This window comes from Azoarcus sp. KH32C (assembly GCF_000349945.1).
Taxonomy (GTDB): domain Bacteria; phylum Pseudomonadota; class Gammaproteobacteria; order Burkholderiales; family Rhodocyclaceae; genus Aromatoleum.
Genome location: NC_020516.1, coordinates 848695 through 964037 on the forward strand (window position 1 = coordinate 848695; position 115343 = coordinate 964037).

General features: G+C 65.6%; 101 protein-coding genes, 3 tRNA genes and 1 other RNA gene (2 of these 105 only partly in view). 81 read left to right on the forward strand and 24 right to left on the reverse strand.

All coding sequences use genetic code 11. From position 1 onward, the window contains the following. Together nifN and nifE are read right to left on the reverse strand one after the other, a co-directional pair. Positions 1-805 carry the 5' portion of a nitrogenase iron-molybdenum cofactor biosynthesis protein NifN gene (gene nifN, locus AZKH_RS03860; RefSeq protein ID WP_015434429.1) on the reverse strand. The gene continues 578 nt to the left of window position 1, outside the view, so only the first 805 of its 1383 coding nucleotides appear in the window; the start codon lies at positions 803-805; the stop codon falls past the left edge of the window. Continuing rightward, positions 798-2216, reverse strand: a complete 1419-nt coding sequence (gene nifE, locus AZKH_RS03865; protein WP_015434430.1) for a nitrogenase iron-molybdenum cofactor biosynthesis protein NifE — start codon at positions 2214-2216, stop codon at positions 798-800. The genes nifN and nifE overlap by 8 nt, the downstream gene beginning before the upstream one ends. A 283-nt stretch (positions 2217-2499) precedes the next feature. Between nifE and AZKH_RS03870 the strand changes: the two genes are divergently transcribed. From AZKH_RS03870 to AZKH_RS03880, 3 genes are all read left to right on the forward strand, one after another. Next, positions 2500-3009 carry a TlpA disulfide reductase family protein gene (locus AZKH_RS03870; protein WP_015434431.1) on the forward strand — a complete coding sequence of 170 codons (510 nt, stop codon included), beginning with the start codon at positions 2500-2502 and terminating at the stop codon, positions 3007-3009. A 98-nt stretch (positions 3010-3107) separates the two neighbouring features. Further along, on the forward strand, positions 3108-3746 hold the full coding sequence (locus AZKH_RS03875; RefSeq protein ID WP_015434432.1) for a DUF47 domain-containing protein: 639 nt from the start codon (positions 3108-3110) through the stop codon (positions 3744-3746). Positions 3747-3770: 24 nt separating this feature from the next. Further along, positions 3771-4778, forward strand: coding sequence for an inorganic phosphate transporter (locus AZKH_RS03880; RefSeq protein ID WP_015434433.1), 1008 nt, complete (start codon positions 3771-3773; stop codon positions 4776-4778). Positions 4779-4883: 105 nt separating this feature from the next. On the opposite strand, the gene AZKH_RS03885 is transcribed toward AZKH_RS03880, so the two are convergent. The 5 genes from AZKH_RS03885 to nifH all read right to left on the reverse strand — a co-directional run bounded on the left by AZKH_RS03885 (position 4884) and on the right by nifH (position 11064). Then, positions 4884-6686, reverse strand: coding sequence for a tetratricopeptide repeat protein (locus AZKH_RS03885; RefSeq protein WP_369795087.1), 1803 nt, complete (start codon positions 6684-6686; stop codon positions 4884-4886). Between the two features lie 137 nt (positions 6687-6823). Continuing rightward, positions 6824-7171: a 2Fe-2S iron-sulfur cluster-binding protein gene (locus AZKH_RS03890; protein ID WP_015434435.1), complete on the reverse strand. Its 348-nt coding sequence runs from the start codon at positions 7169-7171 to the stop codon at positions 6824-6826. Positions 7172-7182: 11 nt separating this feature from the next. Continuing rightward, positions 7183-8712, reverse strand: coding sequence for a nitrogenase molybdenum-iron protein subunit beta (nifK, locus tag AZKH_RS03895; RefSeq protein WP_015434436.1), 1530 nt, complete (start codon positions 8710-8712; stop codon positions 7183-7185). 11 nt (positions 8713-8723) lie between these two features. Beyond that, positions 8724-10172, reverse strand: coding sequence for a nitrogenase molybdenum-iron protein alpha chain (nifD, locus tag AZKH_RS03900; RefSeq protein WP_015434437.1), 1449 nt, complete (start codon positions 10170-10172; stop codon positions 8724-8726). A gap of 22 nt (positions 10173-10194) precedes the next feature. Then, the gene (gene nifH, locus AZKH_RS03905) at positions 10195-11064 is read right to left on the reverse strand and encodes a nitrogenase iron protein (protein ID WP_015434438.1); all 870 of its coding nucleotides are present in this window, start codon (positions 11062-11064) and stop codon (positions 10195-10197) included. 338 nt (positions 11065-11402) lie between these two features. On the opposite strand from nifH, the gene AZKH_RS03910 reads away from it, so the two are divergent. From AZKH_RS03910 to draG, 3 genes are read left to right on the forward strand one after another with little or no spacing between them, the layout of a single operon-like run. Continuing rightward, on the forward strand, positions 11403-11609 hold the full coding sequence (locus tag AZKH_RS03910; RefSeq protein ID WP_015434439.1) for a zinc ribbon domain-containing protein: 207 nt from the start codon (positions 11403-11405) through the stop codon (positions 11607-11609). A 19-nt stretch (positions 11610-11628) separates the two neighbouring features. After that, complete coding sequence (locus tag AZKH_RS03915; protein WP_015434440.1) at positions 11629-12456, forward strand: NAD(+)--dinitrogen-reductase ADP-D-ribosyltransferase; 828 nt, start codon at positions 11629-11631, stop codon at positions 12454-12456. Further along, positions 12453-13355 carry an ADP-ribosyl-[dinitrogen reductase] hydrolase gene (gene draG / locus AZKH_RS03920; protein WP_015434441.1) on the forward strand — a complete coding sequence of 301 codons (903 nt, stop codon included), beginning with the start codon at positions 12453-12455 and terminating at the stop codon, positions 13353-13355. Before AZKH_RS03915 ends, draG begins: the two co-directional genes overlap by 4 nt. A gap of 69 nt (positions 13356-13424) precedes the next feature. Here draG and AZKH_RS03925 read toward each other — a convergent pair whose 3' ends face one another. The 5 genes from AZKH_RS03925 to AZKH_RS26140 all read right to left on the reverse strand — a co-directional run bounded on the left by AZKH_RS03925 (position 13425) and on the right by AZKH_RS26140 (position 17971). Next, positions 13425-14282, reverse strand: a complete 858-nt coding sequence (locus AZKH_RS03925) for an SIR2 family protein (RefSeq protein ID WP_015434442.1) — start codon at positions 14280-14282, stop codon at positions 13425-13427. Positions 14283-14302: 20 nt separating this feature from the next. Then, the gene (nifT, locus tag AZKH_RS03930; protein ID WP_015434443.1) at positions 14303-14515 is read right to left on the reverse strand and encodes a putative nitrogen fixation protein NifT; all 213 of its coding nucleotides are present in this window, start codon (positions 14513-14515) and stop codon (positions 14303-14305) included. Then, positions 14512-14844 carry a nitrogen fixation protein NifZ gene (locus tag AZKH_RS03935; protein ID WP_015434444.1) on the reverse strand — a complete coding sequence of 111 codons (333 nt, stop codon included), beginning with the start codon at positions 14842-14844 and terminating at the stop codon, positions 14512-14514. The genes nifT and AZKH_RS03935 overlap by 4 nt, the downstream gene beginning before the upstream one ends. Before the next feature lie 13 nt (positions 14845-14857). Continuing rightward, positions 14858-16372, reverse strand: coding sequence for a nitrogenase cofactor biosynthesis protein NifB (nifB, locus tag AZKH_RS03940; RefSeq protein WP_015434445.1), 1515 nt, complete (start codon positions 16370-16372; stop codon positions 14858-14860). A 186-nt stretch (positions 16373-16558) separates the two neighbouring features. Further along, positions 16559-17971: a diguanylate cyclase gene (locus AZKH_RS26140; RefSeq protein WP_015434446.1), complete on the reverse strand. Its 1413-nt coding sequence runs from the start codon at positions 17969-17971 to the stop codon at positions 16559-16561. Between the two features lie 349 nt (positions 17972-18320). On the opposite strand from AZKH_RS26140, the gene AZKH_RS03950 reads away from it, so the two are divergent. Further along, a complete protein-coding gene (locus AZKH_RS03950) occupies positions 18321-18890 on the forward strand; it encodes a hypothetical protein (RefSeq protein ID WP_041655885.1) in 570 nt (189 codons plus the stop codon). Positions 18891-19125: 235 nt separating this feature from the next. Here the strand turns inward: AZKH_RS03950 and nifA are convergent, their stop codons facing one another. Further along, positions 19126-20784, reverse strand: a complete 1659-nt coding sequence (gene nifA, locus AZKH_RS03955) for a nif-specific transcriptional activator NifA (RefSeq protein WP_015434448.1) — start codon at positions 20782-20784, stop codon at positions 19126-19128. Between the two features lie 190 nt (positions 20785-20974). Here nifA and ndk point away from each other — a divergent pair, with 190 nt between their 5' ends. The 16 genes from ndk to AZKH_RS04035 all read left to right on the forward strand — a co-directional run bounded on the left by ndk (position 20975) and on the right by AZKH_RS04035 (position 36474). Further along, the gene (ndk, locus tag AZKH_RS03960; protein ID WP_015434449.1) at positions 20975-21400 is read left to right on the forward strand and encodes a nucleoside-diphosphate kinase; all 426 of its coding nucleotides are present in this window, start codon (positions 20975-20977) and stop codon (positions 21398-21400) included. An 85-nt stretch (positions 21401-21485) separates the two neighbouring features. Continuing rightward, positions 21486-22619: a 23S rRNA (adenine(2503)-C(2))-methyltransferase RlmN gene (gene rlmN, locus AZKH_RS03965; RefSeq protein WP_015434450.1), complete on the forward strand. Its 1134-nt coding sequence runs from the start codon at positions 21486-21488 to the stop codon at positions 22617-22619. Beyond that, on the forward strand, positions 22616-23413 hold the full coding sequence (gene pilW / locus AZKH_RS03970; RefSeq protein ID WP_015434451.1) for a type IV pilus biogenesis/stability protein PilW: 798 nt from the start codon (positions 22616-22618) through the stop codon (positions 23411-23413). Before rlmN ends, pilW begins: the two co-directional genes overlap by 4 nt. After that, positions 23410-24390, forward strand: a complete 981-nt coding sequence (locus AZKH_RS03975) for a helix-turn-helix domain-containing protein (protein WP_015434452.1) — start codon at positions 23410-23412, stop codon at positions 24388-24390. The genes pilW and AZKH_RS03975 overlap by 4 nt, the downstream gene beginning before the upstream one ends. A 6-nt stretch (positions 24391-24396) precedes the next feature. After that, positions 24397-25653 carry a flavodoxin-dependent (E)-4-hydroxy-3-methylbut-2-enyl-diphosphate synthase gene (gene ispG / locus AZKH_RS03980; RefSeq protein WP_015434453.1) on the forward strand — a complete coding sequence of 419 codons (1257 nt, stop codon included), beginning with the start codon at positions 24397-24399 and terminating at the stop codon, positions 25651-25653. Positions 25654-25664: 11 nt separating this feature from the next. Beyond that, positions 25665-26990: a histidine--tRNA ligase gene (gene hisS / locus AZKH_RS03985; RefSeq protein ID WP_015434454.1), complete on the forward strand. Its 1326-nt coding sequence runs from the start codon at positions 25665-25667 to the stop codon at positions 26988-26990. Next, the gene (locus tag AZKH_RS03990) at positions 26977-27624 is read left to right on the forward strand and encodes a tetratricopeptide repeat protein (protein WP_015434455.1); all 648 of its coding nucleotides are present in this window, start codon (positions 26977-26979) and stop codon (positions 27622-27624) included. Before hisS ends, AZKH_RS03990 begins: the two co-directional genes overlap by 14 nt. 3 nt (positions 27625-27627) lie before the next feature. Further along, entirely contained in the window at positions 27628-28773 is a 1146-nt protein-coding gene (bamB, locus tag AZKH_RS03995) for an outer membrane protein assembly factor BamB (RefSeq protein WP_015434456.1), read from the forward strand. A gap of 14 nt (positions 28774-28787) precedes the next feature. Further along, positions 28788-30116, forward strand: a complete 1329-nt coding sequence (gene der / locus AZKH_RS04000) for a ribosome biogenesis GTPase Der (RefSeq protein ID WP_015434457.1) — start codon at positions 28788-28790, stop codon at positions 30114-30116. A gap of 100 nt (positions 30117-30216) precedes the next feature. Beyond that, positions 30217-30462, forward strand: a complete 246-nt coding sequence (gene hfq, locus AZKH_RS04005) for an RNA chaperone Hfq (protein ID WP_015434458.1) — start codon at positions 30217-30219, stop codon at positions 30460-30462. 44 nt (positions 30463-30506) lie between these two features. Next, positions 30507-31664, forward strand: a complete 1158-nt coding sequence (hflX, locus tag AZKH_RS04010) for a ribosome rescue GTPase HflX (protein ID WP_015434459.1) — start codon at positions 30507-30509, stop codon at positions 31662-31664. A gap of 14 nt (positions 31665-31678) precedes the next feature. Continuing rightward, positions 31679-32926, forward strand: a complete 1248-nt coding sequence (gene hflK / locus AZKH_RS04015) for an FtsH protease activity modulator HflK (RefSeq protein WP_015434460.1) — start codon at positions 31679-31681, stop codon at positions 32924-32926. Continuing rightward, positions 32926-33807, forward strand: coding sequence for a protease modulator HflC (gene hflC / locus AZKH_RS04020; RefSeq protein ID WP_041655887.1), 882 nt, complete (start codon positions 32926-32928; stop codon positions 33805-33807). The genes hflK and hflC overlap by 1 nt, the downstream gene beginning before the upstream one ends. 4 nt (positions 33808-33811) lie before the next feature. After that, positions 33812-33997 (forward strand): DUF2065 domain-containing protein, encoded by a 186-nt coding sequence (locus tag AZKH_RS04025; RefSeq protein WP_015434462.1) that lies wholly within the window; start codon positions 33812-33814, stop codon positions 33995-33997. A 6-nt stretch (positions 33998-34003) separates the two neighbouring features. Beyond that, positions 34004-35158, forward strand: a complete 1155-nt coding sequence (locus AZKH_RS04030) for an ATP phosphoribosyltransferase regulatory subunit (protein WP_015434463.1) — start codon at positions 34004-34006, stop codon at positions 35156-35158. Between the two features lie 5 nt (positions 35159-35163). After that, the gene (locus AZKH_RS04035; RefSeq protein ID WP_015434464.1) at positions 35164-36474 is read left to right on the forward strand and encodes an adenylosuccinate synthase; all 1311 of its coding nucleotides are present in this window, start codon (positions 35164-35166) and stop codon (positions 36472-36474) included. 172 nt (positions 36475-36646) lie between these two features. Here AZKH_RS04035 and AZKH_RS04040 read toward each other — a convergent pair. Next, a tRNA-Leu gene (locus AZKH_RS04040) sits at positions 36647-36731 on the reverse strand. 174 nt (positions 36732-36905) lie between these two features. Further along, positions 36906-36990: transfer RNA gene (locus AZKH_RS04045), tRNA-Leu, on the reverse strand. 104 nt (positions 36991-37094) lie between these two features. Here AZKH_RS04045 and rnr point away from each other — a divergent pair. From rnr to AZKH_RS04100, 12 genes are all read left to right on the forward strand, one after another. Next, positions 37095-39560 carry a ribonuclease R gene (rnr, locus tag AZKH_RS04050; RefSeq protein ID WP_015434465.1) on the forward strand — a complete coding sequence of 822 codons (2466 nt, stop codon included), beginning with the start codon at positions 37095-37097 and terminating at the stop codon, positions 39558-39560. A gap of 76 nt (positions 39561-39636) precedes the next feature. Beyond that, the gene (gene rlmB, locus AZKH_RS04055) at positions 39637-40359 is read left to right on the forward strand and encodes a 23S rRNA (guanosine(2251)-2'-O)-methyltransferase RlmB (protein ID WP_156822179.1); all 723 of its coding nucleotides are present in this window, start codon (positions 39637-39639) and stop codon (positions 40357-40359) included. Positions 40360-40407: 48 nt separating this feature from the next. Beyond that, positions 40408-40983, forward strand: coding sequence for an ANTAR domain-containing response regulator (locus tag AZKH_RS04060; protein ID WP_015434467.1), 576 nt, complete (start codon positions 40408-40410; stop codon positions 40981-40983). Positions 40984-41240: 257 nt separating this feature from the next. Continuing rightward, entirely contained in the window at positions 41241-41315 is a 75-nt protein-coding gene (gene pqqA / locus AZKH_RS27955; RefSeq protein ID WP_083903151.1) for a pyrroloquinoline quinone precursor peptide PqqA, read from the forward strand. 48 nt (positions 41316-41363) lie between these two features. Beyond that, entirely contained in the window at positions 41364-41654 is a 291-nt protein-coding gene (gene pqqD, locus AZKH_RS04065; protein WP_015434468.1) for a pyrroloquinoline quinone biosynthesis peptide chaperone PqqD, read from the forward strand. After that, on the forward strand, positions 41623-42780 hold the full coding sequence (gene pqqE / locus AZKH_RS04070; protein ID WP_015434469.1) for a pyrroloquinoline quinone biosynthesis protein PqqE: 1158 nt from the start codon (positions 41623-41625) through the stop codon (positions 42778-42780). Before pqqD ends, pqqE begins: the two co-directional genes overlap by 32 nt. Before the next feature lie 96 nt (positions 42781-42876). Beyond that, positions 42877-43383 carry a membrane protein gene (locus AZKH_RS04075; RefSeq protein WP_015434470.1) on the forward strand — a complete coding sequence of 169 codons (507 nt, stop codon included), beginning with the start codon at positions 42877-42879 and terminating at the stop codon, positions 43381-43383. Beyond that, complete coding sequence (gene serC, locus AZKH_RS04080; RefSeq protein ID WP_015434471.1) at positions 43361-44479, forward strand: 3-phosphoserine/phosphohydroxythreonine transaminase; 1119 nt, start codon at positions 43361-43363, stop codon at positions 44477-44479. Before AZKH_RS04075 ends, serC begins: the two co-directional genes overlap by 23 nt. A 20-nt stretch (positions 44480-44499) precedes the next feature. Further along, on the forward strand, positions 44500-45324 hold the full coding sequence (locus AZKH_RS04085; protein ID WP_231874464.1) for a dihydroorotate dehydrogenase: 825 nt from the start codon (positions 44500-44502) through the stop codon (positions 45322-45324). Positions 45325-45678: 354 nt separating this feature from the next. Further along, positions 45679-46896, forward strand: a complete 1218-nt coding sequence (locus AZKH_RS04090) for a CmpA/NrtA family ABC transporter substrate-binding protein (RefSeq protein WP_369795112.1) — start codon at positions 45679-45681, stop codon at positions 46894-46896. Between the two features lie 16 nt (positions 46897-46912). Next, positions 46913-47866, forward strand: coding sequence for a nitrate ABC transporter permease (gene ntrB / locus AZKH_RS04095; RefSeq protein WP_015434474.1), 954 nt, complete (start codon positions 46913-46915; stop codon positions 47864-47866). An 18-nt stretch (positions 47867-47884) separates the two neighbouring features. Further along, positions 47885-48676, forward strand: coding sequence for an ABC transporter ATP-binding protein (locus AZKH_RS04100; protein WP_015434475.1), 792 nt, complete (start codon positions 47885-47887; stop codon positions 48674-48676). A gap of 56 nt (positions 48677-48732) precedes the next feature. Here the strand turns inward: AZKH_RS04100 and AZKH_RS26145 are convergent, their stop codons facing one another. Then, a complete protein-coding gene (locus AZKH_RS26145) occupies positions 48733-50373 on the reverse strand; it encodes a methyl-accepting chemotaxis protein (RefSeq protein ID WP_015434476.1) in 1641 nt (546 codons plus the stop codon). A 68-nt stretch (positions 50374-50441) separates the two neighbouring features. Beyond that, on the reverse strand, positions 50442-50903 hold the full coding sequence (locus AZKH_RS04110) for a cache domain-containing protein (protein ID WP_041655889.1): 462 nt from the start codon (positions 50901-50903) through the stop codon (positions 50442-50444). Positions 50904-51132: 229 nt separating this feature from the next. Here AZKH_RS04110 and AZKH_RS04115 point away from each other — a divergent pair, with 229 nt between their 5' ends. The 29 genes from AZKH_RS04115 (at position 51133) to AZKH_RS04250 (ending at position 87547) form a co-directional block, all read left to right on the forward strand. Then, on the forward strand, positions 51133-52497 hold the full coding sequence (locus AZKH_RS04115; RefSeq protein ID WP_015434478.1) for a lectin-like protein: 1365 nt from the start codon (positions 51133-51135) through the stop codon (positions 52495-52497). Positions 52498-53000: 503 nt separating this feature from the next. Beyond that, on the forward strand, positions 53001-53771 hold the full coding sequence (cobA, locus tag AZKH_RS04120; protein WP_015434479.1) for a uroporphyrinogen-III C-methyltransferase: 771 nt from the start codon (positions 53001-53003) through the stop codon (positions 53769-53771). An 11-nt stretch (positions 53772-53782) separates the two neighbouring features. Then, complete coding sequence (nirB, locus tag AZKH_RS04125; protein ID WP_015434480.1) at positions 53783-56239, forward strand: nitrite reductase large subunit NirB; 2457 nt, start codon at positions 53783-53785, stop codon at positions 56237-56239. A 17-nt stretch (positions 56240-56256) separates the two neighbouring features. Continuing rightward, positions 56257-56592: a nitrite reductase small subunit NirD gene (nirD, locus tag AZKH_RS04130; protein ID WP_015434481.1), complete on the forward strand. Its 336-nt coding sequence runs from the start codon at positions 56257-56259 to the stop codon at positions 56590-56592. Positions 56593-56625: 33 nt separating this feature from the next. Next, positions 56626-57840, forward strand: a complete 1215-nt coding sequence (locus AZKH_RS04135) for a NarK/NasA family nitrate transporter (RefSeq protein WP_015434482.1) — start codon at positions 56626-56628, stop codon at positions 57838-57840. A gap of 35 nt (positions 57841-57875) precedes the next feature. Next, the gene (locus AZKH_RS04140; RefSeq protein WP_015434483.1) at positions 57876-59636 is read left to right on the forward strand and encodes a bifunctional protein-serine/threonine kinase/phosphatase; all 1761 of its coding nucleotides are present in this window, start codon (positions 57876-57878) and stop codon (positions 59634-59636) included. A 28-nt stretch (positions 59637-59664) separates the two neighbouring features. After that, the gene (locus tag AZKH_RS04145; RefSeq protein WP_051071639.1) at positions 59665-62406 is read left to right on the forward strand and encodes a nitrate reductase; all 2742 of its coding nucleotides are present in this window, start codon (positions 59665-59667) and stop codon (positions 62404-62406) included. A gap of 63 nt (positions 62407-62469) precedes the next feature. Further along, positions 62470-63669, forward strand: a complete 1200-nt coding sequence (locus AZKH_RS04150) for a methyl-accepting chemotaxis protein (RefSeq protein ID WP_015434485.1) — start codon at positions 62470-62472, stop codon at positions 63667-63669. Between the two features lie 8 nt (positions 63670-63677). Beyond that, positions 63678-64601 (forward strand): nitrate- and nitrite sensing domain-containing protein, encoded by a 924-nt coding sequence (locus AZKH_RS04155; RefSeq protein WP_015434486.1) that lies wholly within the window; start codon positions 63678-63680, stop codon positions 64599-64601. A 17-nt stretch (positions 64602-64618) separates the two neighbouring features. Next, positions 64619-66757, forward strand: a complete 2139-nt coding sequence (locus AZKH_RS04160; RefSeq protein ID WP_041655891.1) for a bifunctional diguanylate cyclase/phosphodiesterase — start codon at positions 64619-64621, stop codon at positions 66755-66757. Between the two features lie 96 nt (positions 66758-66853). Next, positions 66854-67912 carry a low specificity L-threonine aldolase gene (locus AZKH_RS04165; RefSeq protein WP_015434488.1) on the forward strand — a complete coding sequence of 353 codons (1059 nt, stop codon included), beginning with the start codon at positions 66854-66856 and terminating at the stop codon, positions 67910-67912. Positions 67913-68069: 157 nt separating this feature from the next. Then, on the forward strand, positions 68070-69281 hold the full coding sequence (locus AZKH_RS04170; RefSeq protein ID WP_015434489.1) for a methyl-accepting chemotaxis protein: 1212 nt from the start codon (positions 68070-68072) through the stop codon (positions 69279-69281). 154 nt (positions 69282-69435) lie between these two features. Further along, positions 69436-69801, forward strand: a complete 366-nt coding sequence (locus tag AZKH_RS04175; protein ID WP_015434490.1) for a response regulator — start codon at positions 69436-69438, stop codon at positions 69799-69801. A gap of 10 nt (positions 69802-69811) precedes the next feature. After that, positions 69812-70150: a lipid asymmetry maintenance protein MlaB gene (locus AZKH_RS04180; protein ID WP_015434491.1), complete on the forward strand. Its 339-nt coding sequence runs from the start codon at positions 69812-69814 to the stop codon at positions 70148-70150. Continuing rightward, positions 70138-72330, forward strand: coding sequence for a chemotaxis protein CheA (locus AZKH_RS04185; protein ID WP_015434492.1), 2193 nt, complete (start codon positions 70138-70140; stop codon positions 72328-72330). The genes AZKH_RS04180 and AZKH_RS04185 overlap by 13 nt, the downstream gene beginning before the upstream one ends. A gap of 97 nt (positions 72331-72427) precedes the next feature. Then, positions 72428-74335, forward strand: coding sequence for a methyl-accepting chemotaxis protein (locus AZKH_RS04190; RefSeq protein ID WP_015434493.1), 1908 nt, complete (start codon positions 72428-72430; stop codon positions 74333-74335). A gap of 10 nt (positions 74336-74345) precedes the next feature. Continuing rightward, entirely contained in the window at positions 74346-74903 is a 558-nt protein-coding gene (locus tag AZKH_RS04195; protein ID WP_015434494.1) for a chemotaxis protein CheW, read from the forward strand. A gap of 169 nt (positions 74904-75072) precedes the next feature. Continuing rightward, positions 75073-76131, forward strand: a complete 1059-nt coding sequence (locus AZKH_RS04200; RefSeq protein ID WP_015434495.1) for a chemotaxis response regulator protein-glutamate methylesterase — start codon at positions 75073-75075, stop codon at positions 76129-76131. A gap of 234 nt (positions 76132-76365) precedes the next feature. Continuing rightward, on the forward strand, positions 76366-78054 hold the full coding sequence (locus AZKH_RS04205; protein WP_015434496.1) for an AMP-binding protein: 1689 nt from the start codon (positions 76366-76368) through the stop codon (positions 78052-78054). A gap of 70 nt (positions 78055-78124) precedes the next feature. After that, positions 78125-78223, forward strand: an RNA gene (ffs, locus tag AZKH_RS26545) — signal recognition particle sRNA small type. 99 nt (positions 78224-78322) lie between these two features. Beyond that, entirely contained in the window at positions 78323-80563 is a 2241-nt protein-coding gene (locus AZKH_RS04210; RefSeq protein ID WP_015434497.1) for a patatin-like phospholipase family protein, read from the forward strand. Between the two features lie 71 nt (positions 80564-80634). Then, on the forward strand, positions 80635-82599 hold the full coding sequence (gene dnaX / locus AZKH_RS04215; RefSeq protein WP_015434498.1) for a DNA polymerase III subunit gamma/tau: 1965 nt from the start codon (positions 80635-80637) through the stop codon (positions 82597-82599). A 24-nt stretch (positions 82600-82623) separates the two neighbouring features. After that, positions 82624-82947 (forward strand): YbaB/EbfC family nucleoid-associated protein, encoded by a 324-nt coding sequence (locus AZKH_RS04220; protein WP_015434499.1) that lies wholly within the window; start codon positions 82624-82626, stop codon positions 82945-82947. 4 nt (positions 82948-82951) lie between these two features. After that, the gene (gene recR / locus AZKH_RS04225; RefSeq protein WP_015434500.1) at positions 82952-83548 is read left to right on the forward strand and encodes a recombination mediator RecR; all 597 of its coding nucleotides are present in this window, start codon (positions 82952-82954) and stop codon (positions 83546-83548) included. Positions 83549-83734: 186 nt separating this feature from the next. Continuing rightward, positions 83735-84328, forward strand: a complete 594-nt coding sequence (gene petA / locus AZKH_RS04230; RefSeq protein ID WP_015434501.1) for a ubiquinol-cytochrome c reductase iron-sulfur subunit — start codon at positions 83735-83737, stop codon at positions 84326-84328. Positions 84329-84331: 3 nt separating this feature from the next. Then, the gene (locus AZKH_RS04235) at positions 84332-85600 is read left to right on the forward strand and encodes a cytochrome bc complex cytochrome b subunit (RefSeq protein WP_015434502.1); all 1269 of its coding nucleotides are present in this window, start codon (positions 84332-84334) and stop codon (positions 85598-85600) included. Next, complete coding sequence (locus AZKH_RS04240) at positions 85597-86349, forward strand: cytochrome c1 (RefSeq protein WP_015434503.1); 753 nt, start codon at positions 85597-85599, stop codon at positions 86347-86349. The genes AZKH_RS04235 and AZKH_RS04240 overlap by 4 nt, the downstream gene beginning before the upstream one ends. A 93-nt stretch (positions 86350-86442) precedes the next feature. Next, complete coding sequence (locus AZKH_RS04245; RefSeq protein ID WP_015434504.1) at positions 86443-87042, forward strand: glutathione S-transferase N-terminal domain-containing protein; 600 nt, start codon at positions 86443-86445, stop codon at positions 87040-87042. Between the two features lie 46 nt (positions 87043-87088). Beyond that, positions 87089-87547, forward strand: coding sequence for a ClpXP protease specificity-enhancing factor (locus AZKH_RS04250; protein ID WP_015434505.1), 459 nt, complete (start codon positions 87089-87091; stop codon positions 87545-87547). 15 nt (positions 87548-87562) lie between these two features. On the opposite strand, the gene AZKH_RS04255 is transcribed toward AZKH_RS04250, so the two are convergent. After that, positions 87563-88759, reverse strand: coding sequence for a glycosyltransferase (locus tag AZKH_RS04255; RefSeq protein WP_015434506.1), 1197 nt, complete (start codon positions 88757-88759; stop codon positions 87563-87565). A gap of 85 nt (positions 88760-88844) precedes the next feature. Beyond that, positions 88845-90104, reverse strand: coding sequence for a D-amino acid dehydrogenase (locus AZKH_RS04260; protein WP_015434507.1), 1260 nt, complete (start codon positions 90102-90104; stop codon positions 88845-88847). A 202-nt stretch (positions 90105-90306) separates the two neighbouring features. Between AZKH_RS04260 and AZKH_RS04265 the strand changes: the two genes are divergently transcribed. Continuing rightward, entirely contained in the window at positions 90307-91314 is a 1008-nt protein-coding gene (locus tag AZKH_RS04265; protein WP_015434508.1) for a class 1 fructose-bisphosphatase, read from the forward strand. Positions 91315-91576: 262 nt separating this feature from the next. On the opposite strand, the gene AZKH_RS04270 is transcribed toward AZKH_RS04265, so the two are convergent. After that, positions 91577-92056: a winged helix-turn-helix transcriptional regulator gene (locus tag AZKH_RS04270; protein WP_015434509.1), complete on the reverse strand. Its 480-nt coding sequence runs from the start codon at positions 92054-92056 to the stop codon at positions 91577-91579. Between the two features lie 188 nt (positions 92057-92244). Here AZKH_RS04270 and putA point away from each other — a divergent pair, with 188 nt between their 5' ends. Together putA and AZKH_RS04280 are read left to right on the forward strand one after the other, a co-directional pair. Continuing rightward, positions 92245-95904 (forward strand): trifunctional transcriptional regulator/proline dehydrogenase/L-glutamate gamma-semialdehyde dehydrogenase, encoded by a 3660-nt coding sequence (gene putA, locus AZKH_RS04275; protein WP_015434510.1) that lies wholly within the window; start codon positions 92245-92247, stop codon positions 95902-95904. 81 nt (positions 95905-95985) lie between these two features. Next, complete coding sequence (locus AZKH_RS04280) at positions 95986-97752, forward strand: autotransporter assembly complex family protein (protein WP_015434511.1); 1767 nt, start codon at positions 95986-95988, stop codon at positions 97750-97752. 16 nt (positions 97753-97768) lie between these two features. Here AZKH_RS04280 and AZKH_RS04285 read toward each other — a convergent pair whose 3' ends face one another. Both AZKH_RS04285 and AZKH_RS04290 read right to left on the reverse strand, forming a co-directional pair. Further along, positions 97769-99517, reverse strand: coding sequence for a bifunctional diguanylate cyclase/phosphodiesterase (locus AZKH_RS04285; RefSeq protein WP_015434512.1), 1749 nt, complete (start codon positions 99515-99517; stop codon positions 97769-97771). After that, complete coding sequence (locus AZKH_RS04290; protein WP_070099049.1) at positions 99514-100887, reverse strand: HD-GYP domain-containing protein; 1374 nt, start codon at positions 100885-100887, stop codon at positions 99514-99516. The genes AZKH_RS04285 and AZKH_RS04290 overlap by 4 nt, the downstream gene beginning before the upstream one ends. Positions 100888-101061: 174 nt before the next feature. On the opposite strand from AZKH_RS04290, the gene AZKH_RS04295 reads away from it, so the two are divergent. The 14 genes from AZKH_RS04295 to grxD all read left to right on the forward strand — a co-directional run bounded on the left by AZKH_RS04295 (position 101062) and on the right by grxD (position 113531). Beyond that, positions 101062-101697 carry an RNA polymerase factor sigma-70 gene (locus AZKH_RS04295; RefSeq protein WP_015434515.1) on the forward strand — a complete coding sequence of 212 codons (636 nt, stop codon included), beginning with the start codon at positions 101062-101064 and terminating at the stop codon, positions 101695-101697. Continuing rightward, on the forward strand, positions 101691-101885 hold the full coding sequence (locus AZKH_RS04300; protein ID WP_015434516.1) for a zf-HC2 domain-containing protein: 195 nt from the start codon (positions 101691-101693) through the stop codon (positions 101883-101885). Before AZKH_RS04295 ends, AZKH_RS04300 begins: the two co-directional genes overlap by 7 nt. A gap of 79 nt (positions 101886-101964) precedes the next feature. Then, on the forward strand, positions 101965-102678 hold the full coding sequence (locus tag AZKH_RS04305; RefSeq protein ID WP_015434517.1) for a glutathione binding-like protein: 714 nt from the start codon (positions 101965-101967) through the stop codon (positions 102676-102678). A 192-nt stretch (positions 102679-102870) separates the two neighbouring features. Then, a complete protein-coding gene (gene groES, locus AZKH_RS04310) occupies positions 102871-103161 on the forward strand; it encodes a co-chaperone GroES (RefSeq protein WP_015434518.1) in 291 nt (96 codons plus the stop codon). 43 nt (positions 103162-103204) lie between these two features. Next, the gene (gene groL, locus AZKH_RS04315) at positions 103205-104851 is read left to right on the forward strand and encodes a chaperonin GroEL (protein ID WP_015434519.1); all 1647 of its coding nucleotides are present in this window, start codon (positions 103205-103207) and stop codon (positions 104849-104851) included. A 323-nt stretch (positions 104852-105174) separates the two neighbouring features. Continuing rightward, entirely contained in the window at positions 105175-105861 is a 687-nt protein-coding gene (locus AZKH_RS04320) for a response regulator transcription factor (RefSeq protein WP_015434520.1), read from the forward strand. After that, positions 105836-107317 (forward strand): sensor histidine kinase, encoded by a 1482-nt coding sequence (locus AZKH_RS04325; RefSeq protein ID WP_015434521.1) that lies wholly within the window; start codon positions 105836-105838, stop codon positions 107315-107317. The genes AZKH_RS04320 and AZKH_RS04325 overlap by 26 nt, the downstream gene beginning before the upstream one ends. A gap of 133 nt (positions 107318-107450) precedes the next feature. After that, entirely contained in the window at positions 107451-107759 is a 309-nt protein-coding gene (locus AZKH_RS04330; RefSeq protein WP_015434522.1) for a DUF485 domain-containing protein, read from the forward strand. Further along, on the forward strand, positions 107756-109474 hold the full coding sequence (locus AZKH_RS04335) for a cation acetate symporter (protein ID WP_015434523.1): 1719 nt from the start codon (positions 107756-107758) through the stop codon (positions 109472-109474). Before AZKH_RS04330 ends, AZKH_RS04335 begins: the two co-directional genes overlap by 4 nt. Positions 109475-109649: 175 nt before the next feature. Continuing rightward, positions 109650-109725: transfer RNA gene (locus AZKH_RS04340), tRNA-Phe, on the forward strand. A 146-nt stretch (positions 109726-109871) separates the two neighbouring features. Beyond that, positions 109872-111125, forward strand: coding sequence for a glutamyl-tRNA reductase (gene hemA, locus AZKH_RS04345; protein WP_015434524.1), 1254 nt, complete (start codon positions 109872-109874; stop codon positions 111123-111125). Positions 111126-111182: 57 nt separating this feature from the next. Beyond that, positions 111183-112262, forward strand: a complete 1080-nt coding sequence (gene prfA, locus AZKH_RS04350; protein ID WP_015434525.1) for a peptide chain release factor 1 — start codon at positions 111183-111185, stop codon at positions 112260-112262. A gap of 1 nt (position 112263) precedes the next feature. Then, on the forward strand, positions 112264-113106 hold the full coding sequence (prmC, locus tag AZKH_RS04355) for a peptide chain release factor N(5)-glutamine methyltransferase (RefSeq protein ID WP_015434526.1): 843 nt from the start codon (positions 112264-112266) through the stop codon (positions 113104-113106). 98 nt (positions 113107-113204) lie between these two features. Further along, positions 113205-113531 (forward strand): Grx4 family monothiol glutaredoxin, encoded by a 327-nt coding sequence (gene grxD, locus AZKH_RS04360; RefSeq protein WP_015434527.1) that lies wholly within the window; start codon positions 113205-113207, stop codon positions 113529-113531. Between the two features lie 19 nt (positions 113532-113550). On the opposite strand, the gene AZKH_RS04365 is transcribed toward grxD, so the two are convergent. Beyond that, positions 113551-114639 (reverse strand): nucleotidyltransferase family protein, encoded by a 1089-nt coding sequence (locus AZKH_RS04365; protein ID WP_041656837.1) that lies wholly within the window; start codon positions 114637-114639, stop codon positions 113551-113553. A gap of 10 nt (positions 114640-114649) precedes the next feature. Continuing rightward, a protein-coding gene (locus tag AZKH_RS04370) for an HprK-related kinase A (RefSeq protein WP_015434529.1) crosses the window boundary here: on the reverse strand, positions 114650-115343 show its 3' portion. The gene runs 170 nt beyond the window's last position; the window shows 694 of its 864 coding nt (coding positions 171-864); the start codon falls outside the window, past its right edge — the gene reads right to left on this strand; it ends in the stop codon at positions 114650-114652.

Below are 115343 nucleotides of genomic sequence, written 5' to 3' on the forward strand. Positions count from 1 at the left end.
CGGCGAGGCCGGTCAGGCGGTCGAATACGCGGCAGGGGACGCCGGTCTTCTTTTCGAGCAGTTCGGCCGCCGGGCGCATCTGTTCGCCGATCGCGATCGTCAGCGCCGACGCCCCCATCTCGCGGACGTCCTCGACACGCGTGCCGCCCAGCGTATGCGGCAGGAAGTTTTCGGGGATGTGGCCATCGAGCGAGCCGGAGAGGTCGGGCAGGATGATCGGCGTGAGGCCGAAGGCTTCGACGGTCTCGCGGATCTCCTCGATGTCGCCGGGAGTGAGGTGGCAGCCGGCGAGGATGTTCACCTGCCAGGGCGTGCGGACGGTCGTTTCGGGCACGAGCGCGTCGATCATCGCCGTGACCGCCTTGCCCCAGCCGTCGGAGAAGCCGCCGACGAAGTCCGGGGTCGGCGCGAAGACGACCTCGGTGCCTTCGAGCTCGGGGTGCTTGTCGCGGATCAGCTTCAGGAAGCCCGCGACGTCGTCGCCCTTGGCTTCGGTGATGCCCGTCGAACAGATCCCGATCAGCGCCGGATTCGCGCGTTTCTTGATGTTGAGCAGCGCCTGCTCGACGTTTTCGAGCCCGCCGAGGATCGTCGTGACTTCGCTCATCGCGGTCGTCTGCAGCGGGATCGTCTCGCGGAAGTGGCGCACGAAGAGCACGAGGCCGAACGCGGTGCAGCCCTGCGAGCCATGCAGCAGCGGCAGCGCGCGGTCCATGCCGAGGAAGGCCAGCGCGGCGCCGATCGGGGCGCTCATCTTCAGCGGATTGACGGCGCAGGCTTTCTTGCCGACGATGACCTCAGCCATGATGTGCCGCCCCCTTCGCTTCGAGTGCCTCGATTTCCCATGGCGCGGGTTGCTTCACCTGCGACCAGATCGGGTTGTAGAGCGCCTTGTCGATCTCGGCGACGAGATTGACGATGCCGTCGTAGCCGGCGAGTGCGTGGTGGCGTTCCTGGTTGATCTCGACCCACGGCGTCTTCGCCTTCAGCGCGACGAACTGCGAGCGGCCGCCGGAGAGCATCACGTCGGCCTTCGATTCCTTCAGCATCTTGTACATCTCGCGCGGCGGCAGCTCATCGAACATGTGGGCGTCGGTGCCCATGATCTCGACGACCTTCGCGCGATCGCTCTGCGTCGATTTCCGCATCGAGGTGCCGACGATCTCCATGCCGACTTCCTGCAGCGCGGAGACAACGCTCCACGACTTCACGCCGCCGGTGAAGAGCAGCACACGCTTGCCCGCAAGGCGACTCTTGTAGTGTTCGAGGCGGGCCCAGGCGCGCGCTTCCTCGCGCGCGATCAGTGCTTCTGCGCGCGCAGGGAGGTCGGCCGGCGCGCCGCGCTCGACGAGCAGCTTCGAGATCTTGCGCAGGCAGTCCGACACGTCCGCGATGCCGTAGAAGCTGCCTTCGAAGAACGGAATGTCGTAGCGCTCGTTCATCTTGCGCGCGATGTTGATCAGCGCCTGCGAGCACAGCATGATCGCCGCCTTCGCGCGATGCGAGCTCGCGATATCCTTGTAGCGCGCATCGCCGCAGAAGGTCGCGAGCACGCGGATCCCGAGTTCGTCGAAGAGCGGCTTCACCTGCCAGAATTCGCCGACGACGTTGTATTCGCCGATCAGGTTGATGTCGCAGTCCGTGGTGTAGTCCGGCTCCATCGTGCCGACGACATGGTCGAGCAGCGCCTCGCCGCCGAGCTTGTTGCCGAGGTTCTTGCTGCCGGCGAAACCCGGGGCGTTCACGGGGATCACCGGCTTGCCGAACCTCTCGCTAGCCGCCTTGCACACGCCCTCGATGTCGTCGCCGATCATCGCCGGCAGGCAGGTCTGGTAGACGAAGATCGCGGGCGGATCGACCTTGTCGACGATCTCCTTGATCGCGCGGTAGAGCCGCTTCTCGCCGCCGTAGATCACGTCGAACTCGGCCATGTCGGTCGTGAAGCCGGTGCGGTAGGTCTGCGGGCCGGACGAATAGACGTGGCGCGAATCCCAGGAGTTGCCTTCGCAGGCGATCGGGCCGTGCACGAGGTGGGCGACGTCGACGACTGGCTGCAGCGCGATCTTCGCGCCATCGAAGGCGCAGCCGCCGGCCGCGGCGCCGGGAGTGAGCGGCTTCTTGCATCCTTCCTTGCGCGCCTTGTCGCTTTTCGCCTGGTTCGTGGCGCAACCCGGTTCGACCAGCAGGCTGTCGATTCTCTGTTTCAGTGCGCTCATGGTGGCTTCCTGTCTGCGCCCGCTCGCACAAATGTCGGGGGATGGGCATGCCGATGCAGGAAGGGTGCCAGTGTTTAATGTGTATGAAAATCAATGCGTTGAGGCTGGTTTCAGATTGCGCATTCGCCTTGTGTCGAAGACCCGACACGACGTTTGTGCGACAAACAACACTGCGCGCGTCGGCCCATAGCCGGACGAAAACTGCCGGCCGTGATCGTTCTTGCTATGCTTCTTCTTTTTTGCTGTCGGCATCCCGGCCGCCGGCTCCCGGACGGAAAGAATCATGAAGAAAGTCCTGCTCTCCCTGCTCTTGAGCCTCGCGGCGATCACGTCCACGCAGGCGCTTGCGACGCCGGGCGAAGTGCCCGAGGGGGCGATGCTGCGCGATGTGCCGATGCAGGGGCTGACGGGCGAGTCGCAACTGCTGTCGACGTTCCGCGGCAAGCCGCTGATCATCAACATGTGGGCGAGCTACTGCGGGCCCTGCGCACAGGAGATGGGTTCGCTGGAACGTCTCGCGAAGCGCTCGGGCAAACAGTTCAACGTGATCGGCGTGTCGATCGACGACTATCCCGAGCGCGCCCAGGCCTTCCTGGCGAAGGTGAAGACGAGCTTCCCGCACTTCATCGACCAGAAGCTGACGATGGAGAACATGCTGGGCGCCGACCGCATTCCCTTGACGGTGCTCGTCGATGCGCAGGGGCGTGTGCTGCACAAAGTCTTCGGCAGCAAGGAGTGGGACAGCCCGGAGACCGTGCAGGCCATCAGCAAGGCCTTCGGGATCAAGATGTAAGTGACGGGAATGTGACAGTACGGTTTCGGGTGTAACAAAACTGAAATCTATTGGCTGGTAGAATCGCCGGTTATTTCATTCGGCCGGACGTCTACATCATGTTCTCCCGCTTCATGCCCAAGGAAGGGCATTTCTTCAAGCTGTTCAACGCGCACGCGGACGAGATCGTGACCGGCGCGAAAGCGCTGGTTGTGCTGATGCAGGCGGTCGGCCAGAACGATGCGCAGGTCGCCAAATCGACGGCCGACATCGACGACTCCGAGACCCGCGCCGACAGCATCAATCACGAGGTGATGGCGCTGATGCACGCGACCTTCATCACCCCGCTCGACCGCGACGAGATCCACCAGCTGATCTCGCACATGGACGACGTGCTCGACACGATCCAGGACGTGGCGGAAACGATGTCGCTCTACGACATCGTCGACGTGACGCCCGAGGCCCGCAAGCTCGCCGAGCTGTCGCTGTCCTGCGCCGAACGCGTGCGCTCCGCGGTCGCGCTGCTGTCGAACATGGACAACGGCCAGACGATCCTGAAGACCTGCCGCGAAATCGACGAGCTCGAATCGGATGCCGACCGCGTGCTGCGCTCGGCGCTGTCGCGGCTCTTCCGCGAGGAGCAGGACGTTCGCCAGGTGCTCAAGTTCAAGGGCATCTACGAGCTGCTCGAATCGATTACCGATCGCTGCGAGGACGTCGCCAAGATCCTCGAAGCCGTCGTGCTCGAAAACTCCTGACCTGTACCCCTTCCGGAAAACAACATGACAGGCATGGAGATCAGCCTCGCCACGGTGGTGTGCCTCGTGGCGCTGGCGCTGGTGTTCGATTTCATGAACGGCTTCCACGACGCGGCGAACTCGATCGCCACCGTCGTGTCTACCGGCGTTCTCAAGCCGCACCAGGCCGTCGCCTGGGCCGCGTTCTTCAACGTGGTGGCGATCTCGATCTTCCAGCTGAAGGTCGCTGCGACGATCGGCAAGGGCACGATCGATCCGTCCATCGTCGACCACTACGTGGTGTTCGGCGCACTACTCGGCGCGATTGCCTGGAACATCATCACCTGGTACTACGGCATTCCGTCGAGCTCCTCGCACGCGTTGATCGGCGGCCTCGTCGGGGCCGCGGTCGCCAAGGCGGGCTTCGGCGCGCTGATCAGCGAGGGCCTGATCAAGACCGTGACCTTCATCATCGTCTCGCCGCTGCTCGGTTTCATTCTGGGCTCGCTGATGATGATCATCGTGAGCTGGATCTGCTTCAAGACCTCGCAGCGCAAGGTCGACAAGTGGTTCCGCCGCCTGCAGCTGCTGTCGGCGTCGCTCTATAGTCTCGGCCACGGCGGCAACGATGCGCAGAAGACGATCGGCATCATCTGGATGCTGCTGATTGCGGCCGGCCTCACTTCGAGTGCCGATCCGATACCGGTCTGGGTGATCGTCGCCTGCTATTTCGCGATCGGCATGGGCACGCTGTTCGGTGGCTGGCGGATCGTCAAGACGATGGGCCAGCACATCACCAAGCTGAAGCCGGTCGGCGGTTTCTGCGCGGAGACCGGCGGTGCGATGACGCTGTTCCTCGCGACGGCGCTGGGCATCCCGGTGTCGACGACGCATACCATCACCGGCGCGATCGTCGGTGTCGGTTCGGCACGTCGGGTTTCCGCCGTGCGTTGGGGTGTTGCAGGCAACATCGTGTGGGCATGGATCCTGACCATCCCATGCAGCGCCGTGATGGCGGCTCTCGGCTGGTATGTCGGCCGGGCGATTCTCTGATCGTCAGGAGATTGCTGGGGCGCATGCCCGGGGTCACCTCGGCGACGACTGGATAGGCCCGGTAGGGACGGCCTGGCGGCAGGCCGTCCTGCGAGGTATTTCGTCTTACTGTCTGTTTGTGGCGGCTACGGCCGCTGCATGCATTTGGGCGAATGCCGCTTCCATTTCGCGCGCGAGCCCCGCGCCGTCGGCCAGCACCGACTCGGCCAGGCGGGCTCGCAGGCTGGCGCGTATGTTCGCAAGGTATGCGCGGTCCTTGTCGAGCGCAATGGCGCGCTCCACGAAGTCCTGCGAAGTGCGGGCTACGAAGTCGTCCAATCCGATAGCCCGCTGAATCGTCGCTCCCATCCGCCCGGCACGGCGGTCTCCCTCGAGCGTCAATACGGGCACGCCCATCCACAGACTGTCCAGCGTTGTCATGTGACCGTTCCATGGGAAGGTGTCGAGGCAGACGTCAATGTGGTTGAAGAGGTTCAGGTGCGCCGCGAGGGACGAAAAGCCGGCGAGCACGACGCGCTCGGGGGCGACCCCGCGATCCTCGAGCTGGCCCTGCACACGTTCGCGTGTGCCCGTGTCGCCAAGCGCGCGCGCCTGCATGAATAGGCCTGCGTCCGGAATCGCGCGCAGGACTTCCGCCCAGAGGTCAAGCACGGGACCGCTGACTTTCGAGAGGTTGTTGAACGAGCCGAAGATCAGGTGGCCCGCATCCTGCGCCGGCAGTGGACCGACTTCGGGAAAATCGGCGTCCGGGGTGAAGGCAAAGCTTGGGCGCGGTAGGCGCCACAGCTGTTCCGTGTAGCATGCGGCATCCGCCTCTGTCGGATCGAGGCCTGCATCGGTGATGACGTAGTCCATGGCCGGGACGCCGGTGGTAGTGCAGTAGCCGAGATAGCTCACCTGGACGGGGGCCACCCGGCGCGCGAATACGGCAAGGCGGTTCTGTGCGGTGTGTCCGGCAAGGTCCACGGCGATGTCGAGCGCGTCGCTGCGAAGTACGGCGGTAAGCGTGTCGTCGTCGATCCCGGCAATATTGCGCCAGTGGCCGCAATGTCCGCGCAGTCGCGCTGTGACATCATCTTCTGCCTTTGCGTCCGAATACACGCGCACGTCGAAGTGTTCGTCGTCATGCGACGCGAGCAGGGCTTCCATCAGATAGCCGACGGGGTGGCGCACAAGGTCGGGTGAAACATAGCCGATGCGCAGGCGCTTCCCATGGTCCCGCGCCATGCGCGGCACAGCGGCGGGCAAACCCGCGCCCCACGCGCGATGTTTCGCATGAATTTCATTGACGGTCGCGGCCGGATGGTAATTCATGCACATCAGCAGGTTTGTTGCGGATGGGCCGTTACCGGGCTGAATCTCGAGCACCCGGCTATAGTGTTCGACGGCTTGCTCTATATGACCACTATCGCGGCAGGCGTTACCGAGCATCACGTGCGCCTCCAGCATGCCGGGATCGGCGACGAGGGCGCGCTGAGCGGCTGCAATGGATTCGGCGAGGGCGCCCCGAGTGTCCAGGAGCTTATGCAGATTGGTCAGCGCTTCGACCATTTGCGGTTGCAGTTGGAGCGCGCGCGCATAGGCGCGTTCGGCCAGTTCGTTCTGACCGCTGAGGGTGTACAGGTTGCCGAGGTTGTTGTGAACATAGGGAGAGTTCGGAGCGAGACGCGCCGCTTCCTCGATGTGTGGGCGCGCTTCGGCAAGACGTCGCTGTTCGGCGAGCATCGACCCGAGCAAGTAACGGGCGTCGAGGTGGCGAGGCTCCTTCGCGAGGACCTTCTGGTAGCACAGACGCGCCTGCTCGTGGTTTCCCCTGTTCCGGGCCTGCTCGGCCTGTTGCATCAGTTTGTCGGATTTCCTGGACATGCTTGATCCGGCGATTGAACGTGCTTGGCATTGCTTCTTCATGAACAGGGCATTCTAGCCGCAAGTTGCGGTGGCGGGAGTCCTGCGCGGGCGCTCCAAATAAAAACGGCCCGCCTTGCGGGCGGGCCGAACAGAATCCGAGCCATGGACGAATGCCGAGGAGAGGTCCTCTCTGCGGCTTAGAACTTCACCACGATGTCCTCGTCAAGCAGCATGTACTGGCAAGCGAGGCGGTAGCGCGGGGCGAGGTCGAGGAGTTCGAGTTCTTCGAAATCCTTCAACTTGAGCTTGCCCGAGGTCAGCAGCGTCAGCTTTTCCTTTTCGGTGACATGCACCCCCATCGGCGGCTTGTTGCCGATGTGGATGACTTCGACCGTGCAGGAACCGCATTCGCCCTTCTGGCACTCGCAGTCGATCGCGACCTGATGGTCCTGTGCGACGCCGAGGATCGTCTTGCGATCCCCGGCCGCCGCGTAGACCGTGAGGTCTTTCTTCATCTTCGGCGAACTGAAGGTGATGTTGGGCATGCCGGGTCTCCTTAGCGCACCAGGTCGAAGCTGGCCGAGTCGGTAGTCTTGGCGTCCAGGGTGTCGAAGATCTTGTCGAGGATCTTGACGAGGACGTTCAGGCCGCCCTGGTAGCCCCAGATCGGGAAGCGGTGGTGGTGGTGGCGGTCGAAGATCGGGAAGCCGATGCGGATCAGCGGGGTGCCGATGTCGCGCTCGAGATACTTGCCATGCGAGCTGCCGATCAGGAAATCGACCGGCTCGGTCGCGAGCAGCGAGCGCATGTGCCACAGATCCTTGCCGCCCCATGCCTTGGCGCCCTTACCAAAGGGGCTGGCGGCGAGCAGTTCGTTGATCTTCGCGGTCCACTCCTTGGTCGCGTTGGTGCAGACGATATGCACCGGTTCGGCGCCGAGTTCGAGCAGGAAGGCGGTGAGCCCGAGGGTCATGTCGGGGTCGCCGAAGAGCGCGAACTTCTTGCCGTGCAGGTAGGCCTGCGAGTCGGCGATGGCATCCACCAGGCGGCCGCGTTCGAGTTCGAGCGAGGCCGGGATCGGCAGGCCGGTGAGCTCGGACACCGCCATCAGGAAGGCGTCGGTGCCGGTGACGCCGATCGGGCAATTGAGCGAGACGGTCTTCTGGCCGGCCTTTTCAACGTACTCGGCGGACTTGGCGGCCGAGATGCCCTGCATGAACACGGTGCCCTTGGCGTTGAGCGCCGCTTCCATTTGCGCGATCGTCGTGCCGCCCGAGTACATCCGGAATTCGCCGTCGGCCGGGGTATCGAAGACTTCGGACGGGTCGGACAGCAGCGTCGCCTCGACGCCCATGTCCTTCATCATCCGCTTGATTTCCCGGTTGTTGGCGACACAGTAGCCGTCGAAGCCGCCGTTGATGTTGATGGCGGGAGCGGTGACTTCGGTGCGCGTCTTCCCTTCCCAGAAGTGGGTCAGGAAGCCCTTGAGCATGTTGTCGTAGCCGGTGACGTGGCTGCCGACGAAGCTCGGGGTGTGCGCGAACGGGACGCGGAAGTCCTCGGGGATCGAGCCCTTCTGCTTGGCGGTCTTGATGAAGGCGTCGAGATCGTCACCGATGACTTCGGCCATGCAGGTCGTCGACACGGCGATCATCTTCGGCTTGTACAGCGCGTGCGAGTTGGCGAGGCCGTCGACCATGTTGGTCAGCCCGCCGAACACCGCCGCGTCTTCGGTCATCGAGTCGGAGACGGCCGAGCACGGTTCCTTGAAGTGGCGGTTGAAGTGCGAGCGGAAGTAGGCCACACAGCCTTGCGAACCATGCACGTAGGGCAGGGTGCCTTCGAAGCCCGACGCGCACAGCACCGCGCCGAGCGGCTGGCAGGCCTTGGCCGGATTGACGACGAGCGCTTCACGCTTGAAGTTGAGCTCGCGGTATTCCATGGACTTGGTCCAGTCGGCGATCTCCTGGACCTTGGCCGCGCCGCAGCCGCCTTCGAAGCCCTTCTTGCGCTCGAAGAGTTCCTTGTACTCGGGCTCCTCGAACAGGCCGGAGTGGTCGAGTACCTTTTCTGCACTCTGAGACATGATGAATCTCCTTATTTCTTCCAGGGGGCCTTGGTCATGCCCCATACCGGCGAGTTGATCGCCATGTCCATGTCGCGTGCGAAGATCGCGAAGCCGTCATAGCCGTGATACGGGCCGGAGTAGTCCCAGCTGTGCATCTGGCGGAAGGGGATGCCCATCTTCTGGAAGATGTACTTTTCCTTGACGCCGGAGCCGATCAGGTCGGGGCGGATCTTCTCGGCGAACTTCTCCAGTTCGAAGCTGGAGACGTCGTCGTAGATCAGCGTGCCGTCCTTCACGTAGTGGGTCGTGCGCTGGTAGTCGTCGCCGTGGCCGAACTCGTAGCCGGTGCCGCAGACTTCCATGCCGAGGTCTTCATACGCACCGACGACGTGACGCGGGCGCAGGCCGCCGACGTAGAGCATCACCTTCTTGCCCGCGAGGCGCGGCTTGTACTTGTCGATGACCGCCTGCGACAGCGCGGTGTACTTGGCGATGACCTGCTCGGCCTTCTCCTTGATCGTGTCGTCGAAGAAGGCGGCGATGCCGCGCAGCGACTCGGCGATCTTGGTCGGCCCGAAGAGGTTGTACTCGAACCAGGGCACGCCGTACTTCTCTTCGACGTGGCGGGCGATGTAGTTCATCGAGCGGTAGCAGTGCAGCAGCAGCAGCTTCGCGCGCGGCATCATCTCGATTTCCTTGAGCGTCGCGTCGCCAGTGCCCTGGCCGATCACCCGGAGGCCCATCTCTTCGAGCAGGATGCGCGAGGACCACGCGTCGCCGCCGATGTTGTAGTCGGCCATCAGCACGACGTCGTAGGGCGTCGATTCGAACGGCGCGTTGTAGTCCGCCTTGTCGAACACCCAGTCGCGGATCGCGTCGTTGGCGATGTGGTGGCCGAGCGACTGCGACACGCCGCGGAAACCCTCGCAGCGCACCGGCACCATCGGCAGGTTGATTTCCTTCGACTTCTTCTTCGACACCGCCTCGATGTCGTCGCCGATCAGGCCGATCGGGCACTCGGACTGCACCGAGATGCCCTTCGCGAGCGGGAAGAGCTGGGCGATCTCGTCGACCACCTTGTCGAGCTTCTTGTCACCGCCGAAGACGATGTCCTTTTCCTGGAAGTCGGAGGTGACCTGCATCGCGCCGAAGGCGTCGACCCCGGTGGTGCCGTTGTAGTAGTTGCGGCGCGTGGCCCACGAGTACTGGCCGCAGCCCACCGGGCCGTGGCTGATGTGCATCATGTCCTTGATCGGGCCCCAGACCACGCCCTTCGAGCCGGCGTAGGCGCAGCCGCGGATCGTCATCACGCCCGGCAGGGACTTGATGTTGGACTTCACGCCGCAGTCGGGCTTGCCCTCTTCATAGACGTTGAGGTGCTTGGCGCGCTTCTTCGCGGCCTTCTCGGGGTAGACCTCGAGCACCTCGTTGATCAACGCCTTGTTGCGCGTCTTGTCGTCGAGTACTGCACTCATCATGCTTCTCCTGTGTGCGTGCGAATCAGGCGACCTTGGCCTTGCCGACGATCGACTCGTCTTCCTTCTGCATGATGCCGAACTCGAGCAGCAGGTCTTCGAGCTCGTCCATCGTGATCGGGGTCGGGATCACGCCGTTGCCCTTGTTGGCGTGGACCTTCTGTGCGAGGGCGCGGTATTCGCCGGCTTGCTTGGACTCGGGGTCGTACTCGAGCACGGTCATGCGGCGCAGTTCGGCGTGCTGCACGACGTTGTCGCGCGGGACGAAGTGGATCAGCGAGGTGCCGAGCTTCTTCGCCAGCGCTTCGGCCAGTTCGTACTCCTTGTCGGTCTTGCGCTCGTTGCAGATCAGGCCGCCCAGGCGCACGCCGCCGGCGTTGGCGTACTTCAGAATGCCCTTCGAGATGTTGTTGGCGGCGTACATCGCCATCATTTCGCCCGACATGACGATGTAGATTTCCTGGGCCTTGTTCTCGCGGATCGGCATCGCGAAGCCGCCACAGACGACGTCACCGAGCACGTCGTAGGAGACGTAGTCGACGCCGTCATAGGCACCGTTTTCTTCGAGGAAGTTGATCGCGGTGATGACGCCACGACCCGCGCAGCCGACGCCGGGTTCCGGGCCGCCCGATTCAACGCAGCGGATGTCGCGATAACCGACGCGCAGCACGTCCTCGAGCTCGAGATCCTCGACCGAGCCGGCATCGGCGGCGAGCGACAGGACGGTGTCCTGGGCCTTGGCGTGCAGGATCAGGCGGGTCGAGTCGGCCTTGGGGTCGCAGCCGACGATCAGGATCTTCTGGCCCATCTCGGCCAGCGCCGCCAGGGTGTTCTGGGAGGTGGTCGATTTCCCGATGCCACCCTTTCCGTAGAACGCAATTTGACGAAGCGACATTTCATTTCTCCTCAAGAAAGTTGAGTCCTGCTATCCACCCGGCGAACCGGCACGAGCTACCTATGGCAAAGGGCGTGCCAACGACCTATGACGATCGTGAATGCCTTGTGCTGCAAGGGTTTCAGGGGGTGAGGAGGCGTTTTCGAGGCGCGCGGCGGGCTGTCGGCAACGCGACAAAGTCGGGGATGCCTGTCCGACAGTGTCGGGAGCGCGCCGGGAGGGAACGGGGCGTTTCCGCGGGCGCTCGCGCCTGTGCGCACGGGAATGCCGAGAGCGTAACGAAAAGGGCATTCGTCTTGCTTTGAAAGCCTTGTCACCCCTCTTTCAGGAGCATTGAGATGCCTTTGTTCGATTTCCGCTGTCCGTCGTGCGACAAAACCTTCGAAGTGCTGGTGCTGGGAAGTCGGACGCCGCGCTGCCCGCAATGCGGCAACGAGTCGCTCGAAAAGCAGGTCTCGCGGCCGGCCCCTCCAGGACAGTCCGCAGGCTTGGTGAAGGCGGCGCGCGCGCAGGCGAAGCGCGAAGGGCATTTCAGCAACTACTGACCGGGCGGCCTCCCCCAGGATGGGCGCGCCCGCCGACATTCCCTACGGACAATCGACCAACCTCGTCGGGATTCCGACTGGGCTGCTCGCGAGCGTCGCCTTCAATGCGCATCCGCTGCCGCTGCGCATACATGGTGTGCGGGAGACCAACCGCGCGCTGTTCGCGATGCTGCACGACGCAGCGTCGATCGAGGATGCCGTGCTCGCGTTCCAGATCTACATGCGCAGCGTGTTCGACCTCGATGCGGCCCCGCTGCTCGACACGCTGGGGCGCAAGCGCTATCGGGCGAATTACCTGCGCCTGCTGCGTGGGTGGGGCTTCGATGCCAATGGGCGCGAGGCGGCGGTGCTGAAGGGCTGGGTCGAATCGCGCTTCGGCCTGCAGCCGACCTTCCACAAGGAGCCCCTCGGCCGCTATCCGTCGGAGGCGTGGATGACTTACCTCGAAGAGAAAATGAGCGCGCGCTTCCACAACAACGGCATCCATGCGCAGCTCGACCTGCTGTACGAATACGGCCAGCGGGTGTTTCGGCGCTGGCTGTACCCGGGACGCCATCACCTGACGCTGTACCGTGGCGTCAACGACTTCGCCGAGCATCAGGTCGTCGCCTGGCTGCCGCGTGAGAAGGGACGTCTGCGCGAGGCGATCGCGCGGCAGAACAATCTTGTCTCTTTCACGACACAGCGCGATGTCGCCGACCAGTTCGGCGACACGATCCTCGAAGTCGAAGTGCCGCTGTGCAAGGTCGTCTACTGCAACGCGTTGATGCCAGGGCCGGTACTGCGCGGAGAGGGTGAGGTGATGGTACTGGGCGGCGAGTATCGCGTGAGGATGGCGACGCTATGAGTGCGACTGGGCCGACGCTGCAGGAGCGCGCGCTCGGCGCCTACTTGGGCCTTGCGATCGGCGATGCGCTCGGCGCCACGGTCGAGTTCCTGACGGCGACCGAGATCCGCCAGCAGTACGGCGAACTGCGCGATATTGTCGGCGGCGGCTGGCTGAAGCTGAAGCCAGGGCAGGTCACCGACGACACGCAGATGTCGCTTGCGATGGGCGCGGCGCTGCTCGAATCCGGCGGATGGGACCTCCGGAACATCGCCTGCCACTGGCTCGCGTGGCTGAAGTCCAAGCCGATCGACGTCGGCAACACCTGTCGCCGCGGCCTCGTCCGTTTCGGGCGCGACGGCTCGCTCGAAGCGCCGTTTTCCGATGGCGATGCGGGTAACGGCGCGCTGATGCGCAATCTCCCAGCGATCCTCTTCGCGTTTCGCGACGCCGAACTGCTCGAACGCTGTTCGATCGAGCAGGCCCACGTCACGCACCACCACCCGTTTTCGGATGCCGCAACGCTCGGTGTTGCCCGCATGGCCGCGTTGTTGTTGCGCGGCGGACACTGGCGCGACAACCTGCGCGCCTTGCGCGGGCTTGCGAAGGAACTGGTCGAGACACATCGCCAATTCCGCTTCGAGCCCTACCCGAAGCGAGCGACGGCCTACGTCGTCGACACGGCGCAGACCATACTGCACGGCTTCTTCAGCACCGACAGCTTCGAGTCCTGCCTCGTCACCACCGTGAACCAAGGTGGCGACGCCGATACGACCGGGGCGATCGCCGGGATGCTGGCGGGCGCATACTACGGTGTCGGGGCGATTCCCGCGCGTTGGCTGAAGAAGCTCGACGCGGGCGTACGGCGCGAGATCGAGCGCCAGGTGCCCGCGCTGCTGGCACTCGGCGAGCGAGGCTGAAACGGAGGGAAGGATCGCCGGGAGGAGCCGTGCGACTCCCCCCGGGGCCCTCAATCGCCGGTCCCCCGATCAGGCGATCGTCATGCAGAGTGTCGCGAGCAGGTGCCGGACCCGTGCCGGAATCACCGTGATGCCTTGTTCGGCGACAAACTGCTGTTCGTTGCGCGTCAGTCCGTCTTCGATCAGTGCGAAGTGCGGGCCGGCGGAACGTTTCAGGAGCTGGCGCGCGTAGGTGCGCGCGAGTTGCGAGTCGAAGCGGCAACCGAGGAACACGAAGCCGCGCGTCGCCCGTCGGCGCTGCACCTCGGGCGGGATCGGCGTCTGCAGGTCGATCTCGGTCAGTACTTCGACGAAGTCCGCGTCGGAGACGAGAAAGTTGCCGGCCGGCGCGACGCTGCCGAGCGGCTTGTAGAGGAGCGTGGCCCAGCTTTCGGCCTTTACGTCGTCGCACAGGCAACCCGCGGCGTCGTAATAGCGCACCCATTCGATACCCTGGCCGGCGCGCGATTCGGCGCGGCTCACGCCCTGCACCTGTCCCCACGAACGGCCTTCGGCGAGCGCCGTGGCGGTCGCGCCGTCGTAGCCGAAGTCGACGATCAGGGGCGGACGCAGGCCCGCGAGCCAGCGATGTAGCAGCGACGGGATTGCCGGCTGCGCGAAGCACTCGTTCATGATCGAGCGCAGCACCTTGCGGTGGCGCTGGCTCTCGACGTATTGCGCGGCGGCCGTGAGGTTGGCGCGTAACCGCCCGGGAATCGGCACCTTCCGATGCAGTCGCGCGATCAATTGATCGGGGCTCACCGGCAGCGCCGCGTTCGCCGCATCGAGCAAGACCGCCTCGGCACCGAGGTAGGGGATCAGCGAGCCGTCGCTCAGTCCCCGAAGAATCCCCTCGAGGCTGAGCGCGAGATTGTTCGGGGCGTTCATGCTGCGGGTCTCCCCGGTGTTCAGGCCTCGCCGAGGCGGCGGGCTTCGACCGTCACGGGGAGACGCGTGTCGGCGGCGAGCGCCGGCATCTCCAGCGTCCAGCCGTTGTCGAGTTCGACCTTACCGCCCCAGATCGCAGGCTGCTCGGCGCTGACGATGCGCGCCTCCAGGTCCTTCTTCGGCACGTAGATCGAGTAGCCGCCGGAGACTTCCTTGCGTACGGTGACTTTCATGATGCAATTTCCTCTTCGGATGTAATGTCGTCCGCAGCGGTCTCGTCAGCGGGATCGCTCTCGACGTCGAGCGAACGCAGTTCGCGTCCCTTCATGCCGACCACGTAGCCCCGGTCGACGAAGTCGATGCCGTAGATGTAGAACTGCTGCAGGAAGGTGCCGATGCTCTTGACGTAGCCGATGTCGCCTTTCTTCACCAGCAGTTCGCCCAGCTCGCGGCCGCAGAAGGTGCCGTCGTTCTTCACGTTCTTGCGGGAGATGACCTTTTCGCCGTATTCGAAGGCGGGGGCGCCGTCCAGTTCGACGATGTCCGAGTCGCGTGCGAACATGTTTCGTCCTCCGTCAGGCAGCAATCGTGCGGGCGTTGGCGACGGACTGGGCGAACCAGTCGATCAGCGAGGCCTCGATGTATTCGTGGGCGAAATCCTCGACCGCTTCGATGCCGGCGGCGGCGAGATCCTTGCGCGGGCAGTGGCCGATCTTCGCGACGAACACCGCGGCACATCCCGCGAGCGCCTCGACGATGCCGGGCATCGCTTCCTCGTCTTCGAATCCGCCCCGACAGTACAGCGACACTTTGCGGTGCCCGATGAATTTCGCTCCGGCGGCCGACACTTCGTACACCTGGAATTCCTCGGCATGTCCGAAGTGCTGGTTGATGCGCCCCGAGCCCTTGGTCGCGACCGCGACGAGCCGGGTCTCGCCGGTCGAGGCGACCTGCGCCTTCGCGGCATCGGCCGCCGCACTCTGGTCGGCCCGTTCGCGCGCGACGAAGCTGCGGTAGGCCGAGCGCGCCTCGTTCATCCGTTCCGCATCGATCTCGGCCGCAATCGCGTCGATCGCCGCCGACCCGAACTCCGCACCGCGATCCTCCCCGAGCATCCCGACCGCGTCGGCGCGGCACTGGCGGCAGTGGCGCATCAGCTGCATGTCGCCTTCGCACGCATCCTGCAGCGCCTTCAGCTCGGCGGGCGTCGGGCCGCGCTGGCCGGCCAGGCCGAAGTGCGTGCCGTGCGCCGGATCCGAGATCAGCGGCATGATGTTGTGCAGGAAGGCGCCGCGCGACTTCACCGCCTCGTTCACCTCGACGAGGTGACGGTCGTTGATGCCCGGGATCATCACCGAATTCACCTTCACAAGGATCCCCTCGGCGACCAGCATCTCGAGCCCCCGCATCTGGCGCTCGTGCAGGAGGCGTGCGGCCTCGACGCCCTGGTAGCGCTTGTGATCGAAGAAGATCCACGGATAGATCTGCGCGCCGATCTCCGGATCGATCATGTTGATCGTGATCGTCACGTGATCGACGCCCAGCGCCTTGATGCGCTCGACGTGGTCGGGCAGCGCGAGGCCGTTCGTCGATAGGCACAGGCGGATGTCCGGCGCGGCCGCCTTGATCAGATCGAAGGTGCGGAAAGTCTTTTCCGGGTTCGCCAGCGCGTCCCCCGGACCGGCGACGCCGACCACCGACAGCTGGGGGATGCGCGCCGCGACCGCGAGCACCTTCTTTGCCGCGAATTCCGGCGTCAGTTTTTCCGAGACGACGCCCGGACGGCTTTCGTTCGCGCAGTCGTACTTGCGGTTGCAATAGTTGCACTGGATGTTGCAGGCGGGTGCGACCGCGACGTGCATGCGCGCGAAGTGGTGGTGAGCCTCCGCGCTGTAGCAGGGGTGGTCGTGCACCTTGTCGCGGATGTGCTGCGGCAGCCCCGCCGAGCTGCCCGATCCGCAGCCCCCCTTGGTCGCCGTCGCGCAGCCCCCGGCGGACGCGGGGTTTGCGCTGCCGACCACGCTCAGCGGGATGATGCGGACGGGACTGGAGCCGGGCGGACAGGATCCGGACGACAAGGACGCAGACATGGCATTCTCCGTTGAACCTGGTATTCGTTGGCGCGATGCGCTTTCGATACCGGTATTGCAACGGCTATGCCATCACTGTTCGCGCGTCCTAAGTCTCTGGAAACTAAGCGATTTATTCGCGGATGCCAGCCCGATCGGACCTGTCTGCTTCGAAACAAACGCGGCGGGATTGCGACATTCGCCGGGTCAGGGGGCGATTACGGACACCGCTTCGTCGGCGACAACGACGCGATTGCGTCCCAGCGCCTTCGCCCGATACAAGGCCGCATCCGCCCGTGCGAGCGTGTCGGCCAGCGAGCGGTCGCGGTCGCTGCGTGACGCCACGCCGATGCTGACGGTAATCGGCTTCGGTTCCGTGAGCTTCTCGGCCACCGCGAGGCGCAGCTTCTCCGCCACGCGGTGTGCGCCTTCGGCGTTCGCGCCCGGCATCAGCACGAGGAACTCCTCCCCGCCGTAGCGGCCCACGTTGTCGGACGACCGGACTTCACGTTGCAGCAAATGCGCCACCAGCCGGATTACGTCGTCGCCTGCGAGATGGCCGAACTGGTCGTTGATGCTCTTGAAATGGTCGATGTCGATCATCAACAGCGACAGTTCACGGTCGCTGCGCTCGCCCCGTTCGAGGCGCGACGCAAGGGCCATGATCGAGCGGCGGTTCGGGATGCCCGTCAGACCGTCGAGATTGGCCTCCTTGATCTGCGCATGGCTGATTGCCCTCGCTCGCCAGGCGAGCACGATGATCGCGCCGCTGAGCAGCGCCCACAGCGCGCAGACGATGATCAGACGCTGCTGCCAGGGGCCGAGCAGGTCCTGAGTCGCGATCGTCGCGACCGCAATCAACGGATAATCCGAAAGCCGGTGAAAGGCGATGATGCGCCGCTGTTGGTCGAGCTGCGAAGTCGAATCCAGGACGAAGGACGGATTGGCCGGCGTCAGCGCCACCAGCTCCTTCTGACGCGACACCTGTTTCCCGACATGCAAGGCGTGGTCGGGCATTCGCGCGTAGATCCTGCCGTCCGGCGACATCAGCGCCCGTGTGCTGCCCTTCACGACCGTCAGTCCGCCCAGCCGGCTCTGCAGGATGCCGACATCCACGATGACGACGATGACCGACGTCAGCGCTCCGCGTTCGTCGCGCAGCCCCTCGCTCACCGCGAAGAACCATTTTCCCGTATGCACCTTCGACAGCAGCGGCGGGCCGACGTAGAGATCGCTGGTCGGCGTCCGCGCGTGGTAGGTGTAGTACTCGCGGTCGCGGATGTCCGGCGGGGCGCCCGCGCCGGTCCAATCGGTTATCCGCCCGTCCGGCGATACGATGAGCAGGTCCATCGCATAGGGCGTGTGCGCCTGCAGGTCGAGAAGGGCGGCGCGCACTGCCGCAGGATCGTGCGCCTCGTGACGCACGGGCGAGCGCACGAGCAGCGCAATCGAGCGAAGCAACTGCGTCGTCGCCTCCAGCGTGCCTTCGGCCGCGAGCGCCGTCTGGTCGGCGATCTGCTCGGCCGATTCTCTCCCCGCGGCGAGTGTCGCGCGATAGTCGTAGACGCCGTATGCAGCGAACATCGTAGCGAGCACCAGGATCGCCGCCGCCGCGACCATGGCGAATCCGAAGCGCTGCGGCGTCGCCGACGTGGATCGCGGAAGTAGGAGGGGCCTGGGCGTCTTCATTGTTGGTAGGGACCTGATGCCTGCCCACAATTCTCACATGGAATTTGCCCGGACAGCGTGAAAAGTCTCCCGTGTCTATAACTTTAGTTAGAGCGAAGAGTCATCCCTCCGCATGCGCCTGTCGTGATTCGGATGAGCCTTCTGTCGCGTTTGGAACAAACAATGTCGCGACACGGCGGGTGGTTATGTTTCTTAAGTGACTGACAGCAAAAGGAAAGTTCTGTGGCATGGTTCTCGCAACGGCTCAGCTACCCAATCACCGAAGATGCGAGACCTCACCATGACGACCCCCACGCTGTTCGCCGCCCTCGAAGGCAAGCTGCTGTCTCCGACCGTCAGCGGCCCCACCCAGAAGACCAACCGCTACGGCTTCCGCGGCGAACTCGGTCTCAAGTTCCCCCCGTCCGTCGCAGGCGAAAAGCGCCCGCCCGAAATCAAGGCCGATCAGGTGATCCTCGCAGCCGAAGGCGAGCAGCTCGTGTTCCTCGCCCTGCACGTCGACTCGCTCGCCCATCTTGACTTCGTGCGCGAGACCTTCGGCGCCGCGCTCACGCCGACCGGCAAGTACTTCATCTTCGCGGGCAACGTCGATATCTCGAAGAAATTCCTGCTCGAATTCGAGGGTGTGAGCTTCTACGTGCTGCCGCTCGACGAGGCGACCGTTTACAACGAGCTGCTCGACCTGCTGTACCTGGAGAAGGGTGACCTGAAGAAGCTGTCGCCCGAAGCCAAGATCGACGCCATCGTCGACGCTGCCGCGAAGGGCCCGAGCGGCTTCCCGCGCATCGAATACAGCCAGGCGCTGGCAGAAATGGGCCCGGTGAAGGTCGCCGAGAACCGCCCGGTCTGATCGCGAGTTCGCTTCAGCAAACGTAGCCCGGCCCCGGGGGAGGCTCCCCGGAGGCTGTCCGTGAGCGCCGGGGTGGTGGGCGTCGCGGGGGAAACAAGGGGACGCATGTCTGAGGGCGCAACGCGCCCGAGTTTGCGTCCCCGCCCCCGCGAGGTCCGCCACCCCGGGAAGCCGAAGGCCGCGAACGCCTGCCCACGGGGAGCCTCCCCCGGGGCCGGGCGGATCGCAGGCAACCTCAGAGCTGCTTCACCTCGATGTTGTACTTGCGCAGCGCATAGCCGATCTGCCGCGGCGTCAATCCCAGCAGTCGCGCCGCCTTTGCCTGCACCCACCCGCAGCGCTCCATTGCATCGACCAGCCGGTCGCGCTCGCCCATCGGCACCCCCCGACGCTCCACCGCCTGCGGCGCCTCGACCTCGTCGGCGGAAGAGGGTGCGGGCATCGACACGGGTCGCGACACCGGCGCCGAGGCGCGGGACGGCACGCCGATCACCGGGAAGCAGGCGCGCGACTGCGTCGTCTCGAGCAGCATCGACGAAAAGCACTGCCCCTTCTGGCAACGCATGTCGGCCTCACGGATCACGTTCGAACGCGTCATCGTTGCCGCCCGCTGAATGCAGTTCTCCAACTCGCGCACATTCCCCGGCCAATTGCACTGCATCAGGATATCGACCGCGCCCGGCGTGATCGCGAGCTGGCGCCGGTTTTCGGTATTGAAGCGTTCGATGAAGAAATCGACCAGCAGCGGAATGTCGTCCTTCCGCTCGCGCAGCGCCGGCAGGAAGATCGCGACGACATTAAGCCGGAAGTAGAGATCCGCGCGGAACTCGTTCTTCTGCACCATCTCCTCCAGATTGCGGTTCGTCGCCGCAACCAGCCGCACGTCGGTCTTGATCGTCTTGTTGCCGCCGACGCGCTCGAACTCCTGCTCCTGCAGCACGCGCAGCAGCTTCGCCTGGAAGGCGGGCGAGATGTCGCCGATCTCGTCGAGGAAGATCGTGCCCCCGCGCGCCAGCTCGAAGCGGCCCTTGCGTTCCGACGTTGCGCCGGTGAAGGCGCCGCGCTCGTGGCCGAAGAGCTCGGACTCCAGCAGCGTTTCCGGCAACGCCGCGCAATTGAGCTTGACGAACGGACCTTTCACACGCGGCGACAGATAATGGATCGCATGGGCAATCGCCTCCTTGCCGGTGCCGGATTCGCCGCGCAGCAAGACCGTCGCGCCCGACGGCGCCGCCTGATGCACGTCCGCGAACACCTCCTTCATGCGCTTCGAACGGCCCACCACGTTCTCGATGTCGTACTGCCCCTGCAACTGCTTCTGCAGCCGCGCCGACTCCTCGAGCAGCGCCTGCCGGTCCGCGGCGACGGCCTGATGCAGCCGGAAGGTCTGCGCGAGTAGGTTCGCGACCAGCGACAGCATGCGCACGTCGCGCTCGAAATTGACGCTTTCCTCGTCGTCCGGATGGCGATCGGCCGACAGGATGCCGATCACCTCGCGATCCACCTTGAGCGGCACGACGAGGTAGGACACCCCCTTCATCTGCTCGGGGTCGCGCCCCGTGCGATTCGTAAAGTGCGCGTCCCCGGCGATGTCGGGGATCACGATGGGCGAGCCGCTGCGGATCACTTTCGAAATGATCCCTTCTCGCGGATCCAGAATTGGTGCCTCGCTCATCGGCCAGGGTACGCCCGCCGCACCAAGAATGTGCAGCTGGCCGTCCGTCTGCACCAATCCGACCAGCGCGTGCCGCATGTTGAGCTGCGACAGTAGCAGTTGCAGCACCGTCTGGAGACTCTGCCGGAAATCCAGCGAAGAGGTCAGTACCTTGCTGATCTCGTAAATTGTCAGCAAATCGATGTCGGATGAGCGACGATAATTTTGCGCTTGCGTCATCGTAATAACCTTGGTGCGTGTATGGATGCGATGTTGCGCTGCAAGAAGCGCGCCATTGCTTCGGCCTATCAAACCTACGCCCTTGACTTTGTTGTCTTACTGCGAGCCGGGTACGAAAAACTGTTAGAATCGCGAGCTAGGCTTTTTTCGCTTACTTTTTGCTTACCGATTCAAACCGGAGTTTTTCTACATGGCCATCGAACGCACCCTGTCCATCATCAAGCCCGACGCCGTTGCCAAGAATGTGATCGGCAAGATCTACCAGCGCTTCGAAGATGCGGGCCTGAAGATCATCGCCTCGAAGATGGTTCACCTGTCCGAGCGTGAAGCCGGCCAGTTCTACGCGGTCCACAAGGAACGCCCCTTCTTCAAGGATCTCGTGTCCTTCATGATCTCCGGCCCGGTGATGGTGCAAGTGCTGGAAGGTGAAGGCGCGATCGCCAAGAACCGCGACCTGATGGGCGCGACCGATCCGAAGAAGGCCGCTGCCGGCACCATCCGCGCCGACTTCGCCGACTCGATCGACGCCAACGCGGTCCACGGTTCCGACGCTGCCGAAACGGCCGCTGTCGAAGTGGCGTTCTTCTTCCCCGGGATGAACGTTTACGCCCGCTAAGCCTCTCAGGGCTACGCCCGCGCATCGGCCCGCGCACTTCGTGCGTCGCGGGCCGATTGCATTTTGAGGGCAACACAGGAAACACATGGAAACACCGGTCAATCTGCTCGATTTCGACGTCGACGGCCTCGTCGCCTGGTTCGCGGAGCGCGGCGAAAAGCCCTTCCGTGCGCGCCAGGTGATGCACTGGATGCACCGTTTCGGCGAAACCGATTTCGACGCCATGACCGACGTCGCGAAGAGCCTGCGCGCGAAGCTGGCCCAAGAGGCGTGCATTCGCCCGCCACAGGCGATCCGCGACACCGTCTCGCACGACGGCACGCGCAAGTGGTTGCTCGATGTCGGCAGCGCCAACGCCGTCGAGGCGGTGTTCATCCCCGAGACGAACCGCGGCACACTGTGCATCTCCTCGCAGGCCGGCTGCGCGCTCGACTGCGCCTTCTGCTCGACCGGCAAGCAGGGCTTCAACCGCAACCTCACGGCCGCCGAGATCATCGGTCAGCTGTGGCTCGCGAACAAACTGTTGGGCGGCGCCGCGGCCCCGGCGGGAGCCAAGGATGCCGAGGGCGAGCCCGATAACGGCCGAGTGATCAGCAACGTCGTGATGATGGGCATGGGCGAGCCGCTGACGAACTTCGACAACGTCGTCACCGCCCTGCGCCTGATGCTCGACGACCACGCCTACGGCCTGTCCCGCCGACGCGTGACGGTATCGACCTCGGGCATCGTACCGGCGATGGACCGTCTGCGCGACGAATGTCCGGTCGCACTCGCCGTGTCGCTGCATGCGCCCGACGACGCGCTGCGCGACCGCCTCGTGCCGATCAATCAGAAGTACCCGCTGCGGGAGCTGATGGCCGCTTGCCAGCGCTACCTCGAACGCGCCCCGCGCGACTTCGTGACTTTCGAATATGTCATGCTCGACGGCGTCAACGACACCGACGCGCATGCCCGGGCGCTTGTCGCGCTGGTCCGCGACGTGCCGTGCAAGTTCAACCTGATTCCCTTCAACCCCTTCCCGAACGCCGGGTTCGAACGCTCGCACCCCGACCGGATCCGGCGTTTCGCCAGCATCCTGATCGACGCCGGCATCGTCACGACGACGCGCAAGACGCGCGGGGACGACGTCAACGCCGCCTGCGGGCAGCTCGCAGGACAGGTGCAGGATCGCACGCGACGTGTTGTGCGGCTGGCGAAACCGACGGAGGATCGTGCATGAGACGGCTGCTTGCGAAGCTTTCGATGCCCTTGCTCGCCGTGATGCTCGGCGGGTGCGTGAGTACGCGTCCGGGGGCGACCGGCGGCAATGCCGCGCCGCCCGCGTCGGAGTTGCCGGTCAGTGGGGCAGCCGCGAGCGCCAAGGTCCATGTCGATCTCGGCATGGCCTACTTCCAGATCGCGCGCTACGCGGTCGCGCTCGACGAGGCCCGCACCGCGCTGGTGATGGATCCGAACTATTCGCCCACGTACCACCTGATGGCGCTGGTCTACATGTACATCGACGACATGCCTAGCGCGCGCGAAAACTTTCAGCGCGCGCTGTCGATGGCGCCCAACGATCCCGAATACAACAACAGCTACGGCTGGTTCCAGTGCGTGAACGGGAACTTCAGCGACGGTCTCGAGCGGCTGGCCATAGCGGCGCGCAACCCCTATTACCGCACGCCCACACGGCCCTATACCAATGCCGGGCTCTGCTATCTCGCCAAGGGGGACGAGGCGGCGGCGGAAACGGAGTTGCGGCGCGCCGTCCAGCTCGATCCGTCGAACCGCTCCGCGATCTATCAACTGGCCGGGATCGCGTACCGCCGCGGCGCGTATGAGGTCGCCAACACCTATCTTGTGCAATTGCACCAGGAAGGCGAACCGACCGCCGCGTCGGCCTGGCTGGGACTGCGCACCGCGCGTCGCCTCGGCAACCGCGATGCCGAGGCGAGCTACGCCGCCCAATTGCGGGGGCGTTTCGCCGACAGCCCCGAATTTCAAGCGATGACTCAGGGAAAGTACGAGTGACCGAAGTGCATCTGGATCCGCAGGCCGGCGCCGAGCCCTCCGGCGGCGCTGAAGCGATCGGCCTGGAATTGCGTCGTGCGCGTGAGGCGCGCGGTGAAACCCCGGGCGACGTCGCGCTGGCCCTCAAGCTGACCGGGCGCCAGGTCGAGGCGATGGAGGCCGGGCGGCTCGAACTGTTGCCCGGCGCCGCCTTCGCGCGCGGCTTCCTGCGCAACTATGCCCGCTATCTCGGGCTCGACCCGGTCGCCTTGCTGGCGGGCCTCGATACCGAAAAAGCGTCGCGCTCCATCGATCTCGCCCCGGTCTCGAACGCCGAGGGCATCATGCCGACCGGCGGCGGCTCGCGTGCCGTCCGAGTTCCCGCGGTCCTGAGCGGCATTGCGCTCCTGATGCTGATCGGCGGCTGGTATTTCGACTGGTTCCGGATGCCGAAGGAACCGGAAGCGGTCGTTGAATCGGCGGCCCCGACACCGCAGATCATCGCTCCTTCGACTTCCGAGTCCGCAAGCGCGACTGCGTCCGCCGACGCCTCGGCCGCTGCTCCTGCGGCGGTCCCGGTAGCGCCCGTGCCGCCCGCGGCGGTGCCTCCGGTGGCGGTTGCTGTCATGCCGCCCGCGCCTGTTGTTCCGGTCGCTCCGCCTGCGCCGGCCGCCCCCCCGTCGCAGACCGCCACCCCGTCGCAGACCGCTGCAGCCCCGGTGCCCGCTCCTGTCGTGACGCCCGTCGCCCACGCCGACGGCGTGCAGCAACTGGTCTTCCGTTTCGAGGGCGATGCGTGGATCGAAGTGCGTGACGCGAGCGGCTCGATCGTCTTTTCCGGAGTCAGCCAGGCGGGCTCCCGCCGCACCGTGCAGGGGCGGCCGCCCTTCGCCTTGGTCGTCGGGAATGCCCGCCAGGTGGCCCTCGAATATCGCGGCAAGCCCTACGACCTGCTGCCGCACGTACGTGTCAGCGTCGCGCGCCTGACCCTGGAGTGATCTGAATTGGCTACGCCCGTTATCTCCGAAGGCCTCGCCGGTCCGCTGTCGCGCCGTAACACGCGCTCGGTCCGCGTCGGCCGCGTCCTGATCGGCTCCGACGCGCCGGTCGTCGTGCAGTCGATGACCAACACCGACACCGCCGACGTGCTCGCGACCGCGATGCAGGTCGCCGAACTCGCGCGCGCCGGCTCCGAACTCGTCCGGATCACGGTCAATAACGAAGAGGCGGCGCGGGCCGTCCCGCACATCCGCGACCGCCTGCTCGCACTCAACATGGACGTCCCGCTCGTTGGCGACTTCCACTACAACGGCCACCGCCTGCTCGCCGACCACCCGGCCTGCGCCGAGGCGCTCGCCAAGCTGCGCATCAACCCCGGCAACGTCGGGGCCGGCACGAAGCGCGACCCGCAGTTCGCTTCCATCGTCGAGATCGCCTGCAAGTACGACAAGCCGGTGCGCATCGGCGTCAACTGGGGCAGCCTCGACCAGTCCGTGCTCGCACGCGTAATGGACGAGAATGCGAAGCTCGCGAACCCGCGCGACGCCGGTGCCGTGATGCGTGAAGCCCTCGTCGTCTCCGCCCTCGAATCCGCGGCCAAGGCCGAGGAATACGGCCTGCCCGGCGATCGCATCATCCTGTCGGCCAAAGTCTCGAGCGTGCAGGACTTGATCGCGGTCTACCGCGACATGGCGCGCCGCTGCGACTACCCGCTGCACCTCGGCTTGACCGAGGCCGGCATGGGCTCGAAGGGCATCGTCGCCTCGACCGCCGCGCTCGCTGTGCTGCTGCAGGAAGGCATCGGCGACACGATCCGAATCTCGCTGACCCCCGAACCCAACGGCAGCCGTACGCAGGAAGTCGTCGTCGCGCAGGAGATCCTGCAGACGATGGGGTTGCGCGCCTTCACACCGATGGTCACGGCCTGCCCCGGTTGCGGCCGCACCACCAGCACCTTCTTCCAGGAACTCGCCTCGGGCATCCAGGGCTACGTGCGCGATCAGATGCCCGTTTGGCGCGAGCAATACGACGGTGTCGAGAACATGACGCTCGCCGTCATGGGCTGCATCGTCAACGGCCCCGGCGAAAGCAAGCATGCCAACATTGGCATCTCGCTGCCCGGCACCGGCGAAACCCCCGCGGCGCCGGTCTTCGTCGATGGTGTCAAGACCGTCACCCTGCGAGGCGACAATATTGCGGCCGAATTCAAGGCCATCGTCGACAACTACGTCTCCACCAAATACACCAGAAAGGCGGTTTGAACCGTCCCGATATGACCGAAAAGACCGAGAAAAAAGCGAAGCAGCAGACCCTGCAGGCCGTGCGCGGGATGAACGACATCCTGCCCGACGAGGCCGAAGCCTGGGAACACTTTGAAGACATCGTGCGCGACTGGCTGCGCAGCTACGGCTATCGCCCGATCCGCATGCCGATCGTCGAGCCGACGCCGCTCTTCAAGCGCGCCATCGGCGAAGTCACCGACATCGTCGAGAAGGAAATGTATTCCTTCGAGGACGCGCTCAACGGCGAACATTTGACGCTGCGCCCCGAAGGCACGGCGTCCTGCGTGCGTGCGATCATCCAGCACAACCTGCTGCATGTCGCGCCCCTGCGCCTGTACTACCACGGGCCGATGTTCCGCCACGAGCGTCCCCAGAAAGGGCGCTACCGCCAGTTCCATCAGATCGGCATCGAAGCGCTGGGCTTCGACGGCCCCGACATCGACGCCGAGCACATCCTGATGTGCGCCCGCCTGTGGGAAGACCTGGGGCTCGACGACGTGCGCCTCGAACTCAATTCGCTCGGCTCCGCCGAGGAGCGTGCGGCCCACCGTGCCGCCCTGATCACCTACCTCGAAGGGCATCGGGATCGCCTCGACGAAGACGGCAAGCGCCGCCTTTACACGAATCCGCTGCGCATCCTCGACACCAAGAACCCCGAGCTGCAGGACATCGTCGAAGCGGCGCCGAAACTGATGGACTACCTCGGCGAAGAGTCGCTGAAGCACTTCGACGGCGTGCAGACGCTGCTCAAGGACGCTGGCGTCCATTACCGGATCAACCACCGCCTCGTGCGCGGCCTCGATTACTACAACCGCACCGTGTTCGAGTGGGTCACGACGCGGCTCGGTGCGCAGGGCACGGTCTGCGCCGGGGGCCGCTACGACGGCCTCGTCGAACAACTCGGCGGCCGTCCCGCTCCCGCTGCCGGCTTCGCGATGGGCGTCGAACGCCTGCTCGCGCTGTGGCGCGAGAGCGGCGCGCAGGTCGATGCCGCGGTGCCCGACGTCTACGTCGTGCATCAGGGCGAGCAGGCCCAGCGGCTCGCCTTCCGCGCCGCCGAAGCGCTGCGCGAGCACGGATTCGCCGTCCTGACGCATTGCGGCGGCGGCAGTTTCAAGTCGCAGATGAAGAAGGCCGATGCCAGCAAGGCGCAGCTCGCCGTGGTGATCGGCGAAGACGAGGCCGCCAGCGGCGAAGTCGGACTCAAGCCCCTGCGCGGCCCCGGCGGCCAGCAACGGGTCCCCCTCGAAGGCGTCGCCGATGCGGTGGCGGCATGCCTGTTCATTGACGAAGAGGAAGAAGATGGCGGCATTTGACCTGGACGAACAGGAACAGATTTCCGAACTGAAAGCCTGGTGGACGCAGTACGGCAAGCTGATCACGACCCTGGCGGTTGCCGCGGCGCTCGCCTCCGTCGGCTGGCAGGGCTACCAGTACTACCGCAACAAGCAGGGCGCAGAAGCCGGCGCGCTGTACTTTGTCGTGCAGCAGGCGGCGCAGCGCGGTGACGCGCAGAAGGCGCGCGAGGCGGCCGGCCAGGTGATCGAGAAGTACTCGGGCACCGTCTATGCCGAAATGGCGGCGCTGACTTCCGCCGGCGCGCAGATGGCTGCCGGCGATGCCAAGAATGCCAAGCTGCAACTCGAATGGGTGCTCGACAAGGGCAGCGATCCGGCGCTGAAGGATCTCGCCCGCCTGCGTCTCGCGTCGCTGTTGCTCGACGACGGAGCCTACGACGAGGCACTCAAGCGGCTCGAAACCGCGCCGGGCGCGGCCCTGAAGGCTCGCTTCGAGGACCTGCGCGGTGACGTGCTGGCCGCTGCCGGGAAATTCCCCGAGGCGCGCAGTGCCTACCAGGCTGCGATCGACGCGCTGGCCGCCGATCAGGCCGAAGGCGGTGACTCGCTGCGCGAGATCGTTCGTGTCAAGCAACAGGCTCTGGAGGGCTGATCGATGAAGCGTTCCATTCTCCCGCTCCTCGTCGCAGCTTCGCTAACCGCACTCGCCGGCTGCTCGTCGCTGAATCCCTTCTCCTCGTCGGAGCCCAAGCCCGCGCCGTTGACGGACATCAAGCCGACCGCCGAGCTGCGGACCGTCTGGCAGGCCAAGATCGGCGCTTCCGGTCCCTACGTGTTCCAACCCGTGGTGGTCGGCGAGGATGTCTATGCCGCAGCCTACGACGGATCGGTCGCGCGCTTTGCCGACGGACGTGCCGTCTGGAAGGTCAGCGCGGCGAAGCAGCTCTCCGCGGGTGTCGGCAGCAACGGGCGTCTAGTCGTGGTGGTGACGACCGGGGGCGAAGTCGTGGCGCTCGATGCGGCAACCGGCGCCGAACACTGGCGTGTGCCCGTCGGTGCCGAAGTCCTCGCGCCCCCGGCGGTCGGCGACACGATGGTCATCGTGCGCGCCTCCGACAGCCGCCTGATCGCCCTCGATGCCAGCAACGGCGCCCGTCGCTGGGTTTTCCAGCGCGCGACGCCGCCCTTGTCGCTGCGCAGCTATGCCGGCGTCCTGCTCGATAGCGGCGCCGCCATTGCCGGTTATCCGGGCGGCAAGCTCGTTGCCGTCAGCCTCGCGAACGGTTCCCAGCTCTGGGAGTTGACGGTCGCGACGCCAAAAGGCTCGACCGAGCTCGAACGCATTGCCGACATTTCAGGCACCCCCGTGTTGAGCCGCAAGGATCTGTGCGCCGTGACCTATCAGGGCCGCGCCGCCTGCTTCGACGCGAGCAACGGCAACGCGCTGTGGTCGCGGGACTTTTCCAGCAGCGTCGGTCTCGATCGCGACAGCCGCTATGTGGTCGTGACCGACGACAACGATGTCGTGCAGGGCCTCGACGGCACCAGCGGCGCCACGGTGTGGAAGCAGGAAGCGCTCAAGCGCCGCGCGGTGTCCCGTCCGGTGCTGTTCGGCAACTTTGTCGCCGTCGGCGATCTGCAGGGCTATGTCCACATCCTCGACCGCGACAGCGGGGCCTTTGTCGCCCGCAGTCGCGCCGACAGCAGCCCCATCCTCGCCGATCTCCGTCGCTTCGGCCGCGGCGACGGCATTGTCGTCCAGTCGCGGGATGGCGACGTCCACGTATTTGAAGTCCGCTGAGCGGGAAGTAGCTAGTGAAACCCACAATCGTTCTGGTTGGCCGCCCCAACGTCGGCAAGTCGACCCTTTTCAATCGCCTCACGCGCACGCGTGATGCGCTGGTGGCTGACCAGCCCGGCCTGACGCGCGATCGCCACTATGGCATCGGGCGCGTCGGCGAACGGGACTACCTCGTCGTCGATACTGCCGGCTTCGATCCGGTCGCCAAGACCGGCATCATGCACGAGATGGCCCGTCAGGCCGAACAGGCGATCGCCGAAGCCGACGCGCTGCTGTTCCTCGTTGACGGCCGCATGGGTCTCACGCCGCACGACGAACAGATCGCGGAGCGCCTGCGCCGTGCCGGACGGCCCGTGCACCTGATCGTCAACAAGTCCGAAGGCATGGACCGCGCGATCGTCGCGGCCGAATTCCATGCGCTGGGCCTCGGCGACCCGCTGCCCATCTCCGCCGCCCATGGCGACGGCGTCAAGCAGCTCGTCGACCACGTGCTGGCGGAATTTCCGACTGACGGCGAAGACGAAGAGCAGGCGAGCGGCGGACCGAGGATCGCCATCGTCGGCCGTCCGAACGTCGGCAAGTCGACGCTCGTGAACAGCCTCCTCGGCGAAGAGCGCGTCATCGCCTTCGACATGCCCGGCACCACCCGCGACGCCATCGCGATCCCCTTCGAGCGCGGCGGCCGCGACTACACGCTGATCGACACCGCCGGCCTGCGTCGGCGCGGCAAAGTCTTCGAGGCGATCGAGAAGTTCTCCGTGATCAAGACGCTGCAGGCGATCGAGCAGGCCAACGTCGCCGTGCTCGTGCTCGATGCCTCGCAGGACATCTCCGACCAGGACGCGCACATCGCCGGCTTCATCCTCGATTCCGGACGGGCGCTGGTGGTGGCCGTCAACAAGTGGGACAGCGTCGACGACTATCGTCGCGAGCTCATCAAGCGCGACATCGCCCACAAGCTCGGTTTTCTGTCCTTCGCGCGCTTTCACTACATCTCGGCGCTGAAGGGGGCCGGGGTGGCCGCGGTGATGAAGTCTGTCGACGGCGCATACGCCGCCGCGACGGTGAATCTCTCTACGCCGCGCCTGACGCGCACGCTGCAGGCAGCGCTCACGAAGCAGGCACCGCCCCGCCACGGGATCTTCCGGCCCAAGATGCGCTACGCCCACCAGGGTGGCAGCAATCCGCCGATCGTCGTGATCCATGGTGCCGCGCTCGAGCACGTACCGAACTCTTACGTTCGCTACCTTGAACGCACCTTCATGGATGCGTTCAAATTGCAGGGCACCCCCCTGCGTATACAATTCAAGTCCTCACACAACCCCTATATCACAAAAGAATAAGCTTTCAATCAGCACCGGATGAAGTGTGTCCGCCGATGTGGCGGTGCAACATGAAATCCTTTACATTCACACTAGAACAAGACTTCTTCGAGGTTCGAAAATGAGCAACAAAGGGCAACTTCTACAAGACCCGTTCCTGAACACCCTGCGCAGGGAGCACGTCCCCGTCGCGATCTATCTCGTCAACGGCATCAAGCTGCAGGGGCAGATCGAATCCTTCGACCAGTACGTGGTGCTGCTGAAGAACACGGTCACGCAGATGGTCTACAAGCATGCGATCTCGACTGTCGTGCCGGCTCGTCCCGTGAATATCCAGCAATCGGATGCGGGTGAAGGCAATAGCTGACGTCCTGGGCCGGCCCGCGTCCGTCGCGATAAGCCGGCTTCTCCATGTTTGAGCGCCCCGATTCCGGTGAGCGCGCAGTACTCGTCCAGCTCGACCTGAACCAGGGCGCGCTGGACGAGCGCCTTTCCGAACTCAAACTGCTGACCCTCAGCGCGGGCGCAAGCGTCGAAGCCGTTGTCGGCGGCCGTCGCGCACGTCCCGATCCGGCGCTCTTCGCCGGACGCGGCAAGGTCCAGGAAATCGCCGAGACCCTGCGTGCCAACGAGGCGGATTTCGTCATTTTCAACCACGCGCTCTCGCCGGGTCAGCAGCGCAACCTCGAGCGCGAGCTCAAGTGCCGGGTCGTCGACCGCACCGCGCTGATCCTCGACATCTTCGCGCAGCGCGCGCGCAGCCACGAGGGCAAGCTGCAGGTCGAACTCGCCCAGCTCGAACACCTCGCGACGCGCCTCGTGCGCGGATGGACCCACCTGGAACGCCAGAAGGGCGGTATCGGCCTGCGCGGCCCCGGCGAAACCCAGCTCGAAACCGACCGGCGACTCCTCGGCAAGCGCGTCAAGGTGCTCAAGGAGCGCCTCACGCAGATCGAAAAGCAGCGCCGCGTGCGTCGCCGCGGGCGGGAAGGGCATAGCGTCCTGTCCGTATCGCTCGTCGGTTACACCAACGCCGGGAAGTCGACGCTCTTCAACGCGCTGACCAAGGCCGGCGCCTACGCCGCCGACCAGCTATTCGCAACCCTCGACACCACCTCGCGCCGCCTCTACGTCGGCGAGGGGGCCAATGTCGTGCTGTCGGACACCGTCGGCTTCATCCGCGACCTGCCGCACGCGCTGGTCGCCGCCTTCCATGCGACGCTGGAAGAAACCGCGAACGCGGATCTCCTGCTGCACGTCGTCGATTCCGCGAGCGAGGACCGCGAGGCGCAGATCGAGGCGGTCAACGGCGTGCTGGGCGAGATCGGCGCGGGCGACGTGCCGTACATCATGGTGATGAACAAGATCGACCTGACCCAGGTCGAGCCGGGAGTCCAGCGGGATGAATATGGTAAGATCGTGCGCGTTTTTTTGAGCGCCAGGACGGGCGAAGGCCTCGGTCTGCTGCGAGACGCGCTCGCCGAGGTGGCGCGGGCCGCGACGGCGACACCGGAGGGATCCGACAGGAGTGCGGCGGACCCTACTGGGTACGATCCAATTCAAATGTGAAGACGGGCGTTCTAATGTCACTCAACGATCCACGCTGGGGCAACCAGGGGAATGGCGACGGCAAGCGCGGCGACGACGATCGCGGCGCGAATCAGGGGCCGCCTGACCTCGAGGACCTGTGGCGAGATTTCAACCGGCGTCTGTCCGGCATGCTGGCCGGCAAGCGTGGGCCGCGCACCGGCGGCGATGGCAATGGTCCGCAGTTGCCGAAGGTTTCCTTCCGGCAGTTCGGGGGCGGCATGGGTGTGCTCGCGGCGCTGGTCGGCGCCGTCTGGCTCGCGAGCGGCTTCTACATCGTCGACGCCAACCAGCGCGGGGTCGTGCTGCGTTTCGGCAAATACGTCGAGACCACCGAGCCCGGTCTGCGCTGGCGCCTGCCGTACCCGGTCGAGACCAGCGACGTCGTCGATGTCGGCGGCGTTCGCACGGTCGAAATCGGCTACCGTGGTACCGAGCGCAACAAGGTGCTGCGCGAAGCGCTGATGCTCACCGACGACGAAAACATCATCAACATCCAGTTCGCCGTCCAGTACATCCTGACCAGTCCGGAGAAGTTCCTCTTCAACAACCGCTATCCGGACGAGGCCGTGACGCAGGCCGCCGAGACGGCGATGCGCGAGATCGTCGGCAAGAGCAAGATGGACTTCGTGCTCTACGAAGGGCGCGAGCAGATCGCGGCTGCGGCGCAGGAGTCGATCCAGAAGATCCTCGATCGCTACGATACCGGGATCCAGATCAGCCGCGTCACGATGCAGAACGCGCAGCCGCCGGAGCAAGTCCAGGCGGCCTTCGACGACGCCGTGAAGGCCGGACAGGACCGCGAGCGCCTGCGCAACGAAGGCGAGGCCTATGCCAACGACGTGATTCCGCGCGCCCGCGGCACCGCATCTCGCCTGCTTGAAGAGGCCAACGCCTACCGTGCGCGTGTCGTCGCGAACGCCGAAGGCGAGGCTGCGCGATTCACGCAGGTGCTCGGCGAATACCGTCGCGCGCCGGAAGTCACCCGCGAGCGGCTCTACCTCGACACGATGCAGCAAGTCATGACCCGCAGCAGCAAGGTGATGATCGATACCAAGGCCGGCGGCAACCTGTTGTATCTGCCGCTCGACAAGCTGATGCATTCGGCCGGCGGGCAGGGCGGGCACGAGTCCTCGCCGCCTGCGCCCGCAGCGACGGCTCCGGCTGCCGGCGGCGCACGTGCGGACAGTTCCGCTGATCCGCGTAGCCGTGACGTACGCGACCGCGAGCGGGGAGAACGCTGATGAGAGATCGTATGACCGTAGCCGCCGGCGTGCTGCTGTTTGCCGGCGCGTTGGCCTCGATGTCGCTGTTCACCGTGGATCAGCGGCAGTTCGCCGTCGTGTTCCAGCTCGGGCAAGTCAAGGAAGTCATCAGCTCGCCCGGCCTGAACTTCAAGTGGCCGCTGATCCAGAACGTCCGTTACTTCGACCGCCGCATCCTGACGATGGATACGCCGGAGCCGGAACGCTTCATCACGGCCGAGAAGAAGAACGTGCTGGTCGACCACTTCGTGAAGTGGCGCATCGTCGATCCGACGCTGTATTACGTTTCGGTGCTGGGCGACGAGTCGCGCGCGCGCACGCGTCTGCTGCAGGCCGTCAATGCTGGCCTGCGCGAGGAATTCGGCCGCCGTACCGTGCATGATGTGGTGTCCGGCGCACGGGACCAGATCATGGAAGACATGCGCAGCCGCGCCGATCAGGACGCGCGCAAGATCGGCGTGCAGATCCTCGACGTGCGCCTGAAGCGCGTCGATCTGCCGCTCGAGGTGTCCGAGTCGGTCTATCGCCGCATGGAGGCCGAGCGCAAGCGTGTCGCCAACGAGTTGCGTTCCGAGGGCGGCGCGATCGCCGAGAAGATCCGCGCCGACGCCGACCGCCAGCGCGAAGTCATCGTTGCCGAGGCCTATCGCGAGGCGCAGCAGACCAAGGGCGCAGGCGACGCCAAGGCCACCGGCATCTATGCGCAGGCCTACGGCCAGAATCCGGAGTTCTACTCCTTTTACCGCAGCCTCGAGGCCTACCGCGAAAGCTTCGCGAGCAAGAACGACGTGCTGGTGGTCGATCCGAGCTCCGAATTCTTCAAGTTCATGAAGGACTCCGGCGGAGGCAAGAAGAACTGATCCGATGGGTTCCAAGCTGCTCACGGCCTTCGCACTGATGTTGGTGATGGAAGGCCTCGTACCGTTTCTCGCGCCAGCCGCCTGGCGCGAAACTTTTTTGCGGCTCGCGCAAATGGCCAACGGCCAGATCCGGTTCATCGGGCTGGTTTCGATGCTGTGCGGGGTCGTGCTGTTGTTTTTGGTGATGTAGGTATCTATGCGCTGGGTTCTTCCCGATTACATCCAGGACGCGCTTCCCGCTGAAGCGGAACAGCTCGAGCGGCTGCGCCGCCGGCTGCTGGATGCGTTCCGCAGTCACGGCTACCAGCTCGTGATGCCGCCGCTGCTCGAGTACCTGGATTCCCTGACCACCGGAGCGGGGCCGGATCTGAAGCTGCGTACCTTCAAGCTCGTCGATCAGTTGTCGGGTCGCACGATGGGGGTGCGCGCGGACATGACGCCGCAGGTTGCGCGTATCGACGCGCACCTGCTCAATCGCGCGGGCGTGACCCGCCTCTGCTACTGCGCGAGCGTGCTGCATGCGCTGCCGTCGTCGCTGACGGCGACGCGCGAGCCGCTGCAGCTCGGTGCCGAGCTGTATGGCCATTCGGGTATCGACGCCGACATCGAGATCGTGCGCCTGCTGTCCGAGGTGATGCGCCTCGCCGAAGTGCCGGCAAGCCGTATCGATCTCGGGCACGTCGGCATCTTCCGCGTGCTCGCGGCCCGTGCCGGGATGGTGCCCGAGCGCGAGGAAACCTTGTTTGCGCTGCTGCAGGCGAAGGATGTGCCGGGTTTGGGCGAACTGCTCGCCGAGGTCGCGGAGCCGGTGCGCTCCGCGCTGCTTGCGCTGCCGACGCTGTACGGCGGCGCTGAAGTGATCGAAGCCGCGCGTGCGCGGCTGCCGCAGGACGCCGAAATCGGCGCCGCGCTCGACGATCTGGCGAGGCTTTCCGAAGCGCTGGCCGATCTGCCGATCAGTTTCGACCTTGCCGACCTGCGCGGTTACCACTATCACAACGGAGTGGTGTTCGCCGCGTACGGCAGCGGCTCGCCTGCGGCGCTTGCCCTCGGCGGGCGCTACGACGGCATCGGCCGGGCGTTCGGCCGCAGCCGGCCGGCGACGGGCTTCAGCCTCGATCTGCGTGAATTGGCGCTGGGCCTGCCCGCTGCGCCCCAGGCGGGGGCGATTCTGGCTCCGGCCGGTGGCGATGCGGAACTGGCGGGCGTGGTGGCGAACTTGCGTGCTGTGGGCGAAGTGGTGATGACGGCTCTGCCCGGGCACGAGGGAAGCTGGAAGGAGGCCGGTTGCGACCGGCAACTCATCAAGCGCGACGGCCGCTGGGCGGTCGAGGCGCTTCAGGGAGAATGAAGTAAATGGCAAAGAACGTGGTGGTTGTCGGTACCCAGTGGGGCGACGAGGGCAAGGGCAAGATCGTTGACTGGCTGACGGATCACGCCAAGGGCGTGGTGCGTTTCCAGGGCGGTCACAACGCCGGCCATACGCTGGTGATCGGCGCCAACGAATACAAGCTGAACCTCGTGCCGTCCGGCATCGTGCGCGAAGGCGTGGCCTGCTACATCGGCAACGGCGTCGTGCTCGACACGCATCACCTGCTGTCGGAAATCCGCACGCTGGAAGCTGGCGGCATCAAGGTGCGCGAGCGCCTGCGCATCAGCCCGGGCTGCCCGCTGATCCTCGGCTACCACTCGGCGCTCGACCGCGCGCGCGAGGCCGCCAAGGCCGCTTGCGACAAGATCGGCACGACCGGTAAGGGCATCGGCCCGACCTACGAGGACAAGGTCGCCCGCCGTGCGCTGCGCGTCTATGACCTTTTCGATAAAGAGCGTTTCGCCGAGAAGCTGCGCGCGAACCTCGAATACCACAATTTCGTGCTGACCCAGCACTTGGGCGCCGAGGCGGTCGAGTTCCAGCCGGTGTTCGACCAGGCGATGGCCGACGCCGATGAGATCCGCCCGATGGTCGCCGATGTGTCGGCCGAGCTGTACGCCGTGAATAAGTCCGGCGGCAGCCTGCTGTTCGAAGGCGCGCAAGGTACGCTGCTCGACATCGACCATGGCACTTATCCCTTCGTGACCTCCAGCAACTGCGTTGCCGGTCAGGCTGCGGCGGGGTCGGGCGTCGGTCCGGGCCGTCTGCACTACGTGCTGGGCATCACCAAGGCCTACTGCACGCGCGTTGGCGGCGGTCCCTTCCCGACCGAGCTGGACATCGAGACCGCCGGCGTGCCGGGCTACCAGATGTCGACCAAGGGCCGCGAATTCGGCACCGTCACGGGGCGCAAGCGCCGCTGCGGCTGGCTGGACCTCGCTGCGCTCAAGCGTTCGATCATCATCAACGGCGTGACGGGCCTGTGCATCACCAAGCTCGACGTGCTCGATGGGCTGACCGAGCTCAAGCTCTGCACCGGCTACATGCTCGACGGTCAGCGCGTCGACCTGCTGCCGATGGGTTCGGAGGAAGTCACGCGCTGCGAGCCGATCTACGAGACGATGGCGGGCTGGAGCGGCACGACCTTCGGTGCGCAGAGCTGGGACGCGCTGCCGCAGGAGGCGCGTGCCTACCTGCATCGCATCGAGGAAATCATCGAGGTTCCGATCGACGTCATTTCGACCGGTCCGGAACGCGATGAAACGATCCTGCGCCGTCACCCGTTCGGAGCCTGAGCGCGCTTGAACGAATTCGCCATCACCGCCCGCCAGCAGGATTCGGCCCGAGTGCCGGGCTGCGGGTGGGGCGGCGTGTGGCGTCTGATGCCCGCTTGCCGCTCGGGTTTGTTGGCGCAGCGGGCGCTACAAAAAGAAAAAGCCGGTCGATTGACCGGCTTTCCTTTTGTTTTGGTGCCCAGAAGAGGACTCGAACCTCCACGCCTCGCAGCGCTAGTACCTGAAACTAGTGCGTCTACCAATTCCGCCATCTGGGCAAGAGCGCGCATTATAGCGATGCTCGAGCTTTTCGCAAAGGGTCTTTTTGCACTATCGGCAATCCCGCAATGTATCGTCGGCGTGGCCTTGTGTGACGGTGTATCGAGGGCGAGGCTGTGCGCCGCGTGTGGACAACAAAAAAGCCGACGCTATGGTCGGCTTTTCCGTGAAACTGGTGCCCAGAAGAGGACTCGAACCTCCACGCCTCGCGGCGCTAGTACCTGAAACTAGTGCGTCTACCAATTCCGCCATCTGGGCAAGAGCCGCGCATTATAAGCCCTCATTAGAGAATGTCAATGACTGAAAAAACAAAAAATACAAAACCGAAGGTCGCGAAGAATTCGAAGCGGCCGGCCGAAGCCATGCCGAGCCCTATCCGTCGGGCCGATCCGTTCTATGAACGCGAAGCCGCCGAATACGAAAACCCGCTGCCGAGTCGCGAGTACATCGAGCAGACGCTCGCCGAACACGGCGTGCCGCTAAGCTTCGGGGAGTTGTGCGCGGCGCTCGATGTGGCTGAAAACGAGGCGGGACTCTTCGAGCGACGCCTGCGCGCGATGCAGCGCGACGGCCAGCTGTTGCGCAACCGGCGTGATGCCTATCTGCTGCCCGACAAGGCGGACCTGATCCGCGGGCGGGTGCAGGGCCATGCCGACGGCTTCGGCTTCCTGATCCGCGACGACGGTAAGCCCGATGTCTTCCTCGGCCCCCGCGAGATGCGGGAGGTGCTGCACGGCGACCGCGTGATCGCGCGCATCACGGGCGTCGACCGGCGCGGCCGGCCGGAAGGAAAGGTCGTCGAAATCCTGGAGCGCGCCAACACGCGCATCGTCGGGCGTGTGCGCGACCAGCACGGGGTGCTGGTGGTGGTGCCGGAAGACCGCCGCATCCCGCAGGACGTCCTCGTGGTGCCGGGCGGGAAGAAGGCGACGCCGGGGCAGGTCGTGACCGTCGAACTGGTCGAGCAGCCGACCAAGTTCGTGCAGCCCGCCGGGCGGGTGATCGAGGTGCTCGGCAACTACGCCGATCCGGGAATGGAGATCGAGATCGCGCTGCGCAAGCACGAACTGCCTTTCGAGTTCTCGCCCGAGGCGAAGGCCGACACGCGAAAATTGCCGCTTAAGGTGCGCAAGATGGACTGGGCCGGGCGCGAGGACATCACGAAATTGCCGCTGGTGACGATCGACGGCGAGACGGCGAAGGATTTCGACGACGCGGTGTATTGCGAGCGCCAGGGGCGCGGCTATCGGTTGATCGTCGCGATCGCCGATGTGTCGCATTACGTGCAGCCGGGCAGTGCGCTCGACAGCGGTGCCTACGATCGCGGCAATTCGGTGTACTTCCCGCGTCGCGTGATCCCGATGCTGCCGGAAAAGCTCAGCAACGGCTTGTGCTCGCTCAACCCGCAGGTCGAGCGCCTGTGCATGGTGTGCGACATGTCCCTGTCGATGACCGGCGCGATCAAGGCCTATCGTTTCTACCCGGCGGTGATGTTCTCGCACGCGCGCCTGACCTATACGCAGGTCGCGGCGGCGCTGTACGACAAGGACCCCGCGGCGGTCGAGACGGTTGGCGCCTTGCTGCCCAACCTCGAGAATCTCGACAGGCTCTTCCGCGTGCTGCTGAAGGCACGCGCAAAACGGGGCGCGATCGACTTCGAGACGACCGAAACGCGCATGATTTTCGACGAGGGCGGCAAGATCGAGCGCATCGTGCCGGAGGTGCGCAATGACGCGCATCGCCTGATCGAGGAGTGCATGCTGGCGGCGAACGTCTGCGCGTCCGACTTCCTGCAATCGCGCGAGCATCCGGCGCTGTATCGCGTGCACGAGGGGCCGACGCCGGAGAAGCTCGAAAAGCTGCGCGGTTTTCTCGCCGAGTTCGGGCTGGGCGTTGGCGGCGGTGACGATCCGAAGGCGGGCGATTATGCGAAGCTGCTCGACAAGGTCAAGGACCGGCCGGATGCGCAGCTACTGCAGACGGTAATGCTGCGTTCCTTGCGCCAAGCCGTATACAGCCCGGAAAACGTCGGCCACTTCGGCCTCGCCTACGAGGCCTACACGCACTTCACCTCGCCAATCCGGCGCTACCCGGACCTGCTGGTGCATCGCGCGATCAAGGCGGTGCTCGCCGGCGAGCGTTACGAGGCGGGTAACTGGGAGGAGATCGGACTGCACTGCTCGGCGACCGAGCGTCGCGCGGACGATGCGACTCGCGACGTCGTGGCGTGGCTGAAGTGCTACTACATGCAGGACAAGGTCGGAGAGGAATTTTCCGGCAGCGTGTCGGCAGTGGTACCCTTCGGCCTCTTCGTCGCCCTCGACGACATCTTTATCGAGGGGCTGGTCCACATTTCGGAACTCGGCAGCGACTATTTCCACTACGACGAGACGCGCCACGAGCTGGCCGGCGAGCGCACCAGCGTCCGTCACCGCCTCTCCGACCGCGTGCGGGTGCAGGTCGTGCGCGTCGATCTGGAAACGTCGAAGATCGATTTCCGCCTGATCGAAGGCGCGGAGCGGCCGACCGAGCGCGTCGGCAAGACGGGACGCGATCGCACCCGCAAGGCCGAGTCGGTGGCGATGTCGCCGACGGAGGCGAGCGTCGAGTCGCCCTTGCAGAAGGTGGCGGCCGTCGCACAAGCGGCGATGAGCAGTGCCCTGGATATGGGCGGCGACGGCGCGGGGAAGAAGTCCGGTGCGAAGAAATCCGCGCCGGCAGGCAAGCGCGCGAAGGCGGCCGAAGGGGGCAAGGCCCCCAGGAAGGCTGCGGGCGTGCAAAAGGACAAACCGGAAGCATCAAGGAAGAAAGGCAAGAGCCGTGGCTGAAAAATCATCGGGCCGTTCCCGTCCGCAGGACGCGAGCAAGACGCAGGATTCTCCGGGCGGGCGAGCCGACTCGCGGCTGATCTACGGATTTCATGCGGTGTTGGGCAAGCTGCGCCGTGACCCGGAAGGGGTGTTCGAACTCTACCTGTCGGCGAGCCGCACCGACGCGCGCGCGAAGGATGTCGTTCGCTTGGCCGAATCGCAGCAGGTGCGGCTGATCCAGGCCGAGGCCGACCGCCTCGACGGCATGGTCGGCACGCGCCGCCATCAGGGCGTGGTTGCACGAGTCGACGCGCGCAATCGCGACATCAAGCTCGCGGACGTGCTCGATTCGCTGGAGGAGAACGCGCTGATCCTCGTGCTCGACGGCGTGCAGGATCCGCACAATCTGGGCGCCTGTCTGCGCGTGGCGGACGCCGCGGGCGTGCATGCGGTGGTCGCGCCGAAGGATCGCGCGGTGGGCCTCAACGCGACGGCGGTGAAGGTCGCGAGCGGGGCGGCGGATTCGGTGCCCTACATCACCGTGACGAACCTCGCCCGCGCGTTGCGCGAGATGCAGGAGGCCGGCATCTGGGTGGTCGGCGCGGCCGGCGAGGCCGAGAAGTCGCTCTACGAGATCGACCAGAAGGGGCCGGTCGCGTGGGTGCTGGGCGCCGAAGGCGACGGTCTGCGGCGCCTGACGCGCGAGACCTGCGACGAACTCGCGAGCATTCCGATGCTCGGCACGGTCGAAAGCCTGAACGTCTCGGTCGCGAGCGGCATCTGTCTTTTTGAGGCGCGGCGTCAACGCGGCGTCTGAGTGAATTCTTCGCACCAGGGGCGGTGCGGTTTTTGCTAGGCTTGAAGCATGCTCCGCGTACTCGTCATCGATGAATCCCGTAGCCGTGCGGCAGAAATCTGCGCCGGCCTCGCACTCGCCGGCCATCAGGTGGCCGCGGTGCTGGCCTCGTCCGCCGATCTGACGGCGCAGATCGAGGCCATCCGGCCCGACGTGATCCTGATCGAAACCGACTCTCCGTCGCGCGACACCCTGGAGAACCTCGCGGTGATGAACGCGGCGATGCCGCGCCCGGTGATCATCTTCGCGCAGGAAGGCGATCAGGACACGATCCGCGCCGCGGTCAAGGCGGGCGTGTCGACCTACGTCGTCGACGGGCTGGATCCCCAGCGGCTCAAGCCTGTGATCGACGTGGCGGTGGCGAGTTTCGAGGAGCACCAGTCGGTGCGCGCGGAACTCGCGGCAGCGACGAAGAAGCTCTCTGAGCGCAAGCTGATCGAGCGCGCGAAAGGCCTCTTGATGAAATCCCGCGGCATGGGGGAGGAGGAAGCCTACGCCGCGCTGCGTAAGCTCGCGATGGAGCGGGCGAAGCCGATGGCGGCGGTCGCGCAGGATCTTCTCGACATGGCGAAGTACCTCCTCTGACGATGCGCCGGTGCGCCGCGATGGTGCACCGCTTCATTTTCCGGCACCGCAACGGTGCGAATCCGCCGCGCCTTGATCCGTATCAAAAGCGCCGATTCGCGGCGAAAATCATGATTTTCCCGACCCTCGTTCCATGATTGCCGCGAGGAAAGCCTCCTGATTCTCGGGTTTCTGCCGCACGGGCAGGGCTGCGATGATGGCTGCGGATCGGTCGTCCGGCCGGTCCGCTCAATCACCGCCAAACGAGGAGGCACCCCATGCAGTGGATCGATCCCGCCTATTGCGACATCCGTCTTGGTTTCGAAGTGACGGCCTACGTCTACGTGCGCTGACGTTCCGGGGCGGCCCCGTGCCGCCCCTGTCGCGAAGGAGTGTTCCGCATGAACGAGACGAGTCTACTCACTGCCGAGGACCGCTTCGGCCTCAATCCGATGTACCTCTTCCGTTGGGAGCCGACCCAGGACGCTCATGTCCTGCTCTACCCCGAAGGCATCGTGAAGTTGAATCGGACGGCGGCCGAAATCATCGAGCACTGCGACGGTCGCAGCGTGGCCGATATCGTGGCGGCGCTGCAAGCGCGCTATCCGGGCGACGACGATCGTGTCGCTGGGGGCGTCTACAAGTTTCTGGAGGTGTTCCGTGCCAAAGGATGGATCCGTCGTCAGGCTTGACGGGCAGGGCAAGCCGCTGTGGCTGGTGCTCGAGCTAACCTACGAGTGCCCGCTGAAGTGTCCGTGGTGCAGCAATCCGGTCGACTACGCGCGCCGCAAGGGCGAGGAGCTGTCGACCGACGAATGGAAGCGCGTGTTGCGCGAAGGACGCGAACTGGGCGCCTTGCAGCTCGGTTTCACCGGCGGCGAACCGCTGCTGCGAGACGACCTCGAGGAACTGGTCGCGGAGGCGAATGCGCTCGGCTACTACACGAACCTGATCACGTCGGGCGTGGGATTGACCGAAGCGCGCCTCGTGAAACTGAAGGAGGCGGGCCTGAAGCAGATCCAGCTGTCGCTGCAGTCGAGCGAGCGCGAGCTGACCGACCGTCTCGTCGGCGCGCGCGTGTTCGACCTGAAGCTGCAGGTCGCGCGCATGATCAAAGCCCACGGCTTTCCGATGGTGCTCAACGTGCCGGTGTTCCGTCACAACATCGGTCAGGTCGCCGAGATCCTCGATCTTGCGGCGGACATCGGCGTCGATTACCTCGAGTTCGCGAACATCCAGTACTACAACTGGGCGCTGCTGAACCGTGACGAGTTGCTGCCGACGCGGGGGCAGATCGAGGCGGCCGAGCGCGCGGTGCAGGCGGCGCGCGAGCATCTGGGCGACCGCATGACGATCTATTTCGTGATCCCCGACTACTACGAGGGGCGGCCGAAGGCATGCATGAACGGCTGGGGGGCGATCCACTTGACGATAGGCCCGGACGGCGCGGCAATGCCCTGCCAGGAAGCCCGCGCGATCGCAGGGCTCGACTTCCCGACGGTGCGCGAGAAGAGCCTCGCGTGGCTGTGGAACGATTCGCCGACCTTCCGCAAGTTTCGCGGCGACGAATGGATGCGCGAACCCTGCCGCTCGTGCAGCGAGAAGGAGACCGACTTCGGCGGTTGCCGCTGCCAGGCTTTCCTGCTCACCGGCGACGCCGCGAACACGGATCCGGCCTGTGCTCGTTCTCCGCACCACCACCTGATCGGCGATGCGGTCGCTCGTGCGCATGCGCCGGGGCGCACCGTCGTGCCGCTCGTGATGCGCACCGAAGGCAACGCGCGGCTGCAGCGGATCGGAGCGGGCGATCATGCTTAGGCTGCTCGATTCCTCGATGGTCACGGTGCTGCTCGGCGTCGCGCTGACGGCGGCACTCGTCGGCCTGCTGCGGCTGGCCGCCTGAAGGAGTTCGTCATGGAAGGCATGCTGTTCGAAGTCGTCGCGCGCTGGCTGCATTTTCTCGGCGCGCTGGTGTGGATCGGGCACAACTACGCGACGGCCGTGACGCGACCCCGTTATGTGCCGCTCTCCGCGGCCGATCTCTCGGACCCGGAAAGTCCGCGCCAGCGCGCACTGATGCAGCGCGAGCACGGCACCTTCCGCTATGCGTCGCTGCTGACCTGGGGCAGCGGTGCGCTGATCCTGGGGCACCGTGGCTGGCTGGGCGATGCGCTAAGCCTGCACGGGTCGCTCGCACCGCTCGGCCTGGGAATGTGGATCGCGACGCTGATGGTGTGCAACCTGTGGTTCGTGCTGTGGCCGCATCAGAAGCGGGTGCTGGGCTTCGTGCCGGCGCCGATCGACGAGCGGCTGCGTGCGTCGCGCGTGACTTTCCTGTCCGCGCGGGTGAACACGATGCTGTCGATCCCGGTGCTGTTCTTGATGGGAGCCGGCACGCATGGCGTCGCGCTCTTCGGTTGACGCGGTCGCGACGCTGCGAAGCGAACCGGGTTTCAGCTTCTCCGCGGCAGCGGGCCCCTTGCCGCCCGAGGTCGCAGGCGATGTCGCGGAGGCTTGCCGTCCCGGGGCGGCGTCGATCCTGAGCCTGCCCTTCACGTCGCCGGCCTTTCGGCGTTTGCAGGAAGAGACCGAGGCCTGTCTGCGCCGGCTGCTCGGCATCCCGGACCGCTTTCGCGTGCTCTTCCTCGCGGGCGGCGCGAGTGCGCAGTTCGCGGTGGTGCCGCTGAACCTTCTGGGCACGAAGGGGCGGGCGACCTACGTTGATAGCGGTTGCTGGTCGCGCCGCGCAATCGCCGAGGCGAGGCGCTACGCGGAGGTTTCGATTGCGGCGTGCGCGCTCGGGGGCGTTCCGGATGCCGCGGAGTGGCAGGTCGACCGGCGCGCCGCCTATTGCCACATCACGAGCAACGAAACGGCGGACGGTCTCCAGTTTCACGACTTCCCCGCCTTGGCCGTGCCGCTCGTTGCGGACATGACTTCGGACTTTCTGACGCGGCCGCTGGACTTCACGCGCTTGTCGCTGGTTTATGCGGGCACGCAGAAGACGATCGGCACGCCCGGCCTGACGGTGGTGATCGTCGACGACCGCCTGCTGCATCAGGCGCGCGCCGAAACCCCGCGCGTGATGGACTATACGCAGCAGGCCGCGGCCGAATCGCGGCTATGCACGCCGCCCGTGTTCCCGATTTTTGTCGCCCACCGCATGCTGCACTGGATCGAGGCGCGGGGAGGCGTGGCCGCGATGGCCCGCGCCGCGCAAAGGCGCAGCGACGCCGTGTACGCCGCGCTCGCGGAAGGCGAGGGGACGTTCGAGATCCCCATCGAGCGAGGGCACCGCTCGCTCATCAATCCCTGCTTCCGCCTCGCGGACGAGCCGCAGACCGCGTTGTTCCTGCATGCGGCCGAATCGGTCGGCTTGCGCGACCTGCGCGGACACCCCGAGGTCGGCGGGCTGCGCGTGAGCCTCTACAACGGGATCGCCGACAGCGCGGTCGATGCGCTCGTCGGCTTCCTGCTCGCCTTCGCCCGGCGGCGAGGCTGCGTTAGCGGAACTTGATGCCGATGGGTGCGCCGGCGATGACGCCACGTGCGCTTCGCACCCGCTGGGCCATGGCGCGCCTGCCGCGTATCGCGCGACGAATCGATGATGGCAGCGGGGAATTCGCGGATCGAAAAGCCTCTGTCTTCACGATGGGACTGAGTTTTCCCTCACCGATCGGCCTCGCCGCGGGCTTCGACCGGCGCGGTCGTCTGCTCGATTGCGCGCACCGCCTCGGCCTCGGCGCGGTGGAAATCGGCACGCTCGCCGTCGCGGACGGCTTGCCGTTTCTGTCGCGACCGATCGCAGGGGGCGTGCGCTGCGGCGTGAGCATTGGCAAGCCACGGCATGTGGCCTGGGATGCGGCAGAAGAAGCCTACTTGCGGGCGTTGCGGGCCCTTCACGCCGCCGCCGACTATCTGACGCTCAACCCGGGACGCGACTGTCCGTCGCCGGCGCGCTTCGCCGAGGTGGCAACGGCGGCGGCGCAACTGCGCGACCGACTCGCGCGCCATCGTCTGCGGCCGCTTCCGCTGGTCGCCAAGTTGCCAGCGCACTGGCTCGGCGGCGACGCCGCTCACATCGTCGACGTCGCGGACGCTTTCGTCGCCGCGGGCGTGGATGGTCTGCTCGTATCGGCCGAAGGGCTGGACGCGCGGCGCAATGCCTGCGCAATCCTCCACATGGTTTCGGAGGCCGTTGGTCCTGGCGTTTGCGTGATCAGCGTCGGCGGGATCGACTCGGTCGCCGAGGTCCAGGCGCGGCTTGCTGCCGGGGCGACCCTCGTGCAAGTCCATCGGGCACTGCTCGCCCGCGATTCCTCGCTGCTTCGGGCGCTGCGACGCCCCATCCCCACCCTTTGACGCGCACAAACTGGTGCGCCATGGAAGTCTTGTGCACTGCAATAGTGCGATCTGCGGGCGCCGCCTGTCGGCGTCCGAATGTTCCAAGATTCTTTGAAACCCGCGTCGTTCAATGGTTTCGGACCGGTCATACACTCCTGGCACGCCATCTGCTATGAAGGCTTGAGTCGAATCAACGGCGGTTCGACAGCAGATTGACCGGTTCCAATGCGGGGACCGTGCAAGCTACGGACAACGGCGTCCATCCCTGCAGGAACCCTTCTGCAGGCGGTGTGCGCCGTTTTTGTTTTTCTGGCCTGCAGGGAGATGAAAATGAGTGCGTTCGATGACAATGGTGTCACGCGGCGGGAGTTCATGCGGCGGACGATGGTGCTTTCAGGAGCAGCAATGATGGGGTCTGCAGGATTGGGCGTGAGCGGCGGCGCGTGGGCAGCGGGATCGGACGCACCGGAGAAGAAGGAAATCCGCGTGGGATTCATCCCGCTGACGGATTGCTCCTCAGTCGTGATGGCCGCAGTGCAGAAGTTCGACGAAAAGTACGGCATCAAGATCATCCCGAGCAAGGAAGCGAGCTGGGCCGCCGTGCGCGACAAGCTCGTGTCCGGCGAACTCGACGCAGCCCACGTTCTGTACGGCCTCGTGTATGGCGTGCATCTCGGCATCGGCGGGCCGAAGAAGGACATGGCCGTGCTGATGACGCTGAACAACAACGGCCAGGCCATCACGCTCGCGAACAAACTCAAAGACCAGGGCGTCACCGACGGCGCGAGCCTGAAGAAGCTGATCACGTCGAAGCCCGGCGAATACACCTTCGCGCAGACTTTCCCGACCGGCACCCACGCGATGTGGCTGTATTACTGGCTCGCGGCGAACGGCATCAATCCGCTGAAGGACGTCAAGGTCATCACCGTGCCGCCGCCGCAGATGGTCGCCAACATGCGCGTCGGCAACATGGACGGCTTCTGCGTCGGCGAGCCGTGGAACAACCGCGCGATCATGGACAAGATCGGCTTTACGGCCGTGACGACCCAGGACATCTGGACCGATCACCCGGAAAAGGTGCTCGGCACGACGGCCGACTGGGTTTCGAAGAACCCGAACAGCGCCCGTGCGCTGACCGCGGCGATTCTCGAAGCCGGCCGCTGGATCGACGCGTCGCTCGCGAACCGGCGGACGACCGCCGAGACGGTGGCGCAGAAGTCCTACGTCAATACCGACATGGACGTGATCCTCGAGCGCATGCTCGGCCGCTATTCGAATGGCCTGGGCAAGAGCTGGGACGACCCGAACTACATGAAGTTCTTCAACGACGGCGCGGTGAACTTCCCCTATCTCAGCGACGGCATGTGGTTCCTGACGCAGCACCGCCGCTGGGGCCTGCTCGACAAGGATGTCGACTACCTCGCCATCGCGAAGCAGATCAACCGCATCGACATCTACAAGCAGGCGGCGACCGCGGCAGGCGTGTCGCTGCCGAAGAGCGACATGCGTACCCACAAGATGATCGACGGCGTCGTGTTCGACGGCAAGGATCCGGCGAAGTACGCCGGTGCCTTCAAGATCAAGGCGTAAGCGGGAGGGCGGGGCGATGAGTGCGACAGCGACGATCGATGGGCCGGCGATGGCCGGCGCCGAGGTGGCGGCAACGAAGGTGGTGGACCTGAAGGCGGCGCGAGCCGGCGCAGGCAAGGGGGAGGTCATGGAGGCGGTGGCGGAAGCGAAGGCGGCGGACATACCGGTCGTCCGGCGCAAGGGCAATGGTGCGGCGTGGTTGCGCGCGATCGCCGGGGTGGTGCTACCGCCGATTGCCGGCCTCGCGCTGATGGTCGGGCTGTGGTACCTCGCGACGCTGAAGGGGGGCGGCATTCCCGGTCCGGTGCAGACCTGGGACGCGGCGGTGAAGATCTTCTCCGATCCCTTCTACCGGGCCGGTCCCAACGACCAGGGCATCGGCTGGAACGTGCTGTCCTCGCTGCAGCGGGTCGCGATCGGATTCGGCATTGCCGCGCTGGTGGGTATCCCCGCGGGCTTCATGCTGGGGCGTTTCGCGGTGTTGGCGAAGATGATGAACCCGATTATCAGCCTGCTGCGCCCGGTGTCGCCGCTCGCGTGGCTGCCGATCGGCCTGCTGGTGTTCCAGCGCGCCGACCCGGCCGCGACCTGGACGATCTTCATCTGCTCGATCTGGCCGATGATCCTCAACACTGCGCAGGGCGTCACGCGCGTGCCGCAGGACTACCTGAACGTCGCGCGGGTGTTGAACCTGTCGGAGTGGAAGATCTTCACGAAGATCCTCTTCCCGGCGGTGCTGCCCTACATGCTGACCGGTATTCGGCTCTCGATCGGCACGGCGTGGCTCGTGATCGTCGCGGCGGAAATGCTCACCGGCGGCGTCGGCATCGGTTTCTGGGTGTGGGACGAGTGGAACAACCTCAAGGTCGAGCACATCATCATCGCGATCTTCGTGATCGGGACGGTCGGTCTGATTCTGGAACAGGCGCTGATGCTGGCGGCGCGTCGCTTCAACTACGAAAACCGCTGAGCGGTGGAGGAGACCATCATGAAGAAGATCGTACAGATCGAGAACGTCGGCCAGACCTTCAACACGAAGAATGGCCCCTTCACCGCACTGCGGGGGATCAACCTTGACATCTACGAAGGCGAGAGCATCAGCCTGATCGGGCACTCGGGCTGCGGCAAGTCGACGCTGCTGAACCTGATCGCCGGGCTGACGCTACCGACCTCCGGCGTGATGCTGTGCGACCAGCGCGAGATCGCCGGGCCTGGTCCGGAGCGTGCGGTCGTGTTCCAGAACCACTCGCTGCTGCCCTGGCTGACCTGCTACGACAACGTCTATCTCGCCGTCGATCGCGTGTTCGGCGCGAAGGAGGGCAAGGCGAAGTTGAAGCAGCGCACGCAGGACGCGCTCGCGCTGGTCGGCCTGTCGCACGCCGAGACGAAGTTCCCGCACGAGATCTCGGGCGGCATGAAGCAGCGCGTCGGCATCGCCCGCGCGCTGTCGATGGAGCCGAGGATTCTCCTGATGGACGAGCCTTTCGGCGCGCTCGACGCGCTGACGCGTGCGATGCTGCAGGACGAGTTGGTGAAGATCCTGGCGGCGACGAAGGCGACGATGGTGATGGTGACCCACGACGTGGATGAGGCGGTGCTCTTGTCCGATCGCGTGGTGATGCTGACCAACGGCCCGGCGGCGATGATCGGCGAGATTCTGGAAGTGAAGCTCGAGCGGCCGCGCGACCGGCTGGCGCTTGCCGAACAGCCCGAGTTCGCGCGCTACCGCTCTGCGATCATGGACTTCCTGTACAAGAAGCAGCTGAAGCACGCGGCCTGAGGCCGCTCGGAAGTTCCGCTTCGCGCCGGTCGAGGTCTGACCGGCGCGAAGCGTGTTCACACTCGAAAGCGTTGTACGGCGCCGAGGAGATCGGCTGACAGGCCTTCGAGTTCGCGCGCCGCGGTCGAGGCCTGCTCGCTCGACCCCCTATTGTCTTCGGCCATTTCGGCGATGCGTTCGATGTAGCCGGCGATCGCGAGACTGCTTTGCTGCTGCTGCGACAAGGTGTCGGCGATCTGGTCTACGCCTTGGTCGGTTTGGTTGACCGATCGGTGAGCCAGTTCGAGAACGCCGGTCACGTTCGTCAGATGCTGCTGGCTGGACTGCAAGGCGCCGGCGCCGGCCAGCATGGATCGCTGGACATCCCCGGACTGCAGGCTCAAGGCCTGGGTGACGGATTCGATTTCCCCGGCCGTGGCGCTCGATTTTTCGGCAAGCTTGCGCACCTCGTCGGCGACTACGGCGAATCCGCGCCCCTGTTCGCCGGCGCGGGCAGCCTCGATGGCGGCGTTCAAGGCGAGCAGGTTCGTCTGGTCGGCGATTTCCTTGACGACCTGGGTCATGCGGTTGATCGACTGGGCGCTGGCGACGAATTCGTCGATCGCACCGCTCATCGAGTCCACCAACCGGCTGACGGTGCCCATTTCCCGTTGCAGGTCCGTGACGCTCGAGGTTCCTCGCCGGGTGTGCTCGAGGCTCGTGCTGGAAATGCCGCGCAGGGATTCCGTGCTGGCGTTGATCTGCTCGGCACTTGCCGACAGCTGTTCGATCGCGGCCGCCGTCTGCATCGCCGCGTCGCTCTGTTGCACCGAGCTTTCCGCCACCTTGCCGGCCGTCGCAGTCAGCTGTGTCGCTGCGGTCGACACTTGGCTGGCATGCCCGTGCACCTTGCCCAGCGTTTGCTGCAGCGTGCCGATCAGGTTGTTGAAGGCCCGGGCCGTGCGGCCGATCTCGTCGTTGCCCAGCACCGCGACACGACGCGTGAGATCGCCGTTGCCCAGATCGATCGCGGCAGACTCGATCGCGCGAATCGCATTTCGCATCAGGCTCGTCATCAAGGCCGTTAGCAAGGTCGCGACGATCCCCGCCAGCGTGAGCGCCGCGACGAACACGGTTTGGCTGCGGGTGAAGCTTTCCGCAGTTTGCTCATATTGCTGCCGCGCAAGCGTCTTCTCGTGCTCGACCAGTTTCCCGAGGTCGGCGTTGGTCCGGTCGAAGACCTTGCTCGCCCCATCCATGTAGATCGCCGAAAAGGCCGCGTCGGTATCGGCCATGTCCAGTGCGTCCTTGGCCGACTTGGCGTATTCCGCCAGATCCGTGTTGGTGCTCGCCAGCATGCTGCTTTCTTCGCTCGTCAGACGCGGGAAAGCGGCGAGCGCCTTGCCGTCGGCCACGACCTTGTCGAGCCGCGTCGCCAGCTCCTGCGCCTGTTGCTTCAAGGCGCTTGCCCCGTCCTTGTGGTTCGCCCAGGCGATGACCCGGTAGATCGCGCCGTGAGTCGTCGCCAACTCGTTGCCGAGCGCCGCCACGGCCTCGTAGGTCGCAAAGCGCTCGGTCACAAGGCTCGCCATCGCGAGTTTCTGGTCGCGCAGTGCCGTATAGCCGGTCACGAAAACGACGATCATGAAGGCGATCGTGACGACGGGGGCAAGGGCGGTTTTGACCGTGATCGGAAGGTCAAGAACGAGGCGTCTCATGGTTCTACCCCACAAAAAAAGGCGCGTCCGCCATGCGATCGCGCCCTTGGTCTATGAAGGATATCGCGTCAGTTCTTGTAGATGCCGCAGCCGATGATCGCTTCCATGCCGGGGACCCGGGTCACGTAGGTGGTCTTGTTCTCGATCTTCTTGGATTCCGGGTTGGACCACTGGTAGTCGATCCAGCCGGCGCCCTTGGCCTTCACGAGATCGACGAACTCGCGCACGACGAATTTGCCGTCCGGCGACTTGATGTCCCACAGGTTCTTGCCGTTCATCTTCGGGTTCGAGCCCAGGACGAGGTTGTTGCCCTGGAAATCGTAGACGAGGATGTAGAGTTCGCCCTTCACCCAGGGGCCGGCCGGATCGTTGAATGCCTTGAAGGCCTGCTCGACGCCGACCTGCTTGACGTGCGCGACGGCCTTGTCGACCAGCGCCTTGGCGTCGTCCGGAGTGGCCGATGCGTGGGATGCGGAGGCGAACACGAGGGCGGTGGCGACAAGGGCAAACAGTTTCCGCAGAAAGTACATGGCGATGCTCCTGGTTGATTTGCTCATCATGCTAATTATCCTTGTGGTAAATGCCAATAGTATTGTTCGCCTAGCACATGTAATGGGGCTCGGCATCAAGGGATACGATCACGGTCGTGCTCGGCGGCATCCGAGCACGACCGGCACGTCGGTCCCGCATGGGCGTTGAGTGACGGGGGGATGATATGCAGGTAATCTCGCCCACCAGCCCGTTTTGGAGAGGACCGCGATGGCGACCCATTTTTATTACAACGGTCATACCTACGAGATCGAGACGGCCCCGATGACTTGGGATGCCGCGGCAGCAAACGCGGCGTCTCTGGCATGGGGGGACGATTTCTCCGGTGTTTCGATGACGTCCTACTTGGCAATCGTCGATTCGGCCGCTGAAAATGCCGCCATCCTGAAGAACATCAAGGCCTCTGTCCCGCACGGGGCGACGCTTGCCGCCGACGGCGGCGGAGCCGACTATCTTTGGCTCGGTGCGTCGGACAGCGTTACCGAGGGAACTTGGCAATGGACGAACGGCACTCCCGTGTCCGCAGGCTTTCAGAACTGGGGCTCGGGAACGCTGGGCAGCGAGCCGGACAACTTCAACGGCAACCAGGATTTTCTCGCGATGGGCGTGGGCAAGTGGCCTGCACCCAGCGGCGGGATCGGAATTGCCGGCCAGTGGAACGATCTGTCGGGGTCCAATACCTTGTGGTCCGTCATCGAGTGGGATGGGCTCATCGGCACAGCGGGCGCCGACAAGCTGACCGGAACGGCAGGCAATGACGTCATCGACGGCGATGCCGGAAACGACAATATCAAGGCCGGCGACGGGGACGACAGGGTCTTCGCGGGCGACGGTAACGATAAGGTCGATGCCGGCAACGGCGACAACTGGGTGATCGCGGAAACAGGCAGCACCGATTCCGATGACGGAAACGACAATTTCAAGGCTGGCAGCGGAGACGATTTCCTTGCCGCGGGCACAGGCGACGACAAGATCATTGCCGGCGATGGCGACAATACAGTGATCGGCGGGTCGGGTAACGACATCATCACGACAGGCGCGGGCAACGACATCATCGACGTGGATGGTTATTACACTGAGGACGGTGTCGCCTCGGAAGGCAACGACGTCATCAAGACCGGCGCCGGTGACGACTTCATCGTGCTCGGTGCGGGATACGACAAGGTATGGGGTGGAACCGGGAACGACGTCTTCGTCTTCACCGATATCCCGTCCGCGACCAGCACGACCGTTCAAAACCGTGATGGCACGACCAGCACGGTCGTCTTGGCGCACCGGATCAACGATTTCGACGCAGGCGGAAACGGCGTTGCTGTCGACCACCTAGCATTCGATTCGACGATCTTTGACGCATTCGAGAATGGCATCAGCGCGACGAACTTCATCAAGGGCTCGGGCCTGACCGGTGCGAGTGCGAACGAGACCGGCGTGGACGACTTCCTGATCTTCGATACCTCGTCCGGCAAGCTGTATTACGACGCCGACGGCAACCAGTCGGATTCGCAGCCCGTCCTGATGGCGATCATCAAGGGCAATACCGCCGATTTCGACTTCGGCGACATCACGATCATCTGAAGCCGCCCCCGACGGGGCCTCTCCGCCGTGGAGGGGCGCGTCGCCGGGGCGCCGGTTCCGTATCTGCTACGGATACCGACGTGCCTTCCGCCATTTCTTGAGCTGACGTCGCGCCTCGCGAATCCCGCATTTGGGATTCGCGAGCGCTCGGTCCAGTGGCATTTCCTTTGTCCTCTGCGTGCCGTTCGGCTAGGCGCAGACCGCCATGTTGTGGTGCAGCATTGCGTTTGATGCACTGAAATGGTGCCCTTCATCGGGGGCTCGGTCTTGTGACATCCGCAGTCAATAAAAATATATCGTTTAAAAATCAATGTTTTGATCGATAAATCGGGTGTTGGCACCCATTTTGCTCTAGGAAGTCCGTAAGCCGGAGCAACGAGGCTCCGGCGGGAAGTGCTTGATGCAGAGCATGCGGACAACGGCGTCCGTCGTTTCAGGGGAGGAATCCATCCTTGGAATGACGCGACGCCGTTTTTTTTCGCCTTTCGGAGTGGAGATCGATCATGGCCAAGGTGTTTCTCGTTGGTGCCGGCCCCGGAGCTGCAGACCTGCTGACGCTGCGCGCCGCCCGCGCCATCGCTGAGGCCGATGTGCTGCTGGCCGATGCGCTGGTGACGGACGAAGTGCTGGCGCTGGCGAAGCCCGCCGCACGCGTGCTGCGCGTCGGCAAGCGCGCGGGGATGAAGTCCGCCGCGCAGGAATTCATCCATCGCGCGATGGCGCGCTATGCACGGCGCGGGCTGACCGTGGCGCGGGTGAAGGGGGGCGACCCCTTCGTCTTCGGGCGCGGCGGTGAGGAGATGGATTACCTGCGCGCGCTCGGCATCGAAGTCGAAGTGATCCACGGCCTGACTGCGGGCGTCGCGGTGACCGGCGCGGCCGGCATCCCCGTGACGCATCGCGCGCACTGTTTCGGCGTGACGATGGTGACCGGCCACACCGAAGACGGCACCGAACCCGACTGGTCCGCGCTCGCGAAAAGCGGCACGACCCTCGTGATCTACATGGGCCTCGGCGCACTTCCGCGCATCGTCGAAAGCCTCGCCGCGGGCGGCCTGTCGCGTGCCACACCGGCGGCCGTGATCGCCCACGGCACGCTGCCGACGCAGCAGCAGGTGGTCGGCACGCTCGCCGACATCGCCGATCGCGCCCGTGAAGCGGCGTTGCCTGCGCCCGCCCTGATCGTCATCGGCGACGTCGCGGCCTACGCCGAAAACCGCCTTGCCCTGTCCTCTTCCGAATCCTCCCCCGAATTCGTATCCCGCGCTGCCTGAAGGAGCCCGCCATGAAAAAACAGAAACTCGTGATGATCGGTAACGGCATGGCCGGCTGCCGCACGCTCGAAGAGCTGCTGAAGCTTTCCCCGGATCTGTACGAGATCACCGTGTTCGGCGCCGAGCCGCACGGCAACTACAACCGCATCCTGCTGTCGCCGGTGCTCGCCGGCGAGATGACGCTGCCGGAGATCATGCTCAACGATCTCGATTGGTACCGCGACAACGACATCACGCTGCATGCCGGCAAGATGGTCACGAAGATCGACCGCACGAAGCGCAAGGTCATTGCGTCCGACGGCACCGAGGCCGACTACGACCGCCTGCTGATCGCGACCGGTTCGACCCCGTTCATTCCTCCGATCCCCGGCGCGGACCTGCCGGGCGTGCTGGCCTATCGCGACATCGGCGACACCGAGGCGATGATCGACGCTTCGACGCAATACAAGCACGCGGTGGTGATCGGTGCCGGCCTGCTGGGCCTGGAAGCGGCAAACGGCCTGATGCTGCGCGGCATGAGCGTCACCGTGGTGCATCTGGCCGACTGGATCATGGAGCGCCAGCTCGACAAGCCGGCGGCCGACATGTTGCAGGCCTCGCTCGAAGCGAAGGGCATGAACTTCCTGCTGTCGAAGCAGACCGAGGCGCTGGTCCGCGGCGAGAGCGGCCGCGTGAGCGCGGTGCGCTTCAAGGACGGGATGGAGATTCCGGCGGATCTCGTCGTCGTCGCCGCCGGCATCCGCCCGAACTACGCGCTGGCGGAGTCGGCCGGCATCTACTGCGGCACGGGGCGCGTGCGTGGCATCCACGTCTCGGACACGCTGCAGACGGTGACCGACCCGCGCGTCTACGCGGTCGGCGAGTGCGTCGCGCACCGCGGCATCGCCTATGGCCTGGTCGCGCCGCTCTTCGAGCAGGGCAAGGTGGCGGCGAACCACCTCGCGAACTTCGGCATCGGCCGTTACGAAGGTTCGGTGACCTCGACCAAGCTGAAGGTCACCGGCATCGACGTGTTCTCTGCGGGCGATTTCACCGGCGGCCCGGACACCGAGGACATCGTGCTGCACGACAAGCAGGGCGGCGTCTACAAGCGCATTGTGATCAAGAACAACCGCATCATCGGTTCCGTGCTATACGGCGACACCGCGGACGGCACCTGGTATTTCCAGCTGATGAAGGATCAGCAGGACATCCACGAGATCCGCGACCACCTGATGTTTGGCCAGAACCACCTGGGCGACGCGGGCCACAAGGGCGAGAACAAGGCGGCCTCGATGGCTGACACCGCCGAGGTCTGCGGCTGCAACGGCGTGTGCAAGGGCACGATCGTCAAGGCGATCAAGGAGAAGGGCCTCTTCACCGTCGATGAGGTGAAGAAGCATACGAAGGCGGCGTCCTCCTGCGGCTCTTGCACGGGCCTCGTCGAGCAGATCCTTGCTTCGACCGTCGGCGGTGCCTACCAGGCCGTCTCGGCGCACGACAAGCCGGTGTGCGGCTGCACCGAGTTGTCGCACGGCGACGTGCGCAAGGCGATCCGCGATCACAAGCTGCTGTCGATCCCCGACGCGATGGAAACGCTGTCGTGGAAGACGCCCAATGGCTGCTCGACCTGCCGCCCGGCGCTGAACTACTACCTGATCTCGACCTGGCCGCACGAGGCGAAGGACGATCCGCAGAGCCGCTTCATCAACGAGCGCGCGCACGCGAACATCCAGAAGGACGGCACCTACTCCGTCATCCCGCAGATGCTGGGTGGGGTGACGACGCCGGCGGAGTTGAAGCGCATCGCCGAGGTCGCCGAGAAGTACAACGTGCCGACCGTGAAGGTCACCGGCGGCCAGCGCATCGACCTGCTGGGCATCAAGAAGGAGGACCTGCCGCACGTGTGGAAGGACCTCGGCATGCCTTCGGGCCACGCCTACGGCAAGAGCATCCGCACGGTGAAGACCTGCGTCGGCGCCGAGCACTGCCGCTTCGGCACGCAGCGTTCGATGTCGATGGGCATCGACCTCGAGAAGATGCTGTTCGGCATGTGGAGCCCGCACAAGGTGAAGCTCGCGGTCTCGGGCTGCCCGCGCAACTGCGCCGAGGCCGGCATCAAGGACGTCGGCGTGATCGGCGTCGATTCGGGCTGGGAGCTGTATGTCGCGGGCAACGGGGGCATCAAGACCGAGGTCGCGCAGTTCCTGTGCAAGGTCGCGACGCGCGAGGAGGTCATGGAGTACTCCGGCGCCTTCCTGCAGCTCTATCGCGAAGAGGGCTACTACCTCGAGCGCACCGTGCATTACATCGAGCGCGTGGGCCTGGAGCATGTGAAGAAGCACGTGCTGGAGAACGCGGAGAACCGCAAGGCGCTGTACGAGCGGCTGCTCTTCGCGCTGCAGGATGCGAAGGATCCGTGGGCCGAGCGCTATGCCGCCGATGCCGCACCCGCCGTGCGCCGCGAATTCGAAATCCTCGAAGTCTGAAATCCGGGAGCTATCTCATGAGCACCATCGAAATCAACGTCGAAGCCGGCTGGAAGGAAATCTGCGCCGTCGAAGACATCCCCGTGCTCGGCTCGCGCGTCGTGAAGGCGGCGCGCGGCGGCGATATCGCGATCTTCCGCAACGCGGAGAACGAAATCTTCGCGCTGCACGACAAGTGCCCGCACAAGCAGGGCCCGCTGTCGCAGGGCATCGTGCATGGGCGTCAGGTCACGTGCCCGCTGCACAGCTGGAAGATCGAGCTGAAATCCGGCGAGGCGGTCGCGCCGGATGTCGGCTGCACCAAATCCTTCGAGGTGAAGGTCGAGGGCGGCAAGGTCCTGCTCAAGGTCTGAGCCTGCCCGAACCCACAGAGAGACGAGAACGATATGGACAAGCAATCCTTCCTGAAAGCAGGCCACCCCCCGACGCTGCTGGCGGCCTTCCTGTATTTCGACCTGGCCTTCATGGTGTGGGTCATCCTCGGGCCGCTGGGCGTGCAGATCGCCAAGGACCTGGGCCTGGACCACGCGCAGAAGGGCATGATGGTCGCGGTGCCGGTGCTGGCCGGGGCGATCCTGCGTATCTTCATGGGCGTGCTCGTCGATCACCTGAAGCCGAAGATGGCCGGTGCGATCGGGCAGGTGATCGTCATCTGCGCGCTCGCTGTCGCGTGGAAGTTCGGCATCCACAGCTATGAGCAGACGCTGCTGCTGGGCGTGTTCCTGGGCTTCGCCGGCGCGGCTTTCGCGGTGGCGCTGCCGCTCGCGTCGCGCTGGTATCCGCCGGAGCATCAGGGTACGGCGCTTGGGATCGCAGGGGCCGGCAACTCGGGCACCGCGCTCGCCGCGCTGTTTGGGCCGGGACTCGCGATGGCCTACGGCTGGACCAATGTGTTCGGCCTCGCGCTGATTCCGCTGATCGTGGTGTTCGCGTTCTACCTCGTCGTCGCGAAGGATGCGCCGGAGTGCCCGCCCGCCAAGCCGCTGGCTGAGTACTTCAAGGTGCTGAAGGACAAGGACGCGTGGTGGTTCATGTTCTTCTATTCGGTGACCTTCGGCGGCTTCGTCGGCCTGGCGTCCTCGCTGACGATCTACTTCAATACGCAGTACGGGCTCGATGCGAAGATGGCGGGTTATTTCACCGCGGCCTGCGTGTTTGCCGGCTCGCTGGTGCGTCCGATCGGCGGCCGTGTCGCGGACCGCGTCGGCGGCATCAAGAGTCTGTCGGTGATGTACGTGTTCGCGGCGATGTTCCTCGCGATCGTCAGCGTCGGGCTGCCGGAGGCGTGGATGGCGCTGGGCGTGTTCGTGCTCGCGATGCTGTCGCTCGGCATGGGTAACGGCGCTGTGTTCCAGCTCGTGCCCCAGCGCTTCCGCAAGGAGATCGGCGTGATGACGGGCCTCGTGGGCATGGCGGGCGGTGTCGGCGGCTTCTACCTCGCGTCCTCGCTGGGCTACGCGAAGCAGGCGACTGGCAGCTACCAGGCGGGCTTCATGATCTTCGCCGGACTCGCCCTGGCGGCGCTGATCGGGCTGACCTCGGTGAAGACCCGCTGGCGCACGACTTGGGGTGCGGCGCACCTCACGTCGGCGCGGATCTGACGCGCGGGATTGAGGCACGAGCGGAGAGCGCAGGCATGAACAAGGCCGCTACCGTCGAGTCGTCGTCTCCGGTGAGCGCCGCACCTGCGGCGGCGCCTCGGAGCGGCAAGGCGGCGCCGCTCTCCGTCCGCCTCGGCCATGCGACCGAGCAGGGGCTGCGCCCGCGCAACGAGGACTTCGTCGGCGCGGCGACCCCGGAAGGAGCCGAACTCCAGGCGAAGGGCCTGATGCTCGCGGTGGCCGACGGCGTCGGCGGCCACGCGAATGGACGCGAGGCCGCCGAATACACGGTGCGCGGCCTGCTCGCGGATTACTACGCGACGCCCGATACCTGGAGCGTCGAGAAATCGATCGACACGGTGGTCGGCGCGATCAACCGCTGGCTGCTGTCGCAGTCGGCGAAGTCGCGCGACTACGCCGGCATGGCGACGACGCTCACGGCGGTCGTGCTGCGCGGGCGGCGCTACTACGTCGCGCACGTCGGCGACTCGCGCGCCTACCTGTGGCACCACGGCGCGCTGCGCCGGCTCACTGAAGACCATACCTGGGAACACCCGGAGCTCGACAACGTGCTGCGCCGCGCGGTCGGACTCGATGCGCAGTTGCTGATCGATTTCGCGGATGGCGAGCTGGCCGTCGATGACCGATTCCTGCTCGTCAGCGACGGGGTGTGGAATACGCTCGGCGACGAGGGCATGGGCGAGTTGCTGGCGCGCGAGGAAGATCCCCAGGCTGCGGCCGACCTGCTGGTGCTCGAAGCGCTGCGCCGCGGTGCGACCGACAACTGCACGGCGCTCGTTGCGAACGTCGATGTCGTGCCGGCCGACAACCTGCGCGACCGCCTCGCGAGCGGCCGCCGCCTGCCGCTGCCGCCGCGTCTGAAGGTCGGCGAGACAATGGACGGCCTGCGCGTCGAGGAGCTGCTGCACGAATCGCGCGTGACCTTGCTGTATCGCGTGACGCGCATGTCCGATGGCACCGCATTGGTGCTCAAGACCCTGCGCCAGGAGGAGGGCGACGAGGAGGCGATGGCCGCCCTGGTGCGCGAGGAGTGGATCGCGCGCCGCGTGCCGGGCCAGGGCTTCCCGCGCGTCTGCGACCACCCCGGGCGCGACCACCTGTACTACCTGATGAGCTGGCACGAAGGCGAGACGCTGAAGGCGAGCCTCGCGCGCGGGCATCGCTACGCGGCGCACGAGCTTGTCCGCATCGGCACGGCGCTCTTGCATGCGGTCGCGGCGCTGCACCGGCTCGGGATCGTGCATCGCGACATCAAGCCGGACAACATCCACATCGACCGCAAGGGCGAGCTGCGCGTGCTTGACCTCGGCGTCGCCGCCTCCGACGGCGAGGACCTGCGCGAGATCAACAACCCCGGCACGCCGTCCTACATGGCGCCGGAGCTGTTCTCGGGGAAACAGGCGAACGAATCCTCCGACCTCTACGCCTGCGGCGTGACGCTCTACGAGCTGCTGACGCGCAAATACCCCTACGGCGAGATCGAACCCTTCCAGACGCCGCGCTTCGGCGAGCCGGTACTGCCGACGCGCTACCGGCCGGACACGCCCGAGTGGCTGGAACGGGTCTTGCTGAAAGCCTGTGCGCGCGATCCCAAAGACCGCTTCGAGACGGCCGAGGAGTTCCTGCTCGCGCTCGAACGTGGTGCGCACCGCCCGCTGGCGACCCATAGGCGTGCGCCGCTGGCGGCCCGCAATCCGACGCTCGCACTGAAGGTGCTGGCGAGTGCGTCGCTGCTGTTGAACCTGCTGCTGCTGTTCCTGTTGAGCCGCCACTAAGAACATGACGACACCCCCGGAGACCCTGATGGAAACGAAGGCCACCTGCCCGTATTGCGGCGTCGGCTGCGGCGTCCTCATCGAACATGACGGCGCGCGCATCACCGGCGTGCGTGGCGACCCCGAACATCCCGCGAACTTCGGCCGGCTGTGCACGAAGGGCTCGACGTTGCACTTCACGGCGCGCCGCGAGACGCGGCTGCTGTATCCGGAACTGCGCGATGCGCGCGGCGACGCGCGCCGCCGCGTGGGCTGGGACGAGGCGCTCGGCGCCGCCGCGCAACGTTTTGCCGACGTGATCAAGGAGCACGGTCCGGACGCCGTCGCGTTCTACATCTCCGGTCAGCTCCTGACTGAGGACTACTACGTCTTCAACAAGCTGGTGAAGGGCCTGATCGGCTCGAACAACGTCGACACCAACTCGCGCTTGTGCATGTCGAGTGCGGTCGCGGCCTACAAGCAGACGCTCGGGGCCGATGCGCCGCCCTGTTCGTATGAGGACTTCGCCGAGACCGACTGCCTGCTGATCGCTGGCGGCAACCCCGCCTATGCGCACCCGATCGCGTTCCGCCGCATCGAGGACGCGAAGGCGGCCCGCCCCGAGATGAAGATCATCGTCGTCGATCCGCGTCGCACCGACACCGCGGCAACGGCGGACCTGCATCTGCCGATCCTGCCCGGCACCGACATCTGGCTCTTCAACGCGATGCTCAACGTGCTGTTGTGGGAAGGCCTCGTCGACAACGCCTTCGTGCGCGAGCACACCGAAGGTTTCGACGCGCTGCGCGAGCACGTGCGCGAGATCACGCCGGCGGTCGCGGCCGAGGTCTGCGGCGTGAAGGCCGAGGACATCCGCACCGCCGCCCGCTGGTGGGGCGAGTCGCCGCGCGCGATGTCGCTGTGGTGCCAGGGCCTCAACCAGTCGACGCACGGCACACACAACGGCACGGCGCTGATCGCGCTGTCGCTCGCGACCGGCAAGATCGGCCAGCCCGGGAGCGGTCCGTTCTCGATGACGGGCCAGCCCAACGCGATGGGTGGGCGCGAAGTCGGAGGTCTTGCGAATCTGCTGTCCGCGCATCGCGATCTGGCGAACCCCGAGCACCGCGCCGAAGTCGCGCGGCTGTGGGGTGTCGCGGACGTGCCCGAAAAACCGGGCCTGACGGCAGTGGAGCTCTTCGACGCGATGCACGAAGGCCGCGTGAAGGCGGTGTGGATCGCCTGCACCAACCCCGCGCAGTCGCTGCCCGAGCAGGAGCGGGTGCGCGAGGCGCTCGCGCGCTGCGAATTCGTCGTGCTGCAGGAAGCCTACGGCAACACCGAGACCGCTGCCTTCGCCGACCTGCTGCTGCCGGCCTCGACCTGGGGCGAAAAGGAAGGCACGGTGACGAACTCCGAGCGCCGCATCACGCACGTCAATCGCGCGGTCCCTGCGCCGGGTGAGGCACGGGCCGACTGGGCGATCGTCTGCGACTTCGCGCGCAAGCTCGGACCGCTGATCGGCAAGCCCGAGGCCGAGCGCATGTTCGGCTACGCGGGCCCCGAGCCGATCTTCGCCGAGCATGCCGAGACGACGCGCGGGCGCGACCTCGACATTGCCGGCCTGTCCTACGCGGTGCTCGACACCAAGGGCCCGCAGCAGTGGCCCTTCCCGGAAGGGGCGACGGAAGGGCGCGCACGGCTTTACGCCGATGGCCGCTTTCCGACCGCCGACGGCCGTGCGCGCTTCGTCGTGCCGACCGGGCGCCTCACCGCGGAACGCGCCGATGCGCGCTATCCGCTGCGCCTCACCACCGGCCGCTTGCGTGACCAGTGGCACGGCATGAGCCGCACCGGCAAGGTCGCGCGTCTGTACAACCACGTCGACGAGGCGCGCATCGAGCTCAACGCCGACGACATGCATCTGCGCGGCGTCAAGGACGGCGACCTCGTGCGCGTGAAGAGCCGCCGCGGTGAGATCGTGCTGCGGGCTGCAGCGTCGAGCGAGATCCGTTCCGGCCAGGCTTTCGTCGCGATGCACTGGGGCTCCAACGCACTGAATTCCGCTGGCGTGAACGTGCTGACGATGAAGGAATTCGATCCGTTCTCGAAGCAGCCGGAGTTGAAACACGCGACCGTGCAGGTCGAAAAAGCGAATTTGCCGCATCAGGCATTGATCATGCGCGGCGAGCCGGGCGAGGCGACGGGGGGCGAGGGGGAGGAAAGGGACCCCGCCGGCGTCACGCTCGAGCGCGCCGCGCTCCTCGTACCGTGGCTGGAGCGCTTCGCCTACGCGTCGCTCGCGCTCGCGGGCCGCGACCACCCGGCCGTCGTGCTGCGCATCGCCCACGATCAGCCGATTCCGCAGGCGTGGCTCGACGAACTCGACGCACTGCTCGGGCTCGACGACGACCACTGCCTCGCCTACAGCGATGCGCGCCGCGGCATCACCAAGCGGGCGCGTATCGAGGGGGGGCTTCTGGTCGGCCTGCGCCTGACCGGGGAGACGGCCGCTGCCGGCTGGCTGCGTGACGTGCTGGTCGAGCGCCAGCCGACCGCCGAGCTGCGCCGCTGGATCCTCGCCCCGCTCGCGAGCCCGCCGGCCGCCGCGAAGAGCCGCGGGCGCATCGTCTGCAACTGTCTCAACGTCTCGGAGAGCGACATCGCCGCCGCGATCGCGGGTGGCGACGGCTTCGATCAACTGCAGGAGAAGCTCAAGTGCGGCACGAGCTGCGGTTCCTGCGTGCCCGAGATCAAGCGCCTCGTCGCGGCAGGCCGCAGCGCCGCCTGACGATGGAAGGCGTGTAACAAGAGCGTTAAAGAATAAGCATGACCATCAAGAGAGAGAACGCAAATGAACGGATCGGAGCACTCGGGTGCCCCGACAGTCGCCGCCTCGCTGCATCCGGCGCGCCAGCCCGCGCTGCGCCGGATCGTGCTGGCGGCGATCCTGTCGGGGGCGGGGGCAGGAGTTGCCGGCCTAGCAAGTGACAATCTGATTCTCGCGTCGGGACTGGCGCTGGCTGCCGGCGGCGTCGCGCTGGCGGGCTGGACGGCGCATGGCCTGGGGCGGCAACTCGCGCGTCTCGAGGGCTTTGCCTCGCAGCTCGCGGAAGGGCGCCTCACCGCTCGGCTCGCAACGGCCGGCGACGATGACGTCACGCCGATCTGCGAGCGCTTCAACGGTGCCGCACGGGGGCTGACGGGCGTGTTCGTCGAACTCGGGCGCGCCACCGACGAGCTGAAGAGCGTGTCGCGCGAAGCGTCCGCGAATGCCGCCGCCGGCGAGCAGGGCGTGCATGTGCAGCGCGACACCACCGTGTCTTCCGCGGCGACGCTGGAAGAGCTCATCACCAGCCTCGCCAGCACGCGCGACGGTGCCGCCGAAGCTGCGACCGTTGCGCAGGCGGCGGTCGCCGAGGCGCGCTCCGGCGCCACCGAAGTCGAGGGCGTCGCGAGCGCGATGCAGGCCCTGGCCGGCGATGTCGGCACTGCGGCACAGGGCGCGGCCCAGCTCGCCGAGCGCTCGCGCCGTATCGACGGCATCGCCACGACGATCGCGGAGATCGCCGCGCGCACCAATCTGCTGGCGCTCAACGCGGCGATCGAAGCCGCCCGTGCGGGCGAGACCGGGCGCGGATTCGCGGTCGTCGCCGACGAAGTGCGTGACCTTGCCGAGGGCACGACGCGGGCGACGCGCGACATCGCCACCCTCGTGGGGCAGGTCCAGACCGATGTCGAACGCCTGATCGGCGCCGTCTCGGCCGCCGACCGACGCGCCCAGGACAGCGCCGAGCGCGCCCGCCACGCCGCGACGGCGCTCGCCGCGATCGAGGCCGCGGCACTCGAAACCTTGTCGCGGATGCGCGAGATCGCCGACGGCAGCGCCGAGCAGAGCGTCGCCGGCGAACGCATCGCCGTCGACATCGAGCGCGTCGCGCAACTCGCCGACGACAACGCCCGCCGCGTCGCCGAAAGCAGCGAGCTGGCGAAATACCTTGAACTGCTTGTCGGTCGCCTCGAAGAGCGTCTGCACGGCTATCGCTACGAATGAACGGGGCAATGATGGAAATCACGACACTTCAGGGCACGGGCGCCGCAGCGCTTGCGGTCGCCGGGCTGGCATGCATCTATTGGGGCGGCGGACGCAAGCGCTCGCACGACAAGATCGAACGTGCGCGCGGAGCGCTCGCCAGCGCCGGGAATCTCGTCCAGTTGATCGCCCAGGTCCAGCAGCATCGGGGCATGAGTGCCGCCTGGCGGGCGGGCGACACCTCGTTTGCCGCCCGGCTGCCCGAAAAGCAGGGCGCGGTGCGACGTCTCTTCTCATCCGTGCTCGACGCCGCCAAGCGCGAAGACGGCGAGCGCATCCCGTGCTTCGTCACGCACGACGCGCGGGTGCTGCGTCACGAGTGGGAGCGCCTCGTCGAGGGGCTCGCTGACCTCACCCCGGAACAGAGCTTCCACACGCATTGCCGCATCGTCGCGACCTTGCTCGACTGGCTTGCGGCGATCGGCGAAGCCCGCGTCGAGCAGCCGCTCAGCGGCACCATCCCGGCGGTCGCGGCGCGGAATTTCTTCCATCGGCTGCCCGTCCTCGTCGAATCGCTCGGTCAGGCGAGGGCGCTCGCCAGCGCCGTGGCAGCCCGTCGCCATTGCCCACCGGTGTCGCGCGTGCGCCTGCTTTTCCTGCTGTCGCGCGCGGAGTCCTTGATGACCCAGGCGCAGGCGCCCGGCGCCGCGGCGATGACGGAAGTCCCCGCCGAGGCGCGTCGGGCGGTGGCGACATTCGTCGCGGCGCTGCGCGACCGCCTGATCGCGTCGCGCGAAATCGAACTCAGCGCCAGCGAATGCTTCACGCTCGGGACCTCCGCCATCGACGCGGTATTTGCGTGGCTCGCGCATGAGCAACGGGTGCTCGACGCCGCGCTCGCCCAGGGCGGGACGGCCGGGAACTCAGAACTCGCCGGCGGAATCGCGAGATGAATGCAGGAGTGATGACCATGGACGCAGACATCCCGGCCGGGCCATCGGTGCGGCGTGGCCAGCGCATCGACAGCGGCCGATTCCTGTCGGTCCTCATCGACAATCTCGACGGCATGGTCTGCCGCTGCGCGATCGACCGCCACTGGACGATGCTCTTCGTCAGCGAAGGCTGCCGCCGCCTTCTCGGCTATTCGCCGGAGGAGCTGATCGGAAACCGCTACGTCTCGTATGAAGCGCTGACGCATCCCGACGACCGCGAGCATGTGCGCCGCGAGATCGTGGCCGCGCTCGCGGCCGGCGTGCGCTACCGCATCGAATACCGCGTCGTGTGCCGCGACGGCAGCATCAAGTGGGTGCTCGAACGCGGCGTCGGCGTGCAGGACGAATCCGGCCGCCAAGTCGTCGAATGCTTCATCGAGGACATCACGGACCAGGTCGAGGCGCAGCAGCGCCTGGCCGAAACCGAGGCGCGCTACCGCAGCCTCTTCGAGAACGCGGTCGTCGGCATCTTCCAGACCTCGGCCGACGGCCAGTATCTCGCCGCCAACACCGCGCTCGCCCGGATGTACGGCTACACGACCGTCGATGAGCTGATGGCCGGCCTGCGCGACATCGAAGGGCGACTGTATGTGCAGCCGGGCCGCCGCGAGGAATTCAAGCGCCTGATCCGTGACCGCGGCTATGTCAGCAGCTTCGAGTCCGAAGTTTATCGGCTCGACGGCTCGACTTTGTGGATCGCCGAGACCGCGCACGCGGTGCATGGCGCCGACGGCGAGCTGCTCTACTACCAGGGCACGGTCGAAGACATCAGCGACCGCAAGCGCTACCGCGAGCAGCTCGAACACCAGGCCAACCACGATCCCCTGACCGGCCTGCCGAACCGCAACCTGCTGCGCGACCGCGTCGAGCAGGCGCGCGTGCATGTCGCGCGGGAAGGCGGCGAAGTGGCGGTCGCCTTCGTCGATCTCGACAACTTCAAGGTCATCAACGACAGCCTCGGTCACGCCGTCGGCGACGAACTACTGATGGTCGTCGCGGCGCGCCTGAAGAGCTGCCTGCGCGCAATCGATACTGTCGCCCGTTACGGCGGCGACGAGTTCGTGCTGATCGTCCATTACCCGGGCGACCGCGCGACGATCGGGCGCGTGCTCGACCGCGTGCTGCAGGCGATCGCGCGCCCGATCCAGGTCGCCGGCCACGAACTGATGGTCACCTGCAGCATCGGCGTCGCGATGCTCGAAGGCGATGCCGGCGTCGACGTGCTGCTGCAGCATGCCGACGCCGCGATGTACTCCGCCAAGGCAGCGGGGCGCTCGACCTACGCGGTCTACACACCTGACCTCAACGCGGCCGCCGTCGAGCGCCTGCGCCTCGAATCGGCGCTGCGCCACGCGCTGGAGCGCGGCGAGATCGACGTGCATTTCCAGCCCAAGGTCGATCGCGCGGGACGCGTCTGTTCGCTCGAGGCGTTGGCGCGCTGGACGAGCGCGGAATTCGGCGCGATCTCGCCGGCGGTCTTCGTGCCGATCGCCGAAGATACCGGCCTGATCGGCCCGATCACCGAATTCGTGCTGCGCAGCGCCTGTGAGCACGCCGCGCGCTGGATCGGCACGGGCGTCGCGCCGCTCACCATCGCCGTCAACCTGTCGCCGCGCCTGTTCCGCGCCGATGGTCTCGTCTCGCGCGTGAGCGGCGAACTCGCGGCCGCGGGTCTGCCGGCGGCCTGCCTCGAGCTCGAAATCACCGAAGGCACGCTGATGGGCGAGGGCATCGATGCCGTCCAGCAGCTGCGCGCCCTCAAGGCCATCGGCGTACGCATCGCGGTCGACGACTTCGGCACCGGCTACTCCTCGCTCGCCTACCTCACGCGCTTTCCGCTCGACATCCTCAAGGTCGACAAGTCCTTCGTCGCCCGCGCCGTGCCCGGTTCGGAGGAGGCCATCCTCGCGCGTGCGATCGTCTCGCTCGGTCTCGAACTCGGACTGACCGTCGTCGCCGAAGGCGTCGAGACGCAGGAGCAGTGGCAGCTCCTTTCCGATGCCGGATGCCACGAATTCCAAGGCTATCTCTTCTCCCGCCCCTTACCCGTGCAGCTGGCGGACGCCTGGCTCGCGTCCCGCCGAACAGCGGGGGAAGGGCGCGGATTGCCGAATTAGTCGCCTGCGCGAGCCGAGTGTCGATCATCGGGTAAGCTGTCGTGCTCCGCATCCGGAGCACGACTCTCTCCCCCGCGCCCACAAGGTGACAAGAACATGACCGAGACAGCCTTCCCGACCCCCGGCTACAAACTGCAATTCGCCAGCGACAACACCGCCGGCGTCTGCCCCGAGGCCCTCGCGGCCTTCAACGACGCCAACCGCGGCTTCGCGTCCTCCTACGGCAACGACGACGCGACCGCCGCCGTCTGCGACAAGCTGCGCACCCTCTTCGAGCGCGACGCCGAGATCTTCTTCGCCTTCAACGGCACCGCCGCGAACTCGCTCGCGCTCGCCGCGATGTGCCAGTCCTACCAGGGCGTGATCTGCAGCGACACCGCCCACGTCGCCACCGACGAATGCGGCGCGCCGGAGTTCTTCTCGAACGGCGCCAAACTGCTGCTCGCGCCCCATCGCCACGGCAAACTCACGTCGGCCGGCGTGCGCGAAGTCATCACCCGCCGCAGCGACATCCACTACCCCCGCCCCAAGGTCGTCACGCTGACGCAGGCGACGGAGCTCGGCACCCTCTACCAGCAGGGCGAGATCGCAGGCATCGCGCGCCTCGCGCACGAGCAGGGCCTGAAGGTGCATATGGACGGCGCGCGCTTCGCCAACGCGGTGGCCTCGCTCGACGTCGCGCCCGCCGACATCACCTGGCGCGCCGGTATCGACGTGCTGTGCTTCGGCGGCACCAAGATGGGCCTGCCGGTCGGCGAGGCGATCGTGTTCTTCGACAAGGCGATGGGCGAGGAATTTGCCTACCGCTGCAAGCAGGCCGGCCAACTCGCATCCAAGATGCGCTTTCTCTCCGCGCCCTGGCTCGCGATGCTCGACAACGGCGTCTGGCTCAGGCACGCCGCGCACGCCAACGCGATGGCGCAACGCCTGCGCGACCGCATCGCGCGTCTCGCCGGCGCCGAGATGCTGTTGCCGACCGAAGCCAACGGCGTCTTCATCAACCTGCCGCAGCCGGCGATCGAGCGCCTGCGTGCAGCCGGCTGGGTGTTCTACACCTTCATCGGCGGCGGCGCGCGCTTCATGTGCTCCTGGGCGACGACCGAAGAAGCCGTCGATGACCTTGCCGGAGATCTCGCCGCGGCACTGGACGGCTGACGCCGGGCGGGTGTGACGATCCGTCGCAGCGTATCCCCTTCCTCGGGACCACCGCGTCGGATTCGGGCACTGCCTGTTCTGGGCATGACGATCGCGTCTTCGTCAACACCCCGCATGTGTTTGGAGTATTCTATGACCATGTAGGAGGTGTGGGATTATGACCAACGCCAATGCTGGGGTTTCGTCTGTCGAAGCCATATCGGCAAACATCATGCGCTCGATGGGAAGATGGCCCCTGCTGGCGGGCCTGGCGGGGGCAATCATGCTTGCCTGGAGCGTCGGCTCCGTCATTGTAGGCGCGGCTTGGGGCGTGGGGTTGTTCGCCTTGGTCGCCATCGCTTCGTTTCGGGAGCGGAGAGAGATCAAGTCCGCACTCGTCCGCGAACTGGGCGCCCGGGCCGCGGCGCCGAGCGGCGCGAACGGGGTCGAATCCTATCTACATAGCTTGCACGATGTTGCGGACGCATCGATGCGTCGCTGGGCGAAGCATATCGACATCGCCCGTCTGCAGACCGAAGGCGCCGGGGCCCAGCTTACGCAGGACTTCGAATCCATCTTGAGCCAATTGCAGTCGCTTCTCGAAGGGAGCAACGTTCAAGCGGGGGACGGGGTGGTCGCCGTCATCGAACATTCCCGCGCGGATCTCGAAGGCATGCTGGAACGGCTCAATCACGCCCTCGAAGAGCAAAGGCCGATGTTGCTCAAGTTCCGCGAACTCGCCGAGACGGTGCAGGAACTCAGGCAAATGGCCGACAGCGTTGCCGAGGTCGCAAAGCATACCAACCTGCTCGCACTCAATGCGGCCATCGAGGCCGCCCGCGCCGGGGAGGCGGGCCGCGGCTTTGCCGTCGTCGCCGATGAGGTGAGGAAGCTCTCCAATCAGTCGGGGGCCTTGGGCAAGGAGATCCGCGAGCACGTCGATTCGGTGAATGTGGCGATGTCATCCGCCCTGACTTCCGCCGAGCAGCTCTCACTCCAGAACGAATCGCTGATCAGCAGTTCGGATGAAACGCTTCACTCTGTCATGGGGCGCTTCACGGACGTCATGAGCGGGCTCAGCGATGCTTCCCGGAATATGGCCGAGGGGAGCCAGAGTGTTCGCGAAAGAGTCCAGACGGTCCTCGTGCATTTGCAGTTTCAGGACCGAATGAGCCAGATCCTGGTGGCGGTCTCCGCGGACATCGCGCGTCTGCTGGAGCGGATTCGCGAGCAGGAGCACCAGATCGCACGCGGCGAGACGCCTGACGCCTTCGATACCCGCGCCTGGGTCGCCGCGCTCGAGAAGACCTACACCACGCTCGAGCAATACGATTGTGCCCATCCGGCGGCGCAGGGCAAGGTCGCGACAACCGACATCACCTTTTTTTAGACGTTCAAATTGAAGGTCCGGCTCGATCCAGAACCTCGACATAGTGCCAAACGAGTGCAGGGGAGGCTGTTGAGGACACCCCCGTGCGACCGGACAGCGGCCTTGGAAGCAGCGACCAACTTAGAAAACTCAGGCTTGAAAAGGGGAAATAGCCATGGGAAAGACCATTTTGGTGGTGGACGACTCATCGTCGATGCGACAGGTTGTCAGCATGGCGCTCAAGGGCAGCGGGTACGACGTCATCGAGGCCTGTGACGGCAAGGATGCGCTGAGCAAGCTTGCCGGCCAGCGGGTTCATCTGGTCATCAGCGACGTCAATATGCCCAACATGGACGGCATCACCTTTGTCAAGGAAATGAAGAAGAACCCGGCCTACAAGTTCGTGCCGGTGATCATGCTGACCACCGAGGGATCCGACGAGAAGAAGAAGACGGGGCAGGAAGCAGGGGCCAAGGCGTGGGTCGTCAAGCCCTTCCAGCCCCAGCAGATGCTCGCCGCCGTGTCGCGAATCCTGCTTTGAGCAAACTGCCATGAGCATTGACGTGAAATGTGATGGCAGTGCGGCAAGGGTGAGCTTGAACGGGGAGCTCAACATTTACACGGTCGCCGAAATCAAGGCGAGCCTGGCCGACTGCATGGAGCATGCAGACCGGATCGAAATCGATCTGTTCGGCGTGAGCGACATCGACACGGCGGGCCTGCAACTGATGCTGATTGCCAAACGCGATCCGGGCAAGGAAGTCCATTTTGTCAATCATCCGCCCTGCGTGCTGCGTCTCGTCGATCTGGCCAATCTGGCTGGCGTGCTCGGCGATCCGCTCGTGATGCCTGCTCGGGAGCCGGAGGAGGGGCAGCCGTGTCCGAATTGAACAACGATCTCGCCTTGGCGCTCGGAACCTTCATGGACGAGGCTCGCGAGTTGCTCGGCCGGATGGAGGAGATCCTGCTGGGCGCCGAAGAGGCGCCGTGCTCCGACGACGAGCTCAACGAGCTGTTCCGTTGTGCGCACACGATCAAGGGGTCAGGTGGCCTGTTCGGCCTCGACGAGGTCGTGCGTTTTACCCATGTGGTCGAGAATGTGCTCGATTGCCTGCGCAACGGCGGGCTGCAGTTCAGCAGCGAACTCATCAGCCTGCTGCTCGAATGCCAGGATCACATCTGCAGCCTGATCACCGCCGTTGCCGAGGGCACCGAAGTTCCCGTCGCACGCAGCGACGAACTGCTGCAAAAGCTGCAGGTGGTGCTCGGCGCGGACGAGGCGTCCGTTAAGACGTATGCGCCGACGCCTCCGGCTGCGGCCGAACCGGAGGTCATCGCCAGCGGTGGCGGTGCCATCGGGGCCGACCACTGGCATGTTTCGTTGCGCTTCGGCCCGCAGATGCTGCAGGACGGGATGGACCCACTGGCCTTCATCAACTACCTGAATCAATATGGGACGCTGTTGCACGTTGAGACCGTGACCGAGGCCATTCCGGATTTCGCCAGCGCCGATCCCGAGCTCTGTTACCTCGGCTTCGAAGTGGCGCTGCGCAGCAATGCCAGCAAGGCCGAGATCGAAAGCGTCTTCGAGTTCGTGAGCGATAATTCGCGGATCGTCATCCTGCCGCCTGCCAGTAAGATCGACGAATATGTGGCCTTGATCGAGTCAATGCCGGACAGCGCCGAAATGATCGGGCGGATTCTCGTCGCCTGTGGTTCCGTGACTCAACGTGAGCTCGACCAGGCGCTTGCCGTACAGCGCGACCTGGGGGGGAGGCAGCGGCTCGGTGAGGTGCTCGTCGAGCGAGCAGCCGCTGAACGCGAGGTGATCAACGCCGCGATCGACAAGCAGAAGAGCGCCGCCGAAAGGCGTGCGGCCGACAGCAAGACGGTCAAGGTACCGGCGGATCGGCTCGATGCCCTCATCGATCGCGTCGGCGAGTTGGTCATCGCGGGCGTCGGCACGCATTTGCAGATCAGTCGCCTGAACAAGCCGTCGATCCAGGAGTCGGCCGAGGTTCTTCTGTCTCTCGTCGAGGACATCCGCGACATGGCTCTGCGGCTGCGCATGGTGGCCATCGGCGAAGTCTTCTCCCGGTTTCCGCGTGTCGTGCGTGACGTGTCGAAGGAGCTCGGCAAGGACATTGACCTATGCATCAATGGTGCCGAATCCGAACTCGACAAATCAATGGTGGAGAAGATCGGCGATCCGCTGATGCATCTGGTACGCAACGCGATCGACCACGGCATCGAACCCACCGAGGTCCGTGCAGCACGCAACAAGCCGGCGCGGGGCACGGTCGAGCTGAATGCCTTCCACGAGTCCGGCAGCATCAACATCGAAGTCAAGGACGATGGCGGCGGGCTGGATCGCGAGCGTATCCTGAGGAAGGCGCTCGAGCGCGGCATGATCGGCGAGGACGCCAACCTTTCCGACCAGGACATCTATCGGCTGATTCTCGCGCCGGGGTTTTCGACGGCGGAGCATGTCACCAACCTCTCGGGGCGGGGCGTCGGGATGGACGTGGTACGCAGCAACATCGAGGCGCTGCGGGGTACTCTCGATATCGAATCGGTTCCGGGGCAAGGCACCACCATGCGCATGTGCCTGCCCCTCACACTGGCGATCATCGACGGCTTTCATGTCGGCGTCGGCAATTCGCACTTCATCATCCCGCTCGACCTCGTGGTGGAATGTATCGAACTGCCGCCCGATATCGGCTTCCAGGATTATCTCGAATTGCGTGAGGAGGCATTGCCTTTCGTGCGCTTGCGCGAGGTCTTCCGGGAACAGGGCGCGGGGCACCCGAGGCCCCGCGTCGTGGTCGTGCGCTTCGGCAGTCGCCGTGCCGGCCTGGTGGTCGATCGCATTTACGGCAAGTGCCAGACCGTCATCAAGCCGCTCGGGCCGCTGTTTTCCGAAGTCCCGGCCGTCGCGGGATCCACCATTATCGGCAATGGCGATGTCGGGATGATTCTCGACGTGCCGGCGCTCGTGCGGCATTGCTCGGCCCTGCCACGAGGAAAGCCGATGCGCGAGCCCGACCGAGCGCCGTTTGCCGCGGCGTGATGCCCATCGGGCCTATGCTATTTGCACGCGGTCTGTACCGAACACCTCCATGTCCTTATTCCGCAATTCCAAATTGCTTCCTGATCAGGAGAAAGCCATGACCCTCAGCGTCAAGAACAGACTGATCATCAGTCTCGTGGTGTCCGTCATGGCGGTCGTCGTGCTGATTGCCCTCAGTGCGACCAGCATGAGCCGCCTCGCCCGCATGCAGGACGAAGGTGTGGACCGCTCGAACACGTCCGTAAATCTGGCCAATGCACAGAATATCGGTGCCCGTCTTTATCAGGTTGTCGCCGACGCTGTCATCAATCGCAATCTGCGGGAAAGTCGAAAGAGTTGGGTCGAGGTCAAGAAATCTGCCGAAGAGGAATTGGCCGAGGCGGCCAAGGCTGCTGATACCGATGCAGAACGGCGTTGGGTTGCCGATGCCGCTTCGGCGTTCAAGGAAACAGCCCGTATTTTTGAAGACAAGATGCTGCCGCTGTTGGAGAGCAACAAGGCGTCGGAGGCCGTGATTCGCGAGCTCGACGGCCAACTGGACGGTGAAGTCGAGAAGATGCGGGAGAACCTACGCCAGGTAGCTGAATCGGTCTCCGTCGAATCGCGTGTGGCAGATGCCAAATTCGATGAGGAAATCAGGACGACGGAATCTTGGATGATCGCATTCGGTGTCGTCGTCCTGCTGATCACGCTGGCGGTGTCGTACTGGGTCTTCCGCTACATCACCGGTCAATTGGGCGGTGAGCCGGCGGTGGCGGCGGAAATCGCCAACCGGATCGCGTTGGGCGACCTGTCGAGCAAGATCCAAGTGCACACTGGCGACAAGCACAGCCTCATGGCGTCGATGGAGGCGATGTCGGCGACGATCCGCACCCTCGTTGCCGACGCGCATGCCCTGTCTGCTGCGGCTCAGCGCGGCAAGCTGGAAACAAGGGCGGATGCCGCCAAGCACCAAGGGGAATTCCGCGCCATCATCGAAGGTATCAACGCCACGATGGTTGCGGTCGTCGAGCCGATCGACGACGTCAAGCGCGTCATGGCGGCGGTCGAGCAAGGCGATCTCAGGCAAACCATCCAGGCCGACTACGAAGGTGACTTCGGTGCCCTGGTCGGGAGCGTAAACAACACTGTGACCAAACTGTCGCAGACCATCGCGCATGTCTCCAGCGCGTCGGATGAGCTCGCCAATGCGGCGACGCAGGTCTCTGCCACCTCGCAGTCCCTGTCACAGGCGACCTCCGAACAGGCCGCCAGCGTTGAGGAAACCTCGTCGGCCGTCGAGCAGATGTCGGCGTCGATCTCCCAGAATAGCGACAACGCCAGGACCACGGACGGCATCGCGCGCAAATCCTCGGAAGACGCGATCGCCGGCGGCGAGGCTGTCAAGTCGACGGTGGCGGCCATGAAGGCGATCGCCGACAAGATCGGCATCATTGACGACATCGCCTACCGCACGGATCTCCTCGCACTCAACGCCGCCATCGAGGCCGCGCGGGCCGGGGAGCACGGCAAGGGATTCGCGGTCGTGGCCGCAGAAGTCCGGAAGCTGGCCGAGCGCAGCCAGATCGCGGCCCAGGAGATCGGCGAGCTGGCGACAAGCAGCGTTGCGACCGCCGAAAGCGCCGGCGGCTTGTTGGAAACAATGGTGCCCTCGATCCGCAAGACCGCCGATCTGGTGCGCGAAATCTCCGCCGCCTCGGAAGAGCAATCGAACGGTGCCGGGCAGATCACCATGGCCATGGGCCAGCTCAACAGCGTTACGCAGCAGAATGCGTCCCTGTCGGAAGAGCTTGCCGCAACAGCGGAGGAAATGGGGACACAGGCCGAGAATCTGAAGGATCTGATGTCGCAGTTCGTCGTCGCCGGTGAGCGCCCCGCGAACTCGGCCGCAACTCGGCCGGTGAGGGCAAAAGGCAGTGCCAAGACACTGACCAAGGAGATCGTCGCCCGGGTCATGTACCCGGCGTCGAGTAACGTCGACGCGAAGGACTTCGAAAAATTCTAGCGAGTGCGTCATGCAAAGCGAAATCGTGGTTCCCGTCGCCGCCCGGCAGGAAGTGGCCATTGCGGGCAAAACGCCGGAAGGCGCTGATGCCGGCGCGGCCGGGCAGCTCTATCTCGCCTTCCGGTTGGCAGGTGAAGTCTATGCGGTCGATATCTTGCGTATCCGCGAAATCATCGAGTACAGCCTGCCCACCAGCGTGCCGATGATGCCCGAATCGGTACGGGGGGTGATTAACCTACGTGGGTCGGTGGTGCCCATCATCGATCTCGCGGTGCGCTTCGGTCGCGATGCAACGGGAGTCGGCAAGCGAACCTGCTTCGTCATCATCGAGGTCGAGTACGGCCGAACGAAGCACATCCTCGGGGTGATGGTGGACGGCGTCAACGGGGTGATGGACATTGGCGCCGACCGGATCGAACCACCGCCGAGCTTCGGCACGGACGTCGACACCCGGTTCATCGCAGGCATGGCGCGCGCGGAGGGGCGCTTTGTCATCATCCTTGACGTTGCCCGCGTGTTGTCCATCGCGGAAATGGCGACAATCCGTTCGGTGTCGGCAGGGAGGTGAGTGCTGGGATCGACCGGCGGGGCTCCGGAAGGCCGGACTGGTCGAGCGCGTCGGCGTCGCTGGCGCAGTCGGCCATCGCGGGGGCGCGGTGCCAGTCGTCGCGCGTGATCGGTACAGGCAGGACAACAACCGGATCCGGCGGAGGAACCGGACACGAAGCAAGTGGGCTATGGGACGCGAAATCAAGGTAATGGTCATCGATGACTCTGCGGTCGTCCGCAAGGTCATGAGCAGTATTCTCGACCGGGATCCGAATATCCGGGTCATCGCCACGGCATCGGATCCGATCTTCGCAATGGAGAAGATGTGCAAGGAATGGCCGGACGTCATTACGCTCGATATCGAGATGCCGCGGATGGACGGCATCACCTTTCTCGGAAAGCTGATGGCCGAACGGCCGACACCGGTGGTGGTCTGTTCTTCGCTGACTACGACCGGAGCGGAGACGACCCTGCAGGCACTGGCCGCCGGCGCTGTCACCATCATTACCAAGCCGGGCTTGGGGGTCGATGATTTCCTGCAGGATTCGAGCGACGATCTCATCGCCGCAGTCAAGGCGGCCGCGCGTGCGAACATGGGGGCCGTGCGGCACACCGCCCAGGCCCGCACCCCGCCGCCGGATTCCGATGGACCGCGCACGGCGATGGCGCAAACGACCGAGCGCATCGTCGCCATCGGCACGTCGACCGGTGGAACGCTCGCTCTCGAGCGGATTCTGACTGAGTTGCCGCGGGTGTCACCGGGCATCGTCATCGTGCAGCACATGCCCGAGATGTTCACCGCTGCCTTTGCCGCTCGGCTCGACAGCCTGTGTGCGATCAGGGTGCTAGAGGGGATGGACAAGCAACGCGTCCTGCCGGGACAGGCGCTGATCGCTCCAGGTGGCAAGCACATGCAGCTCGTCCGCAGCGGTGCGCAATACATCGTCGAGATCAAGGATGGCCCGCCCGTCAATCGTCATCGGCCCTCGGTGGACGTTCTGTTTCGCTCCGTTGCTCGCCACGCAGGGAAGAACGCGATGGGGGTGATCATGACGGGGATGGGCGACGACGGCGCACGCGGCCTGAAGGAAATGCACGATGCCGGCAGCTTTACGCTCGCGCAGGACGAAGAGAGCTCCGTTGTCTATGGGATGCCCAGGGAAGCGGTGAAAGTCGGCGCCGTCGATCGCATCCTGCCGCTCTCGCTCCTTGCGGGGGCCATCATGAGAGGCAGCGTCCGGTCGTAGCAGCGCGCGGGGGGCAACAGTCACCACCGTGAGGATCGTCGCGTCCGAGTGAAGTTGCATGACGTTTACGTCAACGTCACAATACCGCCCGACGCTCTTCGACGGGCGTCGGCTTCCAATCACAGTCGTCCGCAGCACGGCAGTCCGGCACTGCGCCGAGGATCGCCCGCCAGCGGGTGCGCAATGACGTGGCAGACGCAGGTCCGCCGCGTTGATTCCGGGAAAGGAGAGGAAATGACTGCAGTTGCCGAGTTTCTGAAAGCACGCGACTTCCTGCTGGCCAATCGGACCGACTACGCCGCCGCGTACGCCGGCTTCCAGTGGCCCCAGCTCAGCGAATTCAACTGGGCGCTCGATTACTTCGACAGCATGGCTCGGGGCAACGACAAGCCCGCGCTGTGGATCGTCGAGGAAGACGGCCGCGAATCCAAGCTCTCGTTCGCCGAGATGTCCGCGCGCTCCAACCGCGTCGCCAACTGGCTGCGCGAGCAGGGCGTCGCGCGCGGCGACCGTATCCTGATCATGCTCGGCAACGAAGTGCCGCTGTGGGAAACCATGCTCGCCGCGATCAAGCTCGGCGCCGTCGTGATCCCCGCGACCACGCTGCTGACCCCTGACGACCTCTCCGACCGCCTCGAGCGCGGCCAGGTCAAGCACGTCGTGATCGGCGAGGCCCACACCGACAAGTTCGCCGACCTGCCGGGCAACTACACCCGCGTCAGCGTCGGCGCCGCGACCCCCGGCTGGCTCTCCTTCGAGGATGCCTACCAGGCCTCGCCCGAATTCGCGCCGTCCGGCGTCACCAAGGTCACCGACCCCCTGCTGCTCTACTTCACGTCCGGCACGACCTCCAAGCCCAAGCTCGTCCAGCACAGCCACCAGTCCTACCCCGTCGGCCACCTGTCGACGATGTACTGGATCGGACTGCAGCCGGGCGACCGCCACATGAACATCAGCTCGCCGGGCTGGGCGAAGCACGCGTGGAGCTGCTTCTTCGCCCCGTGGAATGCCGGCGCCTGCGTCTTCCTGTACAACTACAACCGCTTCAATGCGAAAGCACTGCTCGACGTGCTCGTGAAGTACGAGATCACGACGATGTGCGCGCCGCCGACCGTGTGGCGCATGCTGATCCAGCAGGACCTCGCCGCGGTGAAGACCAACCTGCGCGAACTCATCGGCGCCGGCGAGCCGCTCAACCCCGAAGTCATCGAGCAGGTGAAGAAGGCCTGGGGCATCACGATCCGCGACGGCTTCGGCCAGACCGAGACGACCGCCCAGATTGGCAACACCCCGGGCCAGAAGCTCAAGCCCGGCTCGATGGGCCGCCCGCTGCCCGGCTACACGATCGCGCTGCTCGACGCCGACAGCAAACCGGTCGAGGAAGGCGAGATCAGCCTCGTCCTCGCCAAGCGCCCGATGGGCCTGATGCTCGGCTACGCCGGCGACGAAGCCAAGACCGCCGAAGTCATGCGTGACGGCCACTACCGCACCGGCGACGTCGCGAGCATCGACGAGGAAGGCTACATCACCTACGTCGGCCGTGCCGACGACGTGTTCAAGGCCTCCGACTACCGCATCAGCCCCTTCGAGCTCGAATCGGTGCTGATCGAGCATCCGGCGGTCGCCGAAGCCGCCGTCGTGCCGAGCCCGGACCCGGTGCGCCTCGCAGTGCCCAAGGCCTACGTGATCCTCGCCGCCGGCTTCGAGCCGTCGCGCGAACTCGCGAAGGACATCTTCGCCTTCACGCGCGACAAGCTCGCGCCCTACAAGCGCATCCGCCGCCTCGAATTCTCCGACCTGCCGAAGACCATCTCCGGCAAGATCCGCCGCGTCGAGCTGCGGAAGAGCGAGGAGGGCAAGGACGCCAGCGTGCGCGGCGCGCTGGAATTCTTCGAGGAAGACTTCCCCGAGCTGAAGGGCTGATCGTAAGTAATTGCGCACCGCATCACGCGGAGCGTGCAGCGGCCGGATAAGCTGATACAATGCCGGCCGTGGCGGGTCTCCCCGCATTGCAGCGTGGTGAACCTGGTCAGGGCCGGAAGGCAGCAGCCACAGCCGCTCCCTGCAAGTGCCGGGGGCCAGGCTCGCCACCCTCGAACATCGAACGGGCGCCTCGGAAACGGGGCGCCCGTTTCATTTTGTGCCTCTTCGCGGATTTGCGTTACGCACCTCCTATGGTCGATACGGTATCTTGGGCGCTTTTCCGTCGCGCCTGTCGCCAATCCCCTTGAAGCTTCGCCTCTTTTTCCTCTTGCTGCTGTCACTGGCCTGCGCCCCGGTCTATCCGCAGGTGCCGGATCGCACGAAGGGCGTCGCGCTGGTGCTCTCCGGCGGGGGCGCGCGCGGCGTTGCCCACGTCGGCGTGCTCAAGGTCCTCGAAGACATGCGCATCCCCGTCGACTGTATCGTCGGCACCTCGATGGGCGCGATCGTCGGTGGCGCCTATGCGTCCGGCATGTCGCTACCGGGCATGGTGCGCGAGATCAACGCCGTCGACTGGGGAAACATGTTCTCCAACAACGTCCCGCGCGAGGACCAGCCCTTCCGCGACAAGCAGGACGCCGCCCGCAACCGCTCGGCTATCGTCATGGGCTACGGCGACGGTCGCCTGCTGCTGCCGCAAAGCGCCATCTCCGGCCAGGCGATGGACCGCTTCCTCAACCGCCTCGCCGGTGGAGCCGAGGTGTTGCCCAGCTTCGACTCGCTGTCGCTGCCCTTTCGCGCCGTCGCCACAGACCTCGAATCCGGCGCCGAAGTCCTGCTCGACAAGGGGCCGCTGTGGCGGGCGATGCGCGCCAGCATGGCCGTGCCCGGCGTCTTCCTGCCGATCGAGAACGACGACCGCCTGCTTGTCGATGGCGGGCTCGTGATGAACCTTCCCGTCGACGACGGGCGCCGCCTCTGTGGCGGCCGCGTGATCGCCGTAAATCTCGGTACGCCGCCGCAATTGCGTGACCGCCTGCTGACCGCCACCGACATCGTGCTGCAGGCGATCAACCTCGCACTGGAGCAAAACGTGCGGCAGCAGATCGAGCGCCTCGGGCCCGACGACGCGCTGATCCAGGTCGAACTCGGCGACATCACCTCGCGCGACTTCGACCGCGCCCTCGAAACCGTTCCCTACGGCACGATCGCCGCGCTGAAACAAAGCGCGTCGCTCGCGCGCTTTTCCGTCGATGCCGAAACCTATGCGAAATGGCAGGCGCAGCGCCAGCAACGGCGCAAGCAGCCGGCGCCGGTGGTCGAATCGATCGCGATCGAGGGCCTCAAGGTCGTGCCTCAGCGTCTGTTCGGCGCGACGCTATCGCAGAAACTCGGCGAGCCGCTGGATACCTCCAGGCTCGAAACCGACATCGGGCAGATCTATTCCCGCGGCGACTTCGACCGCCTGCGCTACAGCGTGCTGCGCGATGGGCCGCGTGCGACCGTGCAGATCGAAGCCGACGAAAAGGCCTCCGGCCCGAACCTGTTGCGTTTCGGCGGCGGCGTCGCAGCCGATTTCGAAGGCGAATCCACGGTCGGCGTCTACGCCGGCTTCTCGCGCCGCTGGCTCAACACGCGCGGTGCGCGCTGGGATGTCGATATGCAGCTCGGCAACACGAACCGCATCCGCTCCGAGCTCTACCAGCCGCTCGATCTCGACAGCGGCTGGTTCGTCGCGCCGTCCGTTGAACTTTTCAACCGCGTGCTGCCCATCTTCGTCGATGGCCGCAAACTCTCCGAGAACAAGGAGCGCGGCGGCGTGCTGGGGCTCGATCTCGGCTACGAGATGGGCATGTGGGGCGAGCTGCGGGCCGGCTGGCGGCGCGGCGATCGCAAGTCCGAAGTCGTCTCGGGCCCGGTGCTCTATCCCGAGCGCACTGTCGCCGACGGCTCGCTGCAGGTCAGCGCCGTCATCGACCGTCTCGACAGCCCCTTCTTTCCGCGCCACGGCTACGCCGCCCGCCTGCGCGGCGAACTGCACGACCCTTCCTTCGGCGACGATCACCACTATCTCTTCACCGAGCTCGACGGCGACGGGGCGATGTCTCTCGGCGCCAACGTCCTGCGCCTGCACGGTTTCTTCACCGGCAGCCCTGACCGTGATCTGCCGGAAGTCGGCCGCACCCAGCTGGGCGGGCCCTTCCGCCTGACCGGCTACCGCTACGGCGAAATCGCCGGCGACCAGGTCGCACTCGCCAGCGCCGCCTACTACCGTCTCATCACCCGCCTGCCGGATTCGGTCGGTCGCGGCGTCTATGCCGGTGCGACCGCCGAATGGGCTGACGTGCGCAACTACGGCGCCTCGCTGACGCCGAACCCCGGGCGGCGGCGCGCGATGTCGCTCTTCCTTGGCGCCGACACCGTGCTCGGCCCCTTGTATCTCGGCGCCAGTTACCTGCCCGAGCTGGGTGAGATGCGCTACTACCTGCAGATCGGTCAGCCACAATAGCGGCGAGGCCGAAGTGACCGGTGCAGACGAATTCATCCGGGCAGCCGGGGGCGCTCTGCTAGAATCCCGCCATGAGTTATCAGGTTCTCGCGCGCAAGTGGCGGCCCAGGAGCTTTGCCACGCTGGTCGGTCAGGAGCACGTCGTACGGGCGCTCAGTCATGCGCTTGCGACGGGCCGTCTGCATCACGCCTGGCTATTCACCGGGACTCGCGGGGTCGGCAAGACCACGATCTCGCGCATCCTCGCCAAGGCGCTCAACTGCGAGACCGGCATCACCGCCGAACCCTGCGGCAAATGCTCCGCATGCACCGCCATCGACGCCGACCGCTTCCCCGACTACGTCGAGATGGACGCGGCCTCGAACCGCGGCGTCGAGGACATGGCGGCACTGCTCGACAAGGCCGTCTACGCGCCGGTGCAAGGCCGCTACAAGGTCTACATGATCGACGAAGTGCATATGCTCACCGGGCATGCCTTCAACGCCATGCTGAAGACCCTCGAAGAGCCGCCCGAGCACGTCAAATTCATCCTCGCGACGACCGATCCGCAGAAGATCCCGGTCACCGTCCTGTCACGCTGCCTGCAGTTCAACCTCAAGCAGATGCCGCAGGGCCACATCGTCGATCACCTGTCGCGCATCCTCCAGGCCGAAGACGTTCCGTTCGAGGCATCGGCGCTGCGTCATCTCGCCAAGGCGGCGTGCGGCTCGATGCGCGACGCGCTGTCGCTCCTGGACCAAGCCATCGCCCACGGTTCCGGCAAGGTCGAGGAAGAGCAGGTCACGCACATGCTCGGCACGGTCGGCGACGACCACCTGTATGCCGTCCTCGACGCGCTCGCCGCCGGCGACGTCACCGCCTTGCTCGCGGTCGCCGACCGCATGGAAACGCGCAGCCTCTCCTTCGACGCCGCCTTGCAGGCCCTCGCGTCGCTGTTCAATCGCGTCGCCCTCGCGCAATTCGCGCCGGCTGCGATCGGCGACGATGCCGAACGCCAGCGTCTCGCGCCCTATACCGAAGCCTTCGACCCGGAATTCCTGCAGCTCGCCTATCAGATCGCGATTCACGGCCGCGACGAGCTGCCGCTCGCGCCTGACGAGTACGCCGGCTTCACGATGACGCTGCTGCGCCTGCATGCCTTCCGCCCCGAACAGCCCCCGGCGCTGGGAAGTCCCGCCGCGGCCGGTGGTGGCGGGAGCGCAGCCCGTGGCCCGGTCCCCGCCCGTCCTGCACCCGCGGCTCAACGCCCCGAGCCCGCGCCTGTCGTTCCGGCCGCGCCGGCCCAGAATCGCAGTGAGGCCGCTCCGGCACCGCGTCGGGCGGAAGTCGAGCCGGCCCCGTCTGCCCCATCGGCGCCCGCCGCCGGACGAGCCGAGGCGCGCAGCGAACCCGCCTCGTCGATCCCGCCGTGGGAAGACCTGCCCCCTGAGGCCCAATTCGGCCATGCTGCCGCCGCACAGTCGCGCCCGGCCCCGGTTGCCGCTGCTCCGGCGGCCATCGTCGCCGAAACCGTCGCCCCGGCTGCACGGATCATCGAGCCGGCGCCGCAGTCTGCTCCGGCGAGCGCTCCGCAGGCTCCGATCGAGTCGCCGCCCGCGAGCGAAGGGACTACTCCCGCCGGCGCGGCGAGTCCCGACGCCCTGGCGGGCCTCGCGGCCGGGCAATGGCACGACACCCTGCGCGCATTGGGGCTGGGCGGCATGGTGCGCGAATTCTCCCAGCACTGCGAATGGCTGGGATTCGTCGACGGCGTGCTCGAGCTGCGTCTTTCCGAGGCGCACCGGCACCTGTTGAGCATGAACCCCGGCCTCGTCGACCGGCTGCAGGATATCCTCGTCGCCCATTGCGGGCAGCCGCTGAAGCTGCGCGTGCAGGTTGGCGCCATTGCCGGCGAAACCCCCGCCCAGCGCGACGAGGCCGAGCGGCGCGTGCGCCACGCCGAGGCGGTCGCGGCGCTCGAGCGCGATCCTTTCGTACGCGAACTGATTGAACGATTCGATGCAACCCTCGTGGAAGCGTCGGTCAAACCTCTCTAAGCCAATTTTTTTGGAGATCTGACCATGATGAAGGGCGGAATCGCTGGCCTGATGAAGCAGGCCCAGCAGATGCAGGAAAACATGAAGAAGATGCAGGACCAGCTCGGCAGCATCGAAGTCGAAGGACAATCGGGCGCCGGCATGGTCAAGGTGCAAATGACATGCAAATACGACGTTCGTCGTGTCAGCATCGACCCGTCCGTGATGGACGACAAGGAGATGCTCGAGGACCTCGTCGCCGCGGCCGTGAACGACGCCGTGCGCCGCGTCGAGACGACGACCCAGGAGAAGATGGCCGGCTTCACCTCGGGCCTCAACCTGCCGCCCGGAATGAAGCTGCCCTTCTGATCCGATGTCATCTCCTTCCAGCCTCGACGAACTGATCGAGGCCTTGCGCGTGCTGCCCGGGGTGGGGCCCAAATCCGCCCAGCGGATGGCCTACCACCTCCTGCAGCGCGACCAGCGCGGGGCGCAACGCCTCGCGCAGGTGCTGGGCCACGCGCTCGAAGTGCTGCGCCATTGCGAGCGTTGCAATACCTTCACTGAAGATGCCGTGTGCCAGCGTTGCGCCAGTCCGCAGCGCGACCCGTCTCTGCTGTGCGTCGTCGAGATGCCGGCCGACCTCGCGATGGTCGAGCAGACGCACGCCTACAACGGCCTCTACTACGTCCTGATGGGGCGCCTGTCGCCCCTCGATGGCATCGGTCCGCGCGAACTGCGCCTCGACAAGCTGCTGGCGCGAGCCACCGACAGCGCCGTGCGTGAAGTGATCCTCGCGACCAACTTCACCAACGAGGGCGAAGCCACCGCCCACGTGATCGCCGAGGCGCTCGCCGCCCGCGGCATCAAGGTCAGTCGCTTGTCGCGCGGAGTGCCCGTGGGCGGCGAGCTCGAGCACACCGACGCCGGCACCATCGCCCAGGCCCTCGTGGAGCGTCGCGCCTTGTAACAGTCGCGCTGTTGCGCTGCGCAAAAAATGATGCCGAATACCGCTTTCGGCTGATATCTCCTGTGCGCCAAAGCCCTGAATTAAGGGCGTTTAATGATCCCGCCCTTTTTATGTTGCGGGTTTCTTGCTAGACTTCCGCGGTTTTTTTGTATCCGGAAACGGGTTTCTTTTTCAGGGATGAGGCTCATGAGCGTGGATCAGAAGATGGACAGTGGCCGCCGGCAACTGCTTGTCGCGACGTCGGCCGCCGGTGGCGTGGCTGCGGTGGCGACGGCAGTGCCGTTTGTTGCCAGTCTGACGCCGTCCGAGCGTGCAAAAGCTGCTGGAGCGCCGGTCGAGGCGGATATCAGCAAGCTGGCGCCCGGCGAAATGATGACGGTGGAGTGGCGTGGCAAGCCGGTGTGGATTCTGCGCCGGACCCCCGAGATGCTGGCTACGCTTGACCAGACCGAGGCCGCCGTGAGCGACCCGGAGTCCAACAAGGACATGCAGCCCGAGTACGCGAAGAACAAGGCTCGTTCGATCAACCCCGAATACCTCGTCGCCGTCGGTATCTGCACCCACCTGGGCTGCTCGCCGAGCGAGAAGTTCAAGATGGGTGCCGAAAGCGGCATGGGCGACGACTGGCACGGTGGCTTCCTGTGCCCCTGTCACGGCTCCCGTTTCGACCTCGCGGGTCGCGTCTACAAGAGCATGCCGGCTCCGGACAACCTCCAGGTGCCGCCGCACAAGTTCCTCACGGCAACCACGATCCTCATCGGTGACGACTCAAAGGCCTAAGCGATGACTACGAAATCACAACAACTGCTGAACTGGGTCGATGAGCGGTTCCCGCTGACGTCGACCTGGAAGGCGCATCTGTCCGAGTACTATGCGCCGAAGAACTTCAACTTCTGGTACTTCTTCGGCTCGCTGGCGTTGCTGGTGCTGGTGATCCAGATCGTGACCGGCATCTTCCTGGTCATGCACTACAAGCCGGACGCCTCCGTGAACGCATCGGGCATCCCCGTCGCCTTCGCCAGCGTCGAGTACATCATGCGCGAAGTCCCGGGCGGCTGGCTGATCCGCTACCTGCACTCGACCGGCGCGTCGGCCTTCTTCATCGTCGTCTACCTGCACATGTTCCGCGGTCTGCTCTACGGTTCCTACCGCAAGCCGCGCGAACTGATCTGGATCTTCGGCACCCTGATCTTCCTCGCGCTGATGGCCGAAGCCTTCATGGGCTACCTGCTGCCGTGGGGCCAGATGTCGTTCTGGGGCGCACAGGTCATCGTTAACCTGTTCTCGGCGATCCCGGTCATCGGTCCGGACCTGTCGCTCGTGATCCGCGGCGACTTCGTCGTGTCGGATGCGACGCTGAACCGCTTCTTCTCCTTCCACGTCATTGCCGTGCCGCTGGTGCTGATCGGCCTGGTGCTCGCGCACATCGTCGCGCTGCACGAAGTCGGCTCGAACAACCCGGATGGCGTCGAGATCAAGAAGAAGAAGGACGCGAACGGCATTCCGCTCGATGGCATCCCCTTCCACCCGTACTACACGGTGAAGGACATCGTCGGCGTGGTCGGCTTCCTGATCTTCTTCTCGGCGATCGTGTTCTTCGCGCCTGAAGGCGGCGGCTACTTCCTCGAGTACAACAACTTCATCCCGGCCGACCCGCTGAAGACCCCGCCGCACATCGCGCCGGTCTGGTACTTCACGCCGTTCTACTCGGTGCTGCGCGCCATCACCTACCCGCTGTTCGGCATCGACGCCAAGTTCTGGGGCGTGGTCGGCATGGGCGCGGCGGTGGTCGTGATCGCCTTCCTGCCGTGGCTCGACCGCAGCCCGGTCAAGTCGATCCGCTACAAGGGCGGTCTCTTCAAGGGCATCCTGGCGGTGTTCCTGGTCGCGTTCTTCACGCTGGGCTACCTTGGCGTGCTGCCCCCGACCCCCGGCCGTACGATCGTCGCGCAGATCTGCTCGGTGATCTACTTCGGCTTCTTCCTGCTGATGCCGTGGTACAGCAAACTGGACAAGTGCCAACCCGAACCGGATAGGGTGACTTTCAAATGAGTAATCGTGTGATCAAGACTCTGAAGCGTCTGGCCGCTGCCGCGCTGTTCGCGCCGGCACTGGCGCTGGCCTCGGGTGGCACGCTGCACCTGGACAAGGCGCCGGTGAGCAAGGATCCGGCCTCGCTGCAAGCGGGTGCCAAGACCTTCATCAACTACTGCATGAACTGCCACAGCGCGAGCTTCATGCGCTACAACTCGCTGACCCAGATCGGGCTGTCCGAGCAGGAGATCCGCGACAACCTGATGTTCACGGGCGAGCGTGTCGGCGACCTGATGAAGATCTCGGCCAACCCGAAGGATCAGAAGGCCTGGTTCGGCGCGACCCCGCCCGACCTGACCCTGATCGCGCGTCAGCGCGCTTCGGAATTCGGCAGCGGTGCCGACTGGCTGTACACCTACCTGCGCGAGTTCTACCGCGATCCGGCTCGTCCGACCGGCTGGAACAACGTCGTGTTCCCGAACGTCGGCATGCCGCACATCCTGTGGGAACTGCAGGGTGAGCAGGTCGCCAAGGTTTCGGAGCACGAAGGCGTGAAGTCGATCGAGCTCGAACTGGCCAAGCCGGGCAAGCTGTCGGTCCAGGAGTACGACAAGACCGTCGCCGACCTGGTCTCCTTCCTCGTCTGGATGGGCGAACCGGTTGCCGAGAAGCGTAAGTCGATCGGCGTGATCGTGCTGATCTTCCTGGCGGGTCTCTTCGGCCTGAGCTTCGCGCTGAAGAAGAACTACTGGAAGGACATCCACTGAGCGTCGGCGCGAACTAATTCGCTGCTTTGACCTCTGACGCACCACGCGACACCGCGTGGTGCGCTTTGTTTTTGTATCGGGAGCTGCAAGACCATGATGAACCTATATTCCGGCACGACCGATCCGTTCAGTCATCGCTGCCGGATCGTGCTCTACGAAAAGGGGATGGACTTCGAGGTGATCGATGTCGATCTCTACAACAAGCCCGAAGATATCGCCGTCATCAATCCGTACAACCGCGTGCCGGTGCTGGTCGATCGCGACCTCGTGCTGTACGAGTCCAACATCATCAACGAGTACATCGACGAGCGCTTTCCGCATCCGCAGCTGATGCCGCCCGACCCGATCATGCGCGCGCGTGCCCGCCAGCTGCTGCACACCTTCGAGCACGAGCTGTTCTCGCACATCGAGGTGCTCGAGAAGAACCAGAAGGGCGTCGTCGACAAGAGCCGCGCTCACGTGCGCGACCAGCTGGTCCAGCTCTCGCCGATCTTCACCAAGCAGAAGTTCATGCTTGGCGACGACTTCTCGATGCTCGATGTGGCGATCGCGCCGCTGCTGTGGCGCCTGGAGCACTACGGCATCGAGCTGCCGAAGGCCGCCGCGAACCTGATGAAGTACGCGGAACGTATTTTCAGCCGTCAGGGCTTCATCGACGCCCTGACTCCCTCCGAAAAGGTCATGCGCCGCTGATGCGGGGCTGCGCCCGGCGACGGGTGCGGCCAAGCGATGGTTCCCGATGAGCAAGGTATCCACAAAACCCTATCTGGTGCGCGCGATCTTCGATTGGTGCCTCGACCAGGGCTATACGCCCTATGTCGCGGTGCAGGTCGACGAGCGTACCGTCGTGCCTCCCGGCTATGCCCGTGACGGCCAGATCGTCCTGAACCTGTCGCCCGATGCGACCAATCACCTGGTGATGGGCAACGAGCTGATCACCTTCCAGGCGCGTTTCGGCGGCGTCGCGCATGCGCTGTCGCTGCCGATCGCGAACGTGCTGGCGGTGTACGCGCGGGAAAACGGCCACGGCATGGCGTTCGAGATCGAGTCCGCGGCAGAGGACCCGACCGAGTTCGAGGCCGAAGAAACTTCGGTCGACGGCGATGCGCTTGGCGCCGACCCCGGTGATGCAGGTCCGGATTCGCCGGCGCCCGGCGGGTCCGGCTTCGGTCGCGGCCACCTGAAGGTCGTCAAGTAGGCTTCTGCCTGTCCTTTACGGATGCTGCACGGCCGGCGACTGCGCCGACCGTGCAGCCGCCGTCACCGCCTCCCGATACAGGCGCGCCAGTCGCGTCGCCATTTCGTCGGCGCCCCAACGTTGTGCTTCGAGGCGCGCGGCGTCCCCCATCTCACGCAGGGTTTCGTCCTTCGCCAGCAATTCTCCGACGAGCGCGGCGTACGCTTGCGGGTTGTCTGGGCCGACGCGTGTGCCGCGCTGCGGTTCGATGATGTCGCAGGTGCCCATTTCCGCGAGGGCGACGACAGGCGTTCCCGCAGCCATCGCTTCGAGCAGGACGAGTCCCTGTGTTTCGGTGCGTGACGCAAAGACGAAGAGATCGGCCGCACGATAACAGTCAGGCAGTTCCCGGTTTCGGTCGAGATAGCCCAGGAAGCGTATGTGCGAGTCGAGTTCGAGGCGTCTCACCATCGCCTTGAGCCCTTGAAGCGCCGGACCTTCGCCGGTGATCAGGAGCATTGCGGACGGATGTTGGCGGCGCAGGCGATCCATCACGCGGATCAGGAAGCCGAGGTTCTTTTCGTGGGCGACGCGGCCGACGTACAGCAGGAGTGGGCAATCGCGCGAGAGCCCAAGCCGGGCGCGAAATGCGTCGCCGCCCATGCCTTCCGCGTAGTCCGTGAGCGGAACGCCGGTGGGCACGACATGGCGCGGCCGGCTGACGCCGTATGCAGCGAGCGTGTCGCTCATGGCCTGCGAGGGCACGATCACGGCATCCATCGCATTGCATTGGTGGCGGGAGAAGTTGCGTGCGAGGGCGCGCAGCGCGCCTCGGGGCAGGAAAGGGATGTAGTGGAAGAGGTATTCCTCGAAGAAGGTGTGATAGGTCGCCACGCAGGGCAGATCGAGTGCGCGGGCGAGGTCGAGCGCGGCGTAGTGTGCGACGAAGGGCGTGTGCACATGCACGAGGTCGTATCGCTCTTCGCGCAGGCGTGGGAGCAGGGCCCGTATCGCGGCGCGGCTCATCACGCGATCTTCGGGGTCGAGCGGGAGATAGCGCGACGGGATGCGGATCAGCGCCGGGTCGTCGTCCGGCGCGGCCTCCGGATAGGCCGGTGCGATCAGGGTGCTTTTGATGCCGTGCGGTGCGAGCGCGCGGCGGAAGGTCTGGATCGATGTGCTAACCCCATTGATGCGGGGAAAATAGACATCCGAAATCATCAGGATGTTCATGCGGCGGCGTCCCGAGGGTGGAAGCCTCCAGCCTAGGCCCGTCCGATGACGGTTTCGTTGCAGCCGCCGACGGCGGCCGGAGTGCTCAGCGCGGCAGGAAGGGGAAGTCGCGAACCGGCGCCGGATTGCCGCACATCAGGGCCGCGAGTGCGCTCGCCGAGCCGCAGGCAAGCGTCCAGCCGAGTGTGCCGTGGCCGGTGTTGTACCAGAGGTTCGACGGGCCGCCGTGCCCGATGAGCGGGACGTTCGATGGGGTCGCGGGGCGAAGGCCTGTCCAGCGCTGGGCGGCGGCGATGTCGGTGGCGCCGGGAAATCGGGATTCGAGCCAGTCGAGGATGGCCTGGCAACGGGCGGGATTGATCGCGGTATCGAAGCCGTTGAGTTCGGCCGTTCCGGCAACGCGCAGCCGATCCCCCAGGCGCGAGCAGACGATGCGGCGGGATTCGTCGGTGAGACTGACCGACGGGGTGCGGCTCGGATCGAGCACGGGGACGGTGACGGAGTAGCCCTTGACGGGGTAGATCGGCAGGTGTTCGCCGAACGGGGAAACGAGTTTCCGGCCGTAGCTGCCGAGGCATACCACGTACTGGTCGGCCTTCAGCATGCCCGTGCGGCCATCGCGGTCGCGCACGTCGATACCGTCGATGGTGCCGCCCTGCTGGGCGATTCGGGTGATCGTGGTCCGGTAGTGGAAGCGCACACCCGCTTCGGCAGCACGTATGGCGAGGGCCTGCGTGAAGCGGCAAGCGTCGCCGGATTCGTCGTCCGGCGCGTACAGTGCGCCGGCGAGCTGGTCACGCAGATGCGCGAGTGCCGGCTCGATGCCGAGGCATTCGTCGGTCGAGCAGACTCTGGCCCGGATGCCGAGCGCTTCGAGCTGGGGCGCCTTGGCGCTGCCGTGGGCGAATTCCTTGGCCGAGAAGAAGAGGTGCAGGATGCCGCGTTCGAGGTGGTCGTACGCGATGCCGGTTTCGGCGCGCAGCGCGCGCAGTTGCGCGGCGCTATAGACGGCGAGCCGTGCGATGGCTTGGGTATTGCGCTGAGTCCGCGCCGGCAAGCATTCGCGCAGGAAGGCGAGGGCCCAGGCCCACTGCTCGAGGTCGGCATGGGGCCGGAACAGCAGCGGTGCGTCTTCGCGTCCGAGCCAGCGCAGCGCGGTCATCGGCGCGGAGGGGTTGGCCCAGGGTTCGGGATGGCTGATCGAGATCTGGCCGCCGTTGGCGTGGCTGGTTTCGAGCGCCGCTTCGCCCTGGCGTTCGATCACGCTGACTTCGAATCCGGCCTTGGCGAGGAACCAGGCCGTGGTGACGCCGGTGATACCGGCGCCGAGAACCATGACATGCATACGGTGCAATCGGATTATGGACGGTGCTGCGAGGCTTCGGTGCCTCGCCCGCAGGTGTTGATCATAACCGCCCCGGTCCACGAACGGGGCTGCAACTGTTTGCGGATGTTGATGCGCTCGGCCGTCTTCCGCGGGATAATCCGCCCCTTGAGCTGTGGAACAATCGGATGTCCGCTCCGCCGGACCAACAAGGAGTTTATTCATGCGTCGCGTCACGCTAACCCAGTTTCTGATCGAGCAGCAGCGCGCGGGCCGGACCACGCCGGAATTGCGTCTGCTGATCGAGGTGGTGGCCCGTGCGGTCAAGGCGATCAGCGTCAATGTGTCGAAGGGGGCGCTGGCCGGCGTGCTGGGCGAGGCCGGCACGGACAACGTGCAGGGTGAAGCGCAGAAGAAGCTCGACGTGATCGCGAACGAGATCCTGCTGCAGGCGAACGAGTGGGGCGGCCACTTGGCGGCGATGGCGTCGGAGGAGGTGGAGGAGGTGCATCAGATCCCCTTCGATTATCCGAAGGGTGGCTTTCTGCTGCTGTTCGATCCGCTCGACGGTTCGTCCAATATCGACGTCAATATTTCGGTCGGGACGATCTTTTCGGTGCTGCGAAATCCCCCGCGCAACGGCGCGAACGATCCGACGGAGCAGGATTTCCTGCAGCCGGGGCGCGAGCAGGTGGCGGCGGGGTATGCGCTGTACGGGCCGTCGACGCTACTGATCCTGACGGTGGGCAACGGGGTGCATGGCTTTACGCTGGACCGCGAGATGGGGAGCTTCGTGTACACCCATCCGTTCATGACGGTGCCCGCCGAGACGCAGGAGTTCGCGATCAATGCGTCGAATGCGCGTTTCTGGGAACCGCCGGTGCAGCGCTACGTGGCGGAGCTGCAGGCGGGCAAGGCCGGGCCGCGCGGCAAGGATTTCAACATGCGCTGGGTGGCGTCGATGGTCGCGGACGTGCATCGCATCCTGACCCGCGGCGGCGTCTTCATGTATCCGCTGGATGAGAAGTGCCGCGACAAGGGTGGCAAGCTGCGCCTGATGTACGAGGCGAATCCGATGGCGATGATCGTCGAGCAGGCGGGTGGCGCGGCGACGACGGGGCGCGAGCGGATCATGGACGTGCAGCCGACCAGGCTGCATCAGCGTGTGCCGGTGATCCTGGGGTCGGCGGCGGAAGTCGAGCGCGTGACCAAGTATCACTTGGAAGGCTGAACTTTTCTGTCTTTTTGACGTGGGTGCCTGAAGCGGCGGCGGGAGAAGCGCCGCCGGGCAGGCGCTCGCGGCCTTCGGCTCCCCGCGTCCGGCCGGATCGCGGGGGCGGCGACGCAAACTCGCCGGCTGCGCCGGCTCAGACATGCGTCGCCGTGTTTCCCCCGTGATCCGACCGGCCGCGGCGCTCTCGGACAGCTCGGCGGCACTTCTCCAGCCGCCGCTTCGGGTTGGGCGGGGTAGGGTTTCTGACTATCTGATCTATTCAGGCGGGCCGCCGCGGCTCGTTCGTCTTGATATCGATCGTCTTTTCGTCCTTCACCACTTCCATGACCACGTACGTGTGCGTCTGCTTGACGCACGGCAGTTCGGAAATCTTTTCGCCGAGCACGCTACGGTAGGTGTGGATGTCGCGCGTCCGCACGGTCAGCAGGTAGTCGAAATCGCCTGCGATCATCTGGCAGGTCTGGATTTCCGGGATGCGCTGCACCGCTTCATTGAATAGGCGCAATTCCTGAGCCGTGGTCCCGCTCAAGAGCACTTGCACGATCACGACGTGTCCACGGTCCATGGCGACCGGGTCGAGGGCCGCGTAATAGCCGCGGATCACGCCGCTGTCTTCGAGGCGTCGCACGCGCTCGGCGCACGGGGTCTTGCTGAGGCCGACCCGGCGCGCGAGCTCGACGAAGGAGATCCGGGCGTTTTGCTGGAGTTCGGCAAGAATCTTGAGATCGATGCGGTCCATGATGGTCGGCGGGTAGGAAAAATGGCTACGAGGGAGGCTTTCAGCCGGAATTATGTCTTATTGGAGGCGAATTTCGGAGCCATAAACTACGCTATTGGGTGAAGAATCGGGTTTTCGGCGGGCGGTCCTGCCGAACCCGATGCGGCAGGTGGAGACCCTGCCCAAGACCTTTGCGGAGTTTTTCGCTCATGACAACCCAATCGAATCCGTCTGCCCTCGCAGCCCTTCCCGTCGCGCCACGTTCCGAGCTGCGCCAGCACATCACCAGCGCGTATCGCGCGCCCGAGCCTGACTGTGTGCCGCCGCTGATCGAGGCGGCGCGCGTCGATGCGCCTCTACAGCGCCGCATCCATGATCTCGCGCGTCAGCTCGTCATCGGCCTGCGCGGCAAGCGCGCGCGTTCGAGCGGCGTCGATGCGCTGATGAAGGAGTTCTCGCTGTCGAGCCAGGAAGGCGTCGCGCTGATGTGTCTGGCCGAGGCGCTGCTGCGCGTGCCGGACAAGGCGACGGCCGATCGTCTGATCCGCGACAAGCTGGCGGGTGGGGACTGGGGTTCGCACCTGGGGCAGAGCCCATCGCTGTTCGTGAACGCGGCGACCTGGGGCTTGCTGATCACCGGCAAGCTGGTCGCGACGCGTAGCGAGGAGGGTCTCGCGAGCGCGCTGACGAAGCTCGTGACGCGGGGGGGCGAGCCGCTGATCCGCAAGGGCATGGATCTGGCGATGCGCATGCTGGGCGAGCAGTTCGTGACCGGGCGCACGATTGAGGAGGCGCTGGAGCGCGGCCGCGAGCGCGAGGGGCGCGGCTATCGCTATTCCTTCGACATGTTGGGCGAGGCGGCGATGACGGCTGCGGACGCGCAGCGCTATTACGACGACTACGAGCATGCGATCCACGCGATCGGCAACGGCTCGGCGAAGCGTGGCGTGGTGGACGGCAACGGTATTTCGGTGAAGCTGTCGGCGCTGCATCCGCGCTACAACTGGGCGCAGCGCGAGCGCGTGATGGCCGAGCTGCTGCCGCGTCTGAAGACGCTGTGCGAGCTCGCACGCGGCTACGACATCGGGCTGAACATCGACGCCGAGGAGGCGGACCGTCTGGACATCTCGCTCGACCTGCTCGAAGCGCTGGTCGAGGATGAGGATCTGGCGGGTTGGGACGGGATCGGTTTCGTTGTGCAGGCTTACCAGAAGCGTGCCCCCTTCGTGCTCGATTGGATCGTGGATCTCGCGCGCAAGAACAATCGCCGCCTGATGGTGCGCCTCGTGAAGGGCGCTTACTGGGACGCGGAGATCAAGCGCGCGCAGATCGACGGGCTGGAAGGCTATCCGGTGTATTCGCGCAAGGTGTATACGGACGTGTCCTACCTCGCCTGCGCCAAGAAGTTGCTCGCCGCACGCGACGTGATCTACCCGCAGTTCGCGACGCACAACGCGCATTCGATGGCCTCGATCATGCACATGGCCGAGGACAACTATCATCCGGGCGACTACGAGTTCCAGTGCCTGCATGGCATGGGCGAGCCGCTGTACGACCAGATCACGGGTGATCCGGTGCTGCGCCGCATGGTGCGCATCTACGCGCCGGTCGGCAGCCACGAGACGCTGCTCGCCTACCTGGTACGCCGCCTGCTGGAGAACGGTGCGAACACGAGCTTCGTGAACCTGATCGTCGACGAGAACGTGCCGGTCGAGGAGTTGATCAAGGACCCGGTCGAGCTTGCCGACTCGCTCGCCGGTTCGCCGCATCCGCGCATTCCGCTGCCGAAGGATCTGTACGGTGCCGGGCGGCGCAATTCGAAGGGCTACGACCTGTCGAACGAGACGGTGCGCGAGGCGATCGCCGCGGCGTTGGAGGATAGCCGTGCGGTGCGCCACGTGGCGGGGCCGATGCTGGCCGGTGGAGCGGTCGCTGGCGGCGTGGCGCAGCCGGTGCGCAATCCGGCGAATCTCGACGAAGTGGTCGGCGAGGTGGTCGAGGCCGGATTGCCTGAGGTCGAGGCAGCCATCGCCGCGGCCGATGCGGCGGCCTATGCCTGGGCTTTGCGCTCGCCGGTGCAGCGTGCCGAGTGCCTGGAGCGCGTCGCCGATCTGATGGAGCGCGACGGGCTGGCGCTGATCGCGCTGGCAGTGCGCGAAGCGGGCAAGTCGTGGGCGAATGCGATCGCCGAATTGCGCGAGGCGGTCGATTTCTGCCGTTACTACGCCGAGCAGGCGCGCGCGCTGGACAACGCGCAGCACGTCCCGCTGGGGCCGGTGCTGTGCATCAGCCCGTGGAACTTCCCGCTCGCGATCTTCACCGGTCAGGTCGCGGCGGCAGTGGTCGCCGGCAACCCGGTGCTGGCAAAGCCCGCCGAGCAGACGCCGCTGATCGCGGCCTGGGCGGTGCGGCTCTTCCGCGAGGCGGGTGCGCCGGAGGCGGTCGTGCAGCTGCTGCCGGGACGCGGCGAGGTCGTCGGGGCGGCGCTCGTGGCGGACGCCCGTGTGCGTGGCGTGATGTTCACGGGTTCGACCGAAGTCGCGATGATCATCAACCGCACGCTCGCCGAGCGCGGCGGTGACATCCCGCTGATCGCGGAGACCGGTGGCCAGAATGCGCTGATCGTCGATTCGACGGCGCTGCCCGAACAGGTCGTCGGCGACGTGCTCGCATCCGGCTTCGATTCGGCCGGCCAGCGTTGCTCGGCGCTGCGCGTGCTGTGCCTGCAGGAGGACATCGCCGACCACGTGGTCCAGATGATCAAGGGGGCGACGAACGAGCTCGCGCTCGGCAACACGGCCGACGTACGCAAGGACATCGGGCCGGTGATCGACGCCGAGGCGCAGGCAGGGCTTGCGCGCCACATCGAGTCGATGCGCGAGCGCGGCGCGAGGGTCGTGCAATTGCCGCTGCCCGCGGCCTGCAACGGCGGGACTTTCATTCCGCCGACCCTGATCGAGATCGATTCGCTTGCGCAACTCGAACGCGAGGTCTTCGGCCCGGTGGTGCACGTGTTGCGTTATCGCGCGAAGGACCTGATGAAGGTCGTCGACCAGATCAACGCGAGCGGCTACGGCCTGACGCTCGGCATCCATTCGCGCATCGACGAGACGATCAACGCGATCGTCGAGCGTGCCCACGTCGGCAACATCTATGTGAACCGCAACATCATCGGGGCCGTCGTCGGCGTGCAGCCCTTCGGCGGTGAAGGGCGTTCGGGCACCGGCCCGAAGGCGGGCGGTCCGCTGTACTTGCATCGCCTGCTGCGTCGCAGCCCGGGCGCGGAGTTCGCCGCGGGCGGCGCGCCGGATGCGTTCGAGCGTTTCGTCGCGTGGATCGACGGTCCGGGCCGTGCGCTCGTCGAAGGCGACGACATCGCGGCACTGCGGGTGCGGGCCGAGGCCTGCCGGACGCATCGTCTGGCGGGTGTCCGTCTGGGACTGCCGGGACCGACCGGCGAGGACAATAGCCTCAGCTTCAAGCCGCGCGGCACGGTCGCCGCCGTCGCGGGATCGATGGCGGGGTACTTCCAGCAGTTGCTGACGGCGCTCGCGAGCGGCAACCGTGTCGTCCTCGGTGACGATGCGCTGACGCGCAAGCTCGTCGCGGCCCTGCCGGCGGAGGTCTCGGGCCAGGTGAGCATCGACGCGAAGTGGTTCGACGGCGCGTTCGGCGCGCTGCTCTTCGACGGCGGTGACGAGCAGGCCGACGCGTGGCGCGTGCGTCTCGCGCGCCGCGACGGTCCGATCCTGCCGATGGTGCGTCCGCAGCCCGACTACGACATGGGGCGCCTCGTCGCCGAGCGCACGGTGAGCGTCAATACCGCGGCCGCCGGCGGCAATGCGAGCCTGATGGCCATGGGAAACTGAGGGCAACTGAGGACTGCCGGGCGCAAACGAGGGTAACGGAGCGTAACCGGAAGGCAGCCGGTCGAAGGCGCGCCCGCTACAATGCGGCTTATGCATGCGTGCTTGAGACCGGTTGTCGCTATTCTGTGGCTGATTGCCGCGCTGGCGCCCTTGTGGCCGGCGATGGCGAGCGCCGAGGAGGCGTTGCGCGTCGAGCTGTCCGCGCCGGATTCCGTCCGGCCGCTGCTGCAGCAGCATCTCTACGTTCTCAGTCGGCAGGGGGCGATGCTTCCTTCCGTCGAGGTCGACCGCGTCGCGCTGGCAAGCCGTACGCGTCGCGAAGTCGCGGATCTGCTCGCGACCGAGGGTTATTTCTCCCCCCAGGTAAAGATTGAGCGCGACGACGACAAGCTGTGGCGCGTGTCGGTCGAAACGGGACCGGCCTCCCGCGTGACGGCCGTCGAGGTCGCATTCGAAGGGGCGATCAACGAGGAAAGTCCCGAGTTTGCCGAGCGCCGCAAGGTGCTGCGGGCGGCCTGGTCCTTGCCCGTGGGGCAGGTGTTCCGCCAGCAGTCGTGGGACGAGGCCAAGCGCCGCCTGCTCGAAGGCGTCGGCGCCCGTGATTTTGCGGCGGCGCATCTGGCGGATAGCCGCGCCGAGGTCGATCCGCAAAACAATTCGGTGCGCCTGTCAGTCGTCGTCGATTCCGGTCCGCGTTTCTTCCTCGGGCCGCTCGAGGTCACCGGCTTGAAGCATCTGCCGGCGGGGCTTGTCGAGAGTTATAGCTCGCTGCACCAGGGGCAGCCGTTCGACCAGGAAAAGCTGCTCGCGCTGCAGACTGCGCTGCAGAACGTGCCGCAGTTCGCGTCGGTGATCGTCGACGTCGAACGCGATCCGGCCTTCGCGGCGGCCGCGCCGGTGCGGGTCAATGTTTCCGAGGCGCGTTCGCGCCAGCTTGGTTTCGGCGCCGGCTATTCGACGAACCACGGTCTGCGTGGCGAGGTCAGCTGGCGCAATGTCAATTTCTTCAACCGGGCATGGGAGCTTTCCAGTGGCCTACGGCTCGAGCAGTTGCGCCAGTCGCTGTACGCCGACGTGTTCCTGCCGCCCGACCCTGACGGCCGCCGCTTCAGCGTCGGCGGCGCCGTCGAGCGCAGCGACATCGAGGGGCTGACCGTGGAAACCCAGGCGGTCGGCGTCGCGCGCACGAATACCCGCGGCAATATCGAGACGCGCCTCGCGCTGCGCGTGCAGCAGGAGATGCGTCAGCCGGCGGGGGGCGAGGCATCGCGGCGCATCGCGACGACACTCAACTGGACGTGGACGCGGCGCCACGTCGACGACGTGCTCGATCCGCGTCAGGGCAACGTCCTGCAATTCCAGGTCGGCGGGGGCTCGCGGCTGCTGCTGTCGGATCGCGACTTCCTGCGCTTCTACGGCCGCCAGGTGTTCTACCGGACGGTGTCCCCCAACAACGTCCTGATCCTTCGCGCCGAGGGCGGCATCACGCTGGCCGAGGAGCGCGACGGCGTGCCGCAGGACTTCCTGTTCCGCACCGGCGGCACGCAGACGGTGCGCGGCTATGCGTTCCAGAGCCTGGGCGTCAAGGAGGGCGATGCGATTGTCGGCGGGCGTTACCTGGGCGTGGCGAGCGCCGAATACGTCCACTGGTTCGGTCCGCAGTGGGGTGGCGCGACCTTCGTCGATGCCGGCGATGCGGCCGACGACCGCAAGAGCTTCGGCATCAAGGTCGGCTACGGCGTCGGCGCGCGCTGGAAGAGCCCTGCCGGCCCGATCGCGCTCGACGTCGCGTACGGCCAGCAGGAGCGCCGTGTGCGGCTGCACTTCGGCGTTGCGATCGCGTTCTGAAAGGCGTTGCTGCTTTCTACATCCGTTGTCGCTCACGCACCCAAGGAATGAATTCCTCCAGCGGCATCGCACGAGCCCATAGGAAGCCCTGGCCCAGGTTGCAGCCGATCCGTTTCAGTTCGTCGGCAGTGGCCTGGTCCTCGACGCCTTCGGCCACGACCTTCATCCCGAGGCCGCTCGCCAGGGCCTGCACGGCGGTGACGATCGCGTGGTCGCGCGGCGAGCTGAGCATGTCGCAGATGAAGAGCTGGTCGATCTTGAGCTCGCTCACCGGCAGGTCGCGCATGTAGGCGAAGGACGAGAAACCGGTGCCGAAGTCGTCGAGCGAGATGCTGCATCCGAGCGTGCGCAGGCGTTCCATGATGTGCGCCGCGCGCTGCCGGTCGCCGATCAGGGCGCCTTCGGTGATCTCCAGCACGAGCCGTTTCGGTGGCACCTGCCATGCTGCCAGCGCGTGTGCGACCCGCTCCGGTAGGTCTTCCTCGTGCAGATCCTGTGCGACGAGGTTCAGCGAGACCGAGATTTCGATGCCGGCCGCGTCGAGGTCGGCAATGATCCGTACCACCTGGGCCATCACCCAGCGCGTCAGTTCCGGCATCAGGCCGAGGCGGCTCGCGATATCGATGATGTCCGGCGGCGGGACCCATTCGCCGTTGTCGCGCCGCCAGCGCAACAGCGCTTCGGCCCCCGCGCAGCGCCCGGTCACGAGGTGCACCTGGGGCTGCAGCCAGACCTTGAATGGCGGGTTTCCCATGCTGCCCACGATCTCGCGCTCGAGATCGAACTCGTGTTCCATCGCCGCGATCATCTCGGGATCGAAGCATACGACCGGCAGGTCCGCCCGCACCGCGCGATGGAGTGCAGCGCGCGCCGCGCGCTCGATTGCCGCCGCGCTCTCGCCGTCCTCGGGCGCCAGCGCGGCCCCGACGTGAATGGCGCCGCGCAGATGCGGGAAGTTGTGTTCGGGCGAGCGCTCGCAGATGTCCACGAGTCGTCGGGCCGCGAGCTGGACCTGGGCCACGCTGCGCAAGTCGGGCATGATCAGCGCCCACTCCTGGTCCGCGGTCGAGCACAGTATGTCCTGCGGGCGTAGCACGCTTCGCATCGCGTCGCTCAGCAGGCGCCGGACGCGATCGCGCTGCGCGCTGAGCAGGTGCTGGCCGCTCGGCTCCCATTCCGCATGCAGCAGCAGGAGCCCGAGCTGGCGGGCCTCGGAACGGTTCAGCCAGCGTTCCAGCAACTGCATGAAACGCGTACGGGAAGGCAGGCCGGTCGCCGGGTCGAGCCCGTCGCCGGCACGCAGGCGGTGATGGAGCTGCTCGAAGGCGCTGCCCGCGAGCATTGCCTGGATCGCCTGCGCGAGCCGCGCCCCGGAGCTCAGGATGTCGTACTCCGCCCGGCCCGGCGCATGCTCGCCCGCGAGCGCGTCGCGCATGCCGTCGAGCAGGCTCGTCGCGGCGGTCGCGGCGAGGGTGTCCGCGCTGCCCGCATGCAGGCAGTCCAACCAGCATTCGGCCAGCGCCTCGAGCCACTCCGCCTTGCCCCACTGGTATCGCTCGAGCAGCAGCCCGAAGAACACCGCTTCGATCGTCGAGGGCGCGCGGGGCGCCAGCCGGTCGAGGCGGGCGGCGAATGCCGCTTCGAAGGAGGCCGCCGGAACGGCGCTCGCGAAGGCCTGCAGGATCGACACGTCGCGTGGGCCGAAACCGACCGCGGCGAGCACTTCGGCCGCATTCTTGGGCGGCATCCGGGGTTGCTCGTTCACGTTAGGTAGAACTCCGTCGGATCGATGTCGAAAGCTCCGCTGGGCAGCGCGCGCACCACGCGGTAGGGCTCGCCTGCGGGCGTTGCTGGTGCGTACAGCAGGTCCAGCACGGGCGGATGGATATTCGGAATCTTGTCCGGGTCCAGCAGCACCAGCACGCGCGGCAGCAGCCGGCGGATGCGGTTTTGCGAGATCACGACCGCGATCTCCCCGGAGTTCAGTTCCACCAGTGTGCCGGCCGGATAGAGTCCGATGCACTGGATGAAGGCGTCGACGACGGCGGCGGAAAACTTGACGTCGCGTTGCCGGATCAAGGATTCCAGCGCGCGCTGGGTGCTCAGCGGTTCGTCGTAGGCGCGCTTGCTGGTCATCGCGCAGAAGCTGTCGACCACACCGGCCATTTCCGCCCGCAGCCCGATCCTTTGGCCGGCCAGTCCCGCCGGATAACCCGATCCGTCCAGGCGCTCATGATGACGGCTGACGATCTCGAGCAGGCCGGGCAGGCGATTGCCCGACTCCTCGATGATCCGCGTCGAGAATTCGACGTGCGCCTTCGCAATCTCCATCTCCAGCCGGCTCAGCCTGCCGGCCTTCTTCAGCACGCGCTCGGGCAGGCGCAGCTTGCCGATGTCCTGCATCATGCCCGCCACGCCCATCACCGTCGTACCTTCGTCGGAAAATCCGAGATGGCGAGCGAACACCATCATGTGCACGGTGACATCCAAGGCGTGGTGGTAACTGCTGCGATCGTAGCGTTTCAGGCGAATCAGCCATAGCAGCGCGTCCGGGTTGCGCTTGACGCTCTGCATCATGCTTTCGACGCTGCCGGCGACTTCCTCCAGGTCCGGCCGGCGATTTTCCCGCACATCGGTCAGGATCTGGTCGAACACGCTTTCCGCGTGCGCGAAGGTCGGCGTCGCCCGCAGCAGTTCGCGTTCGACGGACTGCGTCTCCGGGCGGTCGCCGCGGGCCTCGCCCGCCAGGCGCTGCACCGTTTCGGCATCGACCCTCCCCTTGCGAACCAGCGCCAGCACTTCGAGGAAGCCGGGCTGCTGGTCATCGGCCGGGCGCTCCTGGAACTGGATCGGGCGCCGGCCCACTGAGCGTCCCACCGTGGACGCCACATCTTCGGCGCCAGCTTCCGCGTAATGCTCGCCGATCGAACGGGTGCGGTCGATATAGATGAAGCGGCACAGCGAACGCAGCTTCGCGAGCGTTGCGTCGTCCTCGATCAGGAATCCCTGCAGCAGGAAAGGCGTCTCGATCCACGGGCGGTCCAGCTCGACGACGAACATGCCGACCGCGGCGTCTGCCGCTGCCACGAGTTCCTGTCGAGCCGTCGCTGGCGGCTTGGCCTTCTTCGCTGCCATCCGGTTCTCTCTTGTTCCGCGCGTGCCGGCCATCCGGCTTATCTATATAGTATGGCGCAAACCGCCGCCGGACGCCGCCTGCCATGCATCTTTGATCCCCCACGCGGGCGTGCGTACCGTCGCCCGCTGTTCTTTAATGAAGAATCCGCCCTTCGCGTAACAGGAGAAGGCCGCATGCGCGATCTTGCGTTGCCAGCCGAGTCGTCCGGGGCTGCCGCCGGAGACGACGACCTCCATGACGACGCCTTCGTCGAATCGCTCCGCCGCCAGATGTTGCGCTTTGCGACGCTTCAGCTGTCCGACCGCGATCTCGCCGAGGACGCCGTGCAGGAAGCCCTCGTCGGCGCACTGCGCAATGCCGCCTCCTTCAGCCGGCGCTCGGCCCTCCGGACCTGGGTCTTCGCGATCCTGCGCAACAAGATCGCCGACATCCTGCGCCACAAGGAGCGTGTCGTCGATGCCGGCAGTCTGCGGCGGGACGACGACGAGGAAGACGAGGACTTCTCGGCGCTCTTCGACCAGCGTGGCTACTGGCAGGCCGACAGCCACCCCGCCGCCTGGGGCAATCCGCAGGAATCGCTGCGCGAACAGCAGTTCTGGCGCATCTTCGAGATCTGCCTCGACGGACTGCCGCCCGGCCAGGCGCGCGTATTCATGATGCGCGAGTTCATCGAGCTCGAATCGAACGAGATCTGCGCAGCCGCCGGTGTCACCATGAGCAACCTGAACGTGATGCTCTACCGTGCCCGCATGCGCCTGCGCGAATGCCTCGAGCTGCGCTGGTTCGCCAATGGAGAACGGCCGTGCTGAAATGCCGCGACGTCACCCGCCTGTACTCCGAGTCGCGCGACCGTCCGCTGACGCTGCGCGAAAGGCTGTCGCTGAGGATGCACATCCTGTGGTGCGACGGCTGCCGGAACTTCGGCAAGCAGATGCGCTTCCTCAGCGACGCGATGCATCGCTTCGCCAAGGGCGACGGGGACAAGCGGCAGGATTAGCGCTCGGGCGGCGCAAGCGGAACCCGCAGCCGTTCACGATGCCGAATGGCTCTCTCCCGGAGTCCCCGAAGGAAAGCACATGATCGAGCTCTACTACTGGCCGACGCCGAATGGCCACAAGATAACGATGTTCCTCGAAGAGGCCGGCCTCGAATACCGCATCCGGCCTGTCGATATCGGCGCGGGCGACCAGTTCAAGCCCGAGTTCCTGGCGATTTCGCCGAACAACCGCATGCCCGCGATCGTCGACACCTCGCCCGCGGACGGCGGCGAGCCCGTGCCGGTGTTCGAGTCGGGCGCGATCCTTCTCTACCTGGCCGAAAAAAGCGGCCAATTCCTGCCGCAAGACCTGCGCGGACGCAAGTCGGTCACCGAATGGCTGTTCTGGCAGGTCGGCGGCCTCGGCCCGATGGCGGGGCAGAACCACCACTTCGGCCTCTATGCGCCGGAGAAGATCCCCTACGCGATCGACCGCTACGTCAAGGAAACGAACCGGCTGTACGGCGTCATGGACCGCCGGCTGGAGGAGCGGTCCTTCCTCGCCGGGGAGGACTATTCGATCGCGGACATGGCCTGCTATCCCTGGATTGTCCCCTGGAAGCGCCAGCAGCAGGATCTCGACGAGTTCCCGAATCTGCGCCGCTGGTTCGACGCGATCGCGTCCCGGCCGGCAACCGTCCGCGCCTACGCCCAGGCGGAGCCGTACGCCAATCGTCCCGCCGTCACCGAGGAAAGCCGCAAGCTCCTCTTCGGGCAGACGGCGCAGAGCATCCGCCAGCAGTCGGGGCGATAGCCGCGCTTGCGGGCCGATGCCGGCAATAAAAATTTTCTCGTTTGCCCGTACTTGAAATCGCTTGGGGCCGTCCCTATTATTAGCACTCGTTGGCAGTGAGTGCTAACGGCCGCGGCACCTCCCATCCCGCGGCCCGCGCGAATTTTCTGCGGGCACCGTTCCCGCACTGTTGAAACAATAAGGAGTGAGTCAATGAAGATCCGTCCCTTGCATGATCGCGTGATCGTCAAGCGCCTGGAAGCCGAACGCAAAACCGCCAGCGGCATCGTGATCCCCGACTCGGCGGGCGAGAAGCCCGATCAGGGCGAAGTCCTGGCCGTCGGCAACGGCAAGATCCTCGACGACGGCAAGGTCCGCCCCATGGCCGTCAAGGTCGGCGACAAGGTCCTGTTCGGCAAGTACTCGGGCCAGTCCGTGAAGGTCGAGGGCGAGGAACTGCTCGTCATGCGCGAAGAAGACATCATGGGTGTGGTCGAGGCCTGAGCCTCCCTCCGCCCTGACAAACGAATTCAAGGAGCAATGAAGAATGGCAGCTAAAGAAGTCAAGTTCGGCGATTCCGCCCGTGCGCGTATGGTCGAAGGCGTCAACATCCTGGCCGATGCGGTCAAGGTGACCCTGGGCCCGAAGGGCCGCAACGTCGTGCTCGAGCGCTCCTTCGGCGCCCCGACCGTCACCAAGGACGGCGTGTCGGTTGCCAAGGAAATCGAACTGAAGGACAAGTTCGCCAACATGGGCGCGCAGATGGTCAAGGAAGTCGCTTCCAAGACCTCCGACATCGCCGGTGACGGTACCACCACCGCGACCGTGCTGGCCCAGTCGATCGTCCGCGAAGGCATGAAGTACGTCGCCGCCGGCATGAACCCGATGGACCTGAAGCGCGGCATCGACAAGGCTGTCATCGCCACCATCGAAGAGCTGAAGAAGCTGTCGAAGCCCTGCTCGACCAACAAGGAAATCGCCCAGGTCGGTTCGATCTCCGCGAACTCCGACGCCGACATCGGCGAGATCATCGCCCGCGCGATGGACAAGGTCGGCAAGGAAGGCGTCATCACCGTCGAAGACGGCAAGAGCCTGAACAACGAACTGGACGTGGTCGAAGGCATGCAGTTCGACCGCGGCTACCTGTCGCCGTACTTCATCAACAACCCGGACAAGCAGGTCGCGATCCTCGAGAACCCGTTCGTCCTGCTGTTCGACAAGAAGATCTCGAACATCCGTGACCTGCTGCCGGTGCTCGAGCAAGTCGCGAAGGCCGGCCGTCCGCTGCTGATCATCGGCGAAGACGTCGAAGGCGAAGCGCTGGCGACCCTGGTCGTCAACAACATCCGCGGCATCCTGAAGACCTGCGCCGTCAAGGCCCCGGGCTTCGGCGACCGCCGCAAGGCCATGCTCGAAGACATCGCCATCCTGACCGGCGGCCAGGTCATCGCCGAAGAAGTCGGCCTGACCCTCGAGAAGGCCACCCTGGCTGACCTCGGCCAGGCCAAGCGCATCGAGATCGGCAAGGAAAACACCATCATCATCGACGGCGCCGGCGAAGCCGAGCGCATCGAAGCGCGCGTCAAGCAGATCCGCGTGCAGATCGAGGAAGCGACCTCCGACTACGACCGTGAAAAGCTGCAGGAACGCGTGGCGAAGCTCGCCGGCGGCGTTGCAGTGATCCGCGTCGGTGCCGCGACCGAAGTCGAAATGAAGGAAAAGAAGGCCCGCGTCGAAGACGCGCTGCACGCCACCCGTGCTGCCGTTGAAGAAGGCATCGTCCCCGGCGGCGGCGTCGCGCTGCTGCGTGCCCGCGCCAACCTGACCAACCTGAAGGGCGACAACCACGACCAGGACGCCGGCATCAAGATCGTGCTGCGCGCGATGGAACAGCCGCTGCGCGAAATCGTCGCGAACGCCGGTGACGAGCCCTCCGTGGTCGTCAACAAGGTTGTCGAAGGCACTGGCAACTTCGGCTACAACGCCGCGACCGGCGAGTACGGCGACATGGTCGAGATGGGCGTGCTGGACCCGACCAAGGTCGAGCGCACCGCGCTGCAGAACGCCGCTTCGGTTGCCGGTCTGATGCTCACCACCGACTGCATGGTCGGCGAGCTGCAGGAAGACAAGCCCGCGATGGGCGGCATGCCCGGCGGCATGGGCGGCATGGGTGGCATGGACATGGGCATGTAATGCCCCGCTGATCCCTGCGATCATCGTCCGGGCGTTCGCGCCCGGCACGGACGGCCCCGCTTCGGCGGGGCCGTTTGCTTTTGGGGGCTCTCAGGACGTGCGAAATGCATTGGCGCGGGCACTGCAATGCGCGCAACATGCGGGGAAGCGTGTGATAATTACTCAGATATCCGAAAAGGCGGTCCGGAGCATCTGGCTGGTTGGCCGGACGCTCCGGGGGCGGAACGCGCTGGCGGCGGGTTCCGTCTCGTGACCGGTAAAAGGAGAACAGCGGGTGTGAATCTAGGCGTGCCCGCTTACACGCAACTTACATCCTGATTCCAATGCGGATTCTTCTGGCTGAAGATGATTTCGTCATCGCTGACGGTCTGGGCCGCGCCCTGAGGCGAAGCGGCTTTGCGGTCGATCACGTGGCGACCGGCGCCGATGCGGATACCGCTTTGGCATCGCAGCCGTTCGATCTGCTGATCCTCGACCTCGGCCTGCCGAAGCTGCCCGGCATCGAAGTCCTCAAGCGCCTGCGGGCGCGCAAGTCCGCAATGCCGGTGCTGATCCTCACCGCGCAGGACGGTGTCGACGATCGCGTGCGGGGTCTCGATGCCGGTGCCGACGATTACCTCACCAAGCCCTTCGCATTGCCCGAGCTCGAGGCGCGCGTGCGCGCGCTGACGCGCCGCGGCACCGGGCAGGCGCGCTGCATCGAGGTCGGGAGTCTCTCGTACGACCAAGCCGACCGGGTCGTGAAGATCAACGGCCAGGTGGTGGAGTTTTCCGCGCGCGAGGTCGGCCTGCTGGAAGTGTTCATCCTGCGGGTGGGGCGTCTCGTCAGCAAGGATCAGCTCGTCGATCACCTGTGCGGCTGGGGCGAAGAGGTGTCGAGCAACGCGATCGAGGTATATGTCCATCGCCTGCGCAAGAAGCTCGAAGACAGCGGCGTGCGGATCGTGACGGTGCGCGGCCTCGGCTATTGCCTGGAAACCGTGGATGCTGCCCAGGCGGCGAAGGGCTGAACGGGCGGCCGGGGCGACGCGTGTCCCGGGCCAGCCGAATTCACTGTTCGGCGAGATCCTCGACTGGATGCTCGCGCCGTTGCTCTTCCTGTGGCCGATCTCCATCATCGTCACCCATAACGTCGCGGACAGCATCGCGAACCAGCCGTACGACCGTGCTTTAGCGGACAGTGTGCGGGCGCTCGCCCGGCTCGTAACGCTCGAGGACGGCAAGGTCGCGGTGCATTTCCCGGCCCCGCCGCGCGCGATGTTCCGCGCCGACCAGGACGACGTCGTCTACTACCAGGTCGCGAACGAAAGCGGCGAGTTGATCACCGGGGATCGCGAGATCGGCTGGATCGCGCCGCCGGCCACCGTGCTGCCCGAGGACGTGATTTATCGCGACGACGTGATCGCCGGGGAAGAGGTGCGTGTCGCCTACCAGTTCCTGCGGCCGTGGCCCGAGCCTGCGAGCCCGCTGGTGCTCGTGCAGGTCGCCGAGACCCGCAACAAGCGTAGCGACCTCGCCTCGCGCGTCGTCACCGGCGTGCTGTTGCCGCAGTTCGCGATCATCCCGCTGGCGGTGGTGCTCGTGTGGGTCGGCCTGACGCGTGGCATCGCGCCGCTCAACCGCCTGCAGAGCCTGATCCGCCGGCGGCGGCCGACCGACCTGTCGCCGATCGAGCCGGCGAGCGTTCCGGAGGAGGTGCGCCCGCTGATCGTCTCCTTCAACGACATGATGGCGCGGCTCGAAGAGAACCTGCATGCCCAGCAGCGCTTCATCGCCGATGCGGCCCATCAGATGCGCACGCCCTTGACCGGTTTGCGCATGCAAACCGAACTCGCGCTGCTCGAAACCGATCCGGACGCCTTGCGCAATTCGCTCTCGCATATCGCAAAGAGCACGGAGCGCGCCGGCCACCTGATCAATCAGCTTTTGTCGCTCGCGCGCGCCGAAGCGAGTTTCGAGAAGCTGTATGCGGTCGAGCAGGTCGACCTGCGGGCGATCGTGCGCGACGTCGCGCTCGAGCTCTTTCCCCGCGCCCAGGCGAAGAGCCTCGACCTCGGCGTCGAGGGCGGCGCGGAGGCGCTGCTCGTCGAGGGGAACCCAGTGCTGCTGCGGGAGATGGTCAAGAACGTCATCGACAACGCCATCAAGTACACGCCTCCGGGCGGCAGCGTCACCGCGCGGGCGCGGCACGCAGGGGCGCCCATCTTCGAAGTCGAAGATACGGGCATCGGCATCCCGGAGGCCGATCGCGAACGAGTATTCGAGCGCTTCTATCGTGTGCTCGGCAGCGGCGAGGACGGCTCCGGCCTGGGCTTGCCCATCGTGCGCGAGATTGCCGAGCTGCACCGCGCGACCGTGACCCTGAACGCAAACCCACGAGGGCAGGGCACCCTCGTTCAGGTCGTCTTCCCTCGCGGCGTCCAGCCGCCGCCTGTGCCGGTGTACGGCGATTTCCCCCTCGGCTGACTCCTCTGGTTAACTGAAAAATCTATTTATGGGGTCATTTGGTGTTCGTAAGGGCGGCGTAAGTCTCCGGGATTAAGGTTGCGACAACCGGGGAAAGTCCCGGTGCCACTACCGAAATACGGAGGAGGGAGACATGCAAAACGATCTGGTGACGAAAATTGTCGCCAACCCGAAATACCAGCAGCTTGTAAGCACCCGCTCGTCTTACGGCTGGGTACTGACGATCATCATGCTGATCGTCTACTACGGCTACATCGCGGTCATCGCGTTCGACAAGGGCATGCTGGCAAAACGGCTTGGCGAAGGCGTGATGACCGTCGGGATTCCCGTCGGCTTGGGCGTGATTCTGTTCACGATCCTGATCACCGGCCTCTACGTCCGCCGCGCGAACTCCGAGTTCGACGCGCTGACCCAGGAAATCGTCAAGGAGAGCGGCAAATGATTGGTCGCTATAAGCACATCGGCGGCGGGCTCGCCCTCGCCCTGCTGTCGGCTGCAGCCCTCGCTGCCGGCGCCGATCTCGGCCAGGCCGAGAAGCAGGCTACGAACTGGACGGCCATCACCATGTTCGGCGCGTTCGTCATCTTCACGCTGTTCATCACCAAGTGGGCGGCGGCCAAGACCAAGTCGGCTGCCGACTTCTACACTGCCGGCGGCGGCATCACCGGCTTCCAGAACGGTTTGGCGATCGCCGGCGACTACATGTCGGCTGCGTCCTTCCTCGGGATTTCGGCCGCGGTGATGGCCAACGGCTACGACGGCCTGATCTACTCGATCGGCTTCCTCGTCGGCTGGCCGGTGATCACCTTCCTGATGGCCGAAAAGCTGCGCAACCTCGGCAAGTTCACCTTCGCCGACGTTGCAGCGTACCGCTTCAAGCAGACCCCGATCCGCGCCTTCGCGGCTTCGGGTACGCTGGTCGTCGTGGCCTTCTACCTGATCGCCCAGATGGTCGGCGCCGGTCAGCTGATCAAGCTGCTCTTCGGCCTCGAATACTGGATGGCGGTGGTCATCGTCGGCGCGCTGATGATGGTCTACGTGCTGTTCGGCGGCATGACGGCGACGACCTGGGTGCAGATCATCAAGGCCTGCCTGCTGCTCGCCGGTGCGTCCTTCATGGCCTTCATGGTGATGTATCAGTACGGCTTCTCGCCCGAGCAGTTGTTCGCGGCGGCAACCAAGGTCAAGGCGGGTGTCGCGATCGAAGCAGGCAAGACCCCTGAGGAGGCGAGCATCATCGGTCAGGCGATCATGGGGCCAGGGTCCTTCATCAAGGATCCGATCTCGGCGATCTCGTTCGGCATGGCGCTGATGTTCGGTACCGCCGGCCTGCCGCACATCCTGATGCGCTTCTTCACGGTGCCGGATGCCAAGCAAGCCCGCAAGTCGGTGTTCTGGGCGACCACCTGGATCGGCTACTTCTACATCCTGACCTTCATCATCGGCTTCGGCGCGATCGTGCTGGTCTCGACCAACCCGCAGTTCCTTGATGCGAAGAAGGCGCTGCTCGGCGGCGGCAACATGGCGGCTATCCACCTCGCCAACGCCGTCGGCGGCAACGTGTTCCTCGGCTTCATCTCCGCGGTGGCGTTCGCGACGATTCTCGCAGTGGTCGCAGGTCTGACCCTGTCGGGCGCATCGGCCGTGTCGCACGACCTGTACGCGACGGTGTTCAAGAAGGGTAATGCCGATTCGGCTTCGGAGCTGCGCGTGTCGCGGATGACCACCGTTGCGCTCGGCATCATTGCGGTGGTGCTGGGTATTGCCTTCGAGAAGCAGAACATCGCCTTCATGGTGTCCCTGGCCTTCGCGATCGCCGCTTCGGCCAACTTCCCGGTGCTGTTCATGTCGGTGCTGTGGAAGAACTGCACGACGCGTGGTGCCTGCATCGGGGGCTTCCTCGGGCTGATCACCGCGGTGGTGCTGACCATCGTGTCGCCGTCGGTCTGGGAAGCGACCCTCGGCAACCCGAAGGGCTCGGCCTGGTTCCCCTACACCTCGCCCGCGCTGTTCTCGATGGCCGCCGGCTTCATCGGCATCTGGCTGTTCTCGATCCTCGACAACAGCGCCCGTGCGGCCGAAGACCGTGCCGGCTACCTCGCGCAGAAGGTGCGTTCGGAAACGGGTATCGGCGCAGAAGGTGCGTCGGGCCACTAAGCAGAACTGCAGGGCCCGGCGACGGGCCTTCGGCAAGAACGGCAACCTTCGGGTTGCCGTTTTCTTTTTCTGCCGGCGCTCTGCATCGCGATGGAATGTGTCGGCAAGGCAAAACAAATAATCGCCAAAATTGTTTGACACATCCTGAAAGTCCGCTATAATGCGCGCTCTTCCAGGCCAGGTAGCTCAGTTGGTAGAGCAGCGGATTGAAAATCCGCGTGTCGGCGGTTCGATTCCGTCCCTGGCCACCAGATTCAGAAAACGGGTCAGCGCAAGCTGGCCCGTTTTTCGTTTACGTTGCAATCGGCGCAACACGGTTGTCCGCGCGGGGGCAATATTTCCCCCGTTTTCTGCAGTGCTATAATCCGCGAACTTAAGCCCCCCACTGCGATCACGCATGCAACTCTATGCTCTTGGCCTGAATCATCACACCGCTCCGCTCACTATCCGCGAGCGGGTGGCGTTTCAGCCTGAGCGGCTGGACGATGCATTGCATGATCTGACGCATGCGCGCACCGTGCGTGAGGCCGCGATCCTGTCCACGTGCAACCGGACGGAGCTGTATTTCGCCACCGAACAGCCGCAGCACGCCGCAGACTGGCTCGCGCGTTTCCATAGTCTCACCCTGAGCGAAGTTTCCCCGTATCTCTATACCTATCCGCAGCGCGATGCGGTCCGTCACGTCTTCCGGGTCGCGAGCGGCCTCGATTCGATGGTGATCGGCGAGCCGCAGATCCTCGGTCAGGTCAAGGATGCCGCGCGCCGCGCCGAAGAGGCGGGGACGATGGGAACGCTGCTGCACAAGCTGTTCCAGAACACCTTTGCCGTGGCCAAGGAGGTCCGGTCGACGACGGCGATCGGCGCCAATATCGTTTCGATGGCGGCCGCTGGGGTGCATCTGGCCGAGCGGATCTTCGAGCGCCTGTCGGACCAGCGCGTGCTCTTCATCGGCGCCGGCGAGATGATCGAGCTCTGTGCGGCGCATTTCGCCGGGGCGCAACCGAAGCACATCACCGTCGCCAACCGTACGGAGTCGCGCGCGTTGGCGCTTGCCGGTCGGTATGGGGCCGACGTGATGCGCCTGGATGGCATTGGTGACGTGCTGGCGCAGTTCGACATTGTGGTGTCCTGTACGGCGAGCCCGCTGCCGATCGTCGGCCTCGGCATGGTCGAACGGGCGGTCAAGGCGCGCCGTCACAAGCCGATGGTGATGGTCGACCTCGCCGTGCCGCGGGATATCGAGAAGGAAGTCGGCGACCTCGACGACGTGTTCCTGTACACGGTTGACGATCTCGCGCAGGTCGTCGACGCGGGGCTGGAATCGCGCCAGCAGGCCGTGATCGAGGCCGAGGAAATCATCAATAGCCGCGTCGACGGTTTCCTGCACTGGATGCAGGGGCGTGACGTGGTACCGACGATCCGGGCGCTGCGCCTGCATGCGGAAACGCTGCGCGCCGCCGAGCTCGAGCGCGCACGCAAGCTGCTCGCGCGCGGCGAGGATCCGCAGAAGGTGCTGGACGCCCTGAGCCACGGACTCATCAACAAGCTGATGCACGCGCCGACGCATTTCCTGAACCAATCCGAAGGCGAGCAGCAGGCTGACGCCAGCCGCATGCTGCAGCAGCTCTTCAATCTGAATTCCCACGATTAGTCGGGATCGGGCCCTGCAAGGGGTCGCCCGTCGACGCGTCTTCGGCTACTGAAAACGATGAAGCAGAGCATCCGCGACAAGCTCGATTTCCTGACCTCTCGCCTGACCGAGCTCGATCGCGAGCTGTCGTCGCCCGAAGTCGCGGCCGACATGGACAGCTTCCGTGCGCTGGGACGCGAGCGGGCCGAGATCGAGCCCGTCGTGTCGCTATACGGCGCCTATCGCCAGGCCGAGGAAGACTGCGAGAGTGCGCGCGGGATGCTCTCCGATCCGGAATTGCGCGAGCTTGCCGAGAGTGAGCTCGAAGAAGGTGCGGCACGCATCGCATCGCTCGAAGGCGAACTGCAACGGGCGCTGCTGCCGCGCGATCCCAATGATGACCGCAACCTCTTCCTCGAAGTCCGTGCCGGCACCGGCGGGGACGAGGCGGCCCTGTTCGCCGGCGACCTGTTGCGGATGTATACGCGCTACGCCGAACGGCAGCGCTGGAAGGTCGAAGTCGTATCCGCGAGCGAATCGGACCTCGGCGGCTACAAGGAAGTAATCGTCCGCGTGCTCGGCGCCGGAGCCTATTCCAAGCTCAAATTCGAGTCCGGCGGACATCGCGTACAGCGCGTGCCCACGACCGAGACGCAGGGGCGCATTCACACCTCGGCCTGCACGGTGGCAGTCATGCCGGAGGCGGACGAGATCGAGGCCGTGAACATCAATCCGGCGGACCTGCGCATCGACACCTTCCGTGCCAGCGGTGCGGGGGGGCAGCACATCAACAAGACGGACTCGGCGGTCCGTATCACTCACCTGCCGACCGGGATCGTCGTCGAATGCCAAGACGACCGCTCGCAGCACCGTAACCGGGCCCAGGCGATGTCGGTGCTCGCCGCGCGCATCCACGACATGCAGCTGCGCGAGCAGCAGGCCAAGGAGGCGGCGACCCGCAAAAGCCTCGTCGGCAGCGGCGACCGTTCCGAGCGCATCCGCACCTACAACTTCCCGCAGGGCCGCGTGACCGACCATCGCATCAACCTGACGCTATACAAGCTCGACGCGGTGATGCAGGGCGAGATCGACGAGCTCGTCCAGGCGCTGACGGCCGAACACCAGGCCGAACAGCTCGCCGCCCTGGCGAACGACTGACATGGCTGTCGTCGATCCCGTGCCGGACGTCGCAGGTGCCCTCAAGTGGGCGCGTACGCACATCGTGCTCGCCGAGGCCCGCATCCTGCTGCGGTATGTGCTGCAGTGTCCCGCCTCCCGGCTGATCGCGTTTCCCGAGGCGGTCCTCGGAGTGGCGGAGTGGGCCGAGTTCCGGTCCCTCGTCGAGCGGCGCGAGGCGGGCGAACCGATCGCCTACCTGACGGGCGAGCGCGAATTCTTCGGCCGCTCCTTCCATATCACGCCGGCGGTGCTGATCCCGCGCCCCGACACGGAACTCCTCGTCGAACTCGCGATGGCGCATTTCGGCGACAAGCGGGGCACACGCGTGCTCGATCTCGGCACCGGGAGCGGTATCCTCGCGATCACGCTGATGCTGGACTTGATCGAGGCGGACGTCACCGCGGTGGACCGCTCGCGCGAGGCCCTGCTGGTCGCGATGGCCAACGCGGCGCGTCTCGGGGCCAGCGTGTCCTTCGTGCTCGGCGACTGGTTCTCGGCGCTGGGCGAGGAGCGCTATCACCTCATCGTCGCCAATCCTCCCTACGTCGCGGCGGCGGATCCGCATCTGGAAGAAGGGGATGTCCGCTTCGAGCCGGCGACGGCGCTGGCATCCGGCCCGCAAGGGCTGGACGACTTGGCGGCCATCGTATCGGGCGCCCCGGCCCATCTGGAGCCCGGCGGTTGGCTCTTCCTTGAGCATGGCTACGATCAGGCGGCGGCGGTGCGCGGTTTATTGACCGACGCGGGCTTCTCCGCGATCGCGTCGTGGAAGGATCTGGCCGGCATCGAGCGGGTCTCGGGCGGCCAGTGGCTGGGGCGCTGACCGTCCCCGCAGATACGCACAGTGCGGTGCTGTTGACTGCACCGCGGGCAATGCCTAAAATTTTCCGACTTAATTACTCAACTTTTGAGGCGTACGCCATGAACATCCAGGAAGTCATTCGCGAACAGGTTGCCGGCAATCCCGTCGTGCTCTATATGAAGGGGACGCCGCAGTTTCCGATGTGCGGCTTCTCGGCGACTGCCGTGCAGATCCTGAAGAACCTCGGCGTTTCCGACCTCTTCTCGGTGAACGTGCTCGAGAACGACGACATCCGAAACGGCATCAAGGAATACGCCAACTGGCCGACGATCCCGCAGCTCTATATCAAGGGCGAGTTCATCGGCGGCTGCGACATCATGCGCGAGATGTACGAGAACGGCGAACTGCAGTCGATGCTCGCCGAAGCCGGCGTCGTCACGAAGTAAGACCCCTGCCGCCGCCTGCTCAGGCGGCACCGGCGGCGCTGCCTTCCGTCTTCCTCATCCTCGCGGCAGACTTGTACAGCAAGTGTCGCGCGAGAAGGTGGGGAGGCATGCGCAGCCAATGGGCGCGCAAGTAGATCGCGCTTCGCGCGATGAGCGCCCCGACATCCCCGCTTACCTCGTTGTCCGGCCTTAGCGCTCGGGCATAGAGCCCGTGAAGGAGCGGCGACGCACGCGTTCCGGCTCGAAGTCGTTGGACGGTCTCGGTCGGGACAGGACTGCCGATCAGCCGCTGCGCGAGCGTCAGACCCAGCGCCGTCGGCGCGGCGAGCCCGAGCTCCGTCGCGGCGGTCTCCACGCGCAGCCAGAAGTCGGGCGCGCGCGCGCCGTCCCGAATCAAGCCGTCGATGTCGAACAGATCCCGCAGTCCGTTCGGAAGCTCGCCGTCGTGCACGAGGTGCACGATGCTGTGGATGAGCAGGTGCTCGGGGCGTGGGATGCGGATCGACGGGAAGCCGTCGAGCGGTCTCGCGGACTCGATGATGTGACGCGCGTCTGGCGCATGGCGCGATGTCAGCGGCAGGATGGTGTGATGGACGTCGAGGACGGTGCCGCGGCGCACGTTCACCATCGGCGGCAGTTCGTGCATCCATTGCCGGTAATAGCGCTGGTCGTAGGCGTCGTTCTTGCCCGAAGTCCAGCCGGCGATCATCAGCCGCAGTTCGACGTCGCCAATCGTTTCACGGGGTACGAGGATGTCGATGTCGCCAAAGAGGCGCCCGTGGCTCACGGGGTGATCCGACATCGCATAGGCGGCGCCCTTGAGTAGCACGGCGGGTATTCGCAGGGCCGCCAGCGCACGCTGCAGGCAGTGGATTTCCCAGCGGACCGACTGGCGCTGGCGCTCGCTGAGTTGGGCGACGGCGTCGAGGTGGCGCTGCGGGGCTGGTGGAAGCGGGATGTTCGCCTGCCGCAGGCGAACCGCCAGAAGTCCGAGCAGGTTGGCGGCCCGCCCGCTGGCGATCAGTGCCGACCAATCGCCGTCCGCGAGTCGGCAGGCGCGAGCCGGGTCCTTGAGGACCTCGATCAGCGGTGGGGCGGAGGCGTTCATCGACATCGGGTCAGCCGCCCGTGATGGCATCGATCAGGTTCAGCGCGCGCTCGGTCGAATCGTAAGCAATCTCGAAGCAGCGCGCCCCGTCGAGCATCGCGCACAAGGCGCGAAAGCCGGTTTCGCCCATGCGGTCGCGGTTGAAAGACTGCTCCGCGATGCGGGCGAAAGCTTCCGCTCGGCCGATTTCGTCACACCAGGGATCGGCGTCGGCGACATAGCGCGGAAAGACGACCCAGCGGCAGCGCGCGGTCTTTTCGGCCTTGGCGCGCGATTGGGGCGGGGGCGCAGCATGGGTGACAGTGCCCTTGCGCGTGTCCTGGTAGACCGGTCCGAGCGTCGCGCCGGGGAAGGCGCCGACGATGTCGATCGACGCGTTCTTGAGGCAGATCGGGCGCGGGTTCGGATGCAGGCGGGCGGTTTCGGGATCGAGTATCGCCAGCTCGTCGGAGAGGAGCCGCCAGTCCTTCAGAAAGGTCAGCGCCGCGCACAGCGTGCTCTTGCCGGCACCGGGAAACCCCGGCATCACCAGGGCGTCTGAGTCTCGCGCGACGACCGCCGCATGCATCACGAGATAGCCGAGCGGTCGCGTGGCGAGACACCAGTTGAGTCCCCATTCGAACAGCGCGGCGGCCTGCGCCGCCGGAAGCGGCAGGAAGGGCTCGTTGTGGTCGAGCAGGAACTGGGCTTGCGGCCGGAGCCAG

Excerpts from the sequence above, each read along its gene's own strand:
- nifE (WP_015434430.1), bottom strand. The coding sequence starts at position 2,216 with ATGAGCGCACTGAAACAGAGAATCGACAGCCTGCTGGTCGAACCGGGT.
- AZKH_RS03870 (WP_015434431.1), top strand. The coding sequence starts at position 2,500 with ATGAAGAAAGTCCTGCTCTCCCTGCTCTTGAGCCTCGCGGCGATCACG.
- AZKH_RS03875 (WP_015434432.1), top strand. The coding sequence starts at position 3,108 with ATGTTCTCCCGCTTCATGCCCAAGGAAGGGCATTTCTTCAAGCTGTTC.
- AZKH_RS03880 (WP_015434433.1), top strand. The coding sequence starts at position 3,771 with ATGACAGGCATGGAGATCAGCCTCGCCACGGTGGTGTGCCTCGTGGCG.
- AZKH_RS03885 (WP_369795087.1), bottom strand. The coding sequence starts at position 6,686 with ATGAAGAAGCAATGCCAAGCACGTTCAATCGCCGGATCAAGCATGTCC.
- AZKH_RS03890 (WP_015434435.1), bottom strand. The coding sequence starts at position 7,171 with ATGCCCAACATCACCTTCAGTTCGCCGAAGATGAAGAAAGACCTCACG.
- nifK (WP_015434436.1), bottom strand. The coding sequence starts at position 8,712 with ATGTCTCAGAGTGCAGAAAAGGTACTCGACCACTCCGGCCTGTTCGAG.
- nifD (WP_015434437.1), bottom strand. The coding sequence starts at position 10,172 with ATGATGAGTGCAGTACTCGACGACAAGACGCGCAACAAGGCGTTGATC.
- nifH (WP_015434438.1), bottom strand. The coding sequence starts at position 11,064 with ATGTCGCTTCGTCAAATTGCGTTCTACGGAAAGGGTGGCATCGGGAAA.
- AZKH_RS03910 (WP_015434439.1), top strand. The coding sequence starts at position 11,403 with ATGCCTTTGTTCGATTTCCGCTGTCCGTCGTGCGACAAAACCTTCGAA.
- AZKH_RS03915 (WP_015434440.1), top strand. The coding sequence starts at position 11,629 with ATGGGCGCGCCCGCCGACATTCCCTACGGACAATCGACCAACCTCGTC.
- draG (WP_015434441.1), top strand. The coding sequence starts at position 12,453 with ATGAGTGCGACTGGGCCGACGCTGCAGGAGCGCGCGCTCGGCGCCTAC.
- AZKH_RS03925 (WP_015434442.1), bottom strand. The coding sequence starts at position 14,282 with ATGAACGCCCCGAACAATCTCGCGCTCAGCCTCGAGGGGATTCTTCGG.
- nifT (WP_015434443.1), bottom strand. The coding sequence starts at position 14,515 with ATGAAAGTCACCGTACGCAAGGAAGTCTCCGGCGGCTACTCGATCTAC.
- AZKH_RS03935 (WP_015434444.1), bottom strand. The coding sequence starts at position 14,844 with ATGTTCGCACGCGACTCGGACATCGTCGAACTGGACGGCGCCCCCGCC.
- nifB (WP_015434445.1), bottom strand. The coding sequence starts at position 16,372 with ATGTCTGCGTCCTTGTCGTCCGGATCCTGTCCGCCCGGCTCCAGTCCC.
- AZKH_RS26140 (WP_015434446.1), bottom strand. The coding sequence starts at position 17,971 with ATGGTCGCGGCGGCGGCGATCCTGGTGCTCGCTACGATGTTCGCTGCA.
- AZKH_RS03950 (WP_041655885.1), top strand. The coding sequence starts at position 18,321 with ATGACGACCCCCACGCTGTTCGCCGCCCTCGAAGGCAAGCTGCTGTCT.
- nifA (WP_015434448.1), bottom strand. The coding sequence starts at position 20,784 with ATGACGCAAGCGCAAAATTATCGTCGCTCATCCGACATCGATTTGCTG.
- ndk (WP_015434449.1), top strand. The coding sequence starts at position 20,975 with ATGGCCATCGAACGCACCCTGTCCATCATCAAGCCCGACGCCGTTGCC.
- rlmN (WP_015434450.1), top strand. The coding sequence starts at position 21,486 with ATGGAAACACCGGTCAATCTGCTCGATTTCGACGTCGACGGCCTCGTC.
- pilW (WP_015434451.1), top strand. The coding sequence starts at position 22,616 with ATGAGACGGCTGCTTGCGAAGCTTTCGATGCCCTTGCTCGCCGTGATG.
- hisS (WP_015434454.1), top strand. The coding sequence starts at position 25,665 with ATGACCGAAAAGACCGAGAAAAAAGCGAAGCAGCAGACCCTGCAGGCC.
- AZKH_RS03990 (WP_015434455.1), top strand. The coding sequence starts at position 26,977 with ATGGCGGCATTTGACCTGGACGAACAGGAACAGATTTCCGAACTGAAA.
- bamB (WP_015434456.1), top strand. The coding sequence starts at position 27,628 with ATGAAGCGTTCCATTCTCCCGCTCCTCGTCGCAGCTTCGCTAACCGCA.
- hfq (WP_015434458.1), top strand. The coding sequence starts at position 30,217 with ATGAGCAACAAAGGGCAACTTCTACAAGACCCGTTCCTGAACACCCTG.
- hflX (WP_015434459.1), top strand. The coding sequence starts at position 30,507 with ATGTTTGAGCGCCCCGATTCCGGTGAGCGCGCAGTACTCGTCCAGCTC.
- hflK (WP_015434460.1), top strand. The coding sequence starts at position 31,679 with ATGTCACTCAACGATCCACGCTGGGGCAACCAGGGGAATGGCGACGGC.
- hflC (WP_041655887.1), top strand. The coding sequence starts at position 32,926 with ATGAGAGATCGTATGACCGTAGCCGCCGGCGTGCTGCTGTTTGCCGGC.
- AZKH_RS04025 (WP_015434462.1), top strand. The coding sequence starts at position 33,812 with ATGGGTTCCAAGCTGCTCACGGCCTTCGCACTGATGTTGGTGATGGAA.
- AZKH_RS04030 (WP_015434463.1), top strand. The coding sequence starts at position 34,004 with ATGCGCTGGGTTCTTCCCGATTACATCCAGGACGCGCTTCCCGCTGAA.
- AZKH_RS04035 (WP_015434464.1), top strand. The coding sequence starts at position 35,164 with ATGGCAAAGAACGTGGTGGTTGTCGGTACCCAGTGGGGCGACGAGGGC.
- rnr (WP_015434465.1), top strand. The coding sequence starts at position 37,095 with ATGCCGAGCCCTATCCGTCGGGCCGATCCGTTCTATGAACGCGAAGCC.
- AZKH_RS04060 (WP_015434467.1), top strand. The coding sequence starts at position 40,408 with ATGCTCCGCGTACTCGTCATCGATGAATCCCGTAGCCGTGCGGCAGAA.
- pqqD (WP_015434468.1), top strand. The coding sequence starts at position 41,364 with ATGAACGAGACGAGTCTACTCACTGCCGAGGACCGCTTCGGCCTCAAT.
- AZKH_RS04075 (WP_015434470.1), top strand. The coding sequence starts at position 42,877 with ATGGAAGGCATGCTGTTCGAAGTCGTCGCGCGCTGGCTGCATTTTCTC.
- serC (WP_015434471.1), top strand. The coding sequence starts at position 43,361 with ATGGCGTCGCGCTCTTCGGTTGACGCGGTCGCGACGCTGCGAAGCGAA.
- AZKH_RS04085 (WP_231874464.1), top strand. The coding sequence starts at position 44,500 with ATGACGCCACGTGCGCTTCGCACCCGCTGGGCCATGGCGCGCCTGCCG.
- AZKH_RS04090 (WP_369795112.1), top strand. The coding sequence starts at position 45,679 with ATGCGGCGGACGATGGTGCTTTCAGGAGCAGCAATGATGGGGTCTGCA.
- ntrB (WP_015434474.1), top strand. The coding sequence starts at position 46,913 with ATGAGTGCGACAGCGACGATCGATGGGCCGGCGATGGCCGGCGCCGAG.
- AZKH_RS04100 (WP_015434475.1), top strand. The coding sequence starts at position 47,885 with ATGAAGAAGATCGTACAGATCGAGAACGTCGGCCAGACCTTCAACACG.
- AZKH_RS26145 (WP_015434476.1), bottom strand. The coding sequence starts at position 50,373 with ATGAGACGCCTCGTTCTTGACCTTCCGATCACGGTCAAAACCGCCCTT.
- AZKH_RS04110 (WP_041655889.1), bottom strand. The coding sequence starts at position 50,903 with ATGTACTTTCTGCGGAAACTGTTTGCCCTTGTCGCCACCGCCCTCGTG.
- AZKH_RS04115 (WP_015434478.1), top strand. The coding sequence starts at position 51,133 with ATGGCGACCCATTTTTATTACAACGGTCATACCTACGAGATCGAGACG.
- cobA (WP_015434479.1), top strand. The coding sequence starts at position 53,001 with ATGGCCAAGGTGTTTCTCGTTGGTGCCGGCCCCGGAGCTGCAGACCTG.
- nirB (WP_015434480.1), top strand. The coding sequence starts at position 53,783 with ATGAAAAAACAGAAACTCGTGATGATCGGTAACGGCATGGCCGGCTGC.
- nirD (WP_015434481.1), top strand. The coding sequence starts at position 56,257 with ATGAGCACCATCGAAATCAACGTCGAAGCCGGCTGGAAGGAAATCTGC.
- AZKH_RS04135 (WP_015434482.1), top strand. The coding sequence starts at position 56,626 with ATGGACAAGCAATCCTTCCTGAAAGCAGGCCACCCCCCGACGCTGCTG.
- AZKH_RS04140 (WP_015434483.1), top strand. The coding sequence starts at position 57,876 with ATGAACAAGGCCGCTACCGTCGAGTCGTCGTCTCCGGTGAGCGCCGCA.
- AZKH_RS04145 (WP_051071639.1), top strand. The coding sequence starts at position 59,665 with ATGGAAACGAAGGCCACCTGCCCGTATTGCGGCGTCGGCTGCGGCGTC.
- AZKH_RS04150 (WP_015434485.1), top strand. The coding sequence starts at position 62,470 with ATGAACGGATCGGAGCACTCGGGTGCCCCGACAGTCGCCGCCTCGCTG.
- AZKH_RS04155 (WP_015434486.1), top strand. The coding sequence starts at position 63,678 with ATGATGGAAATCACGACACTTCAGGGCACGGGCGCCGCAGCGCTTGCG.
- AZKH_RS04160 (WP_041655891.1), top strand. The coding sequence starts at position 64,619 with ATGGACGCAGACATCCCGGCCGGGCCATCGGTGCGGCGTGGCCAGCGC.
- AZKH_RS04165 (WP_015434488.1), top strand. The coding sequence starts at position 66,854 with ATGACCGAGACAGCCTTCCCGACCCCCGGCTACAAACTGCAATTCGCC.
- AZKH_RS04170 (WP_015434489.1), top strand. The coding sequence starts at position 68,070 with ATGACCAACGCCAATGCTGGGGTTTCGTCTGTCGAAGCCATATCGGCA.
- AZKH_RS04175 (WP_015434490.1), top strand. The coding sequence starts at position 69,436 with ATGGGAAAGACCATTTTGGTGGTGGACGACTCATCGTCGATGCGACAG.
- AZKH_RS04180 (WP_015434491.1), top strand. The coding sequence starts at position 69,812 with ATGAGCATTGACGTGAAATGTGATGGCAGTGCGGCAAGGGTGAGCTTG.
- AZKH_RS04190 (WP_015434493.1), top strand. The coding sequence starts at position 72,428 with ATGACCCTCAGCGTCAAGAACAGACTGATCATCAGTCTCGTGGTGTCC.
- AZKH_RS04195 (WP_015434494.1), top strand. The coding sequence starts at position 74,346 with ATGCAAAGCGAAATCGTGGTTCCCGTCGCCGCCCGGCAGGAAGTGGCC.
- AZKH_RS04200 (WP_015434495.1), top strand. The coding sequence starts at position 75,073 with ATGGGACGCGAAATCAAGGTAATGGTCATCGATGACTCTGCGGTCGTC.
- AZKH_RS04205 (WP_015434496.1), top strand. The coding sequence starts at position 76,366 with ATGACTGCAGTTGCCGAGTTTCTGAAAGCACGCGACTTCCTGCTGGCC.
- dnaX (WP_015434498.1), top strand. The coding sequence starts at position 80,635 with ATGAGTTATCAGGTTCTCGCGCGCAAGTGGCGGCCCAGGAGCTTTGCC.
- AZKH_RS04220 (WP_015434499.1), top strand. The coding sequence starts at position 82,624 with ATGATGAAGGGCGGAATCGCTGGCCTGATGAAGCAGGCCCAGCAGATG.
- recR (WP_015434500.1), top strand. The coding sequence starts at position 82,952 with ATGTCATCTCCTTCCAGCCTCGACGAACTGATCGAGGCCTTGCGCGTG.
- petA (WP_015434501.1), top strand. The coding sequence starts at position 83,735 with ATGAGCGTGGATCAGAAGATGGACAGTGGCCGCCGGCAACTGCTTGTC.
- AZKH_RS04235 (WP_015434502.1), top strand. The coding sequence starts at position 84,332 with ATGACTACGAAATCACAACAACTGCTGAACTGGGTCGATGAGCGGTTC.
- AZKH_RS04240 (WP_015434503.1), top strand. The coding sequence starts at position 85,597 with ATGAGTAATCGTGTGATCAAGACTCTGAAGCGTCTGGCCGCTGCCGCG.
- AZKH_RS04245 (WP_015434504.1), top strand. The coding sequence starts at position 86,443 with ATGATGAACCTATATTCCGGCACGACCGATCCGTTCAGTCATCGCTGC.
- AZKH_RS04250 (WP_015434505.1), top strand. The coding sequence starts at position 87,089 with ATGAGCAAGGTATCCACAAAACCCTATCTGGTGCGCGCGATCTTCGAT.
- AZKH_RS04255 (WP_015434506.1), bottom strand. The coding sequence starts at position 88,759 with ATGAACATCCTGATGATTTCGGATGTCTATTTTCCCCGCATCAATGGG.
- AZKH_RS04260 (WP_015434507.1), bottom strand. The coding sequence starts at position 90,104 with ATGCATGTCATGGTTCTCGGCGCCGGTATCACCGGCGTCACCACGGCC.
- AZKH_RS04265 (WP_015434508.1), top strand. The coding sequence starts at position 90,307 with ATGCGTCGCGTCACGCTAACCCAGTTTCTGATCGAGCAGCAGCGCGCG.
- AZKH_RS04270 (WP_015434509.1), bottom strand. The coding sequence starts at position 92,056 with ATGGACCGCATCGATCTCAAGATTCTTGCCGAACTCCAGCAAAACGCC.
- putA (WP_015434510.1), top strand. The coding sequence starts at position 92,245 with ATGACAACCCAATCGAATCCGTCTGCCCTCGCAGCCCTTCCCGTCGCG.
- AZKH_RS04280 (WP_015434511.1), top strand. The coding sequence starts at position 95,986 with ATGCGGCTTATGCATGCGTGCTTGAGACCGGTTGTCGCTATTCTGTGG.
- AZKH_RS04290 (WP_070099049.1), bottom strand. The coding sequence starts at position 100,887 with ATGGCAGCGAAGAAGGCCAAGCCGCCAGCGACGGCTCGACAGGAACTC.
- AZKH_RS04295 (WP_015434515.1), top strand. The coding sequence starts at position 101,062 with ATGCGCGATCTTGCGTTGCCAGCCGAGTCGTCCGGGGCTGCCGCCGGA.
- AZKH_RS04305 (WP_015434517.1), top strand. The coding sequence starts at position 101,965 with ATGATCGAGCTCTACTACTGGCCGACGCCGAATGGCCACAAGATAACG.
- groES (WP_015434518.1), top strand. The coding sequence starts at position 102,871 with ATGAAGATCCGTCCCTTGCATGATCGCGTGATCGTCAAGCGCCTGGAA.
- groL (WP_015434519.1), top strand. The coding sequence starts at position 103,205 with ATGGCAGCTAAAGAAGTCAAGTTCGGCGATTCCGCCCGTGCGCGTATG.
- AZKH_RS04320 (WP_015434520.1), top strand. The coding sequence starts at position 105,175 with ATGCGGATTCTTCTGGCTGAAGATGATTTCGTCATCGCTGACGGTCTG.
- AZKH_RS04325 (WP_015434521.1), top strand. The coding sequence starts at position 105,836 with ATGCTGCCCAGGCGGCGAAGGGCTGAACGGGCGGCCGGGGCGACGCGT.
- AZKH_RS04330 (WP_015434522.1), top strand. The coding sequence starts at position 107,451 with ATGCAAAACGATCTGGTGACGAAAATTGTCGCCAACCCGAAATACCAG.
- AZKH_RS04335 (WP_015434523.1), top strand. The coding sequence starts at position 107,756 with ATGATTGGTCGCTATAAGCACATCGGCGGCGGGCTCGCCCTCGCCCTG.
- hemA (WP_015434524.1), top strand. The coding sequence starts at position 109,872 with ATGCAACTCTATGCTCTTGGCCTGAATCATCACACCGCTCCGCTCACT.
- prfA (WP_015434525.1), top strand. The coding sequence starts at position 111,183 with ATGAAGCAGAGCATCCGCGACAAGCTCGATTTCCTGACCTCTCGCCTG.
- prmC (WP_015434526.1), top strand. The coding sequence starts at position 112,264 with ATGGCTGTCGTCGATCCCGTGCCGGACGTCGCAGGTGCCCTCAAGTGG.
- grxD (WP_015434527.1), top strand. The coding sequence starts at position 113,205 with ATGAACATCCAGGAAGTCATTCGCGAACAGGTTGCCGGCAATCCCGTC.
- AZKH_RS04365 (WP_041656837.1), bottom strand. The coding sequence starts at position 114,639 with ATGAACGCCTCCGCCCCACCGCTGATCGAGGTCCTCAAGGACCCGGCT.